The following is a 115,343-nucleotide window of genomic DNA, read 5'->3' on the forward strand; positions in this document are numbered from 1 at the left end:
CCCGTCCCGTCCCGTCCCGTCCCGTCCCGTCCCGTCCCGTCCCGTCCCGTCCCGTCCCGTCCCGTCCCGTCCCGTCCCGTCCCGTCCCGTCCCGTCCCGTCCCGTCCCGTCCCGTCCCGTCCCACAAACATTTCCCGAGCAATAATCCCGATTCCACGCGCTCCCGAGCCACTCAATCTAATGATTATCCCCTGACCCTCTCATGATTATAGGGGGACGCCATGCTTGTTTTGCTAGGTGCCATCAATCAGGCTTTATCATGATTGTATCCGGTTACAAAATAGGATGCTATGATCGACTCATCACCAAACCAATCCAACGCTTACCATACAGAAAGGATGGGATCCCTTGAGTGTATCCACTGCGACCGACAGGCCGAAAACGGCGGTAACGCTCGCCGGCCAAGTGCTGCGAAAACGGCTGGTAAAAAATCGCTGGCTGTACTACATGCTGGCACCCGGTGTGCTGTATTTTATACTTTTTAAATACGCACCGATGTGGGGAATACTGATTGCCTTTCAAGACTATTCGCCGTTTACCGGCTTTTGGGGCAGCCCGTGGATCGGCTTCGAGCACTTCACAACCTTTTTTAACGAGCCGCAGTTTGGGCAGCTGTTTGCTAATACGCTAATTCTCGCGGTCTATAACATCGTCTTTTTCTTTCCGCTTCCGATCATCATCGCGCTTCTCCTGAACGAGGTGCGCAAGGAAGTGTTCAAACGAACGGTTCAAAGCTTGATCTACATCCCGCATTTCATCTCCTGGGTGGTCGTGGTGGGGCTGGCGTACATTTTGTTCACGACGGAGGGCGGCATTGTCAACGAGATCATTACCTCCTACGGCGGGGAAAAAATCAATCTGCTGCTCAACAAAGACTGGTTCCGGACGATGATCATGGGCGAAATGATGTGGAAGGAAACCGGCTGGGGCACGATTTTGTTTCTGGCCGCACTGGCTGGGGTGGATACGCAGCTGTACGAAGCCGCCCGCATCGACGGTGCCGGACGGTGGAAGCAGCTGATTCATGTCACGCTCCCCGCGATCCGGGGCACGATTGTGGTGCTGCTCATCCTGCGCCTGGGCCACTTCCTCGATGTCGGGTTCGAGCAAATCTTCCTCATGCTCAATCCGATGAACCGTGAGGTCGGCGAGGTATTCGAGACGTATGTGTACGAACGAGGGATTCAGCAGGGGGACTTCAGTTATTCCACAGCGGTCAATTTGTTCAAATCGATCATCGGCATCACCTTGGTGGTGTGCGCCAATTTCTTTGCCAAGAAAGTGGGAGAAGAGGGCATCTACTAAGCGAAGAAGCCCACAGGTAGGCCGGAAAGGAGAGCCAATATGAAGGAATCGCTTGGCAGCAGGCTGTTTGATGTGTTTAACTACGTCTTTTTGGGATTTTGCGGCTTGGTCACGGTGCTGCCGTTCATTTATGTCGTAGGAGGGTCGTTCACCTCGCCGCAGGAGTTTATCAGCCGCAAGGTGGTCATATTTCCGCATCATCTGTCGCTGGAGGGCTATAAGTATATTTTTTCCACGAACGTGCTGCTCACCAGTCTCGGGGTCTCGATCTTCATTACGGTGGCGGGAACCGCGATCAATCTGCTGTTTACATGCCTGATGGCGTACCCGTTGTCGCGAAAAGATCTGGATGGCCGCCGAATCATCATGCTGGGCGTGGTGTTCTCGATGCTGTTCAGCGGGGGAATGATTCCGCTCTTTCTGGTGGTGAAAGCGCTGGGACTGATGAATTCCTTCTGGTCGCTGCTGCTGCCCGGAGCGATTAGCGCGTTTAACCTGATCGTGCTGAAAAATTTTTTCCAGGAGCTGCCCGAGGGGCTGGAGGAGGCGGCCAAAATCGACGGCTGCAACGACCTTCGCATCCTGTGGCAGATCGTACTTCCGCTGTCGCTGCCGGCGATTGCGACGTTCTCGCTCTTTTACGCGGTTGGACATTGGAACGCCTTCTTCCATGCCATCATGTACATCAATGACAACTACAAATGGCCGATTCAGGTTTGGCTGCGACAGATCGTCATCCTGTCCTCCGGGGGATTGGGCGATTCGGGGGGCTTTGACGCCAATTACGTCGTGCCGCCCGTACAGATTATTAAAATGGCGGTCATCGTCATCTCCACCGTGCCGATTTTGTGCGTGTATCCGTTTTTGCAGAAGCATTTTGCCAAGGGAGCTTTGATGGGCTCCGTAAAAGGATAAGAGCTGCTGCTCGAAAAAGGAGGAGCTATGCGGAGTACGGATCGTTTGGAGCGTTCGCCTCCCGTTGGATGAGGCCAGAGCTCGCACCAGTAAGCATGCAGCCTTTACATCTTACAATTACACTCTTGCATTGGAGGATGAGAAATGTCAGACAACCTGGCTCGTACGGCGGTAGTGGAAGATTGCCTCAATCTCATGCTGGCTTCGGAGCACATCTGTGAAGCCTTTAAGGAGGCGGGGCGAGAGCATGCGAATTTCGCACAGTTCGGCAGCTTCGCGTCTCCGGGAGACCAAATTGCGCTCCAGCAGCTGGCCAAATACAGGGAAAACTGGGAGTCCCATAAGTCGGTGAAGGAGGAGATCGGCTTCCGGTCGGCTCCGTTGGTACCGAAAACCAAAGCGGAATCCGTCCTGGCGTACGTACTGGGCTGGCTGTGTCATCGGGCGGCGGACAGCAAGCTGAAGCCGGGCTCGGCCGAAGCGGGCCTGTACCAGGATGCGCTGTTGTTTCACCGATTGTACGTGAACGAAGGCCAGACGCCGCAGGCTTACCGCAGCCCAGGCGCACCGCTCGAACAGGCCGCCACCATCGGCAGCAAGGAGCTGGCCGAACTGTTTCGCGAGCTGCAGCAGCGCTTTTTTATCGAGATGCACACGTACGTACCGGACGTGGACAATATCGAGGGCTGGTTCGACAAGCTGCACGTCCAGCTTAAGGAGCGCTCGGCGTACATGGACCGCTTCGCGGAAGCGCTGATGAACCCGGAGCCGGAAAAGGTGCAGCAGCACGTGGACGGCACGAATTTCTACAGCGACGAGGATGCGATTATTCGATTGACGCTGTCGATTCGCCAGGGGGCGCAGCCATCCCAAGCGGAGATCGAAGCGGCGTACGCAGCGGAGCCGAAGAGCCGATATGCCCAGGCTTTGAAGCAAGGCTATCGCAACCTGCTGAGTGCGAACGCATTTTTCACCGGAAGCATTGATCAAGGCCGATTGAGCGAACAGCTCGCGGTTTAATCCGATTCAAAATAATAAGGGGGCTCTTACATGAACACGCCAAGGAAATCCAAGTACATGCTAGGACTGGCTGGAAGTCTCTTAGTCACGACGGCGCTGGCCGCTTGCACCAGCAGCCCGCCTCCGGCGGCATCGGATTCGAAGCCGCAGGGCAATGCACCGGCCGCTTCACCCGACAGCGCACCTGCTAGCGCGCCGGCCAAAGAAGAGAAGCCGTTTGTGATCACCATGATGAACTTGTCTGTTCTGTCGGAGCCTCCGAAGGAGAACGATCCGGTCATTACTGCGGTCGAGAAGCTGACCAACACCGACCTGCAAATTCAATGGATACCTAACGGAACCTACGACGAGAAGGTCAACGCGACCGTAGCGTCGGGGCAGCTGCCGATGGTGCTGCTGGTCAGCACACCGGCTCCCTCCAACATTAAAAATGCCATGAAAGCCGGGCAGTTCTGGGAAATCGGCCCTTACCTGAAGGATTACCCGAATCTGCAGAAGGCGATCAATCCGCAGGTGCTCAAAAGTACGGCGGTCGGCGGGAAATATTATACGATCCCCCGCGCCCGTTCACTGGTGGGAGACGGCATGATTTACCGCACAGACTGGCTGAACAAGCTGGGCCTCAAGCCGCCGACGACGCTGGACGAAATGTACGAAGTCATTAAGGCCTTTGCACAGAAGGACCCGGACGGCAACGGGAAAAATGATACGATCGGCCTCGCCGAAGAGAAGAGCATCCGCGGCTTCAAGCTGATTCTGGCAGCTACAGGCGGCGGTAACGTTTGGGAGGTCAAGGACGGTAAGATCGTCCCGGCCCACGAAAGCAAAGCTTATCTGGATGCGATGAACTGGTATAAGCGCTTGTATCAGGAAAAGCTGATCAATCAAGATTTTGCCATTACCGAGCGGGTGCAAAATATTGATAACGGCAACAAAGGGCTGTTCGGCTTCCGGATGGGCGACAACGACTTTATTACGCGCCACACCGAGCTGTTCAAGCTGAATCCGTCGGCGGAGCTGGATACCTCCAGTATCCTCAAGGGCGTGAACGGCACCAAGCTGCTGATGGATACCGGGATGTCGGGCAGCTTCGTCATTCCGAAGCAAACCGTGAAGACGGAGGCCGACCTCAAGCGCATTTTGCAATACTTCGATAAGCTCTCCACACCGGAAGGTCAAAATATTTTTGAATGGGGTATCGAAGGCGTTCACTACACCGTTAAAAATGGCAAAGCGGACCGCACACCGGAGCAAGCGACGAAATACGCTTCCGAGGTCATTCAGATGGAGCAGGCGATGCAGGTGGCCGACGGCTCGCTGTCCATGGACGGTACGCTGGACAAATATACGGCGAAGTATAAGGCGGCCAAGAAGGAAGTCGCTGCTATTCCGAACGTATTCGTGGAAAATCCGGCTGCAGCCTACAGCTCCCCAACGTTTGACCAGAAGCGCACCCAGCTGGACAAAATCATCAGCGATGCCCGCGTGAAATACATCATGGGCGAAATTGATGAGAAGGGCTGGAAGGCGGCGCTGGACAGCTGGCAAAAATCCGGCGGCGACAAAGTGCTGGAAGAGCTGAACAAAGAGTACCAAGCCGACCCGAATAAAGCTAAATAATCGATAGAGCGGAGCGTGAGCGCGTGTCAGAAAATGTTACTCACACAGCGGTCGTCGAAGACTGCTTTAATATGATGTTTGCTACTTCCGATGCCATATGCGATGCGTTTAAAGATGCCGGACGCCATCATATTCAGTTCTCCCAATTCGGCAGCGTCACCCGTTCCGGAGACAAATTCACGATCCCGCTGCTGGAGAAGTACAGAACGAATTACGACGCCCGCAAGGACGAGGAGCAATTAGGCTACAAGCTGGCCTTCGTGCTGGGCTGGCTGTGCCACCGGGCGGCGGATCGCCAGATGAAGGTCGTCTTCCGCGAGGCGGAGCCGGAATCCAGGGAGTTCCCGACCGATTGCAGCATTTATCACGATGCATTTATTTTCCATAAGCTGTATGCGGATAACCGCAGCACGCCGTTTCCATATCGCACAGCCCATTTTGAAAAACGGATGGAGAGCCTGCCGGCAGCCGCCGAGGTGAAGGCGAATGCCGTGGCCAATACGTACCGCTACATGTGGCAGCGGTTCTTGCTCGAGTTGCAGACGTTCGTGCAGGATACGACGAATGTGGACACCTGGTTCGATAAGCTGCATGCGAAGCATCAGGAGCAGGTCATTCACTTGGATCGCTACGCGGAGGCGGCGCTGACGCCCGATCCGGTGAAGGTGAAGCGATTCATCGAAGACACGAACTTCTACAGTGAAGAGGACCGGATCATCCAGCTGACGCAAGCGCTGCGCAAGGGAGCGAAGCCGTCGCCGGAGGAAGTGGAAGCCGCGTTCGCGGAAGAGCCTTCGAGCCAGTATGCGCAAGCCGTGAAGATGGGTTACGGGTATTTGCGGAGCGCCAGCGCTTACTTCGAGGAGAAGATCGATCAGGACACGCTCAAGGATTGGCTCGATGTGGGCAAGAAGGGCAGAGACGGACAGTCGGTGTAACAGAAATTATAATATCATCCCATGAGCCGGACCGGTCTGACCGGTCCGGTATCTTACATATCAGGAGGAATTCCAATGAAAATTACGCAGCTTACCTGTTACTCTGCCAAAGGCCTGCTTTACATTAAGCTCGATACGGATGAGGGAATTTCAGGCTTCGGGGAATGCAGTCCCATGCAGATTGAAACGACGCTGCAAATCATCCGAAATGTCGTGAAGCCGCAGGTGATCGGCATGAGCCCGTTTGACGGCGAGCTGATCGAGGAGCGGGTCATGGCGAAGCATTACAAGATATCCGGCCAGCTGCTCGCGATGGCCTACAGCGGCGTCGAAATCGCCTGCTGGGACATTCGCGCGAAGGCGGCGAACCAGCCGTTGTACAATCTGCTTGGTGGCAAATACCGGCAAGAGGTTCCGCTGTACGGCTCCAGCATGAGCAGGGATTTGACCTATGAGCAGGAGGCTCAGAAGCTGCGGGAGGGTATCGACAAGTTTCAATTCAAGGCGGTCAAAATCAAGGTAGGACCAAGGATGGGGACGGGCCTTCCGGTGAATCTGCAGAACGATGTGGAGAAGGTGCGAACCGTCCGGGAAGCGATCGGCCCCGATGTGAAGCTGATGATCGACGGCAACAGCTCGTACACTTACATTCAAGCCGTGCAGCTGTACGACCGCATCAAGCAGTACGACCTCTATCATTACGAGGAGCCGTGCCCGTACTACGATATCGAAGCCTATGTGAAGCTGGCCAGCAACCTTCCGGTTCCGATCCATATCGGTGAGCAGGACTGGAATCTGTACACGTTCCGCGATTTTATCGCTCGGGGCGCTTGCCACATGTATGCGGCGGATCCGATCAAGTGCGGCGGCTTGTCCAATGCCAAGCGGGCGGCGGCGCTATGCCGGGCGTTCGGCATTCACTATATTCCGCATAATACGACGCGGGGCATCGGCTTTGCGGCGGCGCTGCATCTGGCGGCGAGCACGCCGGAATGCAATGGCTACTACGAGTATTCCATCGAGAAAGAGAATATTCGAGAGCAGTTTATTCAAGATTCGCTCAAGGTGAGCGACGGATATATCCAGGTGCCGGAAGGCCCAGGACTTGGCGTCGAGATCGATGTAGAAAAAATGGAAAAGCTTCTGCAAGTCACAAAGTAATGCCATAATCCCTCAAAATAAGGTGTATAATGGAAGAGCACAGGTTACTTACCTAATTTCCTTTTTGCTGGAGGTAGGCTTGTAGCAGGACAAACAGGTGGTGGCAGATCATGTTCAGGTTCAACCGATACTTGACGAAAATGATTGTATTCACAATCGGAGTCAGCACGCTCCCCATCATTTTGCTCGGCCTATTTTTTTACCTGAAAACCTCAGGAACGATCCAGAAAAAAGTGAATGACGGCAACGTGCTCATTCTGGAGCAGACGCGCCAGCGCATCGAGCAGGTGCTGGTGGCCTTCGATTTGCAGATTGAACGGCTGGCCGATAGCCCCTTTGTCTCCGAGGCGATGGATAAGGGGCTCGGCCCATCCCAATTTTTGCTGGTGCAAAGCTTGCTCAGCTCCATGTCGCGGGTGCAGACCCCCGATGTAGGCGTGAAGGACATTCATCTGCTGGATTTAAAGCGCGGAACGATTTTGGACAGCGGTGGATTGAATCCGCTTACAGACGCCGATTCGGTGATCGTCAAAAAATATCTCGGCATCGACCGCAGCAAATTTTGGATCGCAGAGAATGAGAGCAAGCTCCGCAGCCGGAATGGGGACCATTCCCTCACGATTAATTTGGTCAAAAAAATTCCGGCCTTCTCCGAAAATCCCGACGAGATGCTGATTGTTGAAATTCCCGGCAAACAGCTCCGCAGCTATTTATCCAAAAACAATACGCTGGGCCAAGTGATTATTCTAGACGAATCGTATCGCGTTTTGGCCACGCAGAACGAAGATATGCAGCTCGAGCCGCAAATGATGGATATGCTAATCTCCAAGCTGCGAGGATTGAACGAGCTCTCGGGCTTAATTGAAACCAGCCTGGGGCAAGGGCAGGTGGGCGTCGCTTACCAGCGCTCCTCGTTTAACGGCTGGGTATATATTTCCGTCATCCCGATTGAATTAATCCGCTTCGAATCGCGTCGTACGGGCGGCATCATTCTGGCTACCTGTATCGTCATGCTGCTGCTCGCGGTGGTCATTTCGCTAGCCGGCTCGCAGCGCATGTACGCCCCGATTTGGCGGCTGTATCAGTCGCTATTCTCGCAGCAGGATAAGGAGCGCAAGCGAGTCGACGAATTCCATATGATCAATGAGGGCTTCATGCGCATGCGCAATCGTCAGGTGCAGATGGCTGATCAGATCCGCAATCACACCCGGCAGCTGGAAGAATATTACGTGCTGAAGCTGGTCGGAGGGGAGCTCAAGCCTTCCCAGATCCATGAGAAGCTCGGGATGCTGGATGTGAACTTGAGCAAGTGGAAGCAAATGGCCGTTTTGACGGTCCAGATCGACACGCTGAAGGGCACCCGGTACAGTGAGCGGGACAGCGAGCTGCTGCTGTTTGCGCTCAGCAATATGGCCTGTGATTTGATTCCAGCCCAGGATCGGCTCGTGCCGGTCGTGGCCAAATCGTCCTTGGTGACGATCCTGTTCGACAACCCTCAGGTGACGGACGACTTCCGAACGTATCTGTTTTCCATAGCGACCAAGATTCAAAATGAGGTGGAGCATTATTTGTCGCTGCGCATCAGCATCGGGGTGAGCCGGTCGTACGGCGGGCTGAAGGACGTGAGCCGCGCCTACAAGGAAGCGATGGACGCGCTGAAGTACCGGGTCTTGTTCGGGCAGCGGACGATCCTGCATATCGATGACGTTCAGCCGGCGCATGTCGTCACGGCGGAATATCCGAAGGAGCTGGAGCGGCTAATTTGCGACGCGGTCAAAATGGCGGACAGGGACAAGGTCCCTGAGCTGGTGGATGCGTTTTTCGAGGACATTTCCGGGCAATATCATAACTATAACGACTATCAGATCGCGGTGACGCGATTTTTCGTCAATCTGATCCGGCTGCTGCAGGAAAGCGGCATTTCGCATTTGGAGCTGCTTGGAGATGATCCGCCATTGCTGGAGCAGCTGCATACGCTGACCTCTGTGGAGGATGTGCGGAACTGGTTCAAGACGCAGCTCATTGAGCCGATGGTGCGGGTGTACGACGAGCAGCGGAAAACGAAGTACCAGACCATCTCGCAGGAGGTGGTGCAGCTGATTCACGACCGCTACGATACCGACATTACCCTCGAGTCGTGCTCCAGTCTGCTCAATTACCACCCCAGCTACATCAGCAAGGTGCTGCGGCAGGAGCTGGGCATCAGCTTTAGCGACTATTTGCTGCATTTCCGGTTGAAAAAAGCGATGGAGATGCTGGAGAATACGGATATGAAAATTACCGAGATCGCCGAGAAGCTGCGCTACAACAACTCGCAGAACTTTATCCGCTCCTTCCGGAAGCTGGCGGGTATGACGCCCGGCATGTATCGCGACGAGTATATGAATAAATCGTATCGGCTTCGCAAGCTCTAGATTTATAGGCTATAATGGGGGGGAAAGGACAGAAAGGAGAGTTGCATACTATGAATTACAGACAGCTAGGTTCGACAGAGCTATCCGTAAGTGAAATCAGTTTTGGGACATGGGCGATCGGAGGCTCTTGGGGCCAGGTGAACGATGCCGAGTCGCTCCGCGGTTTGGCTCGCGCCATGGAGGCCGGTGTGAACTTCTTCGATACCGCCGATGTTTACGGCAGCGGGCACAGCGAGGAGCTGCTTGCCCAGGCCACTAAAGGCCAGGAGGACCGCATCCATATTGCGACCAAGTTTTGCCGCGCGGGTGACATCCATGATCCGGCTACCTACAGCATGGACTCGGTGCGTGCTTACTGCGAAGCGAGCTTGAAGCGGCTGAAGCGGGAGCGCATTGACCTCTTGCAGATCCATTGCCCGCCGATCGATATTCTGCGTGACGGAGCGGTGTTTGAAGTGCTTGATAAGCTGCAAGCCGAAGGCAAAATCCGCCATTACGGCGTCAGCGTCGAAAGCGTGGAAGAAGGCTTGCTCTGCTTAAACTATCCGAACGTGAAAGCGTTGCAGGTGATCTATAACATCTTCCGTCAAAAGCCGGACGAGCAGCTGTTTCCGCTCGCCAAGGAGAAGGGCGTAGGCATTCTGGTTCGCCTGCCGCTGGCCAGTGGACTGCTGACAGGCAAATTCAGCGAGCAATCCGTCTTTGAAGCCGGAGACCACCGGAGCTACAACCGGAACGGGGAAAGCTTCAACGTCGGCGAGACGTTCGCCGGCTTGCCGTTTGAAAAGGGCGTTGAGCTTAGCCGCAAGCTCGCTTGGATCGCGGATGGACGAGGCAATATGACGCATGCTGCGCTTCGCTGGATTTTGGATAATCCGAATATCACCTGCGTGATCCCGGGCTTTAAGAACACCGCCCAAGTCGAGGATAACCTGTCTGCGCAGGAAGTGCCGTCCTTCTCCGCGGAAGAGCTGGGCCGTCTACAAGCGTTTTATCAAGATGAAGTCAAGCAGCACATTCGAGGCTCTTACTAGAGAGTCGATTATAGCTGGCCAAAGGGTCTGCCGTCGGGCAGACCCTTTATTTTTTGGCTACCAGGCGCACCATAGCTCCTTGTTCGCATTCGAAGCTCGCGGGAGATCGATATTAAAGACAACCATCACAAAGACATAGATAAAGTCCAGTAAACGTTTCATCGATAGACACACTCCTTATCGGACGGTTGGAAGCTCAGCCACCTTGGTGCTGACGGGCTTTTCTGCCGCTTGCGGATGCGGTCTGCTCGAGGCAGCCTCCCGCTTGGCATGCGTCCAGTAGAGCATCATGCCGGTGAACAATACGCCGCCCGCGAAGTTGCCCAGCAAGACGGGGATCTGGTTCCACAGCCACCAGCCGCCGAGCGTCACTTTGGCGCCGTACATCATGCCGGCCGGAATCACAAACATATTGACGACGGCATGCTCGAAGCCTTGGGCGAAGAACATGAGAATCGGTAGCCACATAGCCACGATCTTACCGGTGGTGGAGCTGGAGGTCATCGCCATCACCGCGCCGAGTGTCACCATCCAGTTGCACAGCATCGCTTTGACGAATACGGAGATCATCCCGTCCATGCCCAGGGCGGAGTAGCCGTTCGTTTTCGCTTCCGCCGTTTTGATGATCGTTTGAATGACGGCGTTATTGTTTACATGCCCGAGATTGGTCGCCGCAGTGTAGAAGAGAGCTGCATAGACGATCGCGCCGATCAAATGGCCGAGGATGACGAGGCTGAAATTTTTTAGCATTTCCGTCACGGTTGCGCGCTTCTCCAGAACGGCCAGAGGGGCGAGGGCAAAGGTGCCGGTCACGAGCTCCAGGCCGAGCAGGATGATGATAACGAAGCCGACTGGAAAAATCACGGAGCCGACAATTCCGAGTCCGGTCTGGGCCGTAGCCGTGTACGCAAGCGTCGTAGCAAAGGACAGGATTGCGCCGCCGAGAAAGCCCCGGATCAGCATATCTTTGGCTGGCAGCTTGGCTTTGGCCGCACCGGCCTGCACCATCTGTTCCAATACTTCCTGAGGTTTGACGTAGTTCAAGAGGAACACCTTCTTTAGGCAGATTTTTAAGAAGCTTTCGTTGACTCGGAGCCTTCTACGATCAGGACGATATTGCCGGTCGCCTCGTCAATGCTCACCTCATAAGCATTCACGCAGCCCTCATCGGGTGCTTCCACTAGCCCGTTGTCGAGGTTGATCTTCCAATCGTGCAGCGGACAGAACACGTGATGATCGCAGACGATCCCTTCCGACAGCTTGCCGTTCTTGTGCGGGCATAGATTTTCAATGGCCCGCAGCTCGCCGCCCGTCATTTTGAAAATGGCAATTTCTTTCGTTCCGATCTGAACGACGCGGGCTCTGCGTTCCTCAATTTCACTGTAGTGACCGATGATATACCGACTCATGGTTGCTTCCTCCTCCAGCCTTATGATTTATACGATATTGGCGGCATCCTGCGGGACAAGCGATTCGTAGGTTTGGCTCAAATGCTGCTTCTCGATGATTTCCTTCCAAGGATCCTTCGTCAAACCGGCACTCTTCTCAAAACGCTCCTTGAGTGCGAGGCGCTCCTCTTCGGACTCCAGTGCCTGCTTTACGGATTCCAATCCGACTCGTTCGATCCACTTCGATGTCCGCTCGTTATAATTCGCATTCTCCCGATAGTATTGGAAGTAGGCGAGCGTCCACTCGATGACCTCCTCCTCGGACTTTACCTTCACGAGCAGCTCAGCCGGACGCACATCGGTCCCGCCGTTGCCGCCGACATACAGCTCCCAGCCTCCGTCGATCGCCACGACACCGAGGTCCTTGATCGTCGCCTCTGCGCAGTTGCGCGGGCAGCCGGAGACGGCCACCTTCGTTTTGGCCGGTGTGCTGAGGCGCTCCAGCCGCTTCTCGAGCTCGATGCCCATGCTCATGGCATCCTGAGTGCCGAACCGGCACCAGGTGGAGCCGACGCAGGTCTTGACCGCGCGCAGCGATTTGCCATAGGCGAAGCCGGAGGTCATATCAAGATCCTGCCATACGCTGGGCAGATCCTCCTTCTTGATACCATATAGGCCGATCCGCTGAGCACCTGTGATTTTGACCGTCTGTACGTTGTATTTCACGGCTACATCGGCGATTTTTTTCAGATCCTCAGCTGTCGTTACGCCGCCGTGAATCCGCGGAATGACGGAATACGTGCTGTCCTTCTGAATGTTGCCGTGGTTGCGTTCGTTCACGGCGCGCGATTCGACCTCGTCCTCATGCTCCTCCGGCCAAATCATGCCGAGGTAGTAGTTAAGCGCCGGTCTGCACTTGGAGCAGCCCTCGGGATTTTTCCACTCGAGCACGTTCATCACTTCTTTGGAGGTGGTGAGCTTCATCCGCTTGATCGCATCGACGACTTCGTCACGGCTATACAGTGTACAGCTGCAGATGCCTTCCTTCACGGAGGTGACCCCGTCGGCGCCGAGCGCCACCGTAAGCAGGTCGGCCACCAGTGGTTTACAGCCGCCGCAGCTGCCGGATGCCTTCGTGCAATATTTGACGTCATTCACACTGGTGCAGCCCTTCTCGGCGATGGCGTTCATGATCGTGCCCTTGGACACGCCGTTGCAGCCGCATACGATCTCTTCGTTCGCCATCGAAGCGGCGTACTCTACGCCGGACGCTTTGGCTCCGCCTTGGCTGCCGAGTAAAATCTCCTTCTCCCGGCCGCGCACATCCTCTCCATTGCGAATCATTGCAAACAGCTTCGAGCCTTCCGTCGTGTCACCGAACAGCACCGCTCCGACGACCTTGCCGTCACGGATCACAATCTTCTTATATATTCCGTCAAAATCATCCTGCACCCGCACCGACTTCGTGCCCGGCTCACCTGCGAATTGGCCGGCCGAGAACACGTTCACGCCGGAAACCTTCAGCTTGGTCGATACGACCGAGCCCTGATAACCTGCCGACGGTACGCCGGCAAGGCGCTTCGCCAGCTCCGAGCCTTGCTCGTACAGCGGAGCGACGAGGCCATAAGCGACGCCGCGGTGCTCCGCGCATTCGCCCACCGCATACACGTGCGGCACGTTCGTTTCCATATAATCGCCCACGACGATGCCGCGGTTGATTTCGACGCCGCTCTCCTTGGCCAGTGCGATATTGGGGCGAATGCCGACCGCCATGACCACGAGATCGGCCTTTACTTCGCTGCCGTCCTTGAACCGGACCCCGGTCACCCGTTTGCCGCCGAGGATTGAATCGGTATGCTTCTCGAGCAGGAACTGCATGCCTTGCGATTCGAGCTCCTCCTGGAGCATTCTGGCGGCCGTCTCGTCGAGCTGGCGCTCCATCAAGTGCTTGAAGATATGGACCACGGATACTTCCATATTCAGATTCCGTAAGCCCCGTGCGGCCTCGAGGCCGAGCAGCCCGCCGCCGATGACGACAGCCCGCTTATAGTGCTTGGCAGTTTCGAGCATCGTTTCGCAGTCTTTGATATCCCGGAAGGCGATTACACCCTCCTTGTCGGCTCCAGGGAGTGGAAGCATGAAGGGAAGCGAGCCGGTAGCGATGATCAGCTCGTCATAAGCGACGGTGGTGCCTTTGTCAGAGATGACGACCTGCTTGGTCGTATCAATCGTGGTGACGGTTTGGCCGGTGTGCAGCGTAATGCCGTTCTCCCGGTACCAGCTCCAGTCGTTGATGACGATGTCTTTAATGTTGGCGTCGCCCGCGAGGACGGAGGACAGCAGAATCCGGTTGTAGTTCGGGTGCGGCTCGCTGCCGAACACCGTAATTTCATACTTGCCTGGGGCGAGCTTGAGCAGCTGCTCGATGGCATTGACGCCCGCCATGCCGTTTCCGATAAGCACCAGCTTCTTTTTCATGTTAGCCACTCCTTAATGTTAGGTATTAGTACATGTTGTTTGGATGAAAATCTGTTTCAGTTCATTGAATGTTATGTTTTATAACATAACCTGTAGTCATAACTATACATTGCCGGTTTCGATTAATCAACCCATATTTTGATAAAAATGTTTTGATAATTTATTAAATTTAAAAATAAATACGAACAATCACCTTGGATTATCTAGTTAATATTCGGTTTATTTGGGTTCTTATTATTTCACACAATGAAAAAATCACTTGAATTATTTTCATCTATAGTTTAGATTGATGTGTATCTAAGTTGAACTAATGTTATATTATATGACATTTATAGTGGGAGGGATCAGTATGAATCGAGTGGGGCAAGTGTTTTTTGTCGGTGCGGGACCCGGGGATCCGAAGCTAATCACGATCAAAGGAATGGAGTGCTTGCAAACCTCTGACGTGATCATCTACGACAGGCTCGCGAATCCGGCCCTTCTGGACTATGCTCGGCCCGGAACGGAGCTGATTTACTGCGGCAAGCATCCGAATCATCATTACATTCAGCAAGAGGAGCTTAACGGGATGATTCTCCGGAAGGCGCTGGAGGGCAAGCGAGTGACCCGGCTAAAAGGAGGCGATCCCTGTATTTTCGGGCGTGTGATGGAAGAGGCCGAGCCACTGGCGAACCACGGGATTCCTTTTGAAATCGTGCCCGGCATTACATCGGGGATTGCGGCGCCGGCGTATGCGGGGATTCCCGTCACACAGCGGAGGACAGCGACCTCTTTTGCGATGGTTACCGGCCAAGTGTGCCATGGTAACTCCATCTCCGACGCCAAATGGAAGGCGTTTGCCGAAGGGATCGACACCATTGCTTTCTATATGGGGATGAGCAACATTGAGCATATTTGCGAGCAGCTAATCCGCCACGGCAAAGCGGCCCATACCCCGGTGGCGGTTATTTCCTGGGGGACGACGGAGGACCAGCTGACAGTCACGGGAACGCTGGATACGATCGCCCGGATCGCGAGGGAGAAGGAGATGCCGAACCCGGCCATTATTTTGGTTGGAGAGGTCGTGAATGCACGAGAGAAGCTGGCATGGGTCGATGAGGTTACCGATGATCGGTCCCCTCACCCCATTTTTCCAGCATAAAAAAGCGGCGTGTCCATATATATGAACCGATGCGATGAACCCCAATAAAACGGAGGTAACACCATGGGACAGGGACACATCCGGATTGGCATGATAGGCACGGGCGGTATTTCACATTGGCATGCCAGACAGCTGCAGGAGCTGGAGGAGGTCGAGATTTGCGCGATCGCCGATCCGTCGCCGCACAATCGCGCGGCCTTTGCCGAGAAGTTTGGGCTGCAGGCGGTGCCGCAGTTTGAGGACTACCAGCAGCTGCTTCAGGCGGCGAAGTTAGATGCGGTGGTGATCTGCTCTCCGCATACGCTGCATTATCGGCAGGTGACGGATGCGCTGAATGCGGGCTGCCACGTGCTGATTGAAAAGCCGATGACCTGCTCCTCACAGGAGGCCGAGCAGCTGCTTGAGACGGCCAAGCAAGCGGGCAAGGTGCTGCAGGTGTCGTACCAGCGGCATTGTCAGCCGGAATTTATGTATATGAAGTCCGCGATTGAGAGCGGTGTCATTGGCAAGCTGACTTCGGTGACGGCCTCGCTGTACCAAGAGTGGAAGCAGGGCACGGCAGGCTTGTGGCGGCAGGTGCCGGAGCTGTCGGGTGGCGGTATGCTGATGGATTCGGGCAGTCATATTATCGACGTGCTGCTGTGGACGACCGGGCTGACGCCGGTGGAGGTTCAGCCGCAGCTGCATCTTCAGGGGACGCCGGTGGAGATCGACTCGTTTACCTCGATTCGGTTTGCCGAGGGAGCGATCGGATCGCTCAACATCGTCGGCTTTTCGCCATGCTGGCATGAGACATATGTCTTTTGCGGGGAGACGGGGGGCATTTTTTACGACAATGGAAAAATTACGCTCAGGCGCTGGAAGCAGCCGCCCGAAACGCCGCAGCTGCCCGAGAGGACGACGAACCAGGATCGCAGCTTTATCGATGCCATCCAAGGCCGCCATGAAGTGCTGGTGCCCGGCAGCTTTGCGCTGAAGGTGGTTAAGCTGACGGAGATGATCTATCAAGCCGCCGGCTACGATCCCTATACTGCAGCGCCTTAACCAATTTGGGCTATGGGCGGGGTTGACAAATGACCCGAACTGTTTTAAAGTAGTCAGAAATAATTGAATATTCACACTCAAATTCGTTGACGAGAAAGAGTACGTTACGCCCTTGATCCCCAGAGAGTTGGCCCCGCGCTGAAAGCCAACGTTCAAGACCTAACCGAAAATCCTCTCCGAGAAGGAAGGCTGAAGCCAGTTAGTAAGCCGACCCGGGATCCCGCCGTTACAAGGGACGCGTATGATGGTACGTAGTGAGGTGTCATGATGATCATTTTTTTGTGGATCGTTATGAAACAAGGGTGGTATCGCGAGTTCAATCTCGTCCCTTCTGGGGCGGGATTTTTTTGTTTTTCCTAAATTTGATTTGCTGAAGAAAGGTTGAGATCGTATGAAAAAAGTGGATGTCAAACAGCCGGCGCGGGCCCGAGAGCTGCGCGTGCTGGAACAGTGGAAGCAGGAAGATACGTTCCGGCAATCGGTGGAGCGTAGGGATCGGCCGCATTTTGTGTTTTACGAGGGGCCGCCGACCGCTAACGGGAAGCCTCATATCGGGCACGCGCTGGGCAGGGTGCTCAAGGATTTTATCGGCCGCTACAAAACGATGTCCGGCTACCGCGTCGTCCGCAAAGCGGGCTGGGATACACACGGACTGCCAGTGGAGCTCGGCGTGGAGAAGCAGCTGGGCATCTCCGGCAAGCAGGAGATTGAGCAGTACGGAGTGGCTAAATTTGTGGAGAAGTGTAAAAGCAGCGTGTTCGAATACGAGCGGCAGTGGCGCGAGCTGACCGAGGCGATCGGCTACTGGACCGACATGGATAACCCCTATATCACGCTTAAAAACGAGTACATCGAGAGCGTCTGGCACATCCTGAGCGAAATCCATCGTAAAGGCTTGCTGTACAAAGGCCACCGCGTCAGTCCGTACTGTCCTGGCTGCCAGACGACGCTCAGCTCGCACGAGGTGGCGCAGGGCTATGAAGATGTGAAGGATCTAAGCGCCACGGTCAAATTCAGGAGCCGAAGCGGCGGTGAGACGTTTCTCGCTTGGACGACTACGCCATGGACGCTGCCCGCGAATGTGGCTTTGGCGGTGAACAGAGACGTCGATTACGTCAGAGTCAAGCAGCACGGGGCAGTCTACATCGTGGCGCAAAAGCTGGTCGAAGAGGTGCTAAAAGCAGACTACGAGATCGTGTCCGTGCATAAAGGTGCAGAGCTTGTTGGCACAGCGTATGAGCCTCCGTTTGGCTATGTAGCGGTCAATCATGGGCACGTCGTCGTAGATGCGGACTATGTGAGCGATTCGAGCGGTACGGGGATCGTGCACATCGCTCCGGCGCACGGGGAGGACGACTATCGGACGGCTCGCGGACATGGGCTGGATTTCGTCAATGTGGTCGATGCGGGCGGCCGGTATACGGAGCAGGTTACGGACTGGGCTGGGCGTTTCGTCAAAGATTGCGACGTGGATGTCGTCAAGCGGCTGTCGGAGCGCAGCCTGCTGTACGCAAAAGCGCGGTACGAGCACAGCTATCCGTTTTGCTGGCGCTGCAGCTCTCCGCTGCTCTACTACGCAATGGAAAGCTGGTTCATCCGCACGACGGCGGTGAAGGAGCAGCTGCTCGCCAACAATCGGAGCATCGACTGGTACCCGTCCCATCTTCGCGAAGGGCGCTTCGGCAAGTTTCTCGAAGAGCTGGTCGACTGGAACATCAGCCGCAACCGCTACTGGGGAACGCCGCTCAATGTCTGGGTATGCCTGGATTGCGGGGCGGAGGCGGTGCCGGGAAGTCATCAGGAGCTGCGCGACCGGGCGATCGGAGTCGTAGACGAACACCTCGAGCTGCACAAGCCGTACGTGGATGAGGTGAAGCTGCGCTGCACTTGCGGCGGCACGATGGAGCGCACGCCGGAGGTGATCGACGTTTGGTTCGACAGCGGCTCGATGCCTTTTGCACAATATCATTATCCGTTTGGCGACCTGGAGCAGTTCCGGCAGCAGTTCCCGGCGGACATGATCTGCGAAGCGATCGACCAGACGCGGGGATGGTTTTACAGCCTGCTTGCAGTGTCCACGCTGCTCACAGGCGAGGCGCCGTATAAAAGCGTGCTCTCCACCGGACACGTGCTCGACGAGAACGGAAACAAAATGTCCAAGAGCAAAGGCAACGTCATCGATCCTTGGGAGCTGATCGAAGCTTACGGCGCGGACGCGCTTCGCTGGGCGCTGCTGTCGGACAGCGCGCCGTGGAGCAGCAAGCGGTTCTCGAAGCAGATCGTTGCCGAGGCGAAATCGAAGGTGATCGATACGATCCATAATGCGCATGCTTTTTACGCGCTCTATGCGGGGATCGACCAGTTTGAGCCTTCTGCGAGTGCAGCACAGACTTCCGCGAACCCCTTGGATCGCTGGGTCGTCTCGAGGCTGCACAGCACGCTGAAGCAGGTCGTTAAAGGGCTGGAAGCGAACGATTTCTTGAATCCGGCGAAGCTGATCGAAGCGTTTGTTGATGAGCTGAGCAATTGGTATATCCGGCGTTCGCGAGACCGGTTCTGGGAGAGCGGGATGAGCGCGGATAAGGCGGCAGCGTATCACACGCTGCGGGGCGTGTTGCTGACGCTGGCTCGAATGATCGCGCCGTATGCGCCTTTTATCGCCGAGGAGGTGTTCGGCAATCTGGGTGGTGGAGGCAGTGTGCATCTGGCGGACTATCCGGCCGCAGATGAGTCCTTGATTGACGAGCAGCTCGAGGAGGAGATGGCCGTGGTCCGACGCGTCGTCGAGCTGGCGCGAAGCGTCCGCAGCGAAACGGGCATCAAGACGCGGCAGCCGCTGGCGGAGCTGATCGTTTCGGCTGCTGATTCCGGCAGCAGCATCGAGCTAGCCCGGTACGAGGCTGTGATCCGGGACGAAATCAACGTCAAGGCCATCCATGTTGAGTCGGGCGACAGCGGCTTTGTGGAGGTTCGGCTGAAGCTGAACCTAAAGGCGGCGGGGCCCAAGTACGGCCGTCTTGTTGGCCGGCTGCAGCAGCACCTGCAGCAGCTGGCTTCCGCCGAGGCTGCGCTCGCGGTTGAGCGCGGCTATGTGGAGGCAGCGATCGATGGAGAGCTGCTGCGTGTAACGCTGGAGGAGCTGCTCGTAGAGAAGCAATCTAAAGCAGGCTACGCCGCAGCCAGCGGACATCGCATCACCGTGGCGCTGAACACCGTGATCACCGAGGAGCTGGAGCAGGAGGGGCTAGTGCGAGAGGTGGTCCGTGCGATCCAGGATTACCGCAAGGAGCTGGATTTGCCGATCGAGCAGCGAATAGATCTCGTGCTGGATACCGACGGCTACCTAAAGGAGGCGCTCGAGCGATTTGCATCCGTGCTGCAAAGCAGCGTCCTGCTGAGCGGGGTTGCTTTTGCCAAAACGGAGGGCATGAAGCAGGTTTCGATCGGGGATCGAAGCTTCGGGTTGCGGATCGTGCAGGAGAGCGTAGAAAAATAGCTGTCTCGACCTGCGCCCAATACAGCAATGCAGGAGCCTGGTGGCATAAGCGCATGATGATTCGTTGCCGCAGCAAACCAAAAAAGCATCAAGCTGCCCTTTCAACGGTCAGCTTGATGCTTTTTTTCTCAACGCTCGGCGGGGTCATCCCGCTCGAGCAGTGCCAAGAACGCCTTGGCACCGGCATCGGCACCCGCTCCAGCGGAGTCGTCCGACTCCACGAAGCGCTGCAGCGCGGCCAGCTTATTTTCCCAGAACCGCTCGTAAAACGCCAGCCAGCGCTTGAGCTCTAGTAGCGGACTGGTATCCAGTCGGTACCTGGTTTCCCGCCCAACCTTGCGCTCCTTCACCAGCCCTGCATCCGAGAGGATGCGCAGGTGCTTGGACACCGCGGTTCGGCTAATCGGGAAATGGCCGCTGATCGCCGTGACCGGCATCTCCTGATCCGCGAGCATCTGCAGCACCTGACGGCGGGTCGGGTCGGCGATCGCTTGAAAGACATCGTGCTTCGGCGATGGCTCAGCCATGCTTAAGCCTCGACGTATTCGCGCAGCTTCGTTTGCAGCATTTGAGCCCAGCCGCCGTTCATATTGTCGCGTACCATCGTATGCGGCATGCCGAATGCGGTAACTTTATTGATATCCCAGCCGGCATGGATGAGGGTGAACTCCGTTTGGCCGCCGAGATCGGTCAATTCGAACGTAATCGTCCAATCCTCCGTCCACTGGAAGGAGAGGCGGTTCGGTGAAGCGACCTCCAGTACTTTGCACGGCGCCATCCCGAACGGACCCGCATCGACTTTAAACTCTAAGCCTTCCACCGGCTGAAAATCATTCGGCATAAACCAAGCGGCGATGCCTTCCGAGGTTGCGACGGCGTTCCAAACCTTTTGAATCGGTGCGTTGAATACGATCGTTTGACGAATATCCTGCAGTGTGTTTTCCATAAACTATACCTCCATATAATTGAATTATTTCCCGACCAACGCTTTCAGACGAAAACGCAGCGCCGACCACTTGTCATCGACCGCGACATTACTGACCGGCCTGTACGGTGTTGTGTCTTGCACCAAGGCGGCTAAACGATCCCGGTTTAAATCCGTCTTGACCTTTGAACTCTGCTTCGGGTACGTAATCCAGAACACGGCATCGTCGCCCAGCAGCGGCAGCACCTTAGGCAACCACTGGTTGACTTCTTGGCTATCGGCCACGAACAGCTGTACAAAATCGAACGGGCCTTTCGCATCCGCCGATTCCGTTTCAATGCCAAGACGATAGCCCTCCGGCGCATGGATGACAGCGGCTTGTCCGGCTTTGTAGCGCAGCTTCTTGACGAGCTCCTCTTGCATGCGATCCATTCCTTTCGCAGATATGAAACGTTTTGGTTTCACTTCGTTTTGTATTATATGACACCCTTAGGTTTCGTGTCAACGTCAATGTCCGTGTCCTCAAGTTCGCCCTGTACCTCCTATATAGAATGAGTTAAGATGAGAGAAGGTATCCATTTTTTGGGGGAGGGCTTCTAATGAGTGGAATTGCCAAGACGCCTGAGCCGCCGTATTATGCGGTGATCTTCACTTCGGAACGGACGGCCGGCGACAACGGCTACAGCGCGATGGGAGATCGCATGGTGGGGCTGGCTTCCGCGCAGCCTGGCTTTTTGGGCGTGGAAAGCGTTCGCGACGAGCAAGGTGTAGGCATCACGGTGTCCTATTGGGCATCGCTTGAGGCCATCGCCCATTGGAAGCAGCATGCGGTGCACCAAGCAGCGCAGAAGCTAGGCAAAGCCGAGTGGTACCAGCGGTTCGGACTGCGGGTATGCAAGGTGGAGCGGGATCAATTTTTCGAGATGTAGGTCATCCAAGCCAAAATAACCCTAAAGGAGTGTGTTCCGTTCATGAGCGAGCAAGTGCAGCGGACCGATGTACCTGTACATGAACAATGGGATTTAACCCATATTTACGAGGACGGGGCGCAGTGGGAAGCGGATTATAACCGTGCGCTCGACTTGATTCAAGTGGTGGCGGCGTTTGAGGATCAAATACATACTGCAGGGCAGCTGCTGGCGTTTTTGACCAAGGATGAAGAGCTGTCGTTTCTGTACGAGAAGCTGTTTGTCTCGACCTCTCTGAAGCTGGATGAGGATACGAGGGTGACCGAATCGCAGGCCCGCGTAGATAAAGCCAAGAGCCTGGGGGTCAAAATCAAGTCGGCGACGTCGTTCTTCCGGCCGTTCCTGCTCAGCATGGAGAAAGAGACGCTCGACGCATATATCGCACAGGAAGCGGGCCTCGATTATTTCAAAAAGGATTTGTACGAGGAGTTCAAATACAAGGCTCACGTGCTAAGCAAGGAAAAAGAAGAGGTGCTGGCTCAGCTCGGCGAAGTGATCGGCGTTCCGAAGACGGTGTTCGGCATGATCAACAACGCGGACATTCAGTTTGGCGAGGTGACCGGCGAGAACGGCGAGAAGGTGACGCTGACCCGCGGCATGTACTCCCGCATTCTGGAAAGTCACAACCGCGAGCGGCGCGCGGAAGCGTTCAAAGCCTACTACAAGCCCTATGTCGGGCTGAAAAATACGATTGCCTCAACGCTCGGCTCCTCGGTGAAGAACAACGTGCTCTTTTCGAAAATGCGGCATTACGAATCTCCGCTCCAGCGCTCGCTATTCGGCGATAATGTTCCGGTGTCGGTCTACGATAACTTGATCCAAACGACTCGAGAGAACCTCAGCCCGATGTACCGGTACGTTGCGTATCGGAAAAAGCATATGGGCTTAGACGAGCTGAGAGTTTACGATTTGAGCGTGCCGCTGGTCGAGGACTTCGAGCTGAAAATGCCGTACGAGGAAGCCTACGAGACGATGCTGAAGGGCCTCGCGCCGCTCGGCGACGAGTACATCGGCATTCTGAAGCAGGCGAAGACGGCGGGCTGGATCGACGTGAGGGAGACGAAGGGCAAGCGCTCCGGCGCCTACTGCTGGGGGCCGTACGGCACGCATCCGTATGTGCTGCTCAACCATAATGATACGCTCGACAGCCTCTTTACACTCGCTCACGAGATGGGGCATGCGATGCACTCGTACTTGTCGGATGCGAATCAGCCGAAAATTTCCGCGCAGTATACGATTTTCGTTGCGGAAGTGGCCAGCACGGTGAACGAGGTGCTCCTGATCAACTACATGCTGCAGCATACGGATGACTTGAAGCTGAAGCGGTATTTGGTGAATCATTTTATCGACACGATCAAAGGCACGTTCTTCAGCCAGGTGATGTTCGCGGAGTTTGAGAAAATCGTGCATGAGAAGGCGGCGAACGGGGAAGCGCTGACGGCGGACAGTCTTAGCGAAGTGTACCGGGCGCTGTTCCAAGCCTATAACGGCGAGGATGTCGTCCTCGATCCGGAGCTGCAGTACGGCTGGTCGCGGATTCCGCATTTTTATAATGCGTTTTATGTGTACAAATACGCGACGGGGATCGCTTCGGCGGTCAGCATTGCCTCCCGGATTCTGGAGGGAGATCAGGAAGCCGTGCAGTCGTACATGACGTTCTTGAAAAGCGGCGGCTCAGAGTATCCGCTGGAGCTCTTGAAGCGTACGGGAGTGGACCTCTTGACGCCGGAGCCGATCACGAAGCTGCTCAGCTTGTTTGACAGCCTGGTCGGGCAGCTGGAAGCTTTGTAGTCAGTGCGTGCGAGACGACCTTCGGCCGAACGATGGCTGGAGGTCGTTTTTTATTAGCATAAGGCCGCAACAACGTTGAAAAAACAGCTCCCAGGGTTCGAAGGAATGGGTGTATAATGAATGGAATATGCCAATGAGAAAGTGGGCAGGGAGGCCGATTCCGACCGCGGCGCGGTATGGTATCATGGTCATACAACTTTGATATGAAGGAGTACACTCGTTTTGAAAAAGAAGCACCTGCTGACCTTATCGTTACTACTTACTTTAGCGGCCGCCGATGCGCAGGCCGTGTCGGCTCAAGTGTCCGTATCAGGCTCTACGATCCATATGCTGTTTAAAGACCAGCTGCAGCAGGCTGAGGTGAACGGCTCGACAGCTGCCCTTGAAGCACCGGCGCGTATTGTGGACGGCAGCTTCTATATCCCGCTCAAATGGGCGGCGGAGCAGCTTGGGCTCAAGCCAACCTGGGACGCTCAGCGCAGCACAGTCGGACTTGCCGCACCAAGAGCCTACCTCGAATGGGATTTGGCTCAGGGGCAGGCCTCCGTCAACGGGGCTGCGGTTCCGCTAGCGGAGACATCGCTCATCGACCACGACACCCTGCTAGTCAAACTAAGCTGGATTGCTCCATTGCTGGACGTGACCTACACCTTTCAGCCGAATCCCGCACGTGTTGAGCTGACGTACCTTCAGAAAACCCGCTCGTCCTATCCGGAATCGTCCGCCTCCGAAGATACGCAGGCGCCGAATTCGCGGCCGGCCGCGCTTTTTGCGACGGATAAATCGGTCTACCGGATCGGCGAGCCCATCCATTACATAGATTTAAGCTATGATCCCGACGCCGAGGGCTTGCCCAAGATTCAATGGACCGGCAAAGAAGATGCGTTCTTCCAGCCGGGAGAGTATCCCGTAACGCTTCAGGTAGCGGACGGCAGCGGTGCTTGGAGCCTTCCCTACACGCGGATTATTAAAGTATCGAACAGCGTGCTGCTGACAGCCGCCGAATATCCGTGGTATTGGAAGCCGGCTGGGACGCTGATCAAGGCCGACTCCGATAGCTGGAAGCGTCTGCTGTCCAGTGCACAGGAGCTGAAGCCGCAGGCCGTACCGATCGAGCGGAAGCGGATCGTCAGCGGCGACAATGCCGTCATTAAAGACAAAGGACTTGTGCTGAAGGATACGGTCGAGGGCAAAGCCCGCATCGCATCCCATCATATTAATGGACTGTCGGAAACGGTCCAATTCGCCTCGGTCATCTCCAACCCGGATCCGGCCCGCACGTTGACGGTGCATATTACCCGCAAGGGCAAGGCGCAGCCGACGCTGCTTCACCGGACGACGGCGGAGCAAGCGGTGACCGATTTCTTGGCGCAGCCGCTGGGTGATGACGCCATCGACGTGAAGCCGGGCAAATCCGTCACGCTGGAGCAGACCACCCTGGAGCCAGGGCAGGGCTTCGCCAGCCTTCAAGAGCTGGAGACCGACGGCAAGGCGGAGATCGGCTTTGTCGTCGTGGGTGCGAAGGAGGAGCTGAAGCCGCTGGCTTCCTATGAGGACAAAAGCAAGGGCAGCACTTCAGCTGCGGCGCGTGCCTCGGACGTGCGGCTGGACATTGACGCGGATGCCCGCAGCTTGACGGGCTTGGCGCAGTGGACGATGGGGGACGCTGCCGGCTCTACCGATCTGGGAGCGATCTATTCGCTCCACCTGTACCACCCGCAAAAAGCGGCGATTGCGCTGCGGCCGCAAGGTGGCTACATGAATGGTACGCTCAAAGTGAACGGAGCCATGGTCTCTCTCCCGTCGGGAGGCTTGACGGAGCAGGACGGCGCACTTCTGGTGTACCGGGCGATCGGCGCGGAGTCACAAGTCGATATCGACTGGATGCCGGCTCCCGGAAGTACAAGCCCTGTGCAGTGGATTGTATATCCTTTAGATGAGAAAAAGTTGAAATAGCACCCTTTTAACCCGAAAGCGAAAGGACTTATCCATACATGCTTACAATTCGCCAATTGTTTATGACCGTGGGCGCTGCGGTTTGCGCGTTAGGAACTCTGATGACAGCGGGGACGGCGCTAGCGGCTGTTCCGGAGCATACTCAGATCCTTGTGTATCCCGGCAGCACGTCGACCTATATTAATGGAGTGAAGCAGGAGTCCCAGACCGCCGTGCTCGAGCGGGGCGGACGCTACTATTTGCCAGTGTCGGAGCTGACGGCCTGGTTCGGCGTTCCGGTGAAGTGGCAGGAGGCCAAGGGAGCGGTGCAGCTCACTACGCCGAGCGCTTTTCTTGAATTTACACTGGCGGCGGGGACGCTGCAGATTAACGGCGGCGAGAGCCGGGCTTGGGACAAGAACGTCCTGCTGCAAAATGACCGGCTATACGTAGAGCTCTCCTGGCTCAAACAGTTTATCTCCTATCAAGCCAAAGCAGATCAGGAGCTGAAGCGCGTGGAGCTGGACTACCTCAAGTCGGGGGACAGCGCGCTGTTTCACAACGATGCGATGCCGAACGTGAAGCCGGTTGCCAAATTTACCGTGGATAAAGACTCGTACCGGATCGGGGAGCCGATTCATTACACGGATTTGAGCTACGATCCGAAAGGAACCGAGCTGAAGGACATCAACTGGACGGGCAATGCGGGGGTGATTTTTACCCCAGGCTTGTACAAGGTGTCGCTGGAGGTGAAGGACAGTCTTGGGAATGTGAGCGATACGTTCTCCCGCAACATCCTCGTCAAGGATGAGCCGTACTTGGATCCGTTCGAGTATAAGGTCTACTACGAGCCGGTGGGCACGTATGTCAAAGAGGAGGAAAGCGATCTCCGCAAATATTTGCGCGGCATTCCCCAGCTGAAAAAGGATGAGAGCAAGCCGACGGACCGGCCGCTCATCGTCAGCGACAGCCCGGAGACGTTCAAGGGGAAGGGCTATTTGTACCAGGAAAAGGTGAACGGCAAAGCGCGTCTGTACGCAGATCATGTGAACGGGACGGACCGCAAAATGAAATTCGCCATCGTCGTGCGCAACCCGTACCCAGACCGCTCGGTGACGATCAAGACGACCAATCAAGGGGAAGTGTACCCGTCCATCTACGCCAACTTGATCGGGAACGAGGCGACCATCGGCTTTTTGCAAAATGAGAATGCCGGCATGTCGGACTCGATGGTGCTGGGTCCATACGAATCGGCCTATTATAAAGTGATGCCGGACTTTTACCCGGGTCAAGGGATGAACGTGCTCTATGATGTGGAAACGGATGGGGATGCGTATTTCTCGTTCGTGGCGATGGAGCAGGGGGATACGCTGAAGGACATCGGTGGGTATCCGAGACTGCCGTACAGCGGCAATGTGCGGGGGACGTTCAGCGTCTCCGCAGTGACATGGGACGTGTATGCGTCGGACCTGACGAAGCCTTCCAGCTTCGCCATCGGGGACGGGACGAGCGATAAGTTCGTGACGGGGGCCGATTTCTTGACACTGGAGCCGTCGCTCAACTTAGGCAACTACGGCGTGGTCTACAAGATTCACATCGATAAGCCGAGCAAAATGGCGTTGCTCGTTCTTCCGCGCGGCGGCGTTTTCAAAGGGCCGTTTCTGGTCAATGGGCGCATCGTCCAAACCCCGCCGTCCGGCGTGATGATGGACTATCAAGGCTATACGATCATTGCCCGCACGGACGGGACGGAGCCATCGCTGGACATCGACTTCTCTCCGGCGGCTGGTTCGGCGTTCCCGATCGATGTGATTTTGTACCCGTTGAACCGCAAGTAAATAGCTGCTGGCTGCAGTAAAGGGCGCCGCTCAAGGTTCCCCCCGTTGTTTGGGGGAACCTTTTTTTTGACCGCTGGCGGCGTGAAAGTGGCGCGGACCGGCCCCAAGAGAGGTAAATATCCCTCACTTTGGGCGGGCAATTTTACTTTCTCTGCCCCGCTGCGGCTCCGCCAAACTCCAGCGCCGCGCCCTCCCGATACTGCTTCGGCGTCACGCCCGTGATGCGGCGGAATACCCGGCAAAAATACGAGAAGTTCGGGATGCCCACGCGGGTGCCGACCTGCTCCACGGAGAGGGCTTCCGTGTTCAGCAGCCAGCACGCCTGACGGATGCGCCGGGCAATGACATAATCGGTGATGCTGCTGCCGGTCTCCGCACGGAACAGATGGGAGACGTGATGCTTGGACAGGTGAAGCTCTTGGGCCAGCTCGTTCAAATCAAACGGCTCGGTGTAATGCTCCTCCAGCCACTGCAGCATTTTCTCCGTATGGCGTTCAGAGCGGGGGACACCTTGAAATGAGCCGTCCCCATCCTCATACTTCGATTGCAAATACTCGTACAGCTGGACGATGCCCAGTGCTGCGCCTTCCAATTGCTCACCGCCATACGGTCCGAACACCCGGTGATGAAGCCGTTCAAAAATGGAGTTTAAATAAGCCGAATCACCGCCAACCTGCATCACCTGGTTCGAGAGCTCATCCTTCCACATATGCTCGAAGAATCGCAGCAGCGCCGGGAACATCCGGAAAAAAGGGACGAAGTCGGCCGGCTCGAACGTGATCACCGAGCGTTCATAAGGGCTCTGAGCACTGACGTCGAAATGGATCCGATGCAGCTGGAACGGCTGGAGAAAAAACAAGCACCCCGGCTCCAAAGCGTACATTTGCCGGTTGAGCACCAAGTGGCCTTTGCCCCGGTGAACGAAAAGAATTTCGATGCCCCGATGATAATGATAAAAGCCGGGAAAATGATCTGTGGTGAGGTCCCGGTGCTTCAGATTAAACGGACGGTCCTTCAGAATATTATCGGATAACGGCAAAACGTCCACCTCCGCCCAACGAATACGAATTTACAGCAATACAGTACTATTTTTTCACAATTCCCTCTCACTGTGCAACGAAAATCTTTATTACAATTACAGTAACGGATCGAAAATGGCACTGTATTACGATCAGGTGAACGAGGGGGAATCACGATGACGCTGCATGAGTATGTGACGGACGCCGAATTCACGGATGTGCTGGACGGGGTTAAGGATCTATTGAAGGAAACGTATCACATTACAGACCGTGAAGCGGATTCGGTCCTTCGGGCAAGCCGCGATAAAGCGGAAGCCTACGTTCAGGACTATACACCGTACCTGAAAGCCATCAAGGAAATTCGGCATGCGTTAAGAGAGACGCTCGACACCCAGTTCGAGCAGGCGGTGGACCCGGAGCAGGAGCTGCGAATCCGCATGAGCAACGATGCCGCCGTATGGGTGACCTTCGAGTGCATCCGGCGCTTTTGCAAAAATTCGGTTTTAAACCTATAATGGGCAGGGTAGTGGAAAAATCGCAGAGGAGCCCTGTCATGATCGATCATATTGTACTTGTAAAATTCGCTGAAACCACAACGCAAGAGCAGCTGTCGGAGGTAGTAACCCGATTCAAAGCGCTTAAGCCTCACCTCAATGGAGTAGTGGATATCCAAGCGGGCCTGAACTTTTCCGACAAAAATCAAGGCTACCAAATCGTGCTCAGCGTTCGCTTCGAGGACCGGGCCGCACTGGCAGCGTATGGACCGAACCCAGAGCATCAAGCCGTTGCTGCTTACATCCGGGAAGTGGGCCGGGTTGACAGCATCGTTGTAGATATCGAAATCTAAGCGGGGAATACCCAATGGAAACAACGACAGCGAAAGCAGCCGAAATTGCGGAGTGGATGGTCAAGGAAGTGAAATTCCGAGGCATCCTGTACCAGACCGAAGTCATCGATCACATTCTAGCCAACTACGGCGAGGCCTATATTTATGTGAACGAGAATGGCAACCAGTCGATCGATAAAGAAGTGAAGAAGCGGTTTAAAAAGCTGCACGGCGGCAAGGCCGCATGGGATCGGGACGGCTTCTTTTGGGGCTGGACGTAACACTGAGGCACTTGCAATAAACAGAATCAAACAGGCTGCCGAATCATCACGATGATCGGCAGCCTATTCAGCATGCTTTGAAACTACACCAATTGCACCGGCTGGCCCTGCTTGACGGACTCGTAGCCCGCTAAGGCGACCTCCGCCGAGCGCAGGCCATCCAGGCCGGAGATCGGTACAGGCTGCTCCGAGATCAGCGCCTGCACGAATGCTTGGATCATGTAATGATCCATATCGTCGCCCCAAAAGCTCCAGACGCCTTTACCTGTGGCATCGCTGTACACTTCATTGTTTTGCGCGAAGGCATCGACGAAGATATTGCCTTTGGTTCCGACAATCTGCATCGTTACGTCGCCCCAAGTTGGAAACGATTTCGGGCGTGACCAGCTCGTATCCAGCACCCCGAATACGCCGTTCTCGAACCGGACGTGAATCATGCCGGCATCGTCCACCTGGAGCTCCTCGTGGAACAGGGTGGCGGCGTAGGCGTACACCTCCGTCACCTTCGATCCGGTGAACCAGTTCATCAAATCCATCACATGGACCGTGTGATCGAGCAGCGCACCGCCGCCGGATAAGCTCGGCTCAACGAACCATCTTCCCGGCATCGAGCCGCGGTTCGTCCCTTTGATGGCGACGATGTCGCCGATGTCGCCTCGCTCGACCGCTTGCTTCGCACCGGCCACGGAGGCCAGATAGCGGCAAGGGAATGCCGTCATGAGCTGGACACCGTTCGCTTCGCACGCTTCGATCATCCGTTTCATTTCGTCCACGGAGATACCCAGTGGCTTTTCGCAGATCACATGCTTGCCCGCCTGGGCAGCGGCAATGACGTGCTCCGCATGCTTGGCATTTTCCGAGCAGATGGCGACGGCATCGATATCCGCTTGGAGCAGCTCGCGATAGTCGTCGAACAGGCGAAGGCCGCGGTTCGCCGCTACCGTTTCCACACGGCTGCGTTCTTCATCCGCTATGCCGACCACCTCGACCTCGGGCATCGCCAGAAAAGCGTTCAAATACGAATGCGCATGCCCATGGGCGAAGCTAATCAAGCCTACTTTTAATGTTTTCATAGCGATCCTACCTCCTGTGCGGCTTGCCCTATGAGGACGGCCTTGCCGGTTCGAGCCGATTCCACCGCCGCCAGAGCGATTTCCAGCGCTTTATAAGCATCCTCCGCCGTGACGATCGGCTGCCGTCCTTCGCGGATGCAATCGATAAAGTGAAGCATCTCTAAATCATACGGACTTTGGTGACCTGGGCTTTGCGGAATCTCAACGAAGGGACTTTTGCCGGACGTCGTTTCCTTCTTGCGAATTTGCAAGGACGAAGAACGCGCGCTGTCGGCACGAATGACGCCGCCGCTTCCGGCTAGCTCCGCCGCAGTCGTGAAGGACCCAGGATAGCCCCAATGCGCTTCCAGGTTGGCAACGGCGCCGCTCTCAAACACCAGCGTTGCCGTCGCATAGTCCATCTGGGGGCTGGTCGCGCGCTGGCAGTACACGGATCGGACCTCACCGGCCGCCCAGCGGAAGAAGTCGATGTCGTGAATCATGAGGTCGACAATGACGCCGCCGCTTTTGTCCTCCTCCGCGAACCATCTTTGAGGATGTCCGCCAATCCGCTTGGCATGGGCTACACCGAGCTTGCCGATCCGGCCGCGGTCCAGCTGCGACTTCATCTGCGCATACTCCGGGAAGAAGCGGACGACATGCCCGACATACAGCTGAACGCCGTTCATCCTGCAGGCCGCGATCATCGCCCTGGCATCGGCCAGATTCAGTGCAATCGGCTTCTCGCTGATGACATGCTTGCCAGCCTCTGCGGCTTCAATGGCAAAGGCTTTATGCAAATAGCTCGGAGTAGCGACGCTGACGACTTCACAGCCGCTTTGCTCCAGCATCTCGCGATAGGTGGCGTATACGGTCGCCCCAACGCGATCCGCGATCCGCTGCGCATTTTCTTCTACGATATCATAGACACCTACGATCGTTACACCGGGCATTTTGGCGTAGCAATTCGCGTGCACGCCGCCGAGTCCTCCGCAGCCGACAATGGCTACTTTCATATCTATCCCTCATCTCCGAATGTTGTATAATAGTGATAGGAGCAACTCCGTCGGTTTGGAAGCGTCCGTCGGACTTGCTCCTAGGTTTACAATACCGTCCGACGGCGAAGTAGGGTATGCCGTGATTTGCTCAATTACTATCCAAATTTGCCGCTCAGCCAGAGCCTTGATTGGGAGAACCGCTATGAACCTGAATATTTTTAAAGAACCGATTCATTACCCTAATCCGCTGCTGCATCTGAAGGTATGGGAGTTTACGGCAAATGGCAAGCCTGCGCGCCATCATCCAGCCAGCATGAAATGGCATTATCATAAGGAAGTTGAGTTCATTTATGTCCGATCCGGCATTCACAGCGTGCATACGCTGAACCATAACTATATTCTGCATCCGGGCGATATTTTCGTGATCGGCGCCTCCCAGCTGCATTCGCCGAGCAAATTCAGTGAAGAGGACCTGACGTACATCGTGCTTCACGTCGATCTGCAGCCTTATTTCGATCCGCTCATGATGATGTATTACCCTCATTTTTCCGAGGTGCGTCATCCGCTGGAGGCGTTCAATGCGATGTTTCAAGAGGACGAGCGTCTTCGAGCGGAAGTGGCGGGCTGCATCCTTCGCATCCATGAGGAGATGATGGAGCAGCGGAAGGGGTATGAGATTGCGGCGAGTATTTTGATCCGTCAAATTTTTCTGGCCATGCTGCGCGGGGATGCGTTGGAGCTGCTGAAGGCGGGCGATTCGGAGGGGGCCATGCTGCTGCAGCCGGTGCTGGAGCATGTGGAGCGGCATCTGAGCGAGAAGATCGAGATGGAAGAGGTCAGCGAGCTGGCGAACATGAGCTACTCGTATTTCTCGAAGTTTTTCAAGAAAACGATCGGCTTCACGTTCACCGAATACGTCAACCGGCAGCGAATCATCCGGGCGGAGCAGCTGCTGCTGACCACGACGCAGACGATCACCGACATTGCCGAAGCGATCGGCATTGAGAATATGGCCCATTTTTACGAGCTGTTCAAACGGTATAACGGGTGCACCCCGAAGCAGTTTTTGCTGAAAATGAAAGGGTAGGTACAAGAAAAAATAGAGCTGGACTCCACAACCGCAATGTGGGATCCGGCTCTATTTATTTGAACACCTGCTGCTCGCGGGGCACCGAGCCCGCAGAAACCGCGAAAGCGCAGAGCATGATGCATTTCACCTACGGGATCGACCCGGAAATCGCCATGTCTTATCATATCTCCGGCGAAGTGTTATACTGGTGGTTCAATAGTGACGGCTGACATGCGAATAGGGGACTGGACTCGCAGGAAGTAGACGCTTGGGGACGCTGGAACGGCTGGATACTGAGCCGAGCCTGGTTCGGTCAAGCCTGGATTCAAGAGAAGACATAAGTGAAGGAGCTAATAACCATGACATCCGTTTCCGTTTGGCGCAGGAGTATGACGACTCTTGTAATGGGGAGTGTGCTTTCGTTCGGATTATTCGGACTGTTCGGGCTTGGTACCCAGCCAGTTCATGCTAAAGCGCCGGATGAGCAGCTCATTTGCATCGATCCCGGCCATCAGCGGTACGGGAATAACGGGTTAGAGCCTGTGGCACCGGGGGCGAAGGAGCGCAAGCCGAAGGTCTCGTCCGGTACGGCCGGAGTGAAAACCAAGAAGCCGGAATATGTGCTGACGCTCGAAGCTTCCCGGCTGCTGAAGGATAAGCTGGAAAGCTACGGCTACCGCGTGGTGATGGTCCGCGATTCCCACGATGTCGATATTACCAACATTGAGCGGGCGCAAATGTGCAACGACGCGCAGGCGGACCTGGCGGTCCGGATTCATGCGGACGGCGACGCTTCGCCGAAGACGCAGGGCATTTCACTGCTGTACCCTGCGCCGGGCAGGGACACAGAGTCGCTTGTCGCACCGAGCAAGGAGGCGGCGGAGCTGATTCTACGCGAGGCTGTTGCGGCTACGGGAGCGGTCTCGAGAGGCGTGGTTCCGCGCTCCGACCTGACCGGCTTCAATTGGTCGACGGTGCCGTCGGTGCTGGTGGAGATGGGTTTTATGACCAATCCGGCGGAGGATGCGAAGCTGTCGGATCCGGAGTATTTGAACGCCATGACCGAAGGGATCGCGAACGGCATTAATGCAGCTTTGGCGGCGCGGGTGGACGCTCCGGTAGTGGAAGAGTCTTCGCGGGTGTTTTTACCGGCGGGCAGTGCACAGCTGTATGATCTGTCGGGTGACGGACGGATGCTTCGTACGAAAGCTGCGCTGTCTCCACAGGTACTCCAAGTTTCCGCGGTGATGGGGTCTTGGGGAAGAGTGAGCACGTGGATGGGCGAGCGATGGGTTTACCTCGGACACGCCCTGAGCCCGGTTCAAGCGGTAAACAAGCAAGTGGAGCTTGCGGATAACACGCCGCTCTATCGGAGTCCCCATGACGCTGAACCGTTGGCCCGGCTCACAGCTCAGCGGGTCGGTGCGTTGGAGCAGTGGAACGAGTGGTTTTTGATCGATACGTGGATGGGGCCGCTGTGGATCACGCCGTCCAAGTAAAAAGTAGAAGCTTACGGCTGCCGTTCTGGGAGAGCGGGCCGTAAGCTTTTACATTTTTTAGTGATGCGCTTGCGTCGGAGTCAGCCGCTTCTGGGCTCGCTGCTCGGCGAGCAAGTGCAGCATCTGCTGCTGAACGGGCAGGAGGTGCGGGGCGGCATAGGCCGGATGCGCGAGATTATGAATCTCCAGCGGATCGTCGGTCAGGTTATACAGCTCGTATTCGTCGGGGAGCGGGACCGTTTTTATCGATTGCGTAATCGATCCTCCAGTACGCTCTACGATTACATCCCTAACGCCCGGTACGCTCCAGAAGTCCGGGTTGTCAAAATACCGGGAAAGCTTCCACGTTTCCTCTCGGCCATTTCTGGATAGTGTTGCGATCACTGTTTCAATATGGTTTGGTTGAACAACGGCCTTATACGGCACCCCGATCGGGCTGATCTGGTGCTGCCCCCGCGTGACATCGTCCTCGGTCATAAAATACAAGGGGGCCTTCAACACGGATGCGCTATTGGCAGGCGATGGATCAGTAACCACGCTGGCTAGATTACGACCGACGAGCGGATGCACCTCGCAAAATTTGCTCCTGAGCCGGTTCTGGACGTGCTCCACATCGATGTTGGCCAGCCCGAGCATGGTCGGGAGTAGGTCGACGTGGCTGGTTAGACCATGCACAGTTTGTGGCTGTGGAAACAGCCTTCGGTTGTGAATGATGAAGGGCACGTGCAGCATTTCCTCGTAGGCGCAGTAAAATTTTTGGTGCAGACGGCTGTGGGAGCCTAACAAATCGCCATGATCCGAGGTGAAGATGACAATCGTATTGTCGTAGAACGACGAGCGGGTGAGTGCTTCGAACACTTTGTGCATCTGCTCATCGGCGAGCTGCTGCAGCTTGTAGTACAGCCTGCGATAAAACGGTTCGTTCGTAATCGGCTGCAGCGCCAGCGGGTAGGTATTCCGGTAGCTGGCCTGGCAGCGCGGCTTGGTCGTCAGCGGCTCATTGATCGTAGGAGGCGGAGGAACGAAGGGCACGGCATCAGCCTCAAAATGAAATGCTGGAATGCGTTCGGTCAAATCCCCGTACAGCACAATATCGTGCGGGTTCAGGAAGGACGCGACGATGAGCCAAGGGGCAGCGTGCGGATCGCTTCCTTGCGAGGCATCGAGCGCTTCGATGAGCTGCACCGCTTCCGAGGCGTAGACCACGTCTCTGCCGCTTACGCCCACGGAGGCGGAGGACGCGGAATTGCGCGGGTTTCTCCCGTGGGGCTCCGGTCCGACCCAGCCGGAAAAGCCGTAGCTCTCCAGCGGGTCCGCATCGAGGTACAGCCGCTCCTTGGCCGGGTCCGGCACGCCGCTCAGTGGATTATAGCTGGGCACATCTTTATGCGTACCGGGGACGACAATGTCCTCGTAGGAAATGTGCCATTTTCCCTTGTAATACGTCTGGTAGCCCGCTTCGCGAAAATAATTACCCATCGTCGGCACCGTATTCCGATTCAGCCAAAACATATTCGAATCGAACGCAAGCTTTGCGATGCCGTCCGTTTGGCTGACGCCGTGCAGCGAGGGATATTGGCCGGTGAACACCGTAGCTCGGCTGGGGCAGCAGGCAGTGCTCCCGATGTAATGCCGGTGGAACTCCAGGCCATGCTGTCTCAGCAGCTTATGAGCAGCGAGATGGGTTTGGCGCCATTCCCGGAGCTCTTCCGTTTCGTAGACCGGCGGGTACCGTTCTTCATCCACGAGCAGCACGAGGAAATTGGGTCTATCAGGCAGCCGGGAAGCCGCAGAGGTATCATTCATGCGTCGCACATCCTATAGTAAGATTCTCTTCTTAACATATGCGGCGCAGTTACATATCATATTACCTTCCCTTCTCCCCCTTAGCAGCGTAAAACAGCTTTTTATATTGATAAGGACTGATGCCCGTATTCGCTTTAAACAATTGGCAGAAATAAGAGGCATTCGAGATGCCGACAGCTTCGCCGATTTCTTTGACCGATAGCTCCTCTGTTTTTAGCAGCCAGCAGGCCTGCTGAATTCGCCGGGCTGTCAAATACTCCGTAATGCTGCTTCCGACGGATTTGCGGAACAGCTTGGAGACGTAGACCGAGGACAAATGCACCGCCTTGGCCAGCGCTTCGAGCTCAAACGACTGCATGTAGTGGTGATCGATCCACTGAATGATCCGTTCCACCGCCGGCATGTGCTCCGAGGTGAACGCGAGCTTATTTTCCATCCGTGGCTTAAGTAACGTAAGAATCGAGATGAGCATCCAAGCCCTTTGCTCCAACCGCTCGCTCTCCTGCGCTTCGGCAATCCGGCGCTGACCGAATCGGCACAGTTGACCGAATTCGCCAGCGTCCAGCGTGACCACCTGCTTCCACTTTTTATCGGTTACCAGGTGATGAAACAGCTCCCGCAAGCTAGGGAAGGCAGCTAAGTATTTGTCCAAGACGTAGGGCTCAAAAACGAATAAGGATCGGATATACGGCGCGTCAGGCCCGGTGAACATTTGAATCCGGTGCAGCTGAAACGGACGAATAATAAGCAGGGACCCCGGCTGCAGGGGATAAATGCTGCGGTCCAACACAACCTGCCCGCAGCCCTCATGGATATAGAGCATCTCCATCCCTTGGTGAGCATGGTACACTTCCTTGAAGTTGGCCGTCCGATCCTCGTGGAAACGAAGAATCATCAGCTGCTCGTTGAGGTTCAAGTAATTGAGCACTTTCATCGCAAGCCCTCCTCTTACCCTAACATTTATATAGCTAATTGAGCGACATTTTTCGCTTATCGGACAACACAATAATCCCGTATCCGCATGCTATAGTTAATTTAACCGATCATATCTGCTCGATAAATAACCATAGGGGGATATTAGAATGCCAAATAAGCCGGGGTTAAAAATGTTGCTGTGTGCCTTAACTGTAACTGTTCTTGCAAGCGGTTGCAACGCCGGGGGGAATCCGACTCCGAAGGCCGAGGAGGCTCCAAGCAAGGCGAGCAGCGAGCCTGTGACGCTGACGATTTTTACCGCGCAAAACTCGGTGTACGCGGACGAAAGCGGCTTTGACAACGAGGTCGGACAGTACATCAAAAAGAAGTTTCCGAACGTGACGATTAAGCATATTCACAAAGGGAAGGGGCAGGACTACCCGGACCTGGTCGCCGCAGGCACGATTCCGGATATCGTTCTGGAGTCGAGCAGCAACATTTTGCCGAAAATCAAAGAATTCGATCTGGCCAGCGACATGACGGATTTAATCAAAAAGTATAACTTCGATCTCGGCAGGCTGGACGAGGCTGCGCTGATGCAGGTGAAGAACTCCAATCCGGATGGCCAGCTGTACGGTCTCCCGTTTACGCTCAGCAATATTATCATGTTCTATAATAAAGATGTGTTGGACAAGTTCGGAGTGCCTTATCTGAAGGACGGAATGACATGGGATGAAGTGTACGAGGTGGCCAAGAAGCTGACCCGCACGGTGGACGGCGTCGCTTACAAAGGACTGTCCGCCCATCCGGGCGTCATGATGACCTACAACCAGCTTTCGCTGACGCCGCTCGATCTGAAGGAGAATAAAGCGGCCATTTCGACGGATGCATGGAAGAAGCTGGTTGAAAATTTCAAGCGCTTCTATGAAATTCCCGGCAATGAATATACGAATATCGACGATTTTCCGAAGGGGCAAATGGCCATTGGAGTGCATGTCGCCGAAAAAGTCAGCAGCTGGTACAGTGCGAATAAGGATTTGAAGTTCGATATCGTTTCTCCGCCATCCTTCAAAGAGCTTCCGAACACGGGCATGCAGCCGAATACGTATTCCTGGTTTATTACCAAAAATTCGAAGTACAAAGACCAAGCCTTCCAAATCATTCAGTATTTATTATCGGATGAGGTGCAATCGGAGCTGTCCAAGAACGGCATCATATCTCCGCTCAAAAGCAAGGCGGTCCGGGAGCTATACGGCCAGAACCTGGCTCAGCTGAAGGGCAAGAACACCGGTGCCGTTTACTATAGCAAAAATGCGCTTCCTCCGGCTCCTCGGGCAGCAGGTCTGGTCGTCTACAGCGTCAATACGGGTAAAATATTCGACAACATCGCCAAGAGCGGCATGGATGTGAACACATCTCTTCGATCGGTGGAAGAGGAGTCCAATCAAGCTATTCAGCAGCTGCTGTCACAAAAGAAATAGGGTTCCGCATGCGCACCGGCTCTCGTCCCGTAAGGGAAGGGAGCCTTTTTTTACGCCTTCTTGGAGAGATGACAGTTTTGTATAATTTAAAGCCAGTTCTCGCTCTAGAGCGTGGAAGCCTTTTCACTTACTATCTTAAGTAGCAACTAAAGCTAGTGCTGACGATAGAAGAGAGGGTGGTTGTACTGATGCATCCAGAGAGTAATCGCCATGATTTGCGCTTGCCGGATTGGGGGCCTTACACGAAAAAATATATCGGCATTTCCCACATCGCAAGCCAGCAGCAGGGGGTTCGCTTCGATCTGAGCGTATTCCCGGGGTTTTACCGTAGAAAGGTTGGGGTGCCCAGCGTCATGTGGGAATCCGACTATCACCCTTGGGAGGCGGCGCCGGATCTGTCCTATTATACGCATCGGCACGAGCTGGAGTGGAAGGACCGGGTATACTCGGATATCTCGTTCGTGCGGATGGATGCGAATCGGAATTTGATCCGGTGCGACCTGGTCAACAACACGGACACGAAGCAAAATGTCGTGCTGCATTACATGGCGTCCGTCCATTTTCCCGCGGTGAAGGCGCATGGCGATCCGATGGAATTGATTGAGGTGCAGGGACTCGGAGGGGCGGTTTGGGTCGATGCGTTAGACTATGAGGAGCTCGAATTTGCGGTGAAGCGGCCGGATGATCATTTGGTCTACGACGGCTTTTATCGCGGAGAGGAGCGGGTTTCCGGCTTTGTTAATGCGTCGGGCCTCGGCAAAGGCTTCGGTAAAAATAAAGGGGATCGCGTCAAGTACAAGGTGCGGGTGCCCGGAGCTATACAGGATGCCGTTCTAGTTATCCGATATCAGATGGAATCGGGCGGAAAGCTGGAGCTGGCGATGGAAGGGCTGGCCGTTGCGTCAATTCAGCTGGCGGGCAGCACCGGCATGAACAGCTGCCGCATGGCCCTGGGCTCGATCGGACCGGGTGAATACGAGCTGGAGCTGGTGTCCTCGGGCGGAACGCCGCTTATCCTCGACGGTCTATTGATCGCCGAGCAGGAGCGTCATGAGCAGATCCAGTTCAGGGCGGTAGGCTGGGAGCCGCGTCCGGACAAACAGCCGGGCCCGGTGCCGAACAGCTTGATTTTATCCTATAAAAACTGCGATCAGGTCTATGGCATGGTGTGGCTGTTCGATAACTACGAAATTCGCGAATACCACGGCAAAGATCTGGATCTGTCGCTCCGGCACAATGTCCATCATCATGTTCATAGCAGCTTTTACAGCCCTGGCCAAGGTCACTATACGAACGTGTATATGCGGCCGATTGCTCTGGAGGGAGAAACCAGTAAGCGGCTGTACGGCATGGTTTGTCATGGGGCGATCGATGAGGTGAAGGCATTCCTTCAAGCGTTTGCCAGCCGCGAGAATGACGCCACTTGTGAAACCAGGTACCTGGAGAGCAAGTCATCCAGCGCCATTCAGCCGGTGAACCCGTCCGGGGAAAAATATCTCTTCGGCCTCCAGCGATTGGCAGCGACTACGCTGACGAACGTCGTGTTTCCGGTGTATACGAAGCGCTCGTTTATCAAGCACTATACCCCCGGTCGATGGTGGGACAGCCTGTATACATGGGATTCCGGCTTTATCGGACTCGGGCTGGCGGAGCTGAGCATCGACAGAGCGATCGACAGCCTGCAAACGTATTTGACCGAGCCGGGCGATCCGCAAGCGGCCTTCATGCATCATGGGAGCATGGTTCCTGTGCAGCACTACCAGTTTCTGGAGATTTGGAACAAGACGCAATCGCTCGAACTGCTGCAAAGCTACTATGCGAGCTTGAAGCAATACTACCAGTTTTACTGCGGCCATCACGAGGGCTCTACGATGAAGCCGTTTCAATCGAATCTGCTCAATCCGTGGGACTACTTCTACAATTCCGGCGGGTGGGACGATTATCCTCCCCAAGTGCATGTGCACCGCAGCGGGCTGAAGAAGCAGGTTGCTCCGGTTATCAATACGGCGCACGGTATCCGAATCGCGAAGATACTAAAAATGGCAGCAAAAGAGCTGGGCCTGCTGGAGGATGTGGAGCTCTACGATCAAGACATCGAGCTTTTGTCACAAGCGCTGCAGCAGCACGCCTGGGACGAGTCCGCCGGCTTTTACGGCTATGTGTGCCATAACGAGCAGGGCGAGCCCGAGGGGATTTTACAATACAACAATGAAGTCAACTACAATATGGGACTCGACGGTGCGTATCCGCTGGTGGCAGGCATTTGCGATGCGCGTCAGACCGAGCTGCTGCTGGGTCATTTATTCGATGAGGAAGAGATTTGGAGCCCGATCGGCTTATCCGCGGTTTCACAAAAGGCCCCGTACTACAATATTGAAGGGTACTGGAACGGAACGGTGTGGATGCCGCATCAGTGGTTTTTCTGGAAGACGATGATCGATCTGGGGCGCTTGGATCTGGCCTATCAGATCGCCGAGACGGGCCTTGAGGTCTGGGAGCGGGAAGTGCGCGAGAGCTATAACTGCTTCGAGCATTTTATTATCAAAACCGGGCGGGGCGCAGGCTGGCATCACTTCGGCGGACTATCGAACCCGGTGCTGAGCTGGTTTAACGCCTACCATCGTCCGGGCACGCTGACGTGCGGCTTTGATGTATGGATGAAGCTGACCGAGGTTCAGCCGGACCATACCCAGCTGACCGCGACGCTGCAGTATGAGGGAGGGCGCGAGACGTTCAGCTTGATCGCGACGATGAGCCCGGAATGCCGCTATGAAGCGCTGTGGAATGGGGAGCAGGCTGCGATCATCTCGAAGGGAGACGGCGTGCTCCATCTGGAGCTGACCGCACCGGCTAAGCAGAACGAGCCTGGGCAGCTCATCATCCGAGCGGTCTAAATGACAGTTTTGTACGATTATTTGCCAGTTCTCGCTCTAGAGAAGTCTTAAATCTGTCTTATAATTAAGCTATCAGCTTGTAAATTCGCTTTATGATAGGGCATCCATGTAAACGCTATCAAGGGCGATGTCCGAATGCTGGGTCAATGAGATATATATCATGGGAGGTTGATTGGAAATGAAAAACGTTCGAAAAACAGCCATGCTGACCGCTGCAGTGCTGCTGGCAGGCAGCGCGGCGGGATGCTCTAACAATGCCGCTCCGGCTGGGTCGACAGGCTCGGCAGGCACGTCTTCGACTTCATCCGCACCACAGGCGCCGGTGGAATTAAGCGTGATGTTCTATACTTCCGCCAATATCCAGATTTCTCACGATAACAACGAGGCGATTAAATTCCTCGAGAAGAAGTTTAACGTCAAATTGAACGTCATGGACATTCCAATCAACGATTACACAACCAAGCAGAACACGATCGTCGCCTCCGGAAGCATGCCGGACGTGATGGTGTGGAACGCCTTCCCGGAAGCCGCACTAGCCGGCTACATTAAGCAAGGCGCGTTCATGCAGCTGGATAAATATATTGACGCCGCACCAAACTTGAAGAAATATCCGCAGGCCATTTGGGACAACGTGAAGACTGACGGTCATTTCTATATCATTCCGCGCGTGCGTCCGCTGGTAAGAACAGGTGTGTATATCCGCAAGGATTGGCTCGATAAGCTCGGTCTGCCGATTCCAAAAACGACGGATGACCTGGCGAAGGTTGCGATCGCGTTTGCACAGAACGATCCGGACGGCGACGGAAAAGCGAATACCTACGGTATCGTGACCGATGCAAAGATGGGCAACCTGAATCCGATTTTTGCCGCCTTCGGGGCAGGGAACGGATGGCTTAAGGGATCGGATGGCTCGCTGGTCAACTCCTATATTACCCCAGGGACGAATCAGGCGCTTCAATATTTGCGGAACCTGTATGAGAAGGGCGGCCTGAGCAAAGACTTTGCCGTACAGCAAGGGAATGCAAGAAAAGAAATTCAAAGCGGCAAAGCCGGTATCATGGTTGAAAGCTACATTGTTGACTATGCGCAGGACATCGCGGCCCTGAAGAAGGTCGATCCGAAGGCGGAGCTTGTCTATATTGATCCTCCGGTCGGGCCGAGCGGAGTCAGCGGCTACTATGCGGGCTCCGGTAATGCGGGAGGCTGGGTTGTTCCGGCAACGACCAAGCCTGAGAAGGTCAAGAAGCTAATGGAAATTATGGACTGGGAAGCCAGCGACGAAGGCTACAAGTTTAACAAATACGGCCTCGACGGCATTCACAGCACCAAAGCTGCGGACGGCACGATTGCAACGAACGAGAAATATATTTCCGATGACATCAAGGAATTGATCATGGTTTCCCCATATGACGTCTACAGCTATACCGATGGCGGCGCGCCTGCGGATATCCAGAAGATCCAACGCGATGCGCTGGATAAGATTAAGGATAAAGGCATCGCCAATCCAGTGCCGAACTTTATATCGCCGACTCAAATTCAGAAGAACGAAGATTTGAACAACAAGCTGAGATATGACTACTTCATCCGCATCATTACTGGGCAGCTGCCTACATCGGCCTTCGACGAGTTCGTGTCCAAGTGGAAATCCGGCGGCGGAGACCAAATTACGAAGGAAACCAACGACTTCGTGAAGGGCGCAAAATAAGCTAAAACTTAAAATTTAAGACAGCATCCTCACGGTTACTCTTGCCTCAAGCGGATCATGCATTGGGGCAGGAGTAATTGGTGGTATGGGGGGACAAAAATTATGGATCAATATTCAGTGCAGCCCCGTGTGAAACCATTGGCAGAGAAAAAGACATCCGGACGCAGCAGATTGGCCTCCATCTTTTTGGATTGGGACCTTTACTTGCTTGCCCTTCCCGGCATCGTCTACTTTCTGATCTTCAAATATTTGCCCATGTGGGGCATTCTGATCTCGTTTCAAGAATACAGCCCGTTCTTAGGGTTCTGGAAGAGCCATTGGATCGGCTTCAAAATGTTCCAGGATTTGTTCGCGTACGACCACTTTTGGGAGCTCATGCGCAACACGGTGCTAATCAGCTTCTATCAGCTGGTGTTCTTTTTCCCGGTGCCGATCATTATTGCCTTAATGCTGCACGAGGTTTCGCGCCCGTTCTTTACGCGGCTGGTGCAAACCATCATTTACCTGCCGCACTTTATTTCCTGGGTCGTTATCGCTTCGATCACGTTCGTGATGCTGTCGGGCAACGGCGTGGTCAACCATGTCATTGAAGCGGCGGGAGGCAAGTCGATTAATTTCCTGTCGGCTCCGGAAATGTTCCGGACGCTCATCGTGTCGCAGGACATTTGGAAGGAAGCAGGCTGGGGCACGATTATTTATTTGGCCGCACTGGCTGGCGTTGATCCGCAGCTCTATGAAGCCGCAGTGATGGACGGAGCCAACCGCTGGAGACAGATGTGGCATATTACGCTGCCGACGATTCGAAGTACGATTATTATTTTGTTCCTGCTGCGTCTGGGTCATATTCTGGATGTCGGCTTCGAGCAAATTTTCCTCATGATGAACAGTTTGGTGCGCGGTGTGGGCGATGTGTTTGAAACGTTCGTCTATCAGAAGGGTCTCGTTGAAGGGCAGCTGAGCTTCTCGACCGCCGTCGGCTTATTTAAATCCGTGATCAGCCTCATCGTGGTGGCGATTGCGAATTGGCTGGTGAAAAAGGCCGGTGAGGAAGGGATTTATTAAACCGGGATATGCAAAGGGGGGGACAGCATGATTCGAAATCGAGGGGCAGCCAGCCGAGTTTTTGATGGAGCCAACTATGTAATATTAGCAATACTCGCGTTAGTGACCTTTCTTCCCTTCTACTATGTTATCGTCGCTTCGATGTCGCCGATCAAGCAGGTGTTGACGGAGAGCGTGATCTTGTGGCCGGAGAAGTTTGACTTCACGGCGTACCATATGATTCTAACGACGCCTTCCTTTATTCGGGCGCTGTTTTTCACGATTTATGTGACGGTGATCGGGACGTTCATCAATATGCTGCTGACGGCTACACTAAGCTATTCCTTATCGAAAAAGCGCTTTCGCGCGCGCAAGGTCATTCTGATGCTCATCGTGTTTTCCATGATGTTCAGCGGAGGGCTTATCCCTACCTATCTGGTTGTTAAAGGGATGGGCATGATCAACACCTTCTGGGCTTTGGTCATCCCGGGTGCGATCAGCGCGTTTAACTTGATTGTCTTGAAAAACTTTTTTGCCAGCATTCCGGAAGCGCTCGAGGAGTCGGCCCGGATCGACGGGTGCAGTAATACCGGGATTTTTGTGCGGATCGTGCTGCCGCTGTCGCTGCCAGCGCTGGCCTCGTTTACACTGTTTTATGCGGTGGGCAACTGGAATCAATTTTTCGCTCCGATCATGTATGAGAATAACTCCCGGTTCTGGACGGTACAGGTGGTGCTGAGACAGCTCGTCATCATCGGCGACTCCACAGGCTACGGGCAGACGGACGACTCCAATAAAACGGCGTTTCCCGAAACGCTCAAGTATGCGGCCATTATTGTGGCTACGCTGCCGATCCTGCTGTTCTATCCGTTCCTGCAGAAGTATTTCGTCAAAGGGGTTATGCTCGGTTCCGTAAAAGAATAGCGGTTGTAAAAAAGAGAGCTTCTGGGAAATTTCCAGCAGCTTTTTTGTTGAGCAATTCATTCTAAATTCTAAATTCTAAGGCAGGTGCTTACGGTGACGCTGCAAAAAGTATGGAAAATCTTATTAGCTGTGCTGATGGTGCTAGGGATGCTTCCGGCAGTAGGTCCTACCACCCCAATCGCTCAAGCGGCGGGGATGGATGCGGTGTATTTGAACGAGGATTTTAGCAGTACCGTCGGGTTTCCGACGGGGAGTGCGCCGAGCTTTACCGACTGGTCCTCACAGGGAAACGGTACGCCGGATCGAAATTATTGGACCAATATTACCACGGGCGGTACGGTGACGGTGGAAAATAGGCCAGGCAGTGCGACCGATCGCAGTGTGAAGCTGAATCGAACGGTCAGTGATGCGAACAGTGTGGAATCGACAGTTGATTTTCGAAGTCAGCCGCTGAGCGGGATGGTGACGGTCGAAGCTGACGTGATGTCCAGCTCGCTGACCGGGACACAGGTGTTTTATATATATAATGCGGGTGCTCCTTCGGTTTCGACGATCGTGAAGATCCAGCTAACTGGTGGACAAATTAAGGTGAATTACGGTGGTACGCAAACCGCCTTGAATAATTTTAACTTAAACACCAGTCAATGGTATAACATGAAAGCGGTCATTAATACTTCGACTGATACTTATGACTTTTATATCGACGGCACAAAATGGGTATCGGGGCAAGCGCTGGCCGCTCCGTCCGGCGGTACGGTGGGCGAGGTCACGTTTAAAATGGGCTCGGGCGGTAACAAGGGGACGTTTTACTATGATAATTTGAAAATTTCTAAGCCGGTTCCCTCCGCTACCGTAACTGGCCTGGCTTTCGACTCCGTCACGTATAACGTGTATGCAGGCGATGTTAAGAACACGGTGGTCAGTGCGGTTTATTCTGATAACAGCACACAAGTAGTCACCACCGGAAACACGTTCGCGTCCTTGGATCCAAGCATTGCATCGATTGACGCGGTGACTGGGACCATTACAGCCCGCAACCCGGGGACTACGCAAATCTCCGTGACCAACAGCATCTACGGCACGCCGGGAACAGCGACGGTTGTTGTCAGTCCCGCGTCTGCAACAGCGGTTAACGACGATTTTAACAGCATGACTACTGGCTCGGCACCGACCGGCTGGACCGGCATTATCACCTCCGGGGCAGGCGCCGTGTCTGTCAAGGACGTTCCTTCGGCCGCCGACAAGAGCTTGGCGCTGAGCGTAACGAACGGCTCCGATGCTGCTGAAGCGCACCGAACGTTTAATGGACTCACCGGCAAGGTGGCCATTGAAGCTAAGGTCATGACGACCGGATCGCAATTCAGCGTCGCGCCTTATATCATTAACAACAATAAGAAGACATTCCTAAAATTCGGACTTCGCAACGGCTATATCGGAGCCTACAACAATAAAACGATCAATACGGTGCCGTTTGTCGCCGGGCAATGGTATACGATCAAAATCGTCATCAATACGAATGCCAATACCTATCATCTGTGGGTGGACGGGGTGCAGCAGCCGATCGATAGCGCCGATCTGATTACCCCTTTTGATGCGAGCAAAAATAATACGAGCATTACCGAGGTGTATTTTAAAGCGGACAATACGGGCTCACAAGCCAATTGCTATGTCGATAATCTGAAGGTGTACACGCTTCCGGCGGGATCGATTAGCGGGATCAACTTCGACAACTCGGCGTACAGCCTCTATCCAGGGGATAGCGTGAACGCTGTAGTGAATTCGCTGGACACCGATGGAGCCATAACGAATGTGACGAACGGCAGCACGATTACGTCGCTCAATCCTGCGGTGGCAACAGTGGATGCCGCTGGCAAGCTAACGGCCGTCGGCATAGGAACTGCACAGCTAAGTGCGTCCTACACCGTAGGTCAAGACGTATACCAAGCCACCTCCAGCGTGACGGTAAAACCTCTGCCTGCATTGCAAGCGCCTCAGCAGCTGAGTGTTGGAACCGTAAGAAGCACGTCCATTGGCTTAAACTGGAACGCTGATCCGAATGCAAGTCTGTACAGTGTCTATAGAGCGAATGTGGGCTCCGGACAGTACAGCTATATCGGCCAATCCCAGCCGGGCGTCGCCGCTTATATCGACAATAACGTGAATCCGAGCACGTCGTATGACTATAAGGTTTCCACCGTTTTGGTAACGCCTGGCAAGCAGGTCATTGAATCGGGGCAAAGCGGTAAAGCTACCGCGGTGACGACGGCACCGCCGACCAATTTCCCGGCCCCAGCGGCTGCGTATACCGTATATGACGGCTTTAACGGTGATCCTACGAACGGGGCGCCGGGCGGATGGACCACGGACACCTCCGGCGGAAACGTAAACGTGCAAGAAGTGCCGTTCCCTGCCGACAAGAGCGTCACCATCTCCAAAATCGGCACGTCCAACGCGGCAACCGCGTCACGAACGTTCACTCCACTTAACGGCGTTGTGACCATGGAGGCCAAAGTCAAGGCCATGGACCTCACCGGAACCAAGGCGATCCCTTCGATATATGATAGCCAAGGGAATCTGCTGGCGGCTATCGCTTTTAAAGACAGTAACATCGTTTACAGCAATCGCGGCACGCTGATCAATGTCGTTACAGTCAACGCCGACAAATGGTATATCGTTCGAGCGGTGCTGGATACAAGAGCACAAACCTATGATCTTTACATCGACGGCATGAAAAAATTTAGCGCCATTCCGTTCCTGACGCCTGCTTCCGATGTAGGCAAGCTCGTGTTCGGCATCGATCAGGGCAATAAAGGCACCATCGTATTCGACAATGTTAAAGTATACAGCCAATCCACACTCATCGGAGGACCGCCGGAGCCGGTATATGATGTAAGAAGCTACGGCGCTGTCGGAGACGGCACAACGATGGACACGGCTGCGATTCAAGCGGCCGTCGAAAAGGCTGCGGGCACCGGCGGATCGGTTTACCTGCATGACGGCACCTTCCTGTCCGGGATGATCCAGCTGCGGAGCAATATGACGCTGTATATCGATGCTTCCGCCACCTTAAAAGGAAGCACCTCCGCTGCGGACTATCCGGATACGCACCCGCTGACGTATAACACGCAAATCGGGGTTACTTCCAATACAAACAAGGCGCTCGTGTATGCCGAGAACGTCGAAAATGTCAGAATCGACGGAGGAGGCACCATTGACGGCAGCGGCGATGCCTTTACCGCTCCTAGCGGAACCGAGCATACACGGCCGATTGCGATTTATGTCGTCATGAGCAGCAACGTCACCGAGCAAAACATTTATATTAAAAAATCAGGCATGTGGACGGTCGTGAATGCCGAAACGGATTATTTGACGATCCGTAACATCTATCTGGACGTAAGGCTGTTAAGCAACCGGGACGGCTTCGATATTCTGGACGACTGGCATGTGCTGGTTGAAGATGTGACGGTGAACACCGGCGACGACGCCATTTGCATAAAAAGCGGAAAGCGTCGCGGCGTACAGGATGTGATCGTCAGAAATTCCAATATTACCGCTTCCAATACGAATGGCTTAAAATTCGGAACCGCCAGCTACGGGGCTTTTAAAAACGTAAGCTTCGTAGACAACATGGTCAAGGGAGTCAAATATTGCGCGATGTGCGTAGAATCCGTGGATGGGGCGGACGTTTCTAATATTAGCTTCCAGCGGATCGATGTGCAGGATGCGGGCAACCCATTCTTCGTCATACTGGGCAAGCGAAGCGACCGGGCAACCAAAGACGACTCGGCCAAGCCGGGAACCATGAGCGGCGTCACCTTCCAGGATATTATCGGCAAAAACCTGAACACGACATGGGGCTCTCCCATCACAGGGTCGAATATGTCGGATGGTACCAAATACAGGCTGCACAATATCAGCTTTACCAATGTCAATATGACGTATAAAGGCGGAAAAACCTCCATCCCTGCTGAACCGGCGGAATATGCGATCGGCCAGTATCCGGAATCGAATATCTTTAGCGATCTGCCGGCGTACGGCTATTATGTGAGGCATGCCGACAACGTCACGTTTACGAACGTTACGACCGATGTCTCTCCATCGGATGCTAGAAGCGCGATGGTGATGAATGATGTCAGGGATACACTGCCGCCGTCGGCGCCAAACCTGTCAGTGACCGGAAAAACGCAGACCTCCGTCACGCTGAGCTGGAGTGCATCCAGCGATAATACGGGTGTAGCAGGGTATGCTTTGTACAAAAACGGAGTGGCTGTGCCGGATGTTGTTCAAACGGTGGACAATTCGGTATACAGTGCCACGGTAAACGGCTTGACGGCCGGTACGACGTATGACTTTACGGTCAAGGCCTATGACGAAGCGGGGAACTATTCCGCAGACAGCAATCTCATCAGCGTGAAAACGGTGGATTTAAGCCAGGATGCCGATCTGAGTAACCTTGTAATCGATCAAGGGACCTTATCTCCTGTGTTTGACAAGAATACAACGAATTATTCCGCCGTTGTTGGCAATTGGGCAGCTCAAATGACGATCATTCCGACGCTGCATGCTAGCGATGCGACATTGAAGATTAACGGAACGAGCACCGTATCGGGCGCCACCTATACTGCGCTGCTGTATACCGGAACGACGACGTTCAGTATTCAGGTCACGGCGCAGGATGGCACAACCAAAACCTATTCGCTTGCGGTCATTAAGCCAAGTGTAAGCAGCCATTCGGATTCGGGCACTAGCGGGTCGTCACAGACCGGATCAGCGGACGGAAAAGACACAGCCTCTGCACCAGGAGTCCAAGTCTCCGTCGATAAGTCCACCGGAGCGGCCAAAGCGGAAATTGCAGCGGACGCATTGAAAAATATTTTGGATAAGGCAGTGGCGGACAGTCGAGGAATCAAAAAGGTAGAGATTCAAGTACCGCAGACAGAAGGGGCCAAAGCCTATGAGCCTGCTATCCCGGCGAGCTTTGTTAATAACGCCAGCCATGACCAAACGATCGTCATTAGGACGCCGTTAGCAGCCGTCCAGCTGCCCGGCAATATGCTGAGCACCCTGAATGTACCATCGGCCTCCAGCGTATCCATTCCTCTCCAATGGGTGGATAAAAGCTCGATCAGCGACGCAAAGCTGAAGGATAAAATCGGTGATCGGCCGATTCTGGACATTCAGCTCAAGATTGACGGCAAGCTGGCGACGTATAATAATCCCGAGGCGGGAGTTGCCATTTCGATTCCATATAAGCCGACGCCAGCGGAATTGAACGACCCTGATCATATCATCATCTGGTATATCGACGGGAACGGCCATGCGACGAAAGTGCCGAGTGGAAGCTATGATTCGAAAACAGGCATGGTAACGTTCCGAACCACTCATTTCAGTACGTATGCCGTCTCGTACGAGCAGAAGACGTTTACAGACCTAACCGATTATGCGTGGGCGAAGCAGCAGATCGAAGCGCTGGCTTCCAAAGGCATCATTAATGGAACATCGGAGGATGCCTTCTCACCGTCTCGATCCATCACGAGAGGAGAATTCTTGGCGCTGCTGGTCAGAACGCTGGGGCTTACCGCAGACGTTAACGACAACTTCAGCGATGTTGGCAAGGACGATGCATACTACCGGGAGATTGGTATTGCAAGGAAGCTCGGGATCAGTGAGGGGACGAGCGACAATAAGGTCAATCCGTTGGTGCCTATCTCACGGCAGGATATGATGGTGCTAAGCGCAAGGGCACTTCAGCTGATACATACTCCGGGCTCGGGCGTGAGCCTGGCTACGTTCACCGATCAGGCGGAGATCGCTTCCTATGCTGTCGATAGCATCGCTGCCATGGTTCAGGCGGGCCTCGTAACCGGTGACGGAAGCAGGTTGAATCCGCACGGGGAGACGACAAGAGCGGAAGCGGCCGTGCTTATGTACAGGTTGTATCATCGAATGTATTAATTTGTAATCAAATTGAAATCCGCCTAACATGATTCATTAATAAAGTAAGCCTATAATAAGTCTCAACCCCCCTTTTTCTTATATATAGCTAAACCCCATGGCCCGTTGCTGTGGGGTCCTTTTTTTAAGTAAGGGACGGGGAAGGGAGCCGCCGAAAGGAGCAGGGAGATGAAGTTTGAGCTGAATGAAGCGATGGAGGTACTGGAGAGGACGCCGCAAGCCTTGGAGCAATTGATCGGTGGCTTATCCGCGGAATGGCTGAGATGTAATGAAGGGGAAGGCACATGGAATGTAACGGAAGTGATCGAGCACCTCATCGAAGGCGAGAAGACAAACTGGATCCCCCGGCTGAAATTTATTTTGCAAGAAGGGGAAGGGAAGCCGTTTCCGCCCTTTGACCGGTTCGCGCACTTACGTGAACAAGCGGACACGACGATGGAACAAAAGCTGCAGGAGTTCAAAGCGATCCGGCGGCACAATGTGGCCCAGCTGAAGGAGTTGGTCGATCCGGCACTGCACCTGGAGTTAACGGGTCTGCACCCTACGTTTGGCGCTGTGAAGGTCCGAGAGCTGATTTCCACGTGGGTCGTTCATGATCTGACGCACACGGCGCAAATCGTCCGGGTCATGGCCGAGCGATACCGCACGGATGTGGGGCCTTGGATTCAATTTTTGGGGATATTGAACAAGTAGGATTTTACTCTATACCACATTTAATGATACAATTGGTATCAAAGTGTAGAGTGAATGGAAGTGGAGCTATGCGTTATTTTGCCGTAATCGGATGGGCCGTGATTCTGGGTGTACTGACGTGTGACCTTAGCTTAAATGGTCTGTTTTATCGACAGGCCATTCACTTTAGCATCAATCCCCATCCAGACTTTTTCGAGCTCTTTAAGCTGGATTTACGTTTTGTACACTCTCATTGGACGATTATCAAGCTAGGGCATTTTATAGGCTTCGCCATCATGGATGCCCTGCTCTGGAATATGACGAGAAAACGAGGCGCATCTGCGCTGCTCTCGATTGCCTTCGCCGTCTCCACCGAGATCTTACAGCTGTATTTCAACCGTGACGGAAGGATCTATGACATGCTCATTGATTCTGCGGGTGTGCTGGCTTCATACTATATCCCGTTAATTCATCGAATGGTATTCGGTAATTACGCAAAATCGTTCCATAAATAAATCGCTGCAGCTGCCCCTGAGGGGGTATTTTTTTTGCCCTTAAATTAATGGGATTAAATTTCGAATCATGGTGTATACATGTACTGTGATACAAATTGAGTCTCTATTAGTGAAAACGCTTTCAACCAACTTCGAGCAAACCGGTGTCTACAGCATTCTGTCGAAGGGGGGCTGGCGCATGCAGTTCCAATTAACGGAGGAACAGGAAATGATTCGGGCCATGGTGCGGGATTTCGCCAAACACGAGATCGAGCCTACGGCAGCGGCGCGGGATGAGGAGGAACGGTTCGACCGGGCGATTTTCGATAAAATGGGCGAGCTTGGACTAACCGGCATCCCGTGGCCGGAGAAATACGGGGGGCTGGGCGCCGATTTTTTGACCTATGTGCTGGTCGTGGAGGAGCTGTCCCGCGTGTGCGCGTCGACTGCGGTGATGCTCTCGGTGCACACATCGCTTGTCGGGTGGTCGATCTACAAGTTCGGCACGGAGGAGCAGAAGCTGGCGTATCTGAAGCCTATGGCGGAGGGGAAAATTCTTAGTGCGTACGGGCTGACTGAGAGCGGCTCGGGCTCCGATGCGGGGGCGATGCGGACGGTCGCAGTCCGGGACGGGGACGACTATGTGCTGAGCGGCTCCAAAATTTTTATCACGAGTGCCGGCGAGGCGGAGCTGTATCTGGTGTTTGCGCTGACCGATCCGGCCAAGAAGCATAAAGGCTGCAGCGCGTTCTTGATCGAGAAGGGTACTCCGGGCTTCAGCTTCGGGAAGAAGGAGAAAAAGCTCGGCATCCGCTCGTCCCCGACGATGGAGCTGATCTTCGATCAGTGCCGCATCCCGAAGGCGAACCTGCTCGGGCAGGAGGGCCAAGGCTTCAGCATCGCCATGATGGGGCTGGACGGCGGGCGGTGCGGCATTGCGGCGCAGGCGGTGGGCATCGCCCAGGGCGCGATGGACGCTTCGATCGCCTACGCGAAGGCGCGCAAGCAGTTCGGCAAGCCGATTGCCCAGCAGCAGGCGATTGGCTTTAAGCTCGCGGATATGGCAACGCGGATTGAAGCGGCTCGACTCTTGACCTACCAGGCGGCCTGGCGGGAGAGCAATGGCCTGCCGTATGGGAAGGAGTCGGCTTTTGCGAAGCTGTTCGCCAGCGATACGGCGGTGCAGGTGACGGTGGAGGCGGTGCAGGTGTTTGGCGGCTACGGGTATACGAAGGATTTCCCCGTGGAGCGCTATATGCGTGATGCCAAGGTGACTCAAATTTATGAGGGCACGAACGAAATCCAGCGGATTGTGATTAGTAAGCTTTTGCTTGCTGATGGGTGAAGATGCGCTGAAGTTGCGCTGAAGTTGTACTGAGGGGAGAGGGGATGGCCCATGAGCGAACGTTACCAGCCTGGTCTGGAAAATGTGATTGCCAGCGAAACCGGTATTTCGTATCTGGATGTGGAAAACGAGGAGATTGTGCTGCGGGGCTATGACTTGATGGAGCTGGCCCGAACCGTCACCTACTTGGACGTGGCCTGCTTGCTGCTCGATGGGGCGCTGCCGACCGCGGCTGAGCGCGATGTGTTTGAGGAGCGAATCAAAGCGGAATACGCCTTCCCACCGCAGGTGATGTCGATGCTGCAGCTGCTTCCGAAGGAGTCGCACGTGATGGATGTGCTGCGGACCGGCATCTCAGCCTTGGCCAGCTTCGAGGAGGGGCAGGAGCTGGAGGACCGCTCGAAGGCGGCGAACACGCGCAAAGCGATTCGGCTGCTCGCCAAGGTGCCGCAGATTGTGGCGGGAGGGTACCGGGCGATTACCAAGCAGCCGATTATTAAGCCCCTGGAGTCGCTTTCGTATACGGCGAATTTTTTGTATATGATCACGGGCAGTGTGCCGACTCCGATGGAGGAGGCGGTCTTCGACCAGTCGCTCATCGTCTACAGCGAGCATGAGATGCCGAACTCGACGTTCGCTGCGCGGGTCATTGCCTCTACGCAGTCGGATATTTATGGCGCTTTGACCGGCGCGGTCGCTTCTTTAAAGGGAACGCTGCACGGCGGCGCGAACGAAGCGGTGATGAAGATGCTGCTCGAGGCAGGCTCGGCGGAGGCGCTCGAAGCGCTTATGCTGCAGAAGCTGGCGCGGAAGGAGCGGATCATGGGCTTCGGCCACCGCGTGTACATGAAGAAGCCGGATCCTCGCGCGATGCTGATGAAGGAAGCGCTGGAGACGCTTGCGCAGGATAAAAATGAGCCGGAGCTGTACCAGATGTGCGTCGTCGGAGAGCAGGTAATGAAGCGGGAGAAGCAGCTGTACCCGAATTTGGATTATTACGCGGCACCAGTGTATCATTTGCTGGGCATTCCGATCGATCTGTTCACGCCGATTTTTTTGGCGGCCCGGACAATTGGCGTCAGCGCGCATGTGATCGAGCAGCATGAGCACAACCGGCTGTTCCGGCCTCGGGTGCTGTATAATGGGCCGCGCAATTTGCATCCGGAGAAGGGCTAAGGAAGGTGCTGCGGGAAAAAGGTCGTCGTAGCGGATGAGCCGTCCCGCATAAAGTAGTGATGTGGAAGGCCTCGCTGATGCGGCTGCGTTGGTGGGGCTGTTTCTATCGACGTTGAGGAGTGAGCAGCCATGGGAGCAGATGCGAAGGGTGGGCCTAAGCATAAGGTGAGGTTCGTTACCGCCTCGGCTTTATTTGACGGGCACGATGTTTCCATTAATATTATGAGGCGAATTCTGCAGGCGAGCGGAGCGGAGGTTATTCATCTCGGGCATAACCGTTCGGTGGATGAGGTCGTGCAAGCAGCCGTGCAGGAGGATGTGCAGGGCATTGCCGTTTCCTCTTACCAGGGCGGACATGTGGAATATTTTAAATATATGGTTGATCTGCTGAAGTCGAAAGGAGCTCCAGATATCCGGGTGTTTGGAGGTGGCGGCGGCGTCATTCTCCCATCGGAACTCAAGCAGCTGCATGAGTATGGGGTGGCACGGATATTTTCGCCGGAGGATGGGCGGGAGCTCGGCTTGCAGGGGATGATCGATTGGATGCTGCGGGCGTGCGATTTTTCCACGGTGGAGGGGAGGGCACCGGACGAGGAGGCGCTTCGCCGGAAGGATCCGCGGGCGATTGCGAAGTACATCACGGCAGCCGAAAATGGCGGCGAGGGGTGGGGGCTCGAGCAGTTAGCGGGTGGGGGTCCGGTCGTCGGCATTACCGGCACGGGAGGCGCAGGCAAAAGCTCGCTGACCGACGAGCTGGTCCGGCGCTTCCTTCGGCAGTACCCCGAGAAGACGATCGCGATTCTCTCGATCGATCCAACGAGGCAGCGCACCGGCGGTGCTCTGCTGGGAGACCGGATCCGCATGAACGCCGTGCATTCCGATCGGGTCTACATGCGCAGCTTGGCTACGCGAGGCTCAGGCAAGGAGCTGCCGAATGCGATCCGCGAGGTGATTTCCGTGGTACAGGCGGCCGGGTTCGATCTGGTGGTGGTGGAAACGAGCGGGATCGGCCAAGGGGATCATCAGATTACCGCCATCGCCGACGTGTCCCTGTATGTCATGACCAGCGAGTTCGGCGCGCCCTCCCAGCTGGAGAAAATCGATATGATCGATTACGCCGATCTGATCGCCATCAACAAGTTCGAGCGGCGGGGCTCGGCCGATGCGCTCCGTGACGTGAAAAAGCAGATGCAGCGCAACCGAGGATTGTACGATCAGCCGGTGGAGCAGATGCCGGTGTATGGGACGATGGCGAGCCAGTTCAACGATGCAGGCGTGAATGTGCTGTTCGCCGCATTGGTGGCGGAGCTGAACCGAAAGTGCGCGCTAGGGTGGCCAATACCTGTGTTTCCATCTGCGACGGGTCATAGGCAGGTGATCATTCCGAGCGACCGCGTTCGCTACCTGGGCGAAATCGTTCAAACGGTGCGGGATTATCAGGTGTTCGTGAACCAGGAGGCGGAGAGCGCCAGCGCGTGGTACCGAATTGAGGGCGCGATTCAAGCGGCTGTTCGGGAGCTGGAGCCGGCGAATGGGCAGGAGCAGGGGCAGCCGCCAGATGCAGGGGAAGCCGTGCTGCCGAAGCTGGAGCGCTTGGGGGAATCGTATCGGGCTCGACTGCATCCAGACACGCGCGGGATGTTGGAACGTTGGCCGGAGGTGCGGCGCCGGTACAGCGGCACGACCCTGGTGACGCGCGTGCGGGACAAAGAGCTGATTACAGAGCTGACCACCTCCAGCTTGTCGGGGCTGGACATCCCGAAGGTGAGCCTGCCGCGCTATCAAGACTGGGGCGATCTCGTGCGGTGGCAGTACCGCGAAAATGTCCCCGGCGAGTTCCCCTTCACCGCAGGCGTTTTTCCGTTCAAGCGGACGGCGGAGGATCCGAAGCGCCAATTTGCCGGTGAAGGCACGCCGGAGCGAACAAATCTGCGGTTTCACTATTTATCGCAAAACGACCCGGCTAAACGGCTAAGCACCGCGTTCGATTCCGTCACGCTGTATGGTGAAGATCCGGACTACCGCCCCGACATCTACGGCAAAATCGGCGAAAGCGGCGTCAGCATCTGCTCCCTGGACGATATGAAAAAGCTATATGCCGGCTTCGATCTATGCCATCCTCTGACGTCTGTTTCGATGACGATCAATGGCCCGGCACCGGTCATTTTGGCGATGTACATGAATACCGCGATTCATGACCAGCTGGAACGGTTCAGCCAGGCAAACGGCGGGAGGACGCCGACAGCGGAGGAAGCGGAGCGTATCCGCAGAGAGACGCTGCGATCGGTGCGGGGCACGGTGCAGGCGGACATTTTGAAGGAGGATCAGGGGCAGAACACCTGTATTTTCTCCACCGAATTTGCGCTGCGAATGATGGGTGATATCCAGCAGTATTTTATCGATCATGAGGTGCGCAATTATTATTCGGTTTCCATCTCGGGCTATCACATCGCCGAAGCGGGGGCGAATCCGATCTCGCAGCTGGCATTTACGCTGGCAAATGGGTTTACGTATGTGGAGTACTATTTGTCCCGGGGCATGCGGATTGATGATTTTGCGCCGAACCTGTCGTTTTTTTTCAGCAACGGGCTGGACCCCGAGTATACGGTGATCGGCCGGGTGGCGCGCCGGATCTGGGCTACGGTCATGAAGCACAAATATAAGGCAAGCGAACGCAGCCAAAAGCTGAAGTACCACATCCAGACGTCGGGGCGGTCGCTGCATGCGCAGGAGATTGATTTTAACGATATTCGGACCACGCTGCAGGCGCTCATGGCCATTCTCGACAACTGCAATTCGCTGCACACGAATTCGTACGACGAAGCGATCACAACCCCGACGGAGGAATCGGTGCGGCGGGCGATGGCGATTCAGCTGATCATTACGAAGGAGCTGGGCCTCGCGAAAAACGAAAATTTGCTGCAAGGCTCGTTCCTGGTCGAGGAGCTGACGGACCTGGTCGAAGAGGCGGTGCTGCAGGAGCTGGAGCGCATCAGCGATCGGGGTGGGGTGCTTGGAGCGATGGAATCGCAGTACCAGCGGGGGAAGATTCAGGACGAATCGATGCTCTATGAGACCAAAAAGCACAACGGCGAGCTGCCGATCATCGGCGTGAATACATTTCGCAATCCGCACCCGGCGTCAGGGGAGGAGCTGAACATCCCGTTGGCGCGGGCTACCGTGGCTGAGAAGGAGCAGCAGATTGCGAGCCTTCAAGCTTTTCAAGCGCAGCATGCGGGAGAGGCGCCGTCCGCCTTGGCAAAGCTGCAGCAGGTGGCGATGGCGGGGGACAATATCTTTGCGGAGCTGATGGAGACGGTGAAGGTGGCGAGCCTGGGGCAGATCACCCATGCGTTGTATGAGGTCGGCGGGCAGTATCGTAGGAATATGTAGTTGGGTGTGTGGTGTGGTGGGCGGTGAGCGGGAGGAACGGCGGAATTGGTGCTCCAAAAGCAGCAAATCGCGGTTACGACTTGCCGACCGTGGATTTAGCTGCTCTGGCGGCAGTTATTGCTCTGCGGCTAGCCCTCACATTGCAGGAGGTATATGCTTACGAAGCAGGCTTTTCTAAGAAAAGCCCAGCGTATGCTTACGATGCCGTTTTGCCTACGGCAAAACTCAGCAAATGCTTACGAAGTAGGCTTTTCTACGAAAAGCCCTCAGGAGGCGAGGTTCCTATGTCTTTTCGGCACCGGCAGCTTGGATTAACGGATGAACAGGTTCTGAAGATGTATACCTTTATGCTCTTGGCGAGAAGGTTTGACGAACGCGCGCTTCTGCTGCAGAGGTCGGGCAAAATCGCGTTTCATATATCCGGGATCGGCCAAGAGTCGGCCCAGGTGGCTGCGGCCTTTGCGCTGCGAAGCCATCATGATTATTTTCTTCCTTACTATCGGGATTACACGCTCGTGCTTGCGGTGGGGGCCACGGTTCGCGAGCTGCTGCTGGCGGCATTCTCCAAAGCAGAGGACGTTAACGGCGGCCGGCAGATGGGAGGGCATTTCAGCTACCGGAAGCATCATATCGTCTCCGGCTCGAGCCCGGTTTCCACGCAGGTGCCGCATGCGGTCGGCATGGCCTTAAGCGCTAAGATGCGTGGTGAGGACCGCGTTGCTTACACGTCGTTTGGCGAGGGCTCGAGCAATCAGGGGGACGTGCATGAGAGCTTTAATTTTGCCGGGGTGTTCAAGCTGCCTGTCATTTTCATGTGCGAAAATAACCAATACGCCATCTCTATCCCCGCGCATAAGCAGCTAGCTGGGCGAGTGGTCGACCGGGCTGCCGGGTACGGCTTTCCGGGGGTTCGTGTGGACGGTACCGATGTGCTGGAGGTGTACCAAGCGGTTCGAGAAGCGAAGGAGCGCGCGCTCCGCGGTGACGGACCGACCTTGATCGAGGCGATGCTGTACCGCATCCCGCCCCACTCCACGGCAGACGACGATATGCTGTATCGGACGAAGGAAGAGGTCGAAGCGCATAAGGCGAAGGATGGCCTCACGCGTTTTCGCCAGTATTTGATCGAATGCGGTGTACTGAACGATGAGCTGGACGGCACGATCAGCGAGTCGATCACGAAGGAAGTGAATGAGGCGACCAAATATGCCGATGGCGCGCCCTATCCGAGTCCCGACAGTGCCCTTCGGCATGTGTATGCGGATGAAGGGGGGGCATGACATGGCGATCATCACTTATCTGGAAGCCATCCGTTCTGCGATGTCCGAGGAGATGGAGCGGGACGCGAATGTGTTTGTGCTGGGGGAGGACGTCGGAAAAGGCGGCGTGCTGAACGCGACTAAAGGGATGCGAGACCGATTCGGCGAACAGCGGGTGCTCGATACGCCGCTGGCGGAATCCGCGATTGTCGGCGTGTCCATCGGTGCCTCTCTGACGGGCATGAGACCGATTGCGGAGATTCAGTTTTCAGATTTTATTTTTCCCGCAGCGAATCAAATCATCAACGAAGCGGCCAAAATCCGCTACCGCTCCAATAACGACTGGCACTGTCCGATTGTGATCCGTGCGCCTTACGGTGCGACTGGAGGCGGGGGGCTGTACCATTCGCAGTGTCCTGAATCGGTGTTTTTTGGAACCCCAGGGCTGAAGATTGTGGCGCCGTCCACGGCCTACGATGCCAAGGGACTGATGAAGGCGGCAGTGCGGGATGACGATCCGGTGCTCTATTTTGAGCATAAAAAATGCTACCTCTCCGTCTCCGACGAGGTGCCGGAGGGCGATTACATCGTGCCGATCGGCAAGGCCGATGTCAAGCGGGAGGGCGAGCACATCACCGTGATTGCCTATGGGCTGACGGTGCAGTACGCTCTGAAGGCGGCAGCCGAGCTGGAAAAAGAGGGGATCAGCACCCACGTGCTGGATTTGCGCACCCTGCAGCCGCTCGATCAGCCGGCGATTCTCGCTGCAGCTGCGAAGACCGGCAAAGTCCTCGTCTGCCACGAGGATAACAAAACCGGCGGCATCGGTGCAGAAATTTCCGCGATTATAGCCGAGCAAATGCTGTATGAGCTCGATGCGCCGATCATCCGGTTTTGCCCGCCGGATATTCCGGCTGTGCCGATGGCGCCGACCTTGGAGAAGTTTTTCCTGCCCAGTGTGGAGAAGGTGAAGGAAGTCATGCGCCGGCTGGCGGAGCTGTAGGTTGACAACTGTTGTCGTAGGAACCGCCAAAACAGTTGCAACATAAGGAGGAAGCGCGATGCAAAACGAGGAGCGAGGTTCTGAAGTGACTGTGCCGCATCTGGCTGAAAGCCTCGTTTCAGCTGTCGTCGGCAAGTGGCTGAAGCAGCCGGGAGACTACGTGCATGAATACGATGTCCTATGCGAGCTGTTGACGGATAAAGTGAATGTCGAAATGCCTTCCCCGCTGGAAGGGACGCTCCTTCGCATTCTGGTGCCGGAGGGGGCGCGCGCCGATGTCGGCGCTGCGATCTGCCTGATTCGGCAGCCCGAAGCGCGTGCGGCGGAAGTGGCGGTGCCGCTTCCGGTAGTGGAAGCCAGTGAGCCGCGCCAGCGCTATTCGCCGGCGGTGCTGCATCTGGCGGAGAAGCACCACATCGACCTGCGGCAGCTGACAGGCAGCGGTCTGGGCGGCCGGGTTACGCGCCGGGATGTGCTGGCCTATATCAAACAGGGCATGCCGAGGGCGGAGCGGACGACTGAACAGGCACAGCCTGTAAAGCCAGTATCGCCTATGGTATCACCGCCATCACCGCCATCACAACCATCACAACCATCACAACCAGCGCATACGCCTCACTCACCACACGCCCAGCCTCCGCAGCACTCACCTGCCCAATCTCCTGCATACGAGCCGATATCCCTGCACGAAAAGACACGTGCCTCAGAGCCCCTAACACCTTATAAAGCTCCATCTGCGACGACGGATCAGCATCTGCCTATCACTCCGTTACGCCATACCATTGCCTCACGCATGCGGCAGAGCGTCCATGAGATTCCGCACGCTTGGCTGGTGATGGAAGCAGACGTGAGCCGGCTTGCGCTGCTGCGCCAGAAGCTGAAGGACGATTTTGCGAGGAAGGAAGGCGTGAAGCTGACGTTCATCCCCTTCGTCATCAAGGCACTGGTGAGTGCCATCAAGGACTACCCGATGCTCAATTCTACCTGGTCCTCCGACAAAATCACCGTCAAAAAAGAGATCCATCTGTCCATCGCCGTCGGCACAGAGGAGTCAGTTGTTACGCCGGTCATCAAGCATGCGGACCGCAAAACGATCGCTGGCCTAGCCATCGAGCTGGATGATTTGGTCGGGCGAGCGCGAAGCGGCAAGTTGACGCTGGCCGACCTGCAGGGCGGCACCTTCACCTTCAATAACACCGGTGCATTCGGCTCGATCGTGTCGTATCCCATCATCAATTATCCACAGGCGGCGATCATGACGTTCGAGTCAATTGTTCGTAAGCCGGTGGCGTTACAGGATATGATTGCGATCCGCTCCATGGTCAATCTGTGCCTATCCTTCGATCACCGGATTCTGGACGGGGTCGTTTGTGGACGCTTTTTGCAGCGGGTGAAGCACTATTTGGAGCAGTACGATCTGGAGTCGAATATTTACTGAGGTGGTAGACGGTGATTTGCTAAGAGTAAGCACAAAAAATTCGTGTAAACGCAGATTGGAAGGCTGAGGGGGAGCAAGGCAGAAACAAGTTTGGCTACTACAGCAATAACAATGCGGAGGTGAGACTCCCACATGACAGAGAGTGTCATAGTCGGCGGGGCGCGGACCCCGTTCGGCAAATTCGGCGGCGCCCTGAAGGACGTGGACGCCGTCGCCTTAGGCGGGGCGGCGCTCCGGGCCGCCATTGCGCGGTCCGCCGTGGATCCGGCCGAGATCGACGAAGTGATCATGGGCATGGTGCTGCAGGGCGGCGCAGGGCAAATCCCTTCGAGGCAGGCGGCCCGGCTCGCGGGTCTGGATTGGAGCGTGACCACGGAGACGGTCAATAAGGTGTGCGCTTCCGGCATGCGCAGCATTACGCTCGCCGACCAGATTATCCGCGCCGGCGACGCGGAGACGATCGCCGCCGGCGGCATGGAGAGCATGAGCCGTGCGCCGTACCTGCTGCCCAGCGCCCGCTGGGGGGCACGCATGGGCGATCAGGCGCTGGTCGACGCGATGATTCACGACGGCCTCCTGTGCGCGTTCGACAAGGTGCACATGATTGTGCACGGCAGCAGCGTGGCCGGCGAGTACGGCATCTCGCGCGAGTCCCAAGACGAATGGGCGCTGCGCAGTCACAGCCGGGCCATACGGGCGATCAGCCAAGGCATCTTCGCCGAAGAAATTGCCCCAATAACGGTCAGCATCGGCAAAAAAGCCGCCGTAACGATAGCCCAAGACGAAGGCCCGCGCCTGGACACGAGTCTGGAAAAGCTTGCAGCGCTTCCCCCGCTGTTCGTCCAGGACGGCACGATCACCGCGGGCAACGCTCCCGGCGTCAACGACGGCGCAGCAGCGCTCGTCCTCATGTCCCGCGCCAAGGCGGCCGCCAAGGGCTTAAAGCCGCTCGCGACCATCGTCGGCCATGCCTCCGTCGGCGAGCGGGCGCCCTACATCGCGACCACGCCGGCGCTGGCCATCCAGAAGCTGCTGCGGCAAACCGCAATCCCGCTCGCGCAGATCGACCGCTTCGAGGTGAACGAAGCCTTCGCGTCGGTGGCGCTGACCAGCGGGCAGCTGCTCGGCTGGGACCCCGAGAAGGTCAACGTGAACGGCGGCGCTATCGCGCTCGGCCATCCGATCGGCGCCAGCGGGACGCGGATCGTGCTCACGCTAATCCATGAGCTGCGCCGCATCGGCGGAGGCTTAGGAATTGCGGCAATATGCAGCGGGGCAGCACAGGGCGATGCCGTCCTGCTGCGAGTCGACGCCGACGCGTAAAATCGCGTAACCACATGGGAGGAGGCCAGCTAAAAAAATGAGCAGCCCAAATGATCTTCCGCAAACGCTCATGGTCATCGGCGCAGGGCAAATGGGCAGCGGCATCGCGCAGGTGGCGGCCGCGTCGGGCATAACGGTGCTCCTGCACGATGTATCCGCATCATCGATTCAAAAAGGCCTGGCAGCGATCACCAAGCAGCTAAGCCGGAGCGTGGACAAGGGAAAGCTGACCGAGGAGCGCAAAGCGGAAATTCTCAGCCGCATTCAGCCCGCAGAGCAGCTGGAGCAAGCGGCTCAGGCCGAGCTCGTGATCGAGGCGGTCACCGAGCAGCTGGAGCTGAAGGCGTCGTTGCTGCGGCGGCTGGAGGAAATCTGCCCGCCTCAGGTGATTTTCGCCTCCAACACGTCCTCGCTTCCGATTACCGAGCTTGCGGCTGTGACGGGGCGGCCTTCCCGGGTGATCGGGATGCATTTTATGAACCCGGTGCCGGTTATGCCTTTGGTGGAGGTCATCCGCGGTCTGGAAACGTCGCAGGACGTGTTCGAGGCGGTGCGTGCGCTGGCCATGCACATGGGCAAAACACCGGTGGAGGTGAACGATTTTCCCGGCTTTGTTTCGAACCGGATCCTGATGCCCATGATTAACGAGGCGGTGTACACCGTGTACGAGGGGGTCGCAACGGCGGAGGCCGTCGATCAAGTGATGAAGCTGGGGATGAACCATCCGATGGGACCGCTGGAGCTAGCGGATTTTATCGGGCTGGACACGTGCTTGTCGATCATGGACATTTTGTACGAGGGCTTCAAGGATCCGAAATACCGTCCATGTCCGCTGCTGCGCAAGTATGTGAAGGCCGGACGCTTGGGCCGCAAGACCGGTCAGGGCTTTTACAGGTACGACGGGTGAGTGAGTTGACCAAAAAGGGGGGACGAGATGGAAACGTGGAAGCAGGTCGATTGGCAGATGGTGACGTTTATCGGCTTCAGCTTGGTGAATGAGTATCTGTCTCATTTTCATCTACCGAGGGTGTATTATTGGAGCAGGCTGCGGGAGAAGTGAAGGGGCGGAATTTAGGTGAATCACCCAGGGCGGATGCCGGACGATTTTCGTATAGTGTAGAAAAAGAACTCCCTGAGGGGGGCTGCACATGCCGGAAATTCGGATCGCCGCGGTTGGGGATCTCATGGTAAAGCTGCATCTCATCTCGGAGGCCCGGCTGCCTGACGGGTATTCGTTTGACCGTCTGTTTAGCGAGGTGGCGCCGTTTTTGAAACGGGCGGATTTAACGATCGGCAATCTGGAGACGACTTTTGCAGGCTCAGACTCAGGCACACACCGTAAGCGAAAATCGGCCGGTCCCCTGTTCAGCTGCCCCGATGAGTTCGCGCATGCACTGAAGAAAGCCGGTTTTGACGTGCTGACGACCGCGAACAACCATAGCCTCGATACCGGAGTGAAGGGGCTGGTACGGACGCTGGACATTCTGGATCAGAACGGGCTTGCCCATACTGGAACATTTCGTTCCCTCAAGGAGTCGAGATCTTATTTAATTCGGGATGTTCAAGGCATCCGCGTCGGCATTTTATCGTATACGAAGGGGACCAATCGCATTCCCGACCCCGCAGGCAAGCCATGGATGGTGAACCGGATTGCCCCCCGCCGCATCGTCCGCGATCTGCAGAAGCTGAAGGCGAAGACAGATCTGATCGTCGTATGCTTGCATTTTGGCTCGGAATACTTTTACCATCCTACGGCAGGGCAAAAACGGCTCGTGAGCCTGCTGTTCCGCAAGGGGGCGCACATTATTCTCGGCTCGCATCCGCATGTGCTGCAAACGTCGGCGGTGCGGGGGAAACGTCATCTGGCCATCTATTCCTTAGGGAATTTCGTGTCCACCCGGCTCAAAAATAACCCCCACACCCAGAGCGGCATCATCCTGAACGTCAAGGTGAGCAAGCCCCGCAAGGGCAAGGTGTCCATCCAAAGCGTGAGCTACGTGCCTACTTGGGTGCACCGGAATCGCAGCGTCCAGCCGGGGCAAGCTCAAACCCAAGTCATCCCCAATACATCGGAGCAAAAGGAGCTGCAGTTGTCTTCCGAGGAGCAGCAGCTGATGAAACAAATGCTGAGGCGCACGGCGAAGCTGCTAGGCGGATGAACCAAGGCAGGGGAACGCATCCTCTGCCTTATTTGAGCTTGAAGTGAACGACTGCGGTGTACAGCATTTTGTTACGGTTCGGATCAAAGGTGACGTGGTGCTGCACGGCATGCACATCCAGCAGCAGCGCTTTGTTGTTGTTGATTTGTTCTTCGATTTTTTGCTCCAGCAGCTTGAAGTCATACTCCTGAAAGCACTCAATCTTCGTTTCGATTTTATCCAGCAAAAAGTCCATGGGATCGCATCCTTTACATAGGTGGTGTAGGGTCGTCGGTATGTATCCTTTTTCAACGTGGGCAATTCCGTATACGACCCTATGATACCAGTTGGCCATTCGCTTCGACAAGGTCCGGGCACTGTATCAGCCAAGCCGAGCTGCAGTGAAGGATTTCCAGTCCGGGGTCAACATTTACGACAAAATCGAAGCCGAAGCGCTGATGTGGACGACGCTATTTCGAATGCGATCATTCAGCAGTTTCCTCAGCTGTTCCAGTGCTCATGTCACTAGGTTCATTTAGTCCCATGGGGCGGAAGAAAGTCGCTTCGGGAGGAGGTGGCTTTTTTTGCCATGATCGACTATGCTGATGGTAACTAAGTGTACTTCAGGAGGCGGTTCCGATGGGCGAGCAGCAGCGCAATCCTTGGAAATGGGGCATTTTTTACTACAACCCGGACAACAAGTCGATCTTCGTCCCCAAACGGCTCGGCCTGGGCTGGACGGTCAACTTTGCTCACCCGGCGAGCTGGCTTGTGATTTTGGTCATCGTTGCAGCTATTGTGGTTGTGAAAGCGGTTGGGAAATAAACCCTATACATAGAAAGGAAGGTCCACACCATGCTGGATAAAAGCATTGCACATTACCGCGTCATCCTGAAGCGTACACCGGATACTCCCGTGCCCAACGCATTTCTGCCGCAGGGGTATAGCATCGTGACCTATCAGGATGGAGACGAAGAAGCGTGGGGCGAGATCGAGACTTCGGTGCAGGAGTTCGAACGTGTCGAAGTCGCAGTCGACTATTTTCGATCGAAATTTGCTCCCTATCGGACCGAAGTGACGCGAAGAACCATGTTTGTGCAAAAGGACGACGGCGAGAAGATCGCTACCTTTACTGCATGGTGGAATTATACGGGAATGCGGCGCCATCCGTTTATGCACTGGGTCGCCGTGAAGCCGGAGTATCAAGGGCTGGGCATCGGCAAGGCGCTCATCGCGGAGGGCGTTCGCCGGATGATCGAGCTGGAGGGGGACTGCGTCATGTACATCCCGACACAGACGTGGAGCCACAAGGCGATTAAGCTGTACCGCTGGGCGGGATTTGAGCTGGAGCTGGATGAGCCTGAGCCAGGTGGATATGCCAATCAGACTAGGCAGGCTCTGCCGTTGATTCAGCATTTGATTTAAGCTTTTCGCCACCATATTCCAAATTTGAAGCTCTCAACAATAAAAGTCACGGGATGACAACAGCATTCGAGCGCTTTTTCATCGATTCCTTGTTAATCTATTAACTAAAGAATAGATTCATAGGAGGACTATCTATGATGACTCAAGCGATCATAATCTATGTGATGGTGGCAGTATTAATCGGATTTATGTTGGCACTGTGCATTGACGTGATGAGAAGAAGCGGCAGAATCGTCCAGTTTGGCCATGACCCTATGCAATCAGAGGCGGTAGAAGCGGCGGAAGCCGTCGAAGAAAAACCGCTGGCTTACCCGTTCTATGTCGACTGCACCCGTGAGCTCGAAACCGCCCGTGCAGCCATTCCCGCCATCCCTGCCATCCCGCCCAAAGAAATCAATGTTCTTCTGCCGCAGACGGGGACCTAATATTAATAGTTTAACATCTCCAACGCACCGCCCGGACAAGGGTGGTGCTTTTATTTTACCTTAAGGTGGATCATGATCTATAAAGATGATTTGTCATTACTTGCTTTTTGTTGTATTTAGTTGCTTTGTTGTTGATTAATTGTAAAGCTTTGCATTATGATGAGGATGTGGGAGATCATGACGCTAAGGGGAGAGTGCACATGAACCAGTGCAATCGGGTGTTCATTATTGGTTGGGATGGAGCAGGCAATTTTGTTCGCGGCGCGCATACGCCGGTGTTGGACCGCTTGATTCAGAGAGGAGCGATCGCCTTCGATGCTCAGACTGCGTCGCCGACGATCAGCGCACAATGCTGGGGAGCGCTATTGCATGGCGTTAGTCCGGTCAAACATGGGCTGACCAATGATATTGCGGCAGAAAGGACATTTCCCAGCGATTCTTCGTACCCTTCTGTCTTTCGTGTGGCAAGAGAGGCGTATCCCGATGCCAAGCTGGCTGCGTTCAGCGCCTGGGAGCCCATCAATTACGGGATTATCGAGCCGTCGATTGGAGTCCGCAAAGTATCCATGCCCGATCGGGAGCTAGCGTACGCCGCAGCCTCGTATATTGGGGAGCATCCGGATGTGCTGCTCATGTTTATCGACTTTGACTTACCCGACGCTGCCGGACACCGCCACGGGTACAATACGCCGGAGCAGCTCCGCGTCATTGAGGAGACGGATGAGCACACGGGAATCATTGTGGATGCGATTGAAAAAGCGGGGCTTCTGGAAGACAGCCTGATCATCACGGTCTCCGACCATGGCGGGGGCGGTGAGGATACGCACGGCCATGGCACCGACCATCCGCTGGATAAAACGATTTTCTGGGGCTGCGCCGGTCCCGGCATCGCGCCCGGCACCAGGGTTCGGGGCATAACCATTACCGATACGGCCGCCGTTGTCGCTCATGCATTAGGGGTGGCTGCGCCCGCAGCTTGGGAGGCAAAGCTTCCGGCAGGACTATTCAATTCCATTTAAGACGCGGAGCTGGTAAAAAGTGATAGTTATGGCCGTTTTACTTGTCGTTATTTCAGGCCTGACGCATGCCGTGTGGAACCTGTTTGCCAAGCGGAGCTTAAATAAAGAGGCATTTCTATGGGCTATTCTGATCCCTTCGGAAATCATTCTAGTCCCTCCATTTGTGCAGACGTTCGCCACGACGACGGAGCTCCCTTGGAACGCTTACGCGCTGCTGGGACTATCGATGCTGCTGCAGGGTATTTACGGACTTCTGCTCACGAGAGCCTACCGCTTGGGAGACTTGTCCCAGCTGTATCCGATTATGCGGGGAACAGCGACACTGCTGGTTCCGGTCATCGGTGTATCTTGGCTTGGCGAATCGCTGTCAGTTTGGGGCTGGATCGGGCTGTGCGGGATGATCGTCAGCTTTTTTATCCTAAGTGGGTGGTCGGTACAAAAGAAGCAGGCGTTCTCAGTCCAGCCGCTGCTGGTGGCGTTCGCTGTGGGGCTGTGCACGACGAGCTATGTGTTTGTCGATAAGCTTAACCTTCAATATTGGAGCCCGCTTAATCTTCTGGGAGCTAGCAATCTAGGCTTTCTGTTGGCGTTAACACCGAGAGTGATAGCCTCCAAAAAACAATGGATACCGGAAGTTCGGGCCAACTGGCCAATCGTACTGCTCGGCTCCGCGCTATCACCAGGTTCATACTTCTTGTTCTTGCTTGCGATGAATTTGGCACCTATGGCCCATATTTCACCGATTCGGGAGATCGGAACGGTGTTTGCGACATTCCTCGGTGTGGTGGTGCTGCGTGAAAAGCAGGGGATTCGGCGAATCATTTCTTCAGCTACGATCGCTACAGCAATAGTCATCATTAGCCTATTTGGATAGCTGGGGGACGCTTTACTCCGGATCGGGGTGCCCAGCGGTAAGCCATGTGATGCCAGACTGCTCAAGCATCGCAATCCAGTCCGCAGGAGGCGCTTGATCGCATACGATGTGCCAGTTACGCTGCAGCGGAGATATACGGTACGGGTGGCGCAGTCCCAGCTTCGAGCTATCGCTGACGACAATCGTCTCGGCGGCGTGTTCGATCGCTTTGCGGGACACCGCTGCTTTGCCGTCATCTAGACAGGTCAAGCCGGCCTCGGCTTGCAGACCGTCGACGGAGATGAACGCCTTGTCTACGTAATAGCGTTCGAGCAGCGACTCCGTCACGGAGTCTGAACACCGGGCGTGCTTCGCATTAATTTCACCACCGAGCATCACGACGCGTCCGTCGAACTGACCCTGGTTCAAGCGATCGATAAGCAGAGTGGCGGCAGGGATGGAGTTTGTCAGCACGGTCAAGCTGCATTGATTCAAATGCTCGATGACGGCCAAAGCGGTTGTGCCCTCGTCCAAAAACAGCACCTCGCCGTCCTGCACCAGCGCAGCTGCGTACTGGCCGATCCTATGCTTCTCTTCCCTGTACAGCATGATCCGCTCCAGGTGAGGAGGCTCTTTATGCCCCACCAGCTTAACGGCTCCGCCATATACCTTTCTCAGCTTGCCTTCGCTTTCGAGCTCGTCCAAATATCTTCGAACCGATTCCTTCGAAACATCGAACAGCTGAACCAGCTCGGTCGATGTAACCTTCCCCTTGGCGGCTAAAAGCTCTATAATTTGCTGTTTGCGTTCTTCTCCGACGAGCGACACTGGCCCCTCTCCTTCCCATTCCATTGGTATGATCATAGCATAAACGGGGAATGATTCGTATTCCCCTCACATCTCGGGTGCTCCAAAGGAATGCAATTGTGCAAAAGAAAGGAGCCTTCCGGATCAAGAATCAAACCGGAGGCTCCTTTGCCTTTTCAAATATGCTCCAGCCGGTAAAACAACGTGGAGTTGATCACTTGGCGCTCCCGCGGGGAGGATCTGCCCAACAGGCGCCAGCCGGCGAAAGCCATGGCCTGTTCGTCGACCGCCTCGTACATCAATTGTCGCATGCCTGCGGCAGTACGAACGGCGACCAACGCGTCGGCCCGTGTGCGTCGAATTTGCGCCAGCACGTGAGTCTTGCGGGTGACCAAGCTGGCGACAAACACGTGCCGAAACGGCGCATAGTCGAAGTCGGCGCCATCGCCTTGACTCACGCGAATGGCTTCGCCGAGACCGACCCGCTCGAGCAATAACCGCGCCGACTCGCACGCCGCGGGATCCACATCCACGCAGACGACCGGGACCTTCTCCTGCAGATGCAAAATTACAGCGCTTAGTGGGACCGGACCGCTGCCGACAAACACGATCGGCCGCTCCGCATCACCCGCTCGTCGCAGCCTAGCCAACAGCTCCAGCTCGGCGCCGACGAGGGCTTCATACCGATCCCAGTTCGGATACCGGCGAAGCTCCGCCAGGCTGAGGTCATGCTGATCGTGCAGACGGCGGGAATCGAACAGCTCCATTAGGCACTCGGCTTCCGACAATTTGGCAAGCAGTCCGGCACGCAGCGGCGCGATCGTAGTATCCTTCAAGACCCGTTGTACCTCATCCGGTGAGTAGGTCTGGGTTACCAACCGGGACAGCGTGGATACCGCTTCCGCGATGAGGGGGTTACTCGGGGTTAAATCAGACTCCTGATGAAGAAGCGCGTAGGTTTGCTTGACCAATGCGATCAGCTCCGATATCCGTACAGACGGTGCCGACTGGCTGAGCAGGGCGGCATCAGTAGCAGCGTATTCCAAGGACGGTATACCTCCGATCCGTTGTGTTTCCAACGCAGGCGCGTGTACCCCAATATATTCGACAGGCGCGCGTTTTAGACACGGGAGGGGAGAGCTTAAGGCGTCCATATCGCTTTAGATCCACCAAACCGAACCGGGTTCACTCCGTCTTAACCGCTGCCGCTTCCCGCTGCTCCGCCTCCAGAGCCCAGGCTTTAAGCTTCCGGTCGGCCGGAAGGAAAATCGCGAGCAGGCCGATCAGCGGCAGCAGCGCGCAGAGCTTAATGACAAAGTCGATGCTCGACGAGTCGGCCAGCGCCCCGAGCGCAGCCGCCCCCAGGCCTCCGGCGCCGAAAGCGAGTCCGAAGAAAAGGCCTGAGACTGTGCCGATATGGCCGGGAAGCAGTTCCTGCGCGTAGACGACATTCACGGAGCCGCTGGACATAATCGTAAAGCCGATGATGATGCAAAAGACAATGCTAGTCGTAAAGTTCACATAAGGCAGAAGGAAGGCAAAAGGCAGCGCACCGAGAATCGAGAACCAGATCACGTTCCGGCGTCCCCAACGATCGGCCAGCGGTCCCCCGAAGAACGTACCGGCAGCCCCAGCAGCCAGGAAAGCGAACACGCACAATTGCGCTTCCTGAACGGACAGCTGAAACCGATCCATGAGATAAAACGCATAGAAGCTCGTGATCCCGGCTAAATACGCCATTTTGGACGTTAGAATCATCATGAGCACGGATAGCGCAAACCCGACCTTCCGCCGATGAGCGGCAGGCAGCGCCGCACCGCTGCGGCTCCCTCGCTTCTTCACCGCACCCGAGTGCAGCCTGCCGCTGTACCACCGCGCGGTGAACAGCTGAATCACGATGGCCGCGGCAGCCAGAATCGTGAACCACAGAATGCCGGGCTGCCCGAGCGGCACAAAGATCAGCGCGGTCATGATCGGCGCGAGCGCCTGCCCGGCATTGCCGCCGACTTGGAAAATCCCCTGCGCCAGCCCTCTGCGGGCTCCCGCCGCCAAATAAGCAACCTTGGCTGACTCGGGATGGAAGACCGAAGAGCCGATCCCGACCAGCACGACCGAGGCGAGGATCGAGTAGAAGCCCGACGCGAAGGCGAGTCCAAGCACGCCGATCAGCGTGGCCACAACGCCGAGCGGCAGCAAATACGGCTGCGGCTTTCGGTCACTGTACAGCCCGATGGCAGGCTGCAGCACCGAGGCGGTGGCATTCAGCGCGAAGGCGATGAGCCCGAGCTGCGTATACGTAAGGGACAGGGATTCTTTGACGATAGGGAAGATGGCGGGGACGACGGACTGAATCGTATCGTTGAGCAGATGCACCAGACTGACGGCGATCAAAATGCCGAAAACCGTGCTGTTGTGTGCGAGCCCCGCGCCTGCTGCGGGTGCAGCGACCTTCGTTTGCGTTTGCATGCAATTTCTTCCTCCGCTTCCAGATGATTTGGTTTTAGAAAGTATAGCACACAATGCTGGTGAGGTGGCTGCACAATTTTATCCCGATTTCGGTCCAAAAAACACTTGCCTAGCACAAGTACCGCGTGGTAATATGCACTCTAATTGAATACGGACCTTCGGGGCAGGGTGCAATTCCCGACCGGCGGTAAAGGTTCCCGTGAACCTGAGCCCGCGACTCTCCGTTTGCCAGTAGGCAGGCGGTGACTGACTTGGTGCAATTCCAAGGCCGACGGTATAGTCCGGATGGGAGAAGGTCAATCGCAGCCATGGCGCTGGATCGTTTGCTTTTGGGGGCTCGTTCCCCAGAAAAATCGCTCCGGTCCCAGGGTTGTTTGAACATGCCCCGTTATCTTCCAAGATAGCGGGGCATGTCTTCTTTCGAAGGGTCCTATTCAAAAACCGATGAAAGGTTGTTGAATATGGAAAAAACATCACGGATTCACCTGCAAACCACATTTGAGAAAGGCCGACGCGAAGCGAGCACGAGCAAAAGCATCCGGGGCGGCGTCTGGCTAGTCGTCTTGGGAGCCGCTTTATGGGGCGTCGATCCGCTGTTTCGCATCCTGCTGCTCAAGTCGTTTACCTCGGCCCAGATCGTACTGCTGGAGCATCTGCTCCTGATGCTCTACGCCGTTCCGGTGCTGTGGCTCCATCGATCAGAGCTGAAAGGCCTTACGATCCGCCATATCGCCGCACTGCTGTTCATTTCCTGGGGCGGCTCGGCGGTCGCGACCATCTTGTTCACCTCCGCATTTGCCCACGGCAATCCGAACACCGTCCTGCTGCTGCAAAAGGTTCAGCCGCTGTTCGCCATTCTGATGGCGCGGATCATATTGAAGGAGCGGATGTCCAAACGGTTCCCCATCTTGCTGATCGTGGCGCTGCTGGGGACGTACCTGCTGACCTTTGGCTGGACGCTGCCGGTCGGCCAGCTCGCCGAGGTGGCGGCGCTGAGCGGTCTGCTGTCGCTGGGAGCAGCAGCCCTGTGGGGCGGCTCGACGGTGATGGGGCGCTTCGCGCTCGATCAGCTCCGGTTTGAGACGGTGACGTCGCTGCGGTTTGTGCTCGCGCTCCCGCTGCTGTTTGCCATCGCTTGGACGGAAGGAGCAGGATGGCCTTCGACGGCAGGCGGATCGATCCACTGGATTGCGGTGACGGGCAACCTCGTGCTGCAAGCTTTTTTGCCGGGGCTGCTCAGCTTGCTCTTGTACTACCGCGGCTTATCCAACACCAAGGCTTCGTATGCAACGCTGGCGGAGCTGTCGTTCCCGACGGTAGGTGTGCTGATCAACTGGCTCACCTTCGGTCAGACCATTACGGTGCCTCAGCTGACCGGCTTTATTTTGATCTGGGTGGCACTTTACAGCCTCTCGCGCCAAAGCCGGCAATAAGTAAGTAATTAGACAACGGTAAAATAGATGCTTTCCCTTCCCGCGTAAATCGGTTACTCTATAACCTATGGCTACCTTACTACGCGAATGGAAAAACCAAATACTAGATTACAGCCGCAATATTCGTCTTTTTTTCGTTTTTAACTTTTTATGGAATACGGGGCTCGGGATGTTCGGGCTCGTCTACAATTTGTACGTGAGGGCGCTGGGATACGATCAGACGATGGTCGGGCAGCTGGTCGGCATGACGGCCATCGCGTCGGCGATCATTTTGATGCCCGCAGGCATGCTGAACGATCGGTTCGGGCCGAAGCGGCTCGTCTCGATCGGCGTGTTTTTTGTCGTGGCGGCCTTGACGGCCCGCGCCTTAATCGAAGCACAGCAAGGGCTGATCCTCACCGCGTTCCTTGGCGGCATGTCGCAGGCGGTGGTGTCCGCGACGGTCATCCCGTTTATGGCCAACAACTCCACCCCGCAGCAACGGGTGCATATGTTCAGCCTCAATCTGGCGCTGGTCATGCTCGCGAGCGTCATCGGCAATGTGCTCGGCGGGTCGCTTAGCGATGCGATGGAGGCGCTGTTCGGCTTGCAGGAGGTGGTGAGCCTCCGAATTACGCTGCTGATCGGCATGGGCATCGCGGCGCTTGGCTTGTTCCCTGTGCTGATGTACTCTGCCGAAGAAGGGCAGGCGCAGCAGGGAGGCCAAACGACAGGGTGGAGGGAAGCAATCCAGCACCACCGGGCGTCGCTGCAGATCATTGCGCTGTTCGCTTTTCTCAGCCTGCTGTCCGCCTCTGCCGGAGGTATGGTTGTGCCGTACCTGAACGTCTATTTCCAGGATCGCTTCGCCGTATCCAAGACGCTGATCGGTATCGTCGTTTCGCTCGGACAGGGCGCCACGGCGCTGGCGTACCTGCTCGGACCGGCCATCACGCGCAGAATTGGAGAAGCGAAAGCCGTTGCAGTGCTGCAACTCAGCTCGATTCCTTTTCTGCTGCTGACCGCTTATACCACGAATTTCTACACCGCGAGCGCCGGGTACTTATTCCGCCAGGCGTTAATGAATGCGGCCAACCCGTTCTACAACACGATCAAAATGAAATACGTCGACCGTTCCCTGCGCGGGCTAGCTTCCAGCTCGGGGGAGGCGATGTTCAACCTCGGCTGGTTTATCGCATCGCCGATCAGCACGGGATTGGTTGCCCATTACGGCTCCTATTACGGCTATGCCTATGCGTTCAGTATAACGGCCGTGGTGTACACGATCATTTCGATCTTGTTCTATGTCTTTTTCGGGAAAGACCGCTTTCGAGCGGCGGAAGAGGCGTGAAGCATGAAGCTATGATGAAAAGCTCTTGTCTGGGGGATCCATTGAGCCCTTCGGAGAAGGGCTTTTTTAGTAGCTTATTTGCCTTGTGAGGAGACCGCCCCGAGCGCCGGGTAAAGCGGAAAAGCCGCTCTAGAGCGCGAGCGGACCGCCCCGAGCGCCGGGTAAAGCGGAAAAGCCGCTCTAGAGCGCGAGCGGACCGCCCCGAGCGCCGGGTAAAGCGGAAAAGCCGCTCTAGAGCGCGAGCGGACCGCCCCGAGCACCGGGTAAAGCGGAAAAGCCGCTCTAGAGCGCGAGCGGACCGCCCCGAGCGCCGGGTAAAGCGGAAAAGCCGCTCTAGAGCGCGAGCGGACCGCCCCGAACGCCGGGTAAAGCGGAAAAGCCGCTCTAGAGCGCGAGCGGACCGCCCCGAGCGCCGGGTAAGCGGAAAAGCCGCTTTAGGTTTCTTAAGTGATCGATGACCAAAGTAATCCATATACTGGGTAATGATTCAATTGCGAAGCCAGGCCGGCTTGTTCGGAAGGAAGGGAAAGCTTATGGCCATTCGACCGCCGATTCTAAAACCAGGCGATACGATAGGAATTGTTACGCTCGGCAGCCCGCTCGGAACCGATGTGATCAATGCCAACATCAAGGTGCTGGAGAGCATGGGCTTCAGCGTCATCGTAGGTCAGTATGCGTATGCCGCGAACGGCTTCCTCGGAGGAACCGATCAGCAGCGTGCCGCGGACCTCATGCAAATGTTCGAGAACGATCAGGTGAAGCTGATTTTGCCTGCCCGGGGCGGGGTGGGGGTGGCCGGGATTTTGCCATACCTCGACTTTGTCACGATTTACAACAACCCCAAAATCATCTCCGGCTACAGCGACATTACGGTGCTGCTCAATGTCCTTTACCAATTTTCCAACCTCATTACGTTCCAGAGCCTGCTTCTGCTCGACTTTACCCCAAGTACGCCGGCGTACAATTACGATCAGTTTTTTGCGGCCACCTCGACCCTGAACGCCTATCGGCAAATTATGAACCCGCCTGGGCTGCCGCTCGTCAGCAAAGTGCCGGGCAACGTGACCGGGACGATCGTCGGAGGCAATCTGACGTCCTTTGTAGATACGCTGGGGACACCCTACGAGATCAACACAAGGGGCAAAATCCTGCTGCTCGAAGAAACGCACGAACCGATCAACACGGTCTACCGGCTGCTCAACCACCTGAAGCTGGCGGGGAAATTCCAGGATTGCCTCGGCATCATTATGGGCGAATGCACCAACTGCGCGGCGGCTTACGGCAAGTCCTATGAGAACCTGATTACCGAGTTCGTCGTTCCGCTGGGGAAGCCTCTGCTGACGAATTTGACCTCGGCCCACGGCTATTACAAAGCCGCGATTCCGATCGGAGCCCGTGTCAATCTGAATACGTACAATACGACGTTAACCGTGCTGGAGCCCACCGTGAGCAACGTGTAAACAAAAAAGGACCCACAAGCAGCGGGCTGTGGGCCGGAGACAAATATATTAAAAGGAGGGTCAAGATTTATTATAGACCTGCTCCATTAAGAAATGATGGAAATTGGATTGCAGTTTGATTACAAAAAATGGAAACGGGTGACAGCTGCCTTTTCTGCTCAAGTGCCCCAGACGCTGTGAGTAATAATTTCGGTGACCTCGCGTTTCTGCGCTTCATATTGCGCTCTGGTCAGACTCCCGCTCTTCAGCCGTTCCTCCAGCTGCCCCAGCAATTCCGCGCTTTGCAGCGCAATGATCCCGCTCACGTCGGCTTGGTTGGTTATGGCGATGTCCGCCAGCGTACGGCCGTTGTATAACGCTTCATACACCTCTTGCTCCGAAGAGGCTCCGAGGGCGTGCAGAAAATCATCTTGAGGGACGGCGGCCGAAATATCCTGGGTTGGCCGTAAGGCGGCTTGCGCTGTGGTTTTATCGGCGGTCAGCTCCAGTCCGACGGTGAAGGCAATGGCCATCGTGCCGATCATAAGGATGCGTTTCGGATTCATGGTAGATCCTCTTTTCCCAATCAATGTGGATATAACGATTGCTATAGTACATTGTACGTAACGAATCGGGTTCCGTTGCAGGCTTTGCTGCATATTGAGGCTCCAGGCTTGCGGGTGTATGATAAAAGGATAACTATGGCACAGGAATTTATAGTGTCTGTACTGGAGTGATACATAGGATGAAGTCGGATGGGCTGCGGCCGAGACTGCATTACGGATGGATTGTCGTTCTGATTACCTTTTTGACCCTGCTGGTGGCTGCGGGAATCCGCTCGATTCCGAGCATTCTCATGCTTCCCTTCGAAAAAGAATTCGGATGGAGCCGTGCGGATGTGTCCTCGGTCGTTTCGATCAATATTTTTCTGTACGGGTTGATGGGGCCGTTCTCAGCAGCTTTAATGCAGCGGTTCGGCGTCCGCAAAATCATGGTGGGAGCGCTGGTCCTGCTTGCCGTAAGCCTATCGCTGACGCCGCTGATGACCAGCCTCTTGCAGTTCGACCTGCTGTGGGGCGTCGTGGCCGGCCTCGGCTCCGGGACGCTGGCGAACGTGCTGGGCGTGACGGTGGCGGGCCGCTGGTTTACCCAGCGTAGAGGGCTTGTGGTTGGCGTGCTGACCGCCAGCGCCGCGACCGGACAGCTGCTGTTTCTCCCGATGCTGGCCAAGATTACCGTAAGCTCCGGCTGGAAAACCGCGATCTATACGGCGGTGGCCGCGCTGGTGCTGCTGATTCCGATCGTGGCGCTGTGGATGCGCAATCATCCCTACGATATCGGCGCAGCGCCTTATGGAGAGACGGAGCCGGTGAAGCCGTCGAGGTTTCAGGGCAATCTGTTTCTGGAGCCGCTGCGAGCCCTTCGTTCGGCTAGCTCGAGCGGTACGTTCTGGCTGCTCGCCGGCACCTTCTTTTTCTGCGGCTTCTCGACGAATGGGCTGATCGGCACCCACCTGATCCCCGCCTGTGGAGACTATGGCATTCCCGAGGTGACCGCCGCAGGACTGCTCGCGCTGATGGGGATCTTCGACCTGGTCGGCACGACAGTGTCGGGCTGGTTATCCGACCGGTTCGACAGTCGGTGGCTGCTCTTTTGGTACTACGGGCTGCGCGGACTCTCGCTCATCTATTTGCCGCAGGCACTGGGGCTGGGCTCCTGGCAGCTGGTGCTGTTCGCGGTGTTCTATGGGCTCGACTGGATCGCCACGGTTCCGCCTACCGCCAAGCTGTCGGCTGAGTCCGCGGGCAAGGAGCGTGCAGGCATGGTGTTTGGCTGGATCGTGGTAGCGCATCAAGTCGGGGCATCGACGGCGGCTTACGAGGCCGGACTGCTGCGGGATTGGCTGGGGAGCTATACGATCCCGTTCGTTGTATCCGGTCTCGTCTGCCTGATCGCCGCGCTGATGGCGGTGCTGATTCGGCGGGCGAGAGAGGCGGTCCGTCAAGCTCAGGCGTAATCGTTAATCGGGCAAAAAAAGGACGGGGCGTCAGACGCTCCGTCGAGTATGAAAGGGGTGTAGGTGTTGGCGGTGACCTACACTATATAGTACGTTCGGATGCCGGTTTTGAAGCGACGAATAGCCTCTATCAATCGCACATTCTATTATTTTGGAGTTAGATTAGGGTGGAGAAAAAGGAGAGAGTGAAGTGAACGAAACATTATCAGGCCTTGGCGCGACGGAGGATCACGCCAGGCTGCTCTATGATAGCTTCCTGCGTTGGACGGGCAAAGCGCTCATTCAGGCGAGCCCAAATGCTAGTTTGAAGGACCAGCTGTTTCAGTCGTCGACCGTTATTTTATCCCATGGGACCGAGCCCGATCCAGTGCTGAACTACGGCAATCAGGCTGCGCTAAGCCTGTGGGAGATGCCGTGGGAAACGTTCACCGGCACGCCGTCGAGATTAACAGCCGAGCCGATGGAGCGGCAGGAGCGGGCACGCTTTTTCGAAAACGTCACGCGGGACGGGTATGTCGATAATTACACAGGCATCCGGATTTCGCTGAGCGGCCGCCGATTTTACATCATGCAGGCGACCGTATGGAATTTGATCGACGAACAGAATCAATACAGGGGACAAGCTGCGACATTTTCTGACTTCCGATACTGCTAAAAGCCGGGCTGCTGTGTATAAATTTGGGTCATGGCTAATAAAAATAAAGTAATCGCTTACCCGCGATGCAGGTGAAAATAATCAGCGCCGCTAAACCTACCAGTTAAACAATTTTAAGTGAAATTCTGGTTGACAAAGCAGCGCTGATTATTCATAATCAACATTATTCAGGGAAAACGCTTTCCTTAATTTTTTCTGAAAATTATTAAACCGGTTTAATGATTTGCTGAAGGGGGAGATTCGACACACATGCTGTGGTATTTCAAGTCGCTGGGCAAACGTAGAATCATCGAGTTTGTCGTTCTTGTCATTTTTGCAGTATTCTTCATGGGTCCTTTGTTAAACTTATTTTTGTTAGCGTTTACAGGGAAATGGCAGTACCCTGCGCCGCTTCCGCAATCGTGGTCGCTCGACTGGTGGAAGTTCGTGCTTTCCAAGGACGAGGTGGTGAAGTCGATCGGGCTTTCCTTTTTGATCGCCACTGTTGTAACCGCTTTATCAATCCTTATTTGTATTCCGGCTGCGTATGCCTTTGCTCGAATCCGGTTTCCGCTGAGCCGCATGTTTTTATTTTCGTTCTTATTGACGAACGCGTTTCCAAAGATGGGGCTATATGTTTCGATCGCCGTCTTATTTTTCAAGCTGGGTCTCATGAATACGTTCATTGGCGTGGTTCTGATTCATATTGTCAATACGCTGATGTTTATGACCTGGATTCCGTCCTCGGCGTTCCGCAATGTGCACAAAGCACAGGAGGAGTCTGCCCGGGATGTTGGTGCAAGCCCGTTTCGCGTCTTCTGGAGCATTACGTTCCCGATGGCGCTGCCCGGCATTACGGTCGCTTCGATTTTCACGTTTCTCCACTCGCTGGATGAAGCGCAAGGGACGTTCCTTGTCGGAATCCCGGATTTCAAGACGATGCCGGTCATCATGTACTCGATTATTTCCGACTTTCCAAGCACGGCCGGCGCCGTCTTCTCGATTATCTTGACGCTGCCTACGATCGTCCTCCTGCTTGCAGCACAGCGGTTCGTATCGGCGGATGTCATGTCGGGCGGCTTCCAGATGAAATAACAGAACGACACGTTTAGGGAGGACACTATGATTCAGCTATCTGTTCAAAATCTCACCAAGCGCTACAAAACAGGTGAAGGGGTATCCAATATCAACCTTGAGGTGAACAAGGGCGAGCTGGTTACTTTACTTGGGCCCTCCGGCTGTGGAAAAACAACGGTTCTGCGAACGATCGGAGGCTTTCTGGAGCCTGATGCCGGCGATATCTTGATCGAAGGGAAGAGCGTTCTGCAGCTTCCTCCGGAGAAACGCCCCACCGGGATGGTTTTCCAGGGTTACAATCTGTGGCCGCATATGAATGTGTACAACAACCTGGCCTTTGGTTTGAAAATACGTAAGAAAAGCAGCAGCGAAATTGAAGAAGCGGTCAAACGCGTGCTCGACCTGGTGAGGCTTCCCGGGACTCAGAAAAAATTCCCTGGGGAGCTGTCAGGCGGCCAGCAGCAGCGGATCGCAGTAGCGAGGGCGTTCTTGCTGGAGCCGGCGGTGCTGCTGCTCGATGAGCCGTTCTCTGCGCTCGATGCCAAGCTCCGTCACGAAATGCGGGAGGAGCTGCGCGACATTCAAGCCTCTACCGGCCTCACGATGGTGTTCGTTACGCACGATCAGGAGGAGGCGCTGTCTATTTCCGATAAGATCGTCGTAATGAACGCAGGCCATATCGAGCAGATGGCGTCACCGCAGGAAATTTACGACCGGCCGCGCACGCTGTTTGCCGCTCAGTTTATCGGCAAGATGAACTTTATCCAAGGGAACGCGGACGGAAATCGGGTGCATGTGAAGCGGCTGCAGTTCGCTAACGATGAACAGCTGAATGGCTCCGTCACCGTGGCGGTCCGGCCGGAGGATATTGCTTTTGTGAAGCCGGAAGAGGGATTGGAAGCGACGATTCATCAAGTGATGATTCTGGGGCATTACGCGGAGGTATCGCTTGAAACGGAGGCCGGCTTGCTCAAGGCGTTCCTGCCGCGGGATGCGGTGAAGGATCTGCAGCCGGGGCAAGTCGTCGGGTTACTGTTTTCTAAGGTACTGACTTACAACGCAACTTCCGCGTAATGTGCTAGCGGAAGCTGCGTTACAAGTCGGCCTAGAAATATTTGCTTCGCGTGGCCGGCTGCTTCAGCTGGTCCAATAAACCTAAGGGGGAATTAGGGATGGTTGGAATGAAAAAACGTGTAGGTATGGCTCTTTCATCAGTATTGGTGCTATCTGCATTGGCGGGCTGTGGAACAAGCGGTGATAATAAAGCAGCCAGCACTAGCGGAAGCGCAAAAGATGAGTTTTCATTCTACGTGACAGGCTCAGTAAACGTAAAGCAGCTGTGGGAAACGATCATTCCTATGTTTGAGAAGAAGTATCCTAACATTAAAGTAAAGCTGGTTCATATCGATTCCGGCGCAGGCGGGCAATCCACGTATGACCGGATTATGGCGGCGAAGCAGGCGGGGCAGAAGTCCGGCAACATTGACCTCTATGAGAGCAGCTTGAGCGACGTAACCAAGGGCACCAAGGATGATCTTTGGGCGAAGCTCGATCCGGCGAAAATTCAAAACCTGAGCAAAGTGGAAGAAAGCAATATGAAGAACGTCGCGTACATGGGCATTCCTTACCGCTCATCCGCCGTTATTTTGGCCTATAACAGCGCGAAAGTGAAGACGCCTCCGAAGACTGCGGCCGAGATGTACGATTGGATCCGCAAAAATCCGGGCCGTTTCGCTTACAATGATCCTTCGACTGGCGGCTCGGGCGACTCGTTCGTGCAGACCGCGATCTACAACTTCCTTCCGAAGGAAGCGATCACAAGCCAAGATCCGGCGATTATGAGCCAGTGGGACAAAGGCTTCGCGCTGCTGAAGGAGCTTCACCCTTACATGTATCAGAAGGGCGTTTATCCGAAGAAAAACCAAGGGACACTCGATCTGCTCGCCAATGGCGAGGTGGATATGATTCCGACCTGGTCCGACCAGGCGATGGAGCAAATTGCTAAGAAGCTGCTTCCGGATACGACGAAGCTGACGCAAATCGATCCGTCCTTCAACGGCGGGCCAACTTATCTGATGGTACCTAAGCTTTCGGAGCACCAGGATTCGGTGAATACGTTCCTGAACTATGTATTAACGCCGGAAGCGCAGACGGTCGTCGTCAATCAAATGTACGGCTACCCAGGCATCAAATGGACGGAAATGCCGGCCGACATGAAAGAAAAATTTAAAGACGTCATGGGCGGCTACCGTTCGTTTAACATCGGCGATCTGGGTAAGGAAATTCAAAAACGTTGGCAAAGGGATGTTGCCGGACAATGAGTAAACAAGTGAAACAGGGGATTTTCGGGCTGCTGCTCGTCATCCCCTCCTTCCTCCTCCTTTGTTTCATCGTCATCGTGCCGATTATTCTCGCCATCAACGAAAGCTTCAAGAATGACAATGGCGAGTACACCATGGAGCACTATATTTATTTGTTTACCGACAAGGTGAGCACAAGCAACATTCTTTTCACTCTCAAGCTGACCTTGATTTCCGTAATCCTGGTCATCCTGATCGGGTATGCTCTGGCCATCTATATGCGCTTCAGCTCCGGACCGATCGTGCGAGGCATCAAGCGCATGTATATGATTCCGATGTTTATCCCCGGGGTCATCGCTTCGTACGGGATCATTAATATGTATGGCAATCACGGCTGGCTGGCGCGCATCCTGATGCTGTTTGGAAGCGAGACGTTTCCGAAAATCATTTTTGACTACAAGGGTATTATTCTTGCGAACCTATGGTTTAACATTCCGTTTACGACGATGCTGCTGACTTCCGCGTTATCGGGCATCCCGAATGCGATCATTGAAAGCGCCAAGGATATCGGTGCGAGCCGGCTGCAAATTTTTTTCAAGTTTATTTTGCCTCTGTCATACCGGACGACGCTGGTGGCCATGACCTTTATCTTCATGGGCATTATCGGCGGATTTACAGCGCCGTTCCTGATCGGGCCGAACTCGCCGCAGGTGCTCGGCGTATCGATGCGGCAAATTTTCTCGGCGTACCGAGAGCCTCAGCTGGCCAGCGCCAATGCGGTGTTCATGTTCGTTCTCTGCTCTATCATGGGGTACTTCTATATTCGTACGATGATCAAGGATGACAAGGCTTCCGCCCATTAATAATTCGTATGGAGATGGAGAGCACCTCTATGACTCAGGCTAACGCAGCCAATTTATTTCGCAAGCTCACCCGGCACACCAAGTGGGAGCTGAAGCAGGCGATACCTTTGCAATTCAACAATCATCATGCTCAGGGCATGCTCCGGATCGGCGACTTGTTTTATATGTCGTCGGTGGAGTTAAGCGAGTGGCCGAAGAGATACGACGTGCCCAGCGTCGATGGCTTCGACCGGACACCTGGAGTCGGCATGGGGCATCTCTTTGTATTTGATCTGCAGGGGGAGCTCGTGCAGGATGTAATGCTCGGGGAAGGGGATGCGTATCACCCCGGCGGCATCGATTGGGATGGCACCTCCATCTGGGTGCCGGTCGCCGAGTACCGTCCGCAAAGCAGGTCTCTGATGTACCGAGTAAATTTGCAGACCTTGAAGGCGGAAATTGCGTTCCGTGTCCCAGACCATATCGGCGGTGTAGTTCGGCTCGGTCAGGACGGCGATTTGGTAGGCAACAGCTGGGCTTCCCGCAAGTTTTATGTGTGGAACGCGCAGGGGGAGCTGCTGAAGGAGCAGGATAATTCAAGCCATTTCGTGGATTATCAGGACGGCCACTATATCGGGGAGGGGCTAATGCTCGTGAGCGGCATCGCGGAGCTCCCTCATCCAAGTGGCGGTGCCTACGAGCTCGGGGGCTTAGCGTTAATCGACATGCATACGCTCAGGACGCTTCATGAGGTGCCGATTACGCTGTATTCCCCCGGAGGCCATGTCATTACGCGCAATCCGGTGTTCTTGGAGCCGTCGGGGGACGAGCTGCGGCTGTATGCTGTACCGGATGATGATCAGGGGACACTGCTTATTTACGAGACTAGTCACCTGGGTCGCAAGTAAGATGCACTACGAGACCATCTCAGACACTATTGGTTGTTGTGTGAGATGGTCTTTTTGCTGTGCTAATGAAGGGGTTGACTTTTCTAATATCGAGAACGATTTCTTCGAATTCAGCTATTTTTCATATCAGTGGAAGCGCTGTAATTACGACTTTTCATTCCCCCTATTGCGAGCTGCTGGAGGACGGTTCACGAAGAGTATACGAGTACGCGCCTCAATTCTGGAAATCGCGGGGCAGCGGCGCAGTGGGACGAAAGAGAACGTGAGCAAATGGAACAAAAAACCACTCATTTTTTAACCAAATAGTGATATAATCAGAGAAAAAATAGGCTTTTGAGCTATTGTGTATACATAAAAATAGATAAATAAGGAAGATGCGTATGCATACCAGATCGCAATGGCTCAGTACACCTCTGAGAGTATCATTGGTTTATGTGTTAGCGGGGGGATTATGGGTTGTTCTATCCGATCAGCTGATCAGTCTACTGAATTTATCCTCTGCAATTACGATTCATTCTACGAAAGGGTTATTCTACGTCCTTGTTACGTCGGTGCTGTTTTATTTCTGGCTTAAACGGTTGAAGAAGGCGCTGACCGAAAGTGAGGAGCGGTATCGGATTCTCGTTGAGCATTTGCCGGAGCCGATTGTCGTTCACAGCGAAGGGAAGGTCGTCTATATCAACCCTGCTGGAGCGAGCGTCTTCGGGGCGCAGCACCCGGAGGATATGATCGGCCGATCAATCATAGATTTCGTACATCCGGATAATCTGGAGTGGGCGAGGGAGAAATTGAGGTTGCTCATCCAGACGGGCAAGCCTTCGAATACGTATGAACAGAGTTACCTGCGCATCGATGGGCAGATGATTGATGTGGAGGCTAGAGCCGTACCTATTACGTATCTTGGCAAACCGGCCGTTCAGCTGCTGTGCAAGGACATTACGGAGCGGAAGCGCGCCCAGCGCAGGCTGGAGGAGAGCGAGCAGAGCTATAAATCACTGGTTGAGCATAACCCCGATGCCATCCTCTCGCTGGATCTGAACGGGCAGATGCTGGGAATCAATTCGGCTGCCGAGCGTATCACGGGCTATTCGAAGGAAGAGCTGCAGAGGCAATCGTTCTTGCGATTTATTCACGGGACGGACCGTGAGAAAGCGCTGTACCAGTTTGAGCAGGCGGCCGGCGGCGTGTCCAACAACATCGAGGTCACCCTCACTCACAAGCAAGGCGAGAGCGTAATCGTCAACTTGAAGATGGTTCCGATTATTGTGGATGGCAAGATTGAAGGCGTGTTCGGCATCGCCAAAGATATCACGGAGCATAAGCGGACCGCGGAGCTGCTGCTGAAATCGGAGAAGCTGTCCATCGTGGGGCAGCTGGCGGCGGGCGTCGCTCATGAGATTCGCAATCCGCTGACCTCGCTCAAGGGCTTTGTGCAATTGCTTCAAATGAAGACCGGCGGGTTTCGCGAATATTTCGAAATTATGCTGTCGGAGCTGGATCGAATCAATTGTATCGTGAGCGAATTTATGGTGATTGCCAAGCCGCAAGTCGTTCAGTTTGAAATCAAGGATTTGCGCAAAATATTGCAGGATGTCATCGCGCTGCTCGATACCCAAGCGATTCTGAACAATGTGCAGATTCATTCGGAGATCGATGAGGACATTCCGCTCATCCACTGTGAAGAGAATCAGCTGAAGCAGGTGTTTATCAACATTCTCAAAAATGCGATCGAAGCCATGCCTGAGGGTGGAGATGTCGTAGTTCAGATGAAAGCCGACGAGGGCAGTATCGATATTCGTTTCGTGGATCAAGGGTGCGGCATTTCCGAGGAGCGGCTGGCCTTGCTGGGCGAGCCCTTCTATACGACCAAGGAGAAAGGCACCGGTTTGGGACTTATGGTCAGTCATAAAATCATTGAAGGGCATCAGGGAAAGCTGCAAGTCCAAAGCCAGATCGATGTCGGGACCACAGTGCATCTCCATTTGCCGATTCTGCAGCCCCATTCGCTTCATCCATCCAAGCCAGTTGCGACTTAGCAGCTGGTTTTTTGTATGGGCTTCAAACGGGCCTTTTTTCCAAAAAATTAGTGAATTTTAAATTCAACAACAAGATTAGAAACAGCGGAGGATAGCATAACCCGGAATACCATAGCGTCCAGTGATTGTAATAAAACCAACCCACGGACACCGCCGAGTACTCGTAAGCGACGGAGAAGATCGACCATCCAATAATGTTTACGGTTTTGGATAGGACGCCTCGGTGATATGGAAAGAAGTTCAGGAAAATAATATTGACGGCGGGATAAATGAAAAAAATCGGCAGCAGACCGACATACTCAAATCCCTCGTGAAAATAACCGTACAAATGATAATGCAAATTTAGGATCGAATCCACGGTGTACTCCAGCCCATAAGAAAATAAAGTCGTAGAATAAATCTCGACTCGTGTAAGCTTTTTCGGAATAAACCAAGCAATTAGATTCAGGCCAATTATCGATAGCACTAGATGAATCCAAGTAATCGCTGTAATCTTATCCATGTGGTGACCCCTATTTCATTGAACTGACAGGTAAGTGGAAAAACCACGAGTAAAATACAACTACGACAGCAGAGATGCCGCACGCCAGCAAGGGACGCAAATGATGAATCCGCAGCAGTGAAAATAAGATGACGTTAAACGTTGCAGAATACCAGAAATTCCAGCCATGGGCATACGTTAGGCCGGATGCTCGGTGAATAAAGTACTCCATAGCGGAAGAAAATGAAACCCAAGCCAGAAAATAAAACGCTTGTTTTACGCGAGTCTTAGGGTAATTGCCGAGGAACAGCAATACCGTTGCCGGGAAATTGATGAAATCAATACCCAAGGTAATCAACGTGTGATTGGAATAAATCGGTTGATCGAAGGCGACCGGACGGAACTGCCAGAGCGTAAAATTGTAGGTCAAAAAGTTGTACAGCAAATCACCAGTGATCAAGAAAAGGATCGTAGGGTAGTAGGCTTTCCAATGCCTCCAATCTCCCCACTTCCATGCTGCAATTATGAAGACGAGATTGATGATAAAACGCATGGTGGTCACCTAAAGTTTTTATTTCTAGGTTTCTCCATTTTCGGTATAATTATGCTCAAAAAAAATACCGCATCGATACAAGGAATGTATTCCCCGCGATACGGCTTTTTTATGTCAACTATACATCAGCTGTAGCTTTGGCTTTGGCCAGCTCCCGTACGGCTTTCCATTCAGACAAGTGCTTCTCCAACGTCTCGATCAAGGTGTCGACGCCTTCAAGGAACGGTGCTCGATTCGCTGCGTTAATCGCCACATAGGACTGAATCAAATCCTGCGATATGGGGCTGAACGCGGGAACGGAAGCTGCTAAGCGCTGTAATTGGCTCTCGAGGGGAGTAGCGCTCGCAGCTGGAGCCGGTGAGAGCTGCTCTTCCTTGGCCGCCGGCTTCGCGGCGGGTTTGGCTGGAGCTGGCTTCGGCTCGGCGGCCTTGGCGCGCTCCGCTTTGTTATGCTCGTGCGTGGACCAGGTTTCGAGCAGTCCCGGACCGGTCTTGTATAGCAGCTTGCTCTTGGTGCTGTCGGAGATCGCTTTATCCTTGAAGAGCTTGGCAATCTTCTTGACATCGCTCACCGGCATCTCGTCTCTAGCGATAATCATAGCTAGCGGGTCGCGGTGCTCGAGCGGCAAATCCTTGAGGGGCAGCAGCTGATCCTCTGTGAGCTTGTCTTTTTTGATTTCGGTGCCGCTGATCACCAGCTTTTTGACCGTGTTGCCGAATTTCAGCAGTTCAATCTTGTTCTTGATGTAGGCTTCCGGTTTGCCGAGCTTGCTGGACAGGTATTTCACCGAGCTGCTGAATTTGGAGTCGGTGAGCAGCTTGTTGAACGCTTCCGCCTCTTCAATCGGGGTGAAGCCGGCCCGCGTTAAATTCTCAGCGATTTGCTCTAGGTAAATCTCCAACTCATCCGTAACCGCAGATACGATGCACGGAATCGTGGGGCGGCCCAACGTTTTGCAGGCTTTGTAGCGGCGGTTGCCGTAAATGATTTTGTATCGGCCGTTCGGGGTCGTTCGGACTTTGATCGGAGAGAGCAAGCCGATTTCCTCGATGCTTTGCATTAATTCTTGCAGCGACTCCTCGTCAAACTGGTAACGCGGCTGGTCGGTATCTTCATCAATGAGATGCGTCTGAATTTCAATAATATCCATGGGAATGAATTCTCCTATGATTTGATCGATGGGGACAACCCTATTATACCTTAGGGTCCGGATCGTGGGAAGGTTTTACCTTTTATCATTAATCTATCATCTGCTTCTCATTGGGAACGAATGGGAAATAAAATATAATAGGGGGTATTGGAGCCTCAGCAAATCTAGTACAATACTAAAGGTGGGCAAGCCAAATGGATAACTACTCCAACATTATGGGCATCCCGGTTCCGCAGCTTACCATGCGTAATTCGGTGGAATTAATCAATAAAGTCATTGAGCAAAAGCCGCCGGAGCTATTTCATGTCGTGACGTTGAACCCGGAAATCGCCATGGCCTGTCAGCAGGACCAGCAGCTGCGGTCTATCCTTGATGGGGCAGGGCTGCTGACGGCAGATGGCATCGGGATTGTGATGGTATCCCGATTGAAAGGCAATCCGCTGCCGGAACGAGTAACGGGGTGCGATCTGCTGCTTCACTTGCTGGAGGCGGGGAATCAGAAGAAGTGGTCTTTTTATTTTCTTGGCGCCGATGAAGCAACGAGCGAGAAGGCATCGAAAGTGATCCGTCGTACTTATCCGAATGTATCTGTCTTAGGCCGGCACCATGGTTATTTTTACCCGATGGAAGAAGCGCAGATTGTCGAAGAAATCGGCAGCTTACAGCCGGATGTCCTGGTAGTTGCTCTAGGTGCGCCCTTTGCGGAGCGTTGGATTTATAAGCATAAGGATCAGCTGCATGCGCGAATAGCGATCGGCGTCGGGGGAAGTCTCGATGTCATTGCGGGGAAGGTGAAGCGGGCACCGGAGCTATGGCGGAAGCTGGGCGTTGAATGGCTGTACCGATTGCTTCATCAGCCATCCAGATGGCGAAGACAGCTGATTCTGCCTCGGTTCGCGCTTCGGGCATTGTTCTATAAGGAAAGGTAGACTTCAGCGAAAAGGGGAGAGTGATCATGGCGGAGAGCAGTGCGCTTCAAAAGCTGAAATCCAAAGCAAGGTCGATCAAGCAAAACGTGTTTGTGCTCTATCTGGCCTACAAGGATCCAAGAGTGCCGTGGTATGTGAAGCTTTTTGCAATATGTGTGGTCGCGTATGCGTTTAGTCCGATTGACTTGATTCCTGATTTTATCCCGGTTCTAGGGTATTTAGACGATCTGATTATTGTTCCTTTGGGCATTGCTTTAGCGCTAAAAATGATCCCGGAGCCTGTTCTGGCCGATTGCAGATGGAAGGCCGAGGAGCTGCGGAAAAACGGCAAGCCGAAAAACTGGATTACCGGTGCGATCTTTATCGCCATTTGGATCGTGGCTGCCGTCTGGCTGGGACTGATATGCTACCGCTTGTTTGCTGAATAAACACAAGAGGCTGCCGAATGGCAGCCTCTTGTGTTTTGTGCGGGCGGTTAGTCACCGCCTCCTACGTAAGCTTACGGCTTCACGTTGATCAGCCTGGCTTTTGCAAGCATCCGCTGAACGATTACAGCCGTTTCTGCTCTAGTAATTTCGCTTGATGGCTGCAGTCCGATGTTCGAGCCTTCGACCAACTGATGTTTCACGGTTGCCGCAGTAGCTTGCTTAGCCCATCCGCTGACGGTAGCTCCGTCAGCGAAGCCGGATAATAAGTTATCTGCTTCCGGTTGGCTGATTCCTGTTTCCAAGCCTGCAATATTCATCGCTCTGGCGATAATCACCATCGCTTCTTCGTGCGTGATCGTTTTCAATGGGCGGAACGTTCCATCCTCATATCCATCAATAAGTTTAAACTCCTGCGCTTTCGCTACCGCACCCAAATACCAGTCACTGGATTTTACATCTACAAATGCCGCGGTTTTTCCGTTATCGGACAAGCCCAGCGCCCTTACGATGATTGCAGCAAATTCCGCACGGTTGATCGCCGAATCCGGGTTGAAATGGCTCGCGTCAACGCCATTGATGACCATTCTGGATGCCATATCGTTCACTGCATTTTTGGACCAGTGTCCTTCCACATCGGCAAATGTCGCCGAGTTCCAGATCAGCGAGTATAAGCTGTTCGTCAAACTGTTCACAACCGCGTAACTTTTACCATCACGGGTTTTCACATAAGAAGGTACGTGGCGGGTGGAGCCGTCTTCTCCCAAGACAACAGCAGTGGTGACTTTGCTCGGATCTACACCCGATGGAAGAGGAATTTCACGCGTGACATAGGAACTAAACTGGTCCACAGCTACGGTTTTTCCATTGAATGTAGCCGTTACTGTAAATTCTACAGGTGGAACAACAACCGAGAAATGACCTTTCGCCGCTGTATTATTCATGATTTGGGCCTTGGAAGTATCGCTCTTGGCAATTTCTACATGGATCACAATATCCGACAACTTGACTTTCTCTCCGAGCTGTGCAGACAAGCGGTCAATTACCATTTGCGCCGCAGGCAGCTTGTAGTTACCGTTTCCTGTCTGGACTTCTAAAACGGCCTGCTTGTTCTCCATCGCTTTGACCGCATCGCCGGTCAGCAGCACAGTGACTTTGTCCGCACTTTGCGTCACAGGAATGACGATGCTTGAACGCTGGCTCTCCTGGTCCAGTCGTGTCGTCAATTTGGCTGCATCTACGGTCGCCGTTAGCACGGTTTTTCCATTTTCATTGGTAGCCGTGCCGGTCGCAATTTGATCCTGCACCTTGCCGTTGACGATAATGTCTAAACCATTATTGCTCGGAGCAGCTGAAGACGATGAGGAGGAGGATGACGAGCTTGAAACGCCATTTCTAACGACAACAATGGTATACACTTTCTTCGTTGTACCGTTCTGTGCCGTTGCTTCGACATCGATGGTGTTCGTTCCAACGTTTAACGCCAGATCGCCGCTCGTGCTTCCGTTTGCTAACGGTGCATAGGCTCCTCCGTTGACGCGCACGTGCATCGTGGAAGCATTGTTGTAGACGGCTGCAGTTACCGCGACACTATATACGCTGTTAGCTACGCTTGAGCTGTAACTCGTCGTACCTCGGGCAAATGCTGGAGATAACGTGCCTTGGCTTAATGCCAGAGCTTTCAAATCCGCATTGTCGCTTAGCTCCCGCGTGACGATAATGGTGTAGGTTTTCACTGTGGTGCCGTCCAGCGCTGTGACCTGCACATTGATCGTATTCGCACCAATGTTCAAAGCCAGATCGCCGCTCGCGATTCCGCTGGTTAACGGGGCATAGACGGCTCCGTTGACACTCACCTGCATCGTGGAAGCGCTCTGGTAGGTCGCTGCGGTTACAGACACACTATACACGCTGTTAGCCACGCTGGAGGTGTAGCTCGTTGTGCCGGAGTCAAAAGGCCCTGCCAATGTACCCTGGCTAAACGTCAGGCTGTTCAAATCGGCGCTAGGAGTAAATCTTTGAAGCTCTCCGGGACCGGTAACAGTAAACGTTAAGCTTCCAGTGGCTTCTCGATAATAAGAGGTCAGCACTATACTATAGGTCTTATTAGCTTCCAGATTCATGCCAGGCAATTTCGATCGCTTGTTGCTTCCGCTTATATCGTCATGTCCTGCGACAAGATGATCAAGAGGGTGTAATGGATCGAAGCTCCCCGCATATAAGAATAAAAAGGTATCGTCTGTAGCATACAATTGGTTATTACTTAGGTTATTTGGTTGTTTTCCCATCAACGAAGCGGCAGTCAGTTCAATATCGTAATTTCCGCTAACGGTAGGGGTAAAGGGTTGTAAGTAATAATTGCGTGTGTTCGTGGCTGCTGTTCCGGCAGAAAAACCGGAAGTATAAACCGTAGTATATGGATATGGCATCGTTGCCTTGATGTAGGAATGATCCGTATCCAGAGTACCGTTAAACGTAGTTACGACCCCTCCACCTCCTCCTCCCGGCACTGTTCCCGCCCATGCTGCATGCGTACCTACGAGCGCAGACAAAATCATGAAACAGATCAACGAAAGTGAAATAGCCGCCTTCTTTTGCCTTAATAAATCAATGAACATTTCGGATACTTTCTTTTTCAAAACATCTGCCTCCCTGTATGTAATACTCGCTCTCGGCATTCGCCGAGTCTTGTGAACGACGGCTTCCTTGAACCGTCAACCTATCGTTCGCTTACTTTCGCAGCGGTTGCTATCATCAATCTTACCTTGTTCCTCCTTTGGACCTACTTAATATTGTGTCATTGCGGATAATTTGTATTGTACCACATAAAACTTGGCAAATCTCGACAAATTTCAACTAAAATAGGATTATAGTCCTATATCTTGCGACACAAAGAAGGCCCTTCCAACTTCCTAGGGGGAAGCGAAAGGGCCGAAAAGTATACTTTGTCGCTAGTTGATGCTTTGATAACCTTGCCCGTGCCTTAAAACACCTTCGTCGTCCAAGACTCGCAATTCCATGTTTCGGTGACGATGTCGCGGTAAAATTCCGGTTCGTGCGAGATCAGCAGGATGCTGCCTTTATAGTCTTTGAGTGCACGCTTCAGCTCATCCTTGGCATCGACGTCCAAGTGGTTCGTCGGCTCGTCGAACACGAGCAGGTTCGTCTCGCGATTGATCAGCTTGCACAGGCGCACCTTGGCTTTCTCGCCCCCGCTGAGCACCTGTACCTTGCTCTCGATATGCTTGGTTGTTAGGCCGCACTTTGCCAGCGCCGCTCGCACTTCAAACTGTGTGAAAGAAGGGAACTCCTTCCATACTTCTTCGATACAAGTATTGTAGTTCGCCTCTTTGATTTCCTGCTCGAAGTAGCCGACCAGCTGATGCTCGCCGCGCTCTACCGAGCCGGAGATCGCCGGGATCTCGCCGAGGATGCTGCGCAGCAGGGTCGTTTTTCCGATTCCGTTCGCACCGACCAAGGCAATCTTCTGGCCGCGCTCCATCCGGAGGTTCAGCGGTCTCGACAACGGGCTGTCATACCCGATCACGAGGTCCGTCGTTTCAAAAATCAGCTTGCCGCTGGTTCTACCTTCCTTGAAGTTAAACTGCGGCTTCGGTTTTTCCTTCGCCAGCTCGATCACGTCCATCTTGTCGAGCTTCTTTTGTCTGGACATCGCCATGTTCCGCGTAGCGACACTCGCTTTGTTCCGGGCGACGAAGTCCTTCAGGTCGGCAATTTCCTGCTGCTGTCGCTTGTAGGCCGATTCGAGCTGTGCCTTTTTCATCTCGTAGACTTCCATGAAATGGTCATAATCGCCGACATAGCGGTTCAGCTCTTGATTTTCCATGTGGTAGATCAGGTTAATCACGCTGTTCAGGAATGGAATGTCATGCGAAATCAGGATGAAGGCATTCTCGTACTCTTGCAGGTAGCGCTTGAGCCATTCGATATGCACTTCATCGAGATAGTTCGTCGGCTCGTCGAGGAGCAAAATGTCCGGCTTCTCCAGCAGCAGCTTCGCCAGCAATACTTTCGTCCGCTGACCCCCGCTGAGGTCGTTGACGTCCTTATCCAGACCGATATCGGTCAGGCCCAAGCCGCGAGCGGTTTCATCCACTTTGGCATCGATCATGTAAAAGTCTTGATTCGTCAGCGTATCTTGAATCGTGCCGACATCCTCCAGCAGCTGCTCGAGCTCTTCCGGTGAGACGTCGCCCATTTTGCCGTACATGTCGTTCATCTCTTGTTCCATATCGAACAGGTATTGGAAAGCGCCCTTCAGGACATCGCGGATCGTCATGCCCTTCGTAAGCACTGCATGCTGATCGAGGTAGCCGACGCGCATCCGTCTGGACCATTCGACCTTGCCGTCGTCCGGCTGAAGCTTGCCTGTAATAATGTTCATAAACGTGGACTTGCCCTCGCCGTTGGCGCCGATCAGTCCGATGTGCTCTCCTTTGAGCAGTCGGAAGGAAACATTGTTGAAGATCGCGCGATCTCCGAAGCCGTGACTTAATCGTTCTACGTTTAATATGCTCATGAATGACACCTTTTCTTGTAAACTTTTATCATGCTTATTATAAGCGTATGGGACGGACAACTCAATGCGGGAAAATTTTGGGGAAGCTGAAGTTGCCCGCCGTGCAGCGATTTGATACGATTCGGTAAAGCACCTTTTTAGGAGGATTAGCATGTCATTGGAGATTCGAACCATTCATTTAGTATGAAGGGGGAGCGGGGAGAAGCATGAGCCGCAAAAAGGTACTGCTGGATACGGATATCGGCGGAGATATTGACGATGCGTTGTGCTTGGCCTATTTGCTGTGCCAGCCTGCATGCGAACTGGTTGGCATAACCACCGTGGGCGGTGAAGTGGAGAAACGAGCGATGGTAGCCGATGCCATCTGCCGCGCGGCCGGGAGATCGATTCCGGTGTACGCAGGCGCGGACCGGCAGCTGCTGCCCAGCCCGCTGTATCCCAAGCCGGCTGGAGCGGCACGATTGTCTGGCTGGGAGCACGAAGCGGCGTTTGCCAAGTACCAAGCCGCAGATTTTATGCGTCGGACCATTCGGGAGCACCCGCATGAAATTTCCCTGTTGGCCGTGGGTCATCTGACCAATATCGCTACGCTGTTCTTGGTGGACCCTGAAATCCCTTCATTAATAAAGGAACTCAACATCATGAGCGGCGTGTTCTCGGAGGAGCTGGAGGCGGAGCTCGAGATGCCGATGGCCAACTGGAACGCCTGGTTAGACCCGCATGCCTGCGCCATCGTTTACAACGCTGACGTACCGCTCATTCGAACCTTCGGGTTAAATGTGACCACGAAGCTAGTGCTGCGGAAGGAGCAGGCGGACGGTTGGTTTGAAACGAGGCTGATGAAGGCCGTCGAAGATTTCGGCTCGCCTTGGCTTGCGAAGCATGACATGACCCTTCATGATCCGCTTGCGGCAGCCTGTTTGTTCGAGCCCCAGCTGTGCGAGTATCAGGGAGGCACGGTGGAAGTGGAGTTGATGGATGAGCGAAGGCTTGGGTCGATGACGTTTCATCCAAGCTCAGGCGGTCGCTGTGAAATTGCGATGGCAGTGAACCGCGACGCTTTTTTTGAACATTATTACGCCATGGTTTCAGGAGGTAAAGATGAAGGCAGTCGTGGGTGAAATCCGTGAGATCAACCGGTATCCCGTGAAATCGATGGCCGGGGAGCGGCTTCAGGCTTGTACTGTAGAGTCCTATGGTCTGTATGGAGACCGCTTTTGCGCGTTTTATGTTCCGGCCAAAACCGGCTGGAAGAGCTTCATTACGGCAAGAACGCTACCCGAGCTGCTCAGCTATAAAGCACAGCTGATTGGCGGCCAAGTAAGGGTGCTGACGCCGGACGGGAAGGACTTGGGTTGGGACGACGATTTGTTAAGAGAACTTCAGCGGCTCACACCCAAACGCATTTCCATGAAAAGCTATGGAGCGCCTCATCCAGAAGCTCCTGAGCTGATGTCGGTTGATTCGGCCAGCATTCTGATCGTTACAGACCGAACGCTGCAGCAGCTGGAAGCACTATGGGGCAAGCGGCTGGATCCGCGCCGTTTTCGAGCCAACTTGGTGGTGGCCTTAGACCAGGATGCTATGAGCGAAGGCGACTGGATCGGTAAGCGACTGGCGGTGGGAAGCGCGGAGCTCCAGGTCGATACGTACTGCGAGCGATGCGTGATGATCACAGTCGACCCCGATACATTGGAGAGGGATGCATCCTTGCTCCGAATTGTAAACGAGAAGATGGACTTAACCTTCGGCGTCTATGCTTCCGTGAAGAAGACAGGAGATATTCAAGCCGGTGATCAGGTGATCTTAGTAGATTAAAGTATTTGGTCTTCAGCCAAATACTTTTTTTATGCGAGAGTTTCATAGTGGAAAATACCAATATTTCTCATGGGCATATGTTAAACTTAGTAGAATAACGATTACACCAGCCCTCGGATTGTAAAAATAAAATTTGCTGCTTGCACCTTACGTAACGTCATGTTTTATAGTAAAGCTACCGGTAAAACGCTAGCGCGCAGCGAAGGAGTTGATTATGAAGAACCATTGGAAAGTCGGAGATCTCGCCAAATTGACGGGGCTGACGGTCCGCACCCTGCGATTTTACGATCAGATCGGCTTGTTCTCGCCGTCCGGCCAGACGGATTCCGGTCACCGGCTGTACAATGCTTCCGATTTGTCGCGGCTGCAGCAAATCTTATCGCTCAAGGAGCTGGGCTTATCGCTGGACGAGGTCAAGTCCGTCTTGACCGGCGAGCAGTACAATCCGCTGGAGATTGTGAATTTGCAAATGGCAAGGATCAAGGAGCAGATCGAGCTGCAGCACCAGCTCCTGGAGCAGCTGGAGCACGTAGCCCAGCTTATGCGGGGCAAAGCGCCGCTCAGCGTAGACGATTTCACAACGCTCCTGCAAGCGATGAAAAAAGGCCCCGAGAAGCTGGTCGTCGAACGGCGGATCAGCTGGGAGCAGCGATTGGACATGCTGGGGGATTTTCTCGCTGAGGAGCATGAATAAACGAAACTACTATTTTTGGAGGAATGTTAATCATGACCGAACGATACGTCAAGCACGCCACCTTCGTTATAGAGCGAAACTATGCCGCGTCCCCTGCACGGGTATACAAGGCATGGGCTGATCCGGATGCCAAGGCCAAATGGTTTTCCAAGGCCGAGCAGTTCGAATTCCGCGTCGGAGGACGCGAATACAGCCGCGGCGGTCCGCCGGAGGGTCCAGTCTTTACCTTCGATGCCTGCTATCAAGAGATTGTGCCGGAGCAGCGGATTGTGTACAGCTACACCTTGGATTCGGGGGATACGCGGATCTCGGTTTCCGTCACCACGGTGGAGCTGATCCCAACGGAGGGCGGCACGAAGCTGGTATTCACCGAGCAAGGCGTGTTCATCGACGGCCACGATACGCCGGAAGCTCGCGAGCATGGCACGGGACTGATGCTGGATGGATTGGGCAAGAGCCTGGAAGGAGAGGAATTGTAAATGGCCGCGACGATTGGAGAAAATGTTGTGATTAACTCGCGCGAGTTCGAGGTGCCGCGGGAGCTGGTGTATCAAGCGTGGACAACACCTGAGCTGCTGGCTCGCTGGTGGGGGCCGAACGGCTTCACCAATACGTTCCACGAGTTTGACCTGCGTCCAGGCGGGGAGTGGCGGTTCATTATGCACGGGCCGAACGGAGTGGACTACCCGAACCATATTGAGTTCGTGGAGATTGTGCCGCAGGAGCGGATCGTGCTGAAGCATACGTCCTCCCCTGAGTTTCAAGTGACTGCGACCTTTGAAGATTTGGGAGGCCGCACGAAGGTGACCTTCCGTCAGCAGTTTATGCATGCCAAGGAGTTCGAGCAGGCGGTAAAATATTGCGTTGAAGCGAATGAGCAAAATTTTGACCGGATGGGCGAGCTGTTGAAGGAAATGAGCGCTTAGAGGCGGGGAGCGGGGGAAGCAAAGGTGGCAATTACCGTTAGCGAAGCCATGGGCATCGGCGGTCTGGTTCATTGTAGGATCGTTGCCGGGGAGCGTGGAATGGACCGCAGGATGGATTCCATAACGGTGATGGAAGTGCCCGATGTGATCCGTTGGCTGAAGGGCAGCGTGCTGCTGCTGACCAGCTTGTATCCGATCAAGGAAGATGAGCAAGCGATCGGACAGCTGGTGCGGCAGCTTCACGCCGCAGGCGGCTGCGCCTTGGCGATCAAAACCGGGCCCTACGTAAAGGAAATCCCGGCCATCATTAAGGATGAGGGAAATCGGCTGAATTTTCCCATTATCGAGATTCATCCCGACGTTTCATATCTGGATATTATGACGCCGCTGTTGGAGCGGATCTTGAAAAAGCTGGATACGGGCAAGGAGCAGCTGGATTTATTTTTCCAGTGGATGACGGAGCTCGCGGTGAGCGGGAAGGGCATCGCGCCGTTGGTTGAGGCCTTAGAGCAAATGACGGACAATCCGCTCACGGTCGGATCGGATTTTGCTGCGCTGGAGCTGGATAAGGGGCTCTCGTTTGCTCCGCTCACGTATGCTCAGAAGTCTGAGCTCAAGACAGCCAAACGGCCTCTTCGAATGAACCGGTTTTTGGAAGGGGCTCTGACGCCTTGTATTGTCACACCGATGCTGCTGAACGATGAGCTGTATGGCGAGGTGACCTGCTGGCAGACACGCAGGGCGTTTGCGGAACAGGACTATGACATCCTCTACCGCACCATGGTGCTGATGGCGATGGAATGGATGAAGCTCGTCACCAAAGCGGATGTGGAGCAATCGTTCAAGGACAGCTTTCTGTCCGAGGTGGTGCTTGGGCGCAATCAGGATTCAGCTGAAACGATGGCCAAGGGGGCCCAGTTTGGTTGGGAGCTGGATCAGGACTTCGAGGTCCTGTGTATTGCAGCGGAACACCAAGGTGATGACGTGTGGAGTCCGGAGCGGAAGCGCCGGGTGCTGCAGCTGGTGTATTCGTTTTTTCGGTATGAGGCATTTAAGGCGATCGTAACACAGCTCAAGGGCAGAGTGGTCGTACTGCTGCCGGCTCGCCCACGCGAACTTCCGGTTAAGGAAGCAGCAAAGTCGCTTAGACAGCATCTGCAGGAGGGCTGCCCGGAGCTGTTGTTCCGAATCGGCATGGGGCGGAGCTACCCGGGGCTGACGGGGATTCATCAGGGGTATGTCGAAGCCGTTAAGGCGCTGGAGCTGGGGAAGCCGGTGGGGCAGCAGGGCTGTATACACTACGAGGAGCTGGGGTTGTTCCGCTTGCTCAGCCAATTCCAAGACCGGGAGGAGCTGGACGGCCTTTACGGGGAAACGGTTGGGAAGCTGGTCGCCTACGACGCCATTCATCAGAGCGGCCTTGTACCGACGCTGGAAACCTATTTTGCCCGGAATTGCTCGGTTTCGGATACGGCGGAGCAGCTGTTTATCCACGTGAACACGATGAAATATCGCCTGCAAAAAATGGAGCAGCTGACCGGCTGCAAAGTGAATGAGGCGGAGCAGCGGCTGCTGCTGCATGTCGGGCTGAAAATCCACCAGCTCATGAAAATGGAATCTAGCTACTAGCCGTACCGACGAAAGTCGGTGCTTTTTTTTGTCTGTGTGGACATATGGATCGCATGCATGGGATTGGTAAGATTTGATTGAAATCTGAATGTTGGAGAGGGGATGGCCAATGCCAATGCCTATGCCTATGGAAACCAAACGATTAGCTCAGGCGATTTATGAAGCGGCGCATCTAACGGGCACGTTCCGGCTGCGCTCCGGGCAGGTGTCCGAGCATTATTTTGACAAGTATCGGTTTGAATCCGACCCGACGCTGCTTGCGGAGATCGCGGGTAAGCTTGCACTGTTGATTCCGGAGCATACCGAGGTTTTAGCGGGGCTGGAGCTGGGGGGCGTTCCCATCGCAACGGCGTTGTCGCTGGCCACCGGCTTGCCGGTCGTGTTTGTTCGAAAGCAGGCTAAGGGCTACGGCACCTGCAAGCTGGCGGAAGGCGTCGGTATCGAGGGGAAGCGCGTCTGCATCATCGAGGATGTGGTAACCACGGGGGGACAGATTGCTATGAGCGCCAAGGAGCTGAGGGAGCGCGGGGCACAGGTGGAGTCGGTACGGTGTGTCATTGAACGCGATTCGGCAAGCAGAAGAATGCTTGAGGCTGAGGGGCTGGAGCTGGCCTCCTTATTCACGCTGGATGAGCTGATGGCAGCTGGCGGAGGGCAAAATTGATGCAGTCGTTCGACACGATATTATTCGATTTGGATGGTACTTTAACTGACCCGAAGGTGGGAATTACCAAGTCGGTGCAGCATGCTTTAGGCCGTATGGGGATTACCGAGATGGATTGGGCCAAGCTGGAACAGTTTATCGGCCCGCCGCTGCAGCAGTCGTTCGCGGATGTGTATGGGATGAGCGAGGAGGAAGCCTGGGAAGCTGTTGGATACTATAGGGAGTATTTTCAAGCGGTTGGATTGTTCGAAAATGAAGTTTATGAGGGGATGGTTCCGCTGCTGGTGACGCTGCAGGCTCAGGGGAAAAGTCTTTATATCGCGACGTCCAAGCCGACGGTTTTTGCGGAGCGGATTGTGCAGCATTTTCAGATGGATACGTTTTTCAATGGCATCTATGGCAGTGAGCTGGACGGGACCCGGTCGGACAAGGGGGGGCTGATCGGGCATATTGTCCGCGAGCGGCAGCTGGAGCCGGCCCGTGTCGTCATGGTGGGCGACCGGATGCACGATATCATTGGAGCGAGGAAGAATGGGATCGCATCCATCGGCGTCGGGTATGGCTACGGCAGTGATGCGGAGCTCCGGGAGGCGAGCCCGACTTGCTTTTGCCGCACGGTGGGGGAGCTGAGTGGGGTGTTGGCTACGTCCCCCGATAGGCCTTCTGGTGAAACCGCGTAATGCTGCGGAACAGCTGCTTTCCATCCTGCGGCAGCGGATCGGCCTCATCGAAGCTGCAAGCCATCGCCTGATACGGCTCCGGTACCCAAATGTATTGATGCACGTATTCCGTGAGCTGAAAGCCGCACGCTTCCCAGAACCGGATTCGCTGCTCGTTTTCCGCCGTAGGCTCGGCTTCAACCTCGACGATCAAGCCTTTGCAGTTGGCAGCGGTACGCGCCCAGTCTTTAATCCGCTCGAGCAAAAGCCTGCCGTACCCCTGGCCGCGAGCCTCTCCGCGAATCGCCAAATAATCGATGATCAAAGCGCGAGCCCCCTGATCAATACCGGTTAGCGCCATCCCGACGATGTCGGAGCCTTGGGCGATCGTGTGCAGCTGGCACATCCGTTTGGTGAACATGCGATGGATGATGTCGCGGCTTTTTTTGCCGTCCAGGGGGAAGGCCTCTTCATAGATACCCTCGACAGCGTTCCAGCAGGCTTCGTCCCATTCGTCTGTGATGTGGTACTGCAGTGTGTCCAATGACGCTCATCCTTTCGCTTTTCCGTCTATCCAGTAGTATAGCACTAGGACTAATGCGGGAAAAGTTGAGGCGGCGCTGCGCTTTTTGTTAAGATGAAATCAAGGAGTGGAACGACAGCGAGGGAGATGAGAGTTCATCATGGGTGAACGGGATGAAGAGAAAGGGAATGGGGCGGAGAAGAAGACGTCTTGGAAAATGATGCTGGTCATCATGTCCCTGGTTCAAGGGATTATGATGCTGGCGTTCACCAGCACTTCATCATTTATGGCTTTTTATATTGAACAGCTTGGGGTACATGAGATGCACAAGGTCGATATTTGGTCCGGTGTCATCCAAAGCGCCACACCGCTGGTAGCGGCATTGGCCTCGCCGATCTGGGGCTCGTTGTCTGACCGGACAGGCCGTAAAATGATGGTGCTGCGCTCGACGGTGGCCATCGCCATTTTCAATGCGCTAGCCGGGCTATCGCAAAATACGTGGCAGCTGCTCGGCCTGCGTGCGCTGCAAGGAGCGTTCAGCGGCTTTTCCGCTGCGGCGATTGCGCTCGTGAGCACCGTTATCCCAGAGGAAAAGCTGGGCTTCTCGCTCGGCTGGATCCAGTCGGCCGGCATGGTCGGATCGCTGCTCGGCCCGCTGGTTGGCGGATTGCTGGCCGATTCGGTTGGCAGCTACCGCGCGGTATTTTATCTGACGTCCACGTTTGCGATTCTAGCGTTCGTGGTGACGCTGATCTTCGTGAAAGAGGATTTTCAACCAGCTGGAGGGAACAAGGGAGGCGGCAAGCGGAAGCTTTCACTAGTTGGACAATTCCGCGCGGTGAAAGAGCTGAAGTCCGTCCAAACGATGTTCCTGGTGCTGTTCATTACGCAGTTCTCCGTGATGAGCGTGCAGCCGGTGCTCCCGGTGTTCATGAAGGAGCTGATGAACGGGACGACGGGACTGCTGGGCACGATCGCAGGCTTTGCGTTCTCTGTCACGGGGCTGGCCGATCTAATCGCCTCGCCTTTCTTGGGCAAGCGCAGCGATCAGCTGGGATATCGGCGCGTGTTAACGATTTGTATGACCGGAGCGGGACTGTTTTATTTGCCGCAGGCGCTGGCGCCTAACATTTGGGTGTTTGTGGCGTCGCGGTTTGGGCTGGGGCTGTTCGTGGGGGGCATCCTGCCGACCGCTAATGCGCTGGTCGGACGGCTCACGCCGAAGCATCAGCGGGGGCAGGTGTTCGGATTGACCTCGAGCGCGACGTTCCTGGGTTCTTTTGCGGGACCGCTGCTGGGCGGACTGGGCTCTGCCGCGCTCGGGATTCGCTGGATGCTGGGATTCACCTGCCTGCTCTATTTGCTGAACATGGTGTGGGTGCGGCTGAAGGTGAAGGATCCGGAGTCGATGGAGGCATCGACTTAAGTGTGGGCTGCCGGCTTAGGTCGGCGGCTTCTTTTTTTTAATCAAGTTAGGAGCTCGCCTCCAGGCCCGAGCGCGCCGAGCAAAGCGGGAAATCCGCTTAGGAGCTCGCCTCCAGGCCTGAGCGCGCCGAGCAAAGCGGGAAATCCGCTTAGGAGCTCGCCTCCAGGCCTGGGTGCGCCGAGCAAAGCGGAAAATCCGCTTAGGAGCTCGCCTCTAGGCCTGGGTGCGTCGTGCAAAGCGGAAAATCCGCTTAGGAGCTCGCCTCCAGGCCCGATCGCGCCGAGCAAAGCGGAAAATCCGCTTAGGAGCTCGCCTCCAGGCCTGGGTGCGCCGAGCAAAGCGGAAAATCCGCTTAGGAGCTCGCCTCCAGGCCTGGGTGCGCCGAGCAAAGCGGAAAATCCGCTCAGGAGCTCGCCTCCAGGCCTGAGCGCGGCGAGCAAAGCGGAAAATCCGCATAGGAGCATGCCTCCAGGCCTGGGTGCGCCGAGCAAAGCGGGAAATCCGCTTAGGGACTAGGTGGTTGTTACTGTCCACCTAATCCCCGTTTTTTTCACTTATCAGATCAGTACGCAATATCGACCAGCTGTCCTTCCGATGCAGTGGCCAAATCGGCTCCCCGCAGAAAAATTTGCAATCCCCGTCGCCCTCCGCTGATACTGACCAGCTCCATCGTAGTGACTGAGGCGTGCAGGTAGAACGGGTACTTTTTCTTCATGCCGAGAGGAGAGACGCCGCCCCGGATATAGCCGGTCAGCGATTGAATGTCTTTGACGGGCACCATCTCGACCTTCTTATTGCCGCTGGCGGTGGCTAACGCTTTCAGGTTCAGCTCTTGATCCCCCGGAATGCAGGCGGCGATCACGCCGGACTTGTCCCCTTTTAAAATGAGCGTTTTGTACAGCTGGCTCGTTTGCAGCCCGACTTTGACGGCGACGGTGGCGGCATCGAGTTGATTTTCGTCCCACTCGTATTCGTGCAGCGTGTATTGGATATGTAGGGAATCGAGCATTCGGCAGGCATTCGTTTTGATGGACATGGTTAGGTGCACCTCGGATGTGAATGAATAAGCTTACTATACCAAGGATACGGGTTGGTTTTCCAATACGACAGGTGCCCATGGTAAAATCAGGGGTAGTTGATAGCATACCTATCGGAGGGAAGTAGAGTGGAAACAACCTCATTGAGAAAAATCGTAGCCGGACTGTTCATGTCCTTGGATGGCGTAGTGGACTCGCCTGAAAATTCGCCGAAAAAATGGGGCAATCCCGAAATGATGTCGCGCATTGCTGCGGGTATCGCACAAGCTGACGCTGTGCTGCTGGGACCGAGTACGTATCGGATTTTGGCGGAATTTTGGCAGCACCAGAGCGATGAGGTGCCGATGGCGAAGTTTTTAAAAAACTCCCCCAAGTATGTGGTGTCCAGCACGCTGGAAGCGCTAGACTGGCAGCCAGCGACGCTGATCAATCGTGATCTCGTGGAGGAGCTGAGGAAGCTCAAGGCGCAGCCCGGCAAAAATATTCAGATCCCCGGCAGCCCCAGGCTGGTGCGGTCGCTGCTGCGTGAAGGCCTGCTGGACGAGCTGAATCTGAACATTTGCCCGGTGGTCGCCGGCACGGGGATGCGCTTGTTTGATGAGATCGAGCAGCCTGTCCCACTGAAGCTGGTGGATTCGAAAATGTACAGCAACGGCGTTCTAAGCGTGACATATCAGCGGGTAATGGTTTAAATAAAGGAGGCGGCTTATGGAAGATCCGATGGGATCGGACGAAGCGATATTTTCGAGAGCAGCCGGGCGACAAAAGAGTGCACATTCATTCGATAGCATGGCAGCTGGTCTGAGCAGTGCGCCCTGCTATTTCGGGACTATGTGAGAAGTCATCCGGAGGACGGAAAGAACTACACGGCTGTAAGATACGAGCTGATGGAACGGTTCGGCAACGATCGTGAACGCTATGTCAGCCGGTGGAGTCAGGAGAGGTGGCGTCCCAGTGAGTCGGATGTGTAGGTCTATAATCAAACAAAACCCGCGCCGAAGGTTCGACGCGGGTTCATTGTATTCATTTACAAAGCCGGCAGCAAATGCTCCCAAACCTGATCGAGAATCAACTGCATTCTATTCTCATCTGATGTGATAGCTATGACCGCATCCTGCTCCGGCAGCACGATGCAAAATTGGCCTTTCATCCCGCGACCGCAATAGACGCCATTCGGCTGGCAGCGCCAGAACTGGTAGCCGTAGCCCTGCCGCTTATCGATCCCGTTCTCCGTCGGGGTCGGGATGTGAGCCACGGTTGCGGCCTCGATCCACGCCTCCGAAATTAGCCGCTGACCCTGCCACAGGCCCTTGCGCAAATACAGCAGGCCGAACTTCGCAATATCCTCCGTTGTTACTCGAAGCCCCCAGCCGCCGGTGTTGATTCCTCTCGGACACATCTCCCACGTGGCTTGTTCAATTCCCAGCGGCTTGAGCAGCCGTGGCTGCAAATACTCCAGCGTCGTCTGCCCGGTCACCGCTTGAACAATGGCGGACAGCATATACGTGGCGCCGCTGTTGTAGACGAACAGTGAGCCCGGTGCAGCTTCGATGGGGGATTCAAAGAACGCCCGCACCCAGTCCCCGTCTGCGGCGTTACGGATGGCACCCGTCGGATCTTGCGTGTGCCCAGTAGACATGGTGAGCAAATGCCGGATGCGCAGCTCGCCCATGTTCCGCTCGATGTCGGGGGTCCGGTAGCTGGGGAAATAATCGAGCACCAAATCATCTACCGACAGCAAGCCCTCTTGGGCGGCCAGCCCGACGGCGGTGGAGCAGAAGCTTTTGCTCAGCGAGAAGACATGGTACTGGTCGTTCGGCTGATAGGGCGGCCACCAGGTTTCGGCAGCCACTTCCCCATGGTGCAGCAGCATAAAGCTCTGCAGGTTCAGCTCCTCCCGACGAACAGCTTCCAAGAATGACTCAACGCTCAGCGCGACACGGCTTTGATCCTTGACTTTGGAACGAGGTAAAGCAGCGGTTGTCATAGAAACAATCCCTCCCACTTCCTGCCATTTTCTCTCATGATAGCACGGCTGGGCGTGGACGACTACTACGATTTGATGCATTAAATGAAGTGCTTCGGCCGGAAGTCACTTGGGGACTGCCCGGTCCAGCGCCGGAATTGCCGGGAAAAATGGCTTGCTGAGTGAAAGCCCAGCTTTTCTGCGATTTCGGCCATCGGCAGATTGGTCGTGACGAGCAGCTCTTTGGCCAAATTAAGCTTCTGTCGGCTGACGTATTGTCTGGGCGATAGCCCGTATACCTTTGAAAACAGCTTGCTGCACTGGCTGCGGCTTAGGTTCAGCTGCTTGGCGACGCCGGCCACCGACGCCTCTTCGCAGAGGCCGAGCGACAGCTGCTCTTCGATGGCGTGCGCTGCGTCCGCGGCGAAGAGCGTGGCGTCTTTGGACGGCACCGGCGTCGTAGCCGGGCGCGGGGAGTCTGTGTCCGCCTGGGTCCGCAGCAGCGCCAGGACGCCGTGAATGATCAGCAGCGTATACGACTGCAGCAGCAGTTTGTCCTCGAAGCGCAGTGTCAGCTGCTGCGGATCGGGCGTGCGCGCGATTTGCTCCCGGCTGCGCCTCATCATCGCCTCCAGCTCGCCTACATAGTGCTGAAGCTGACTTTGCCCAGCTACATGCGCAGGAATGTGGCGATAGGCGGAGGCGCCCAGCAGGCTGCGAAGGTCGGCGTCGTCCAGATCGAAGTGGACGTTGAAGTAGCCGAACAGCGCTGCGGATGTGTTGGTGGATTGATGCCGCACGCCGGATTTGATCAGCAGCCAGTCCCCTTGACGGACGGTAACTGTCTCGCGGTTCAGCTCTTGGATGACCTCGCCCTCCATGCAATACAGCAGCTCATACAAATGGTGGTGGTGGCGAGGGAAATGCCAGCCCGTAGGCTGAAGCCCGAAGTGACAGCCTACGATCTGCAGCGTGTTGACCACTTTGGGAAAGCTGTGCAAAAAAGGCTCCATCAGCGGCGGCTCCGTTCCGGTTCTCGTTCATTTGATTCTCGTGTTTCCATCATAGCACTCTTTGGCACATTTGGTATATAAAATGCTCCAAATGGAGATTGAGACTACAGGCTCGATCCGCGATGATAGTTATTACAACGAATCCTATATGAACGAAGGAGACAGAACAGATGTCCAGCTTACAAGTGAAAGACAAGCAATTTCAAATCAATGGTGAACCGCTGCAAATTATCTCCGGAGCGATTCATTATTTTCGTGTGGTGCCGGAATATTGGGCGGATCGCTTGCTCAAGCTGAAGGCTTGCGGCTTTAACACGGTGGAAACCTATATTCCCTGGAACTTGCACGAGCCGAAGGAAAATGAGATTTACTTCGAGGGCCTGGCGGATGTGGAGCGCTTCGTGCGGCTGGCGGGCGAGCTTGGGCTGCACGTCATCGTGAGGCCGAGCCCTTACATTTGCGCAGAGTGGGAATTCGGTGGGCTGCCGGCTTGGCTGCTGCAATATGATGGGCTCCGGCTGCGCTGCATGGATGAGACGTATCTGGCGAAGGTCGACCGCTACTACGATGAGCTGATCCCGAGGCTTACGCCGCTGTTGAGCACGAATGGTGGGCCGATCCTGGCGCTGCAAATTGAGAATGAATACGGCAGCTACGGGACAGACAAGAATTACCTGGCCTTTCTACGGGATGGCCTGAAGCGGCGCGGCGTCGATGTGCTGCTGTTTACCTCGGACGGTCCGGAGGACGGGATGCTGCAAGGCGGCACGCTGCCGGATACGCTCGCGACCGTCAACTTCGGCTCCAGACCGGAGGAGGCGTTTGCCAAGTTTCGCGAGTATCGCCCCGATGAGCCGCTTGTCTGCATGGAGTTTTGGAACGGCTGGTTCGATCACTGGCTGAAAAAGCATCATACACGCGCGGCGGACGATGTGGCGAACGTCTTCGAGCGAATGCTGACGGCTGGTGCTTCCGTCAATTTTTACATGTTCCACGGGGGGACGAACTTCGGCTTCTATAATGGAGCGAACTTCAACGTGAAGTATGAAGCGACGATTACCAGCTATGATTACGATTCACCGTTATCGGAATGCGGGGACGAGACGGAGAAATTTCGGGCGGTTCGCCGCGTGATTGCGAAGCACTTAGGGAAGGATGAGGGTGAATTTCCGCCAATGCCGGCCCCAATCGCCAAAACCCGCTACGGCCGCGTCGAAATGAAAGAGACAGCCGACTTATTGGATCAGCTTTCGCTGCTGTCGGAGCCGGTTCAGCGCGTCTGTCCTGAGCCGATGGAGCGGTTGGGCCAGAGCTACGGGTTTATTGTGTACTCGACGCAGGTCTCCGGTCCGCGCACAGGCGAGAAGCTGCATATCCAACAGGTGCACGACCGGGCTCAGGTGTTCTTGAATGGAGTTTATCAAGGGACGGTGGAACGCTGGGCGCCCGCCCCGATCGAAGTGAACATTCCGGCAGAAGGCGCAAGGCTGGACATTGTCGTCGAAAATATGGGCCGGATCAACTATGGCCACATGCTCAAGGACTTCAAGGGAATTACCGACGGCGTGCGGCTGAACAATCAATTCCAATTCGACTGGACGATTTATCCGCTGCCGCTGGAGAGTACGGCGCCTGTTCGGTTTGAGCCGGTCCCTGAAGCGAGGGAACGCAGCGATCGCCCGGCGTTTTATCGTGGAGAACTCACCGTGACGGAGCCCGCGGGAGATACGTTTATTCGATTGGACGGCTGGTCGAAGGGCGTTGTATGGCTGAACGGCTTTAACCTGGGGCGCTACTGGGAGCAAGGGCCGCAGCGTACGTTGTATGTGCCGGCACCGCTTCTTCGCTCGGGGCGCAATGAAATCGTCGTGCTGGAGCTGCATCATGCGGAGCAGCCGGTCATTGAGCTGACCGATTCGCCGGATTTAGGTTAATTTTTTCGCATAAAAATCAATTTTTCATCAAACTTTCAGAAAGGTTGGTTATGATAAGGGTAAAAAAAGAAATCAGGAGATCGATATGGAACAGGTTAAAAGCATAGGCCGATCGGAGAAGTCAAAATCCAGAGGGATACCGAAGGGAGAGCTTGGGTGGATCGCGATCGCGTTAATTATAGCCGCTGCGATTGTAATCGCCGGTCTATGGAGCATGCTGCATTTCGACCCAGCCCTTCTGCATACGCGGAGGTTTGAGCCGGTATTCAAAAATTACGGCTCGAATGCCCGACTGGCGTTATTTTTTGTGCTGGCCAACTATGTGCTGGCGAAGGTGCTCCAAAAGCGTCTCATCGATCCATGGGAGCCGGTTAAGAAAGTAGTCGTTGCCTGTCTGCGGTTCGCTCGCAAATGGCATACGCCGATGGCGGTGATCGCGATCGGACTGATCATCGTGCACGTGGTTGGAGCCTTTATGTACGGCTTCAAGTTTGACTTTCACAACCTCAGCGGTCTGATTGCACTGCTCGCGCTGCTTCCGGTGCCGGTCGCGGGCCTATTCCGATACCGGCGAATGGACCGGAAATGGCATTTGCGTCTGGGACTTATCTTTACGGTATTCTTTTTGCTTCACGCCTTTATATAACTGCCAAAGAGCAATTGCTTCTTCCCCCGTGGAGAGGTGGTTGCTTTTTTTGTTGTCATGCTATGGAAAAAGTTGGGCCATACTAAGCGGCGTGACGGATCAACTTTTTGCAGCTAAGTTACGTCTAAAAGAATAAGAACGATGGTTAACAAATGAAAGGGAGCGATGTTCATGAAAGCAGCGCCGTTCAAGCGGCGGTTTGGAGCAGGGGGCTGGTGCATGCTGGCACTGGCCATCCTGCTGACCGTTACGGGATGTAAAGCGAATACTGGGGAGCAAGCGGCCAGCCCTGGTTCAAACACGGTGTCACCGTCACCGAATGTCAGTCCGTCCCCAAGCCCGACGCCAAGTCCATCCCCAAGCCCTTCACCGGCGGCTTCGATACCGGTGCAGCCGGTGTCCGGCAAGCCGGCGACAGGAAGCGTTCCGGCTTCCGAGACAGGTACGGGTACACCGTTCGTCTTGAGCAGTATGAGCTTCATCAATATGAAGGAAGGCTGGTCGGCGGCCGAGACGAAGCAGGGCTCCGACATTTGGAAAACCGCCGACGAAGGCGCCACCTGGAGCAAAGCGTCAATCCCTGGACTGATCGTCCGCGGTATTGGCTTCGCGAGTGCGTCAACGGGCTGGGCGGTCGGCAAAGCCGATTGCCGTGAGCAGCAAGGGCAGCGGCTGTGCTCGAAGCTGCAGATTGTGAATTCAGGCAATGGCGGCGCTGCATGGAGCAACCAGTGGCAGCAGCAGGTGAAGGACGTAAATCTCTACACCGACGATAAAATCTTTCCGGTCAGCGATAAGCTCGTATACGCAATTGCCGGACCCGGCATGCTGAGAACGACCGACGGAGGCAAGCAGTGGAACGCTATCGATTTCCATGTTGGGCCGTTTATTCCGGAGGAGGCTTCGTTCCTGCCAGATGGCAAGAACGGCTGGGTGCTGGGGCGAGCAGGCAAGGGCTGCAAGCCGGAGGAGCGGGAAGCGCGCGACCAGTGTGCGGTAACGGTTGTAAGCACGAGCGATGGCGGAGCCACTTGGAAGCTGGATTGGTCTCCCGAGGATTCGAATAATATGAGAACCGTTGGCATCTCCTTCATCGACGCCAAGCAAGGCTGGCTGATGGTGCTGAGCCTGGATACGCTGCAGTCGAGCACGCTGGGAACGACGGATGGGGGCGCGCACTGGACGAAGCTGTCCGAGATGCGCGGTGCAAGACCGTACACCCGGGGACTGCAATTCGTCTCGGCGAAGATCGGCTTTGTGCCGCTGAGTGCAGGAGCGGGACCGATTGGCGGAGGCTTGGCGGTAACCAAGGATGGCGGCAAGTCGTTTGAGAGCAAGGTGACTCCGGGGCAGGAATGGAGCTTCGAGCAGCTGCAATTTTTCTCTGAGAAGTCGGGTTGGGTACGAGTGGGCGATCCGTCGAAGGGCGATTATCTCATGGAGACGACCGACGGGGGAAACACCTGGAAGCCGCATAAGCCGCAGCTGTAATTTTTAATAGGGGAGGCTGAGGCCGGATGAACAAGAGGGGAGCCGCGGTTGTCGCGCTAACCATGGCCATCGCGATCATGTCAGGCGGGCAGGCAAGCGCCTATTCAGGAATCGACGAACAGGGCTTTATCACTACGCCGGAGTCGCTCGATATTACCGTGACCTTCATGGAGCCGGAGCCGGTATACGATGCTGCCGAGCCGGAGCGGAAGTCGGGCGTCACGCTGGCCCCGCAAACCGTGCATGCTAAAGCGATCGAGAACGCCTTTTTCAAAATCGACACGTGGCTCGGGGACAAATGGATTTTTCCCAAAGGGAGAATCATTTATAATCTGGAGCCGATTCAGAAGGAGCTGGCATTGCCTGCCACGACGCCGATGTTTGATTTTCCGAACGCGCTGCAGAAACGGCTCGGGGAGCTATCGCCGCAAACGGTCACTGCCTTTGAGCAAGCGGCCGGCCGCTGGTATCATGTTCGAACGCCTCAAGGCGACGGCTGGATCAATCTGGCGATCGCGCTGCCTAAGGAAGTGCAGCCTGTAAGCGGCAGTATCAAGCCGGTTGGCGATACGCTGATTTTACAATATCCTCATGAACGGGCTCAACTAGTGGGAGTCCTTAGAAATCAGGCGGTCACACCGCTCGGGAAAACTAGCGACAATTGGTACCATATCCAAGGCACCTTCGGCGACGGCTGGGTTCATGTAGAGGACAGCCAGCTTCCGAAGCCTGTCGATAAGCTGATTACGTTGAACCGGGAAACCGAGATTATGGATTACCCGATGGTGGGCAACTGGCTGGGCAAGCTGGCTCCGCAGCAGATTAGAGCAACTGGGCAATGGAACAACTGGTATCAAATTCAAACCTGGCTTGGAGAGGCTTGGATTGTGGTGGATGAACGGTAACGGCATTTTATGGTAAGATGAGGAAAAATGTCAGGGAGGCTGCGCCCATGATCAAGCCTAAACGACTTAAGCCAGGTTCCCGTATCGCCATTATTTCCCCTTCCAGCGGGCTGCCGTTCCTGTTCCCGGATATTTACGAGCTGGGCTTACGCCAGCTGAAGGAACTGCTGGGCCTCGAGATCGTCGAGATGCCAACGGCCAGAATGTCGCCGGAGGAACTGTATCGCAATCCGAAGCTGCGAGCGGACGATATCAACCGCTGCTTTGCGGACGATTCGATTGACGGCATCATCACTTCCATCGGGGGCTATGAGTCGGTGCGCATTTTGCCCTATCTGGACACGGAGCTGATCGTGAGCCACCCGAAGCTCATCATGGGCTTTTCCGATGCGAGCACCTTCCTGTGCTATTTGAATCAGCTCGGGATGGTGACCTTCTACGGTCCGTCCGTCATGGCGGGCCTCGCGCAGATGACGCATCAGCCTAAGGAGTTTGTTCAGCATCTCCAATCGTTCCTGTTCAGCGGCGATTTTCCTTATGCTTATACCCCCTATCCAAGGTGGGCGAACGGCTATCAGGATTGGAGTATTCTGGAGACGCTGGGCGAGCTAAGGGATGTTCATGACAATGAGGACGGCTGGAGGTTTCTGCAGGGCGGTGCGATCGAGGAAGGCTATTTGTGGGGCGGCTGTATTGAGGTGCTGGAGTTTTTCAAATCAACCGATTACTGGCCGGACCCAGCTTTTTGGCGGGATAAAATCCTGCTGTTCGAAACGTCCGAGGAAAAGCCGCTGCCGATGCAGGTCGGTTACATGCTGCGCAATTATGGAATGCAGGGCATTTTGGGGCAGGTCAAGGGCGTGATGTTCGGAAGAGCGAAGGATTACACCCCGCAGCAAAAGCAGGAGCTGAACAAGATTATCCAGGACGTCATCGCCTTCGAGTTTGGGGCTGATCTGATCCCGGTTGTCGTTGATGTGGATTTTGGCCATACCGACCCGAAGCTGATTCTTCCGCTGGGCGCCAGGGTGCAGCTGGATCCGTTCGCGAATGCGATTACCCTGCTTGAGAGTCCATTTGCCTAAATGAATAGGATCAAAACCGAAACCAAAGTGAGGCATGCACTCCTTTTGGTTTTTTTTTCATATATTGTTGGAAGCGGGCTGTATGATTTGGAAAGCAGCGGTGCAAAGTATATAGGTGTCTTTTGGAAGCTCATTTTCCGGTGTTTGCAATTTCGTAACAATTTCGGAGAATTTCGTCCAAAAGGGTTGAATAATTATGCTCATGTGTTTAGAATTAAGGGTCGATGAAGGGATAGCGGAGGGAACGATTTAAATGGCTAATTCAGTACTAGAAGTAGAGACGCAAGAATTGCAGGTTTGGAATTGTGAAATGGCTGAGTGTAACGCGTGGACCCGAGTGGAGTTTGTAACCGAAGCTACACCCCCCTGCCCTTTATGCAAAAGCCCGATGGTGAGAGGAACTAAACATGTTCAGATCACGGCTCAGAAAGGCTCCAGGAAGTTTTTTGTAGGCAAACGGCGCTTCTAATCTCATAGAAAGCTCATTGCTGCACCAAGCAGGCTGTCGGAATTCCGGCAGTCTGTTTTTTTCTATTTCCGGAATTAAGAATTTCGTTCTTATTCTAATAAGACCCCAGCTGACGATAACGCTTACAATAGAGTTGTAGAAATCATATCTTATTCAAGCGAGAGATGAGAGGGGATTAACGAAATGGCAACGATTCAACTGGGAATTATTATGAACGGTGTTACCGGCCGGATGGGGACGAATCAGCATTTGATCCGCTCCATTGTAGCGATTCGCAAGCAGGGTGGCGTAGCGCTGGCCAATGGCGATGTCATTATGCCTGACCCGATTCTAGTAGGCCGACAAGAGAGCAAGCTTCGCGCGCTCGCTGAGGCGCATGGCATTGAGCGCTGGAGCACGAACTTAGACGAATGCTTGCAGGACTCATACAATCAAGTTTATTTTGACTCGCAGACGACCGTGCTCCGCGCGGAGAGCATTAAGAAAGCGATTGCCGCAGGCAAGCACATTTATTGCGAAAAACCGACCGCCGACAGCTTGGAGGGCTCGCTGGAGCTTGCAAGACTGGCGCGTGAAGCGGGCGTGAAAAACGGCGTCGTGCAGGATAAGCTGTTCCTGCCGGGCCTGATCAAGCTGAAGCGTTTGGTGGACTCCGGATTTTTCGGACGCATCCTGTCGGTTCGCTTGGAGTTCGGCTATTGGGTATTCGAAGGGGATTGGCAGACTTGCCAGCGTCCGTCCTGGAATTACCGCAAGGAAGACGGCGGCGGCATTATCGTCGATATGTTCGCGCACTGGCGGTATGTGCTGGATAACCTGTTCGGCGAGGTTCAATCCGTTTCTTGCTTGGGTGTAACCCATGTGCCTCAGCGTGTGGATGAGCAAGGCAAGCCGTACGACTGCACAGCGGATGACGCGGCTTATGCTACGTTCGTATTGGACGGCGGCATCGTGGTGCAGGCGAACTCGTCCTGGACGACTCGCGTAAACCGGGATGAGCTCGTTACGATTCATGTTGATGGCATGAACGGCAGCGCGGTTGCAGGACTTCGGGAGTGCAAAACGCAGCACCGCGTCAACACGCCGAAGCCGGTGTGGAACCCGGATATCCCGAATCCGTTCAACTTCCTCGAGCAATGGGAGCAGGTGCCGGACAATCAAGTGTTCGACAACGGGTTCAAAATTCAGTGGGAGCTGTTCCTCAAGCACATCGTGACCGATTCGGAATTCCGTTGGGATCTGCTCGAGGGTGCTAAAGGCACGCAGCTGGCGGAGCTGGGTCTGCAATCGTGGCATGAGCGCCGCTGGATCGATATTCCTGAGCTGAAAATCTAATTCAAATGCGGACAGCTGACTGCATCGCACTTTGTTTCTTGAGAGCGGTGCAGCAGCTGCCCTATAGAGGAGGACGTTACACGATGGCATCCACCATTAAGCTGCCGCGATCGGACGGCTCGAGCTATATGTATGAGTTTTTGCAATCGGAGCCGCTGCCGCCGGCCAAAGGGAAATTCCAAAGCCGTACCGCATTCTCTGCGGCTCATGTCGTCTGCAACCCGTGGGCGGATAAAGATCCGCTAACCCACGCGCAAATCGACTTTCAGGCGACGATGGCCTACCGCCATCATCTGTGGTCGCTCGGCTTTGCCGTCGCCGAGGCGATGGATACGGCTCAGCGCGGGATGGGTCTGGACTACCTGCGAGCGAAGGAGCTGATCCGCCATTCCATTACAGAGGCCAAATCAGTTGGCGGGCAAGTGGCTTCCGGAGCAGGTACAGATCATCTGCTGCCGCGTCCAGGTCTGACGCTTGAAGAAGTAGAGGCGGCGTACGAGGAGCAATGTGCTTATATTGAAGGGCTCGGCGGTCAGATCATCCTGATGGCCAGCCGCGCGCTCGCGGCCTGCGCCAAAGGGCCGGAGGACTACGAGCGGGTGTACGGCAAAATTTTGCGTCAAGTCTCGCAGCCGGTCATTCTGCACTGGCTCGGCGATATGTTCGATCCACAGCTGGCTGGCTACTGGGGGCATAAGGATATCGACGCGGCGATGGAGGTTTGCCTGCGCATCATCCGTGACAATGCCGATAAGATCGACGGTATCAAAATCTCGCTGCTCGACGCCTCCAAAGAAATCGAGATGCGCCGCAGGCTGCCGGAAGGCGTCCGGATGTATACCGGCGACGATTTCAACTATCCCGAGTTGATCCGCGGGGATGAGCAAGGGTTCAGCCATGCGCTGCTCGGCATCTTC

At 55.0% G+C, this 115,343-nt stretch carries 101 protein-coding genes, 1 riboswitch and 1 other annotated feature (1 of these 103 running past the window's edge); of the genes, 75 read left to right on the plus strand and 26 right to left on the minus strand.

The window, feature by feature from the left end; all coding sequences use genetic code 11:
• The first annotated feature begins 405 nt into the window (after nucleotides 1-405).
• From FPZ49_RS00010 to FPZ49_RS00045, 8 genes are all read left to right on the plus strand, one after another.
• Entirely contained in the window at nucleotides 406-1,305 is a 900-nt protein-coding gene (locus FPZ49_RS00010; protein WP_261381200.1) for an ABC transporter permease, read from the plus strand.
• Between the two features lie 39 nt (nucleotides 1,306-1,344).
• Complete coding sequence (locus FPZ49_RS00015; protein WP_144842300.1) at nucleotides 1,345-2,220, plus strand: carbohydrate ABC transporter permease; 876 nt, start codon at nucleotides 1,345-1,347, stop codon at nucleotides 2,218-2,220.
• A gap of 144 nt (nucleotides 2,221-2,364) precedes the next feature.
• Entirely contained in the window at nucleotides 2,365-3,240 is an 876-nt protein-coding gene (locus FPZ49_RS00020) for a hypothetical protein (protein WP_144842301.1), read from the plus strand.
• A gap of 30 nt (nucleotides 3,241-3,270) precedes the next feature.
• Entirely contained in the window at nucleotides 3,271-4,860 is a 1,590-nt protein-coding gene (locus FPZ49_RS00025; protein ID WP_144842302.1) for an extracellular solute-binding protein, read from the plus strand.
• A 23-nt stretch (nucleotides 4,861-4,883) separates the two neighbouring features.
• Nucleotides 4,884-5,798: a hypothetical protein gene (locus FPZ49_RS00030; protein ID WP_144842303.1), complete on the plus strand. Its 915-nt coding sequence runs from the start codon at nucleotides 4,884-4,886 to the stop codon at nucleotides 5,796-5,798.
• Nucleotides 5,799-5,873: 75 nt separating this feature from the next.
• Nucleotides 5,874-6,959 (plus strand): mandelate racemase/muconate lactonizing enzyme family protein, encoded by a 1,086-nt coding sequence (locus FPZ49_RS00035; protein ID WP_186445520.1) that lies wholly within the window; start codon nucleotides 5,874-5,876, stop codon nucleotides 6,957-6,959.
• 110 nt (nucleotides 6,960-7,069) lie between these two features.
• Nucleotides 7,070-9,373 (plus strand): helix-turn-helix domain-containing protein, encoded by a 2,304-nt coding sequence (locus FPZ49_RS00040; RefSeq protein WP_144842305.1) that lies wholly within the window; start codon nucleotides 7,070-7,072, stop codon nucleotides 9,371-9,373.
• 50 nt (nucleotides 9,374-9,423) lie between these two features.
• Nucleotides 9,424-10,407 (plus strand): aldo/keto reductase, encoded by a 984-nt coding sequence (locus tag FPZ49_RS00045; RefSeq protein ID WP_144842306.1) that lies wholly within the window; start codon nucleotides 9,424-9,426, stop codon nucleotides 10,405-10,407.
• Between the two features lie 177 nt (nucleotides 10,408-10,584).
• On the opposite strand, the gene FPZ49_RS00050 is transcribed toward FPZ49_RS00045, so the two are convergent.
• From FPZ49_RS00050 to nirB, 3 genes are read right to left on the minus strand one after another with little or no spacing between them, the layout of a single operon-like run.
• Nucleotides 10,585-11,451: a formate/nitrite transporter family protein gene (locus tag FPZ49_RS00050; RefSeq protein WP_144842307.1), complete on the minus strand. Its 867-nt coding sequence runs from the start codon at nucleotides 11,449-11,451 to the stop codon at nucleotides 10,585-10,587.
• A 26-nt stretch (nucleotides 11,452-11,477) separates the two neighbouring features.
• Nucleotides 11,478-11,816, minus strand: a complete 339-nt coding sequence (gene nirD, locus FPZ49_RS00055; RefSeq protein WP_144842308.1) for a nitrite reductase small subunit NirD — start codon at nucleotides 11,814-11,816, stop codon at nucleotides 11,478-11,480.
• A 27-nt stretch (nucleotides 11,817-11,843) separates the two neighbouring features.
• Complete coding sequence (nirB, locus tag FPZ49_RS00060; RefSeq protein ID WP_144842309.1) at nucleotides 11,844-14,273, minus strand: nitrite reductase large subunit NirB; 2,430 nt, start codon at nucleotides 14,271-14,273, stop codon at nucleotides 11,844-11,846.
• A 349-nt stretch (nucleotides 14,274-14,622) separates the two neighbouring features.
• Between nirB and cobA the strand changes: the two genes are divergently transcribed.
• From cobA to ileS, 3 genes are all read left to right on the plus strand, one after another.
• Nucleotides 14,623-15,414 carry a uroporphyrinogen-III C-methyltransferase gene (gene cobA, locus FPZ49_RS00065; protein WP_144842310.1) on the plus strand — a complete coding sequence of 264 codons (792 nt, stop codon included), beginning with the start codon at nucleotides 14,623-14,625 and terminating at the stop codon, nucleotides 15,412-15,414.
• Between the two features lie 63 nt (nucleotides 15,415-15,477).
• Nucleotides 15,478-16,458, plus strand: coding sequence for a Gfo/Idh/MocA family protein (locus FPZ49_RS00070; protein ID WP_144842311.1), 981 nt, complete (start codon nucleotides 15,478-15,480; stop codon nucleotides 16,456-16,458).
• A 77-nt stretch (nucleotides 16,459-16,535) separates the two neighbouring features.
• Nucleotides 16,536-16,791: a binding site (T-box leader), on the plus strand.
• A gap of 58 nt (nucleotides 16,792-16,849) precedes the next feature.
• Entirely contained in the window at nucleotides 16,850-19,954 is a 3,105-nt protein-coding gene (ileS, locus tag FPZ49_RS00075) for an isoleucine--tRNA ligase (RefSeq protein WP_144842312.1), read from the plus strand.
• Between the two features lie 128 nt (nucleotides 19,955-20,082).
• Here the strand turns inward: ileS and FPZ49_RS00080 are convergent, their stop codons facing one another.
• From FPZ49_RS00080 to FPZ49_RS00090, 3 genes are read right to left on the minus strand one after another with little or no spacing between them, the layout of a single operon-like run.
• On the minus strand, nucleotides 20,083-20,481 hold the full coding sequence (locus tag FPZ49_RS00080; RefSeq protein ID WP_144842313.1) for an ArsR/SmtB family transcription factor: 399 nt from the start codon (nucleotides 20,479-20,481) through the stop codon (nucleotides 20,083-20,085).
• 2 nt (nucleotides 20,482-20,483) lie between these two features.
• Nucleotides 20,484-20,900: an SRPBCC family protein gene (locus FPZ49_RS00085; protein WP_144842314.1), complete on the minus strand. Its 417-nt coding sequence runs from the start codon at nucleotides 20,898-20,900 to the stop codon at nucleotides 20,484-20,486.
• A 24-nt stretch (nucleotides 20,901-20,924) separates the two neighbouring features.
• Nucleotides 20,925-21,302: a hypothetical protein gene (locus FPZ49_RS00090; protein ID WP_144842315.1), complete on the minus strand. Its 378-nt coding sequence runs from the start codon at nucleotides 21,300-21,302 to the stop codon at nucleotides 20,925-20,927.
• Nucleotides 21,303-21,478: 176 nt separating this feature from the next.
• Here FPZ49_RS00090 and FPZ49_RS00095 point away from each other — a divergent pair, with 176 nt between their 5' ends.
• The 4 genes from FPZ49_RS00095 (at nucleotide 21,479) to FPZ49_RS00110 (ending at nucleotide 27,411) form a co-directional block, all read left to right on the plus strand.
• A complete protein-coding gene (locus tag FPZ49_RS00095; protein WP_144842316.1) occupies nucleotides 21,479-21,808 on the plus strand; it encodes an antibiotic biosynthesis monooxygenase family protein in 330 nt (109 codons plus the stop codon).
• Nucleotides 21,809-21,850: 42 nt separating this feature from the next.
• On the plus strand, nucleotides 21,851-23,638 hold the full coding sequence (pepF, locus tag FPZ49_RS00100) for an oligoendopeptidase F (protein WP_144842317.1): 1,788 nt from the start codon (nucleotides 21,851-21,853) through the stop codon (nucleotides 23,636-23,638).
• A 222-nt stretch (nucleotides 23,639-23,860) separates the two neighbouring features.
• A complete protein-coding gene (locus tag FPZ49_RS00105) occupies nucleotides 23,861-25,594 on the plus strand; it encodes a stalk domain-containing protein (RefSeq protein ID WP_144842318.1) in 1,734 nt (577 codons plus the stop codon).
• 38 nt (nucleotides 25,595-25,632) lie between these two features.
• Entirely contained in the window at nucleotides 25,633-27,411 is a 1,779-nt protein-coding gene (locus tag FPZ49_RS00110) for a stalk domain-containing protein (RefSeq protein WP_144842319.1), read from the plus strand.
• A 142-nt stretch (nucleotides 27,412-27,553) separates the two neighbouring features.
• On the opposite strand, the gene FPZ49_RS00115 is transcribed toward FPZ49_RS00110, so the two are convergent.
• Nucleotides 27,554-28,450 (minus strand): AraC family transcriptional regulator, encoded by an 897-nt coding sequence (locus FPZ49_RS00115; RefSeq protein WP_144842320.1) that lies wholly within the window; start codon nucleotides 28,448-28,450, stop codon nucleotides 27,554-27,556.
• Between the two features lie 156 nt (nucleotides 28,451-28,606).
• Between FPZ49_RS00115 and FPZ49_RS00120 the strand changes: the two genes are divergently transcribed.
• Genes FPZ49_RS00120 through FPZ49_RS00130 form a run of 3 tightly spaced genes read left to right on the plus strand, consistent with a single transcriptional unit; the run spans nucleotide 28,607 to nucleotide 29,537 of the window.
• Nucleotides 28,607-28,945 (plus strand): hypothetical protein, encoded by a 339-nt coding sequence (locus tag FPZ49_RS00120; RefSeq protein WP_144842321.1) that lies wholly within the window; start codon nucleotides 28,607-28,609, stop codon nucleotides 28,943-28,945.
• Nucleotides 28,946-28,983: 38 nt separating this feature from the next.
• On the plus strand, nucleotides 28,984-29,277 hold the full coding sequence (locus tag FPZ49_RS00125) for a Dabb family protein (RefSeq protein WP_144842322.1): 294 nt from the start codon (nucleotides 28,984-28,986) through the stop codon (nucleotides 29,275-29,277).
• A 14-nt stretch (nucleotides 29,278-29,291) separates the two neighbouring features.
• The gene (locus tag FPZ49_RS00130; RefSeq protein ID WP_144842323.1) at nucleotides 29,292-29,537 is read left to right on the plus strand and encodes a DUF6953 family protein; all 246 of its coding nucleotides are present in this window, start codon (nucleotides 29,292-29,294) and stop codon (nucleotides 29,535-29,537) included.
• An 83-nt stretch (nucleotides 29,538-29,620) separates the two neighbouring features.
• Here FPZ49_RS00130 and FPZ49_RS00135 read toward each other — a convergent pair whose 3' ends face one another.
• Both FPZ49_RS00135 and FPZ49_RS00140 read right to left on the minus strand, forming a co-directional pair.
• Nucleotides 29,621-30,610 carry a Gfo/Idh/MocA family protein gene (locus tag FPZ49_RS00135; protein ID WP_144842324.1) on the minus strand — a complete coding sequence of 330 codons (990 nt, stop codon included), beginning with the start codon at nucleotides 30,608-30,610 and terminating at the stop codon, nucleotides 29,621-29,623.
• Nucleotides 30,607-31,605, minus strand: a complete 999-nt coding sequence (locus tag FPZ49_RS00140) for a Gfo/Idh/MocA family protein (protein WP_144842325.1) — start codon at nucleotides 31,603-31,605, stop codon at nucleotides 30,607-30,609. Before FPZ49_RS00140 ends, FPZ49_RS00135 begins: the two co-directional genes overlap by 4 nt.
• A 184-nt stretch (nucleotides 31,606-31,789) precedes the next feature.
• On the opposite strand from FPZ49_RS00140, the gene FPZ49_RS00145 reads away from it, so the two are divergent.
• Together FPZ49_RS00145 and FPZ49_RS00150 are read left to right on the plus strand one after the other, a co-directional pair.
• Nucleotides 31,790-32,674 carry a helix-turn-helix transcriptional regulator gene (locus tag FPZ49_RS00145; RefSeq protein WP_144842326.1) on the plus strand — a complete coding sequence of 295 codons (885 nt, stop codon included), beginning with the start codon at nucleotides 31,790-31,792 and terminating at the stop codon, nucleotides 32,672-32,674.
• 341 nt (nucleotides 32,675-33,015) lie between these two features.
• Complete coding sequence (locus FPZ49_RS00150; protein ID WP_261381172.1) at nucleotides 33,016-34,155, plus strand: N-acetylmuramoyl-L-alanine amidase; 1,140 nt, start codon at nucleotides 33,016-33,018, stop codon at nucleotides 34,153-34,155.
• A gap of 57 nt (nucleotides 34,156-34,212) precedes the next feature.
• Here the strand turns inward: FPZ49_RS00150 and FPZ49_RS00155 are convergent, their stop codons facing one another.
• On the minus strand, nucleotides 34,213-35,961 hold the full coding sequence (locus FPZ49_RS00155) for a sulfatase-like hydrolase/transferase (protein ID WP_144842327.1): 1,749 nt from the start codon (nucleotides 35,959-35,961) through the stop codon (nucleotides 34,213-34,215).
• A gap of 61 nt (nucleotides 35,962-36,022) precedes the next feature.
• Nucleotides 36,023-36,895 carry an AraC family transcriptional regulator gene (locus FPZ49_RS00160; RefSeq protein ID WP_144842328.1) on the minus strand — a complete coding sequence of 291 codons (873 nt, stop codon included), beginning with the start codon at nucleotides 36,893-36,895 and terminating at the stop codon, nucleotides 36,023-36,025.
• Nucleotides 36,896-37,043: 148 nt separating this feature from the next.
• On the opposite strand from FPZ49_RS00160, the gene FPZ49_RS00165 reads away from it, so the two are divergent.
• From FPZ49_RS00165 to FPZ49_RS00245, 18 genes are all read left to right on the plus strand, one after another.
• Entirely contained in the window at nucleotides 37,044-38,357 is a 1,314-nt protein-coding gene (locus FPZ49_RS00165; RefSeq protein WP_144842329.1) for an ABC transporter substrate-binding protein, read from the plus strand.
• A 188-nt stretch (nucleotides 38,358-38,545) separates the two neighbouring features.
• On the plus strand, nucleotides 38,546-41,251 hold the full coding sequence (locus tag FPZ49_RS00170; RefSeq protein WP_144842330.1) for an MGH1-like glycoside hydrolase domain-containing protein: 2,706 nt from the start codon (nucleotides 38,546-38,548) through the stop codon (nucleotides 41,249-41,251).
• A 178-nt stretch (nucleotides 41,252-41,429) separates the two neighbouring features.
• Nucleotides 41,430-42,956: an extracellular solute-binding protein gene (locus FPZ49_RS00175; protein ID WP_144842331.1), complete on the plus strand. Its 1,527-nt coding sequence runs from the start codon at nucleotides 41,430-41,432 to the stop codon at nucleotides 42,954-42,956.
• A 102-nt stretch (nucleotides 42,957-43,058) separates the two neighbouring features.
• Nucleotides 43,059-44,018, plus strand: a complete 960-nt coding sequence (locus tag FPZ49_RS00180; RefSeq protein ID WP_144842332.1) for an ABC transporter permease — start codon at nucleotides 43,059-43,061, stop codon at nucleotides 44,016-44,018.
• A gap of 27 nt (nucleotides 44,019-44,045) precedes the next feature.
• Nucleotides 44,046-44,921 carry a carbohydrate ABC transporter permease gene (locus FPZ49_RS00185; protein WP_144842333.1) on the plus strand — a complete coding sequence of 292 codons (876 nt, stop codon included), beginning with the start codon at nucleotides 44,046-44,048 and terminating at the stop codon, nucleotides 44,919-44,921.
• Between the two features lie 93 nt (nucleotides 44,922-45,014).
• Entirely contained in the window at nucleotides 45,015-50,876 is a 5,862-nt protein-coding gene (locus FPZ49_RS00190; RefSeq protein WP_144842334.1) for an S-layer homology domain-containing protein, read from the plus strand.
• Between the two features lie 168 nt (nucleotides 50,877-51,044).
• Nucleotides 51,045-51,569, plus strand: coding sequence for a DinB family protein (locus FPZ49_RS00195; RefSeq protein WP_144842335.1), 525 nt, complete (start codon nucleotides 51,045-51,047; stop codon nucleotides 51,567-51,569).
• 68 nt (nucleotides 51,570-51,637) lie between these two features.
• Nucleotides 51,638-52,063: a VanZ family protein gene (locus FPZ49_RS00200; protein ID WP_186445522.1), complete on the plus strand. Its 426-nt coding sequence runs from the start codon at nucleotides 51,638-51,640 to the stop codon at nucleotides 52,061-52,063.
• 178 nt (nucleotides 52,064-52,241) lie between these two features.
• A complete protein-coding gene (locus FPZ49_RS00205) occupies nucleotides 52,242-53,387 on the plus strand; it encodes an acyl-CoA dehydrogenase (protein WP_144842616.1) in 1,146 nt (381 codons plus the stop codon).
• A 51-nt stretch (nucleotides 53,388-53,438) separates the two neighbouring features.
• A complete protein-coding gene (mmgD, locus tag FPZ49_RS00210; protein WP_144842337.1) occupies nucleotides 53,439-54,563 on the plus strand; it encodes a citrate synthase in 1,125 nt (374 codons plus the stop codon).
• A gap of 129 nt (nucleotides 54,564-54,692) precedes the next feature.
• The gene (icmF, locus tag FPZ49_RS00215) at nucleotides 54,693-57,956 is read left to right on the plus strand and encodes a fused isobutyryl-CoA mutase/GTPase IcmF (protein WP_144842338.1); all 3,264 of its coding nucleotides are present in this window, start codon (nucleotides 54,693-54,695) and stop codon (nucleotides 57,954-57,956) included.
• A 284-nt stretch (nucleotides 57,957-58,240) separates the two neighbouring features.
• On the plus strand, nucleotides 58,241-59,236 hold the full coding sequence (locus tag FPZ49_RS00220) for a thiamine pyrophosphate-dependent dehydrogenase E1 component subunit alpha (protein WP_144842339.1): 996 nt from the start codon (nucleotides 58,241-58,243) through the stop codon (nucleotides 59,234-59,236).
• Nucleotide 59,237: 1 nt separating this feature from the next.
• Nucleotides 59,238-60,218 carry an alpha-ketoacid dehydrogenase subunit beta gene (locus FPZ49_RS00225; protein WP_144842340.1) on the plus strand — a complete coding sequence of 327 codons (981 nt, stop codon included), beginning with the start codon at nucleotides 59,238-59,240 and terminating at the stop codon, nucleotides 60,216-60,218.
• 58 nt (nucleotides 60,219-60,276) lie between these two features.
• On the plus strand, nucleotides 60,277-61,656 hold the full coding sequence (locus FPZ49_RS00230; RefSeq protein ID WP_144842341.1) for a dihydrolipoamide acetyltransferase family protein: 1,380 nt from the start codon (nucleotides 60,277-60,279) through the stop codon (nucleotides 61,654-61,656).
• Nucleotides 61,657-61,788: 132 nt separating this feature from the next.
• On the plus strand, nucleotides 61,789-62,979 hold the full coding sequence (locus FPZ49_RS00235) for an acetyl-CoA C-acetyltransferase (RefSeq protein WP_144842342.1): 1,191 nt from the start codon (nucleotides 61,789-61,791) through the stop codon (nucleotides 62,977-62,979).
• A gap of 37 nt (nucleotides 62,980-63,016) precedes the next feature.
• Nucleotides 63,017-63,886, plus strand: a complete 870-nt coding sequence (locus tag FPZ49_RS00240) for a 3-hydroxybutyryl-CoA dehydrogenase (protein WP_144842343.1) — start codon at nucleotides 63,017-63,019, stop codon at nucleotides 63,884-63,886.
• Between the two features lie 27 nt (nucleotides 63,887-63,913).
• On the plus strand, nucleotides 63,914-64,039 hold the full coding sequence (locus FPZ49_RS36545; protein ID WP_261381173.1) for a hypothetical protein: 126 nt from the start codon (nucleotides 63,914-63,916) through the stop codon (nucleotides 64,037-64,039).
• 88 nt (nucleotides 64,040-64,127) lie between these two features.
• Nucleotides 64,128-65,138: a CapA family protein gene (locus FPZ49_RS00245; RefSeq protein ID WP_144842344.1), complete on the plus strand. Its 1,011-nt coding sequence runs from the start codon at nucleotides 64,128-64,130 to the stop codon at nucleotides 65,136-65,138.
• A 28-nt stretch (nucleotides 65,139-65,166) separates the two neighbouring features.
• Here the strand turns inward: FPZ49_RS00245 and FPZ49_RS00250 are convergent, their stop codons facing one another.
• The gene (locus tag FPZ49_RS00250; RefSeq protein ID WP_144842345.1) at nucleotides 65,167-65,373 is read right to left on the minus strand and encodes a DUF2536 family protein; all 207 of its coding nucleotides are present in this window, start codon (nucleotides 65,371-65,373) and stop codon (nucleotides 65,167-65,169) included.
• A gap of 383 nt (nucleotides 65,374-65,756) precedes the next feature.
• On the opposite strand from FPZ49_RS00250, the gene FPZ49_RS00255 reads away from it, so the two are divergent.
• From FPZ49_RS00255 to FPZ49_RS00275, 5 genes are all read left to right on the plus strand, one after another.
• Nucleotides 65,757-65,942, plus strand: a complete 186-nt coding sequence (locus tag FPZ49_RS00255) for a DUF5808 domain-containing protein (protein ID WP_144842346.1) — start codon at nucleotides 65,757-65,759, stop codon at nucleotides 65,940-65,942.
• Nucleotides 65,943-65,972: 30 nt separating this feature from the next.
• The gene (locus FPZ49_RS00260) at nucleotides 65,973-66,542 is read left to right on the plus strand and encodes a GNAT family N-acetyltransferase (protein ID WP_144842347.1); all 570 of its coding nucleotides are present in this window, start codon (nucleotides 65,973-65,975) and stop codon (nucleotides 66,540-66,542) included.
• Nucleotides 66,543-66,676: 134 nt separating this feature from the next.
• On the plus strand, nucleotides 66,677-66,967 hold the full coding sequence (locus FPZ49_RS00265) for a hypothetical protein (protein WP_144842348.1): 291 nt from the start codon (nucleotides 66,677-66,679) through the stop codon (nucleotides 66,965-66,967).
• Between the two features lie 200 nt (nucleotides 66,968-67,167).
• A complete protein-coding gene (locus FPZ49_RS00270) occupies nucleotides 67,168-67,986 on the plus strand; it encodes an alkaline phosphatase family protein (RefSeq protein WP_144842349.1) in 819 nt (272 codons plus the stop codon).
• Between the two features lie 28 nt (nucleotides 67,987-68,014).
• Nucleotides 68,015-68,860 (plus strand): DMT family transporter, encoded by an 846-nt coding sequence (locus FPZ49_RS00275; protein ID WP_261381201.1) that lies wholly within the window; start codon nucleotides 68,015-68,017, stop codon nucleotides 68,858-68,860.
• 12 nt (nucleotides 68,861-68,872) lie between these two features.
• On the opposite strand, the gene FPZ49_RS00280 is transcribed toward FPZ49_RS00275, so the two are convergent.
• The 3 genes from FPZ49_RS00280 to FPZ49_RS00290 form a co-directional block, all read right to left on the minus strand.
• A complete protein-coding gene (locus FPZ49_RS00280) occupies nucleotides 68,873-69,667 on the minus strand; it encodes a DeoR/GlpR family DNA-binding transcription regulator (RefSeq protein ID WP_186445523.1) in 795 nt (264 codons plus the stop codon).
• Nucleotides 69,668-69,822: 155 nt separating this feature from the next.
• Nucleotides 69,823-70,692: a nicotianamine synthase family protein gene (locus tag FPZ49_RS00285; RefSeq protein WP_261381174.1), complete on the minus strand. Its 870-nt coding sequence runs from the start codon at nucleotides 70,690-70,692 to the stop codon at nucleotides 69,823-69,825.
• A gap of 139 nt (nucleotides 70,693-70,831) precedes the next feature.
• Nucleotides 70,832-72,112, minus strand: coding sequence for an MFS transporter (locus FPZ49_RS00290; RefSeq protein ID WP_144842353.1), 1,281 nt, complete (start codon nucleotides 72,110-72,112; stop codon nucleotides 70,832-70,834).
• Between the two features lie 150 nt (nucleotides 72,113-72,262).
• Nucleotides 72,263-72,413, plus strand: a riboswitch (FMN riboswitch).
• Nucleotides 72,414-72,573: 160 nt separating this feature from the next.
• Here FPZ49_RS00290 and FPZ49_RS00295 point away from each other — a divergent pair.
• The 3 genes from FPZ49_RS00295 (at nucleotide 72,574) to FPZ49_RS00305 (ending at nucleotide 76,335) form a co-directional block, all read left to right on the plus strand.
• Nucleotides 72,574-73,545 (plus strand): DMT family transporter, encoded by a 972-nt coding sequence (locus FPZ49_RS00295; RefSeq protein ID WP_144842354.1) that lies wholly within the window; start codon nucleotides 72,574-72,576, stop codon nucleotides 73,543-73,545.
• Nucleotides 73,546-73,612: 67 nt separating this feature from the next.
• Nucleotides 73,613-74,875, plus strand: a complete 1,263-nt coding sequence (locus FPZ49_RS00300; RefSeq protein ID WP_144842355.1) for an MFS transporter — start codon at nucleotides 73,613-73,615, stop codon at nucleotides 74,873-74,875.
• Between the two features lie 533 nt (nucleotides 74,876-75,408).
• On the plus strand, nucleotides 75,409-76,335 hold the full coding sequence (locus FPZ49_RS00305) for a S66 peptidase family protein (RefSeq protein ID WP_144842356.1): 927 nt from the start codon (nucleotides 75,409-75,411) through the stop codon (nucleotides 76,333-76,335).
• A gap of 158 nt (nucleotides 76,336-76,493) precedes the next feature.
• Here FPZ49_RS00305 and FPZ49_RS00310 read toward each other — a convergent pair whose 3' ends face one another.
• Nucleotides 76,494-76,880 (minus strand): hypothetical protein, encoded by a 387-nt coding sequence (locus tag FPZ49_RS00310; protein WP_144842357.1) that lies wholly within the window; start codon nucleotides 76,878-76,880, stop codon nucleotides 76,494-76,496.
• 179 nt (nucleotides 76,881-77,059) lie between these two features.
• Between FPZ49_RS00310 and FPZ49_RS00315 the strand changes: the two genes are divergently transcribed.
• The 8 genes from FPZ49_RS00315 (at nucleotide 77,060) to FPZ49_RS00350 (ending at nucleotide 86,128) form a co-directional block, all read left to right on the plus strand.
• Entirely contained in the window at nucleotides 77,060-78,331 is a 1,272-nt protein-coding gene (locus tag FPZ49_RS00315) for an MFS transporter (RefSeq protein ID WP_144842358.1), read from the plus strand.
• Nucleotides 78,332-78,521: 190 nt separating this feature from the next.
• Entirely contained in the window at nucleotides 78,522-78,986 is a 465-nt protein-coding gene (locus FPZ49_RS00320) for an MEKHLA domain-containing protein (protein ID WP_144842359.1), read from the plus strand.
• 249 nt (nucleotides 78,987-79,235) lie between these two features.
• Nucleotides 79,236-80,060, plus strand: a complete 825-nt coding sequence (locus FPZ49_RS00325) for an ABC transporter permease (protein WP_144842360.1) — start codon at nucleotides 79,236-79,238, stop codon at nucleotides 80,058-80,060.
• 27 nt (nucleotides 80,061-80,087) lie between these two features.
• Entirely contained in the window at nucleotides 80,088-81,116 is a 1,029-nt protein-coding gene (locus FPZ49_RS00330; protein WP_144842361.1) for an ABC transporter ATP-binding protein, read from the plus strand.
• A gap of 98 nt (nucleotides 81,117-81,214) precedes the next feature.
• On the plus strand, nucleotides 81,215-82,363 hold the full coding sequence (locus FPZ49_RS00335) for an extracellular solute-binding protein (protein WP_144842362.1): 1,149 nt from the start codon (nucleotides 81,215-81,217) through the stop codon (nucleotides 82,361-82,363).
• Complete coding sequence (locus tag FPZ49_RS00340; protein ID WP_144842363.1) at nucleotides 82,360-83,205, plus strand: ABC transporter permease; 846 nt, start codon at nucleotides 82,360-82,362, stop codon at nucleotides 83,203-83,205. Before FPZ49_RS00335 ends, FPZ49_RS00340 begins: the two co-directional genes overlap by 4 nt.
• A 29-nt stretch (nucleotides 83,206-83,234) precedes the next feature.
• Entirely contained in the window at nucleotides 83,235-84,092 is an 858-nt protein-coding gene (locus tag FPZ49_RS00345) for a DUF6454 family protein (protein WP_144842364.1), read from the plus strand.
• A gap of 380 nt (nucleotides 84,093-84,472) precedes the next feature.
• The gene (locus FPZ49_RS00350; RefSeq protein WP_186445524.1) at nucleotides 84,473-86,128 is read left to right on the plus strand and encodes a PAS domain-containing sensor histidine kinase; all 1,656 of its coding nucleotides are present in this window, start codon (nucleotides 84,473-84,475) and stop codon (nucleotides 86,126-86,128) included.
• Between the two features lie 22 nt (nucleotides 86,129-86,150).
• On the opposite strand, the gene FPZ49_RS00355 is transcribed toward FPZ49_RS00350, so the two are convergent.
• The 3 genes from FPZ49_RS00355 to FPZ49_RS00365 all read right to left on the minus strand — a co-directional run bounded on the left by FPZ49_RS00355 (nucleotide 86,151) and on the right by FPZ49_RS00365 (nucleotide 88,312).
• Entirely contained in the window at nucleotides 86,151-86,630 is a 480-nt protein-coding gene (locus FPZ49_RS00355; RefSeq protein WP_144842366.1) for a CBO0543 family protein, read from the minus strand.
• A gap of 10 nt (nucleotides 86,631-86,640) precedes the next feature.
• On the minus strand, nucleotides 86,641-87,162 hold the full coding sequence (locus FPZ49_RS00360) for a CBO0543 family protein (protein ID WP_144842367.1): 522 nt from the start codon (nucleotides 87,160-87,162) through the stop codon (nucleotides 86,641-86,643).
• A 118-nt stretch (nucleotides 87,163-87,280) separates the two neighbouring features.
• A complete protein-coding gene (locus FPZ49_RS00365; RefSeq protein ID WP_144842368.1) occupies nucleotides 87,281-88,312 on the minus strand; it encodes a ParB/RepB/Spo0J family partition protein in 1,032 nt (343 codons plus the stop codon).
• Nucleotides 88,313-88,506: 194 nt separating this feature from the next.
• Between FPZ49_RS00365 and FPZ49_RS00370 the strand changes: the two genes are divergently transcribed.
• Together FPZ49_RS00370 and FPZ49_RS00375 are read left to right on the plus strand one after the other, a co-directional pair.
• Nucleotides 88,507-89,241: a WecB/TagA/CpsF family glycosyltransferase gene (locus FPZ49_RS00370; RefSeq protein WP_144842369.1), complete on the plus strand. Its 735-nt coding sequence runs from the start codon at nucleotides 88,507-88,509 to the stop codon at nucleotides 89,239-89,241.
• A 26-nt stretch (nucleotides 89,242-89,267) separates the two neighbouring features.
• On the plus strand, nucleotides 89,268-89,669 hold the full coding sequence (locus FPZ49_RS00375) for a YkvA family protein (RefSeq protein ID WP_144842370.1): 402 nt from the start codon (nucleotides 89,268-89,270) through the stop codon (nucleotides 89,667-89,669).
• A gap of 71 nt (nucleotides 89,670-89,740) precedes the next feature.
• Here FPZ49_RS00375 and FPZ49_RS00380 read toward each other — a convergent pair whose 3' ends face one another.
• Nucleotides 89,741-92,305, minus strand: coding sequence for a cadherin-like beta sandwich domain-containing protein (locus FPZ49_RS00380; RefSeq protein ID WP_186445525.1), 2,565 nt, complete (start codon nucleotides 92,303-92,305; stop codon nucleotides 89,741-89,743).
• 344 nt (nucleotides 92,306-92,649) lie between these two features.
• Nucleotides 92,650-94,206: an ABC-F family ATP-binding cassette domain-containing protein gene (locus tag FPZ49_RS00385; RefSeq protein ID WP_144842372.1), complete on the minus strand. Its 1,557-nt coding sequence runs from the start codon at nucleotides 94,204-94,206 to the stop codon at nucleotides 92,650-92,652.
• Nucleotides 94,207-94,412: 206 nt separating this feature from the next.
• On the opposite strand from FPZ49_RS00385, the gene FPZ49_RS00390 reads away from it, so the two are divergent.
• The 8 genes from FPZ49_RS00390 (at nucleotide 94,413) to FPZ49_RS00425 (ending at nucleotide 100,617) form a co-directional block, all read left to right on the plus strand.
• On the plus strand, nucleotides 94,413-95,327 hold the full coding sequence (locus tag FPZ49_RS00390) for a nucleoside hydrolase (RefSeq protein WP_144842373.1): 915 nt from the start codon (nucleotides 94,413-94,415) through the stop codon (nucleotides 95,325-95,327).
• Nucleotides 95,308-96,024 carry an MOSC domain-containing protein gene (locus FPZ49_RS00395; RefSeq protein ID WP_144842374.1) on the plus strand — a complete coding sequence of 239 codons (717 nt, stop codon included), beginning with the start codon at nucleotides 95,308-95,310 and terminating at the stop codon, nucleotides 96,022-96,024. Before FPZ49_RS00390 ends, FPZ49_RS00395 begins: the two co-directional genes overlap by 20 nt.
• Before the next feature lie 214 nt (nucleotides 96,025-96,238).
• Nucleotides 96,239-96,718, plus strand: coding sequence for a MerR family transcriptional regulator (locus FPZ49_RS00400; RefSeq protein WP_144842375.1), 480 nt, complete (start codon nucleotides 96,239-96,241; stop codon nucleotides 96,716-96,718).
• Nucleotides 96,719-96,750: 32 nt separating this feature from the next.
• Entirely contained in the window at nucleotides 96,751-97,197 is a 447-nt protein-coding gene (locus FPZ49_RS00405) for an SRPBCC family protein (RefSeq protein WP_144842376.1), read from the plus strand.
• Nucleotides 97,198-97,644, plus strand: coding sequence for an SRPBCC family protein (locus tag FPZ49_RS00410; RefSeq protein ID WP_144842377.1), 447 nt, complete (start codon nucleotides 97,198-97,200; stop codon nucleotides 97,642-97,644). It begins immediately after the preceding gene.
• Nucleotides 97,645-97,668: 24 nt separating this feature from the next.
• Nucleotides 97,669-99,273 (plus strand): PucR family transcriptional regulator, encoded by a 1,605-nt coding sequence (locus tag FPZ49_RS00415; RefSeq protein WP_144842378.1) that lies wholly within the window; start codon nucleotides 97,669-97,671, stop codon nucleotides 99,271-99,273.
• A 127-nt stretch (nucleotides 99,274-99,400) separates the two neighbouring features.
• The gene (gene pyrE, locus FPZ49_RS00420) at nucleotides 99,401-99,937 is read left to right on the plus strand and encodes an orotate phosphoribosyltransferase (protein ID WP_144842617.1); all 537 of its coding nucleotides are present in this window, start codon (nucleotides 99,401-99,403) and stop codon (nucleotides 99,935-99,937) included.
• Nucleotides 99,937-100,617, plus strand: a complete 681-nt coding sequence (locus FPZ49_RS00425; RefSeq protein ID WP_144842379.1) for an HAD family hydrolase — start codon at nucleotides 99,937-99,939, stop codon at nucleotides 100,615-100,617. Before pyrE ends, FPZ49_RS00425 begins: the two co-directional genes overlap by 1 nt.
• Here FPZ49_RS00425 and FPZ49_RS00430 read toward each other — a convergent pair.
• Nucleotides 100,580-101,140, minus strand: coding sequence for a GNAT family N-acetyltransferase (locus FPZ49_RS00430; RefSeq protein WP_144842380.1), 561 nt, complete (start codon nucleotides 101,138-101,140; stop codon nucleotides 100,580-100,582). The genes FPZ49_RS00425 and FPZ49_RS00430 overlap by 38 nt on opposite strands.
• Before the next feature lie 139 nt (nucleotides 101,141-101,279).
• On the opposite strand from FPZ49_RS00430, the gene FPZ49_RS00435 reads away from it, so the two are divergent.
• Nucleotides 101,280-102,545 carry an MFS transporter gene (locus tag FPZ49_RS00435; protein WP_261381175.1) on the plus strand — a complete coding sequence of 422 codons (1,266 nt, stop codon included), beginning with the start codon at nucleotides 101,280-101,282 and terminating at the stop codon, nucleotides 102,543-102,545.
• 41 nt (nucleotides 102,546-102,586) lie between these two features.
• Here FPZ49_RS00435 and FPZ49_RS00440 read toward each other — a convergent pair whose 3' ends face one another.
• Nucleotides 102,587-103,009, minus strand: coding sequence for a hypothetical protein (locus tag FPZ49_RS00440; RefSeq protein WP_144842381.1), 423 nt, complete (start codon nucleotides 103,007-103,009; stop codon nucleotides 102,587-102,589).
• 98 nt (nucleotides 103,010-103,107) lie between these two features.
• Nucleotides 103,108-103,581, minus strand: coding sequence for a Cys-tRNA(Pro) deacylase (gene ybaK, locus FPZ49_RS00445; RefSeq protein WP_144842382.1), 474 nt, complete (start codon nucleotides 103,579-103,581; stop codon nucleotides 103,108-103,110).
• Between the two features lie 129 nt (nucleotides 103,582-103,710).
• Between ybaK and FPZ49_RS00450 the strand changes: the two genes are divergently transcribed.
• Together FPZ49_RS00450 and FPZ49_RS36550 are read left to right on the plus strand one after the other, a co-directional pair.
• Nucleotides 103,711-104,274, plus strand: coding sequence for a dihydrofolate reductase family protein (locus tag FPZ49_RS00450; protein WP_222429845.1), 564 nt, complete (start codon nucleotides 103,711-103,713; stop codon nucleotides 104,272-104,274).
• 141 nt (nucleotides 104,275-104,415) lie between these two features.
• Nucleotides 104,416-104,553, plus strand: a complete 138-nt coding sequence (locus FPZ49_RS36550; protein WP_261381176.1) for a hypothetical protein — start codon at nucleotides 104,416-104,418, stop codon at nucleotides 104,551-104,553.
• Nucleotides 104,554-104,609: 56 nt separating this feature from the next.
• On the opposite strand, the gene FPZ49_RS00460 is transcribed toward FPZ49_RS36550, so the two are convergent.
• Entirely contained in the window at nucleotides 104,610-105,569 is a 960-nt protein-coding gene (locus FPZ49_RS00460) for a serine hydrolase domain-containing protein (protein ID WP_186445526.1), read from the minus strand.
• 80 nt (nucleotides 105,570-105,649) lie between these two features.
• Entirely contained in the window at nucleotides 105,650-106,561 is a 912-nt protein-coding gene (locus tag FPZ49_RS00465) for an AraC family transcriptional regulator (RefSeq protein WP_144842384.1), read from the minus strand.
• 170 nt (nucleotides 106,562-106,731) lie between these two features.
• On the opposite strand from FPZ49_RS00465, the gene FPZ49_RS00470 reads away from it, so the two are divergent.
• The 8 genes from FPZ49_RS00470 to FPZ49_RS00505 form a co-directional block, all read left to right on the plus strand.
• Nucleotides 106,732-108,495 carry a glycoside hydrolase family 35 protein gene (locus FPZ49_RS00470; protein WP_144842385.1) on the plus strand — a complete coding sequence of 588 codons (1,764 nt, stop codon included), beginning with the start codon at nucleotides 106,732-106,734 and terminating at the stop codon, nucleotides 108,493-108,495.
• An 85-nt stretch (nucleotides 108,496-108,580) separates the two neighbouring features.
• The gene (locus tag FPZ49_RS00475) at nucleotides 108,581-109,141 is read left to right on the plus strand and encodes a hypothetical protein (RefSeq protein ID WP_144842386.1); all 561 of its coding nucleotides are present in this window, start codon (nucleotides 108,581-108,583) and stop codon (nucleotides 109,139-109,141) included.
• A gap of 171 nt (nucleotides 109,142-109,312) precedes the next feature.
• Nucleotides 109,313-110,632, plus strand: a complete 1,320-nt coding sequence (locus tag FPZ49_RS00480) for a WD40/YVTN/BNR-like repeat-containing protein (protein ID WP_144842387.1) — start codon at nucleotides 109,313-109,315, stop codon at nucleotides 110,630-110,632.
• 26 nt (nucleotides 110,633-110,658) lie between these two features.
• On the plus strand, nucleotides 110,659-111,537 hold the full coding sequence (locus FPZ49_RS00485; RefSeq protein WP_144842388.1) for a hypothetical protein: 879 nt from the start codon (nucleotides 110,659-110,661) through the stop codon (nucleotides 111,535-111,537).
• 47 nt (nucleotides 111,538-111,584) lie between these two features.
• Nucleotides 111,585-112,622 (plus strand): S66 peptidase family protein, encoded by a 1,038-nt coding sequence (locus tag FPZ49_RS00490; RefSeq protein WP_144842389.1) that lies wholly within the window; start codon nucleotides 111,585-111,587, stop codon nucleotides 112,620-112,622.
• 253 nt (nucleotides 112,623-112,875) lie between these two features.
• Complete coding sequence (locus FPZ49_RS37370) at nucleotides 112,876-113,091, plus strand: cold-inducible protein YdjO-related protein (RefSeq protein ID WP_144842390.1); 216 nt, start codon at nucleotides 112,876-112,878, stop codon at nucleotides 113,089-113,091.
• A gap of 183 nt (nucleotides 113,092-113,274) precedes the next feature.
• Nucleotides 113,275-114,426, plus strand: coding sequence for a Gfo/Idh/MocA family protein (locus FPZ49_RS00500; RefSeq protein WP_144842391.1), 1,152 nt, complete (start codon nucleotides 113,275-113,277; stop codon nucleotides 114,424-114,426).
• An 83-nt stretch (nucleotides 114,427-114,509) separates the two neighbouring features.
• Nucleotides 114,510-115,343: the 5' portion of a dihydrodipicolinate synthase family protein gene (locus FPZ49_RS00505; RefSeq protein WP_144842392.1), read on the plus strand. 330 nt of this gene lie beyond the right edge of the window; 834 of the gene's 1,164 nt are visible here — the first part of the coding sequence; the start codon lies at nucleotides 114,510-114,512; the stop codon falls past the right edge of the window.

This window comes from Paenibacillus cremeus, assembly GCF_007786445.1.
GTDB classification, from domain to species: Bacteria; Bacillota; Bacilli; order Paenibacillales; family NBRC-103111; genus Paenibacillus_G; species Paenibacillus_G cremeus.

Coding starts and splice junctions, on each gene's coding strand:
- FPZ49_RS00015 (WP_144842300.1), top strand. CDS start 1,345: ATGAAGGAATCGCTTGGCAGCAGGCTGTTTGATGTGTTTAACTACGTC.
- FPZ49_RS00020 (WP_144842301.1), top strand. CDS start 2,365: ATGTCAGACAACCTGGCTCGTACGGCGGTAGTGGAAGATTGCCTCAAT.
- FPZ49_RS00025 (WP_144842302.1), top strand. CDS start 3,271: ATGAACACGCCAAGGAAATCCAAGTACATGCTAGGACTGGCTGGAAGT.
- FPZ49_RS00035 (WP_186445520.1), top strand. CDS start 5,874: ATGAAAATTACGCAGCTTACCTGTTACTCTGCCAAAGGCCTGCTTTAC.
- FPZ49_RS00040 (WP_144842305.1), top strand. CDS start 7,070: ATGTTCAGGTTCAACCGATACTTGACGAAAATGATTGTATTCACAATC.
- FPZ49_RS00045 (WP_144842306.1), top strand. CDS start 9,424: ATGAATTACAGACAGCTAGGTTCGACAGAGCTATCCGTAAGTGAAATC.
- nirD (WP_144842308.1), bottom strand. CDS start 11,816: ATGAGTCGGTATATCATCGGTCACTACAGTGAAATTGAGGAACGCAGA.
- nirB (WP_144842309.1), bottom strand. CDS start 14,273: ATGAAAAAGAAGCTGGTGCTTATCGGAAACGGCATGGCGGGCGTCAAT.
- cobA (WP_144842310.1), top strand. CDS start 14,623: ATGAATCGAGTGGGGCAAGTGTTTTTTGTCGGTGCGGGACCCGGGGAT.
- FPZ49_RS00070 (WP_144842311.1), top strand. CDS start 15,478: ATGGGACAGGGACACATCCGGATTGGCATGATAGGCACGGGCGGTATT.
- ileS (WP_144842312.1), top strand. CDS start 16,850: ATGAAAAAAGTGGATGTCAAACAGCCGGCGCGGGCCCGAGAGCTGCGC.
- FPZ49_RS00080 (WP_144842313.1), bottom strand. CDS start 20,481: ATGGCTGAGCCATCGCCGAAGCACGATGTCTTTCAAGCGATCGCCGAC.
- FPZ49_RS00085 (WP_144842314.1), bottom strand. CDS start 20,900: ATGGAAAACACACTGCAGGATATTCGTCAAACGATCGTATTCAACGCA.
- FPZ49_RS00090 (WP_144842315.1), bottom strand. CDS start 21,302: ATGCAAGAGGAGCTCGTCAAGAAGCTGCGCTACAAAGCCGGACAAGCC.
- FPZ49_RS00095 (WP_144842316.1), top strand. CDS start 21,479: ATGAGTGGAATTGCCAAGACGCCTGAGCCGCCGTATTATGCGGTGATC.
- pepF (WP_144842317.1), top strand. CDS start 21,851: ATGAGCGAGCAAGTGCAGCGGACCGATGTACCTGTACATGAACAATGG.
- FPZ49_RS00110 (WP_144842319.1), top strand. CDS start 25,633: ATGCTTACAATTCGCCAATTGTTTATGACCGTGGGCGCTGCGGTTTGC.
- FPZ49_RS00120 (WP_144842321.1), top strand. CDS start 28,607: ATGACGCTGCATGAGTATGTGACGGACGCCGAATTCACGGATGTGCTG.
- FPZ49_RS00125 (WP_144842322.1), top strand. CDS start 28,984: ATGATCGATCATATTGTACTTGTAAAATTCGCTGAAACCACAACGCAA.
- FPZ49_RS00130 (WP_144842323.1), top strand. CDS start 29,292: ATGGAAACAACGACAGCGAAAGCAGCCGAAATTGCGGAGTGGATGGTC.
- FPZ49_RS00135 (WP_144842324.1), bottom strand. CDS start 30,610: ATGAAAACATTAAAAGTAGGCTTGATTAGCTTCGCCCATGGGCATGCG.
- FPZ49_RS00140 (WP_144842325.1), bottom strand. CDS start 31,605: ATGAAAGTAGCCATTGTCGGCTGCGGAGGACTCGGCGGCGTGCACGCG.
- FPZ49_RS00145 (WP_144842326.1), top strand. CDS start 31,790: ATGAACCTGAATATTTTTAAAGAACCGATTCATTACCCTAATCCGCTG.
- FPZ49_RS00150 (WP_261381172.1), top strand. CDS start 33,016: ATGACATCCGTTTCCGTTTGGCGCAGGAGTATGACGACTCTTGTAATG.
- FPZ49_RS00155 (WP_144842327.1), bottom strand. CDS start 35,961: ATGAATGATACCTCTGCGGCTTCCCGGCTGCCTGATAGACCCAATTTC.
- FPZ49_RS00160 (WP_144842328.1), bottom strand. CDS start 36,895: ATGAAAGTGCTCAATTACTTGAACCTCAACGAGCAGCTGATGATTCTT.
- FPZ49_RS00165 (WP_144842329.1), top strand. CDS start 37,044: ATGCCAAATAAGCCGGGGTTAAAAATGTTGCTGTGTGCCTTAACTGTA.
- FPZ49_RS00170 (WP_144842330.1), top strand. CDS start 38,546: ATGCATCCAGAGAGTAATCGCCATGATTTGCGCTTGCCGGATTGGGGG.
- FPZ49_RS00175 (WP_144842331.1), top strand. CDS start 41,430: ATGAAAAACGTTCGAAAAACAGCCATGCTGACCGCTGCAGTGCTGCTG.
- FPZ49_RS00180 (WP_144842332.1), top strand. CDS start 43,059: ATGGATCAATATTCAGTGCAGCCCCGTGTGAAACCATTGGCAGAGAAA.
- FPZ49_RS00185 (WP_144842333.1), top strand. CDS start 44,046: ATGATTCGAAATCGAGGGGCAGCCAGCCGAGTTTTTGATGGAGCCAAC.
- FPZ49_RS00195 (WP_144842335.1), top strand. CDS start 51,045: ATGAAGTTTGAGCTGAATGAAGCGATGGAGGTACTGGAGAGGACGCCG.
- FPZ49_RS00200 (WP_186445522.1), top strand. CDS start 51,638: ATGCGTTATTTTGCCGTAATCGGATGGGCCGTGATTCTGGGTGTACTG.
- FPZ49_RS00205 (WP_144842616.1), top strand. CDS start 52,242: ATGCAGTTCCAATTAACGGAGGAACAGGAAATGATTCGGGCCATGGTG.
- mmgD (WP_144842337.1), top strand. CDS start 53,439: ATGAGCGAACGTTACCAGCCTGGTCTGGAAAATGTGATTGCCAGCGAA.
- icmF (WP_144842338.1), top strand. CDS start 54,693: ATGGGAGCAGATGCGAAGGGTGGGCCTAAGCATAAGGTGAGGTTCGTT.
- FPZ49_RS00220 (WP_144842339.1), top strand. CDS start 58,241: ATGTCTTTTCGGCACCGGCAGCTTGGATTAACGGATGAACAGGTTCTG.
- FPZ49_RS00225 (WP_144842340.1), top strand. CDS start 59,238: ATGGCGATCATCACTTATCTGGAAGCCATCCGTTCTGCGATGTCCGAG.
- FPZ49_RS00230 (WP_144842341.1), top strand. CDS start 60,277: ATGCAAAACGAGGAGCGAGGTTCTGAAGTGACTGTGCCGCATCTGGCT.
- FPZ49_RS00235 (WP_144842342.1), top strand. CDS start 61,789: ATGACAGAGAGTGTCATAGTCGGCGGGGCGCGGACCCCGTTCGGCAAA.
- FPZ49_RS00240 (WP_144842343.1), top strand. CDS start 63,017: ATGAGCAGCCCAAATGATCTTCCGCAAACGCTCATGGTCATCGGCGCA.
- FPZ49_RS36545 (WP_261381173.1), top strand. CDS start 63,914: ATGGAAACGTGGAAGCAGGTCGATTGGCAGATGGTGACGTTTATCGGC.
- FPZ49_RS00245 (WP_144842344.1), top strand. CDS start 64,128: ATGCCGGAAATTCGGATCGCCGCGGTTGGGGATCTCATGGTAAAGCTG.
- FPZ49_RS00250 (WP_144842345.1), bottom strand. CDS start 65,373: ATGGACTTTTTGCTGGATAAAATCGAAACGAAGATTGAGTGCTTTCAG.
- FPZ49_RS00255 (WP_144842346.1), top strand. CDS start 65,757: ATGGGCGAGCAGCAGCGCAATCCTTGGAAATGGGGCATTTTTTACTAC.
- FPZ49_RS00260 (WP_144842347.1), top strand. CDS start 65,973: ATGCTGGATAAAAGCATTGCACATTACCGCGTCATCCTGAAGCGTACA.
- FPZ49_RS00265 (WP_144842348.1), top strand. CDS start 66,677: ATGATGACTCAAGCGATCATAATCTATGTGATGGTGGCAGTATTAATC.
- FPZ49_RS00270 (WP_144842349.1), top strand. CDS start 67,168: ATGAACCAGTGCAATCGGGTGTTCATTATTGGTTGGGATGGAGCAGGC.
- FPZ49_RS00275 (WP_261381201.1), top strand. CDS start 68,015: ATGGCCGTTTTACTTGTCGTTATTTCAGGCCTGACGCATGCCGTGTGG.
- FPZ49_RS00290 (WP_144842353.1), bottom strand. CDS start 72,112: ATGCAAACGCAAACGAAGGTCGCTGCACCCGCAGCAGGCGCGGGGCTC.
- FPZ49_RS00295 (WP_144842354.1), top strand. CDS start 72,574: ATGGAAAAAACATCACGGATTCACCTGCAAACCACATTTGAGAAAGGC.
- FPZ49_RS00300 (WP_144842355.1), top strand. CDS start 73,613: ATGGCTACCTTACTACGCGAATGGAAAAACCAAATACTAGATTACAGC.
- FPZ49_RS00305 (WP_144842356.1), top strand. CDS start 75,409: ATGGCCATTCGACCGCCGATTCTAAAACCAGGCGATACGATAGGAATT.
- FPZ49_RS00310 (WP_144842357.1), bottom strand. CDS start 76,880: ATGAATCCGAAACGCATCCTTATGATCGGCACGATGGCCATTGCCTTC.
- FPZ49_RS00315 (WP_144842358.1), top strand. CDS start 77,060: ATGAAGTCGGATGGGCTGCGGCCGAGACTGCATTACGGATGGATTGTC.
- FPZ49_RS00325 (WP_144842360.1), top strand. CDS start 79,236: ATGCTGTGGTATTTCAAGTCGCTGGGCAAACGTAGAATCATCGAGTTT.
- FPZ49_RS00330 (WP_144842361.1), top strand. CDS start 80,088: ATGATTCAGCTATCTGTTCAAAATCTCACCAAGCGCTACAAAACAGGT.
- FPZ49_RS00335 (WP_144842362.1), top strand. CDS start 81,215: ATGGTTGGAATGAAAAAACGTGTAGGTATGGCTCTTTCATCAGTATTG.
- FPZ49_RS00340 (WP_144842363.1), top strand. CDS start 82,360: ATGAGTAAACAAGTGAAACAGGGGATTTTCGGGCTGCTGCTCGTCATC.
- FPZ49_RS00345 (WP_144842364.1), top strand. CDS start 83,235: ATGACTCAGGCTAACGCAGCCAATTTATTTCGCAAGCTCACCCGGCAC.
- FPZ49_RS00350 (WP_186445524.1), top strand. CDS start 84,473: ATGCATACCAGATCGCAATGGCTCAGTACACCTCTGAGAGTATCATTG.
- FPZ49_RS00355 (WP_144842366.1), bottom strand. CDS start 86,630: ATGGATAAGATTACAGCGATTACTTGGATTCATCTAGTGCTATCGATA.
- FPZ49_RS00360 (WP_144842367.1), bottom strand. CDS start 87,162: ATGCGTTTTATCATCAATCTCGTCTTCATAATTGCAGCATGGAAGTGG.
- FPZ49_RS00365 (WP_144842368.1), bottom strand. CDS start 88,312: ATGGATATTATTGAAATTCAGACGCATCTCATTGATGAAGATACCGAC.
- FPZ49_RS00370 (WP_144842369.1), top strand. CDS start 88,507: ATGGATAACTACTCCAACATTATGGGCATCCCGGTTCCGCAGCTTACC.
- FPZ49_RS00375 (WP_144842370.1), top strand. CDS start 89,268: ATGGCGGAGAGCAGTGCGCTTCAAAAGCTGAAATCCAAAGCAAGGTCG.
- FPZ49_RS00385 (WP_144842372.1), bottom strand. CDS start 94,206: ATGAGCATATTAAACGTAGAACGATTAAGTCACGGCTTCGGAGATCGC.
- FPZ49_RS00390 (WP_144842373.1), top strand. CDS start 94,413: ATGAGCCGCAAAAAGGTACTGCTGGATACGGATATCGGCGGAGATATT.
- FPZ49_RS00395 (WP_144842374.1), top strand. CDS start 95,308: ATGAAGGCAGTCGTGGGTGAAATCCGTGAGATCAACCGGTATCCCGTG.
- FPZ49_RS00400 (WP_144842375.1), top strand. CDS start 96,239: ATGAAGAACCATTGGAAAGTCGGAGATCTCGCCAAATTGACGGGGCTG.
- FPZ49_RS00405 (WP_144842376.1), top strand. CDS start 96,751: ATGACCGAACGATACGTCAAGCACGCCACCTTCGTTATAGAGCGAAAC.
- FPZ49_RS00410 (WP_144842377.1), top strand. CDS start 97,198: ATGGCCGCGACGATTGGAGAAAATGTTGTGATTAACTCGCGCGAGTTC.
- pyrE (WP_144842617.1), top strand. CDS start 99,401: ATGGAAACCAAACGATTAGCTCAGGCGATTTATGAAGCGGCGCATCTA.
- FPZ49_RS00425 (WP_144842379.1), top strand. CDS start 99,937: ATGCAGTCGTTCGACACGATATTATTCGATTTGGATGGTACTTTAACT.
- FPZ49_RS00435 (WP_261381175.1), top strand. CDS start 101,280: ATGGGTGAACGGGATGAAGAGAAAGGGAATGGGGCGGAGAAGAAGACG.
- FPZ49_RS00440 (WP_144842381.1), bottom strand. CDS start 103,009: ATGCTCCTATGCGGATTTTCCGCTTTGCTCGCCGCGCTCAGGCCTGGA.
- ybaK (WP_144842382.1), bottom strand. CDS start 103,581: ATGTCCATCAAAACGAATGCCTGCCGAATGCTCGATTCCCTACATATC.
- FPZ49_RS00460 (WP_186445526.1), bottom strand. CDS start 105,569: ATGACAACCGCTGCTTTACCTCGTTCCAAAGTCAAGGATCAAAGCCGT.
- FPZ49_RS00465 (WP_144842384.1), bottom strand. CDS start 106,561: ATGGAGCCTTTTTTGCACAGCTTTCCCAAAGTGGTCAACACGCTGCAG.
- FPZ49_RS00470 (WP_144842385.1), top strand. CDS start 106,732: ATGTCCAGCTTACAAGTGAAAGACAAGCAATTTCAAATCAATGGTGAA.
- FPZ49_RS00475 (WP_144842386.1), top strand. CDS start 108,581: ATGGAACAGGTTAAAAGCATAGGCCGATCGGAGAAGTCAAAATCCAGA.
- FPZ49_RS00480 (WP_144842387.1), top strand. CDS start 109,313: ATGAAAGCAGCGCCGTTCAAGCGGCGGTTTGGAGCAGGGGGCTGGTGC.
- FPZ49_RS00485 (WP_144842388.1), top strand. CDS start 110,659: ATGAACAAGAGGGGAGCCGCGGTTGTCGCGCTAACCATGGCCATCGCG.
- FPZ49_RS00490 (WP_144842389.1), top strand. CDS start 111,585: ATGATCAAGCCTAAACGACTTAAGCCAGGTTCCCGTATCGCCATTATT.
- FPZ49_RS37370 (WP_144842390.1), top strand. CDS start 112,876: ATGGCTAATTCAGTACTAGAAGTAGAGACGCAAGAATTGCAGGTTTGG.
- FPZ49_RS00500 (WP_144842391.1), top strand. CDS start 113,275: ATGGCAACGATTCAACTGGGAATTATTATGAACGGTGTTACCGGCCGG.